108 protein-coding genes, 1 tRNA gene and 1 pseudogene (2 of these 110 only partly in view) are annotated in these 114,931 nt (G+C 62.5%); 36 read left to right on the plus strand and 74 right to left on the minus strand.

From position 1 onward, the window contains the following. From Q0D31_RS08670 to Q0D31_RS08725, 12 genes are all read left to right on the plus strand, one after another. Positions 1–570: the 3' portion of a nucleotidyltransferase family protein gene (locus tag Q0D31_RS08670; protein ID WP_291848481.1), read on the plus strand. The gene continues 480 nt to the left of window position 1, outside the view; 570 of the gene's 1,050 nt are visible here — the last part of the coding sequence; its start codon lies beyond the left edge, outside the window; the stop codon is at positions 568–570. Positions 571–587: 17 nt separating this feature from the next. Further along, positions 588–1,475: a Gfo/Idh/MocA family oxidoreductase gene (locus Q0D31_RS08675; RefSeq protein ID WP_291849173.1), complete on the plus strand. Its 888-nt coding sequence runs from the start codon at positions 588–590 to the stop codon at positions 1,473–1,475. Further along, the gene (locus tag Q0D31_RS08680; protein ID WP_291848484.1) at positions 1,472–2,188 is read left to right on the plus strand and encodes an acylneuraminate cytidylyltransferase family protein; all 717 of its coding nucleotides are present in this window, start codon (positions 1,472–1,474) and stop codon (positions 2,186–2,188) included. The genes Q0D31_RS08675 and Q0D31_RS08680 overlap by 4 nt, the downstream gene beginning before the upstream one ends. Then, positions 2,185–3,003: an SDR family oxidoreductase gene (locus Q0D31_RS08685; protein WP_291848487.1), complete on the plus strand. Its 819-nt coding sequence runs from the start codon at positions 2,185–2,187 to the stop codon at positions 3,001–3,003. Before Q0D31_RS08680 ends, Q0D31_RS08685 begins: the two co-directional genes overlap by 4 nt. 10 nt (positions 3,004–3,013) lie before the next feature. Beyond that, complete coding sequence (locus tag Q0D31_RS08690; protein ID WP_291848490.1) at positions 3,014–4,552, plus strand: hypothetical protein; 1,539 nt, start codon at positions 3,014–3,016, stop codon at positions 4,550–4,552. 13 nt (positions 4,553–4,565) lie between these two features. Then, the gene (locus tag Q0D31_RS08695) at positions 4,566–5,447 is read left to right on the plus strand and encodes a class I SAM-dependent methyltransferase (protein ID WP_291848493.1); all 882 of its coding nucleotides are present in this window, start codon (positions 4,566–4,568) and stop codon (positions 5,445–5,447) included. Further along, positions 5,444–6,376, plus strand: coding sequence for a hypothetical protein (locus Q0D31_RS08700; protein WP_291848496.1), 933 nt, complete (start codon positions 5,444–5,446; stop codon positions 6,374–6,376). The genes Q0D31_RS08695 and Q0D31_RS08700 overlap by 4 nt, the downstream gene beginning before the upstream one ends. A gap of 26 nt (positions 6,377–6,402) precedes the next feature. After that, the gene (locus Q0D31_RS08705; protein WP_291848499.1) at positions 6,403–7,800 is read left to right on the plus strand and encodes a surface carbohydrate biosynthesis protein; all 1,398 of its coding nucleotides are present in this window, start codon (positions 6,403–6,405) and stop codon (positions 7,798–7,800) included. Further along, the gene (locus tag Q0D31_RS08710) at positions 7,797–9,200 is read left to right on the plus strand and encodes a capsule biosynthesis protein (RefSeq protein WP_291848502.1); all 1,404 of its coding nucleotides are present in this window, start codon (positions 7,797–7,799) and stop codon (positions 9,198–9,200) included. Before Q0D31_RS08705 ends, Q0D31_RS08710 begins: the two co-directional genes overlap by 4 nt. 13 nt (positions 9,201–9,213) lie before the next feature. Continuing rightward, a complete protein-coding gene (locus tag Q0D31_RS08715; RefSeq protein WP_291848505.1) occupies positions 9,214–9,963 on the plus strand; it encodes a glycosyltransferase family 2 protein in 750 nt (249 codons plus the stop codon). Between the two features lie 202 nt (positions 9,964–10,165). After that, positions 10,166–11,131: a UDP-glucuronic acid decarboxylase family protein gene (locus Q0D31_RS08720; RefSeq protein WP_291848508.1), complete on the plus strand. Its 966-nt coding sequence runs from the start codon at positions 10,166–10,168 to the stop codon at positions 11,129–11,131. A gap of 220 nt (positions 11,132–11,351) precedes the next feature. Next, positions 11,352–12,545: a CoA transferase gene (locus Q0D31_RS08725; protein ID WP_291848511.1), complete on the plus strand. Its 1,194-nt coding sequence runs from the start codon at positions 11,352–11,354 to the stop codon at positions 12,543–12,545. A gap of 82 nt (positions 12,546–12,627) precedes the next feature. On the opposite strand, the gene mtnA is transcribed toward Q0D31_RS08725, so the two are convergent. Next, the gene (gene mtnA, locus Q0D31_RS08730) at positions 12,628–13,731 is read right to left on the minus strand and encodes an S-methyl-5-thioribose-1-phosphate isomerase (RefSeq protein WP_291848514.1); all 1,104 of its coding nucleotides are present in this window, start codon (positions 13,729–13,731) and stop codon (positions 12,628–12,630) included. Beyond that, positions 13,728–14,603 (minus strand): S-methyl-5'-thioadenosine phosphorylase, encoded by an 876-nt coding sequence (locus Q0D31_RS08735; RefSeq protein ID WP_291848517.1) that lies wholly within the window; start codon positions 14,601–14,603, stop codon positions 13,728–13,730. Before Q0D31_RS08735 ends, mtnA begins: the two co-directional genes overlap by 4 nt. Positions 14,604–14,693: 90 nt before the next feature. Here Q0D31_RS08735 and Q0D31_RS08740 point away from each other — a divergent pair, with 90 nt between their 5' ends. After that, on the plus strand, positions 14,694–15,344 hold the full coding sequence (locus Q0D31_RS08740) for a class II aldolase/adducin family protein (RefSeq protein ID WP_291848520.1): 651 nt from the start codon (positions 14,694–14,696) through the stop codon (positions 15,342–15,344). Positions 15,345–15,357: 13 nt separating this feature from the next. On the opposite strand, the gene Q0D31_RS08745 is transcribed toward Q0D31_RS08740, so the two are convergent. From Q0D31_RS08745 to Q0D31_RS08775, 7 genes are all read right to left on the minus strand, one after another. Then, positions 15,358–16,344 (minus strand): tripartite tricarboxylate transporter substrate-binding protein, encoded by a 987-nt coding sequence (locus Q0D31_RS08745; RefSeq protein WP_291848523.1) that lies wholly within the window; start codon positions 16,342–16,344, stop codon positions 15,358–15,360. A gap of 759 nt (positions 16,345–17,103) precedes the next feature. After that, a complete protein-coding gene (locus tag Q0D31_RS08750) occupies positions 17,104–17,901 on the minus strand; it encodes an enoyl-CoA hydratase/isomerase family protein (RefSeq protein WP_291848526.1) in 798 nt (265 codons plus the stop codon). A gap of 37 nt (positions 17,902–17,938) precedes the next feature. After that, complete coding sequence (locus tag Q0D31_RS08755) at positions 17,939–19,138, minus strand: aminotransferase class V-fold PLP-dependent enzyme (RefSeq protein ID WP_291848529.1); 1,200 nt, start codon at positions 19,136–19,138, stop codon at positions 17,939–17,941. 250 nt (positions 19,139–19,388) lie between these two features. Next, positions 19,389–20,900: a tripartite tricarboxylate transporter permease gene (locus tag Q0D31_RS08760; RefSeq protein ID WP_291848532.1), complete on the minus strand. Its 1,512-nt coding sequence runs from the start codon at positions 20,898–20,900 to the stop codon at positions 19,389–19,391. A 10-nt stretch (positions 20,901–20,910) separates the two neighbouring features. Beyond that, positions 20,911–21,453: a tripartite tricarboxylate transporter TctB family protein gene (locus Q0D31_RS08765; RefSeq protein ID WP_291848535.1), complete on the minus strand. Its 543-nt coding sequence runs from the start codon at positions 21,451–21,453 to the stop codon at positions 20,911–20,913. Between the two features lie 79 nt (positions 21,454–21,532). Next, complete coding sequence (locus Q0D31_RS08770) at positions 21,533–22,519, minus strand: tripartite tricarboxylate transporter substrate-binding protein (RefSeq protein WP_291848538.1); 987 nt, start codon at positions 22,517–22,519, stop codon at positions 21,533–21,535. 123 nt (positions 22,520–22,642) lie between these two features. Next, on the minus strand, positions 22,643–23,851 hold the full coding sequence (locus Q0D31_RS08775) for an alanine--glyoxylate aminotransferase family protein (RefSeq protein ID WP_291848540.1): 1,209 nt from the start codon (positions 23,849–23,851) through the stop codon (positions 22,643–22,645). A 112-nt stretch (positions 23,852–23,963) separates the two neighbouring features. On the opposite strand from Q0D31_RS08775, the gene Q0D31_RS08780 reads away from it, so the two are divergent. From Q0D31_RS08780 to Q0D31_RS08790, 3 genes are all read left to right on the plus strand, one after another. Then, the gene (locus Q0D31_RS08780; protein ID WP_291848543.1) at positions 23,964–24,734 is read left to right on the plus strand and encodes a GntR family transcriptional regulator; all 771 of its coding nucleotides are present in this window, start codon (positions 23,964–23,966) and stop codon (positions 24,732–24,734) included. Between the two features lie 87 nt (positions 24,735–24,821). Further along, positions 24,822–27,767, plus strand: a complete 2,946-nt coding sequence (locus Q0D31_RS08785) for an FAD-binding and (Fe-S)-binding domain-containing protein (RefSeq protein WP_291848546.1) — start codon at positions 24,822–24,824, stop codon at positions 27,765–27,767. Positions 27,768–27,797: 30 nt separating this feature from the next. Then, a complete protein-coding gene (locus Q0D31_RS08790; RefSeq protein ID WP_291848549.1) occupies positions 27,798–28,226 on the plus strand; it encodes a heme-binding protein in 429 nt (142 codons plus the stop codon). Between the two features lie 13 nt (positions 28,227–28,239). On the opposite strand, the gene Q0D31_RS08795 is transcribed toward Q0D31_RS08790, so the two are convergent. Both Q0D31_RS08795 and Q0D31_RS08800 read right to left on the minus strand, forming a co-directional pair. Next, entirely contained in the window at positions 28,240–29,022 is a 783-nt protein-coding gene (locus Q0D31_RS08795; protein WP_291848552.1) for an enoyl-CoA hydratase/isomerase family protein, read from the minus strand. Positions 29,023–29,093: 71 nt separating this feature from the next. Continuing rightward, entirely contained in the window at positions 29,094–31,190 is a 2,097-nt protein-coding gene (locus Q0D31_RS08800; protein WP_291848555.1) for a molybdopterin oxidoreductase family protein, read from the minus strand. A 435-nt stretch (positions 31,191–31,625) separates the two neighbouring features. Between Q0D31_RS08800 and Q0D31_RS08805 the strand changes: the two genes are divergently transcribed. The 4 genes from Q0D31_RS08805 to Q0D31_RS08820 are packed head-to-tail and all read left to right on the plus strand — an operon-like array spanning position 31,626 to position 35,939. Continuing rightward, positions 31,626–32,600, plus strand: a complete 975-nt coding sequence (locus Q0D31_RS08805; protein WP_291848558.1) for a tripartite tricarboxylate transporter substrate binding protein — start codon at positions 31,626–31,628, stop codon at positions 32,598–32,600. Between the two features lie 23 nt (positions 32,601–32,623). Then, positions 32,624–33,097 (plus strand): (2Fe-2S)-binding protein, encoded by a 474-nt coding sequence (locus Q0D31_RS08810; protein ID WP_291848561.1) that lies wholly within the window; start codon positions 32,624–32,626, stop codon positions 33,095–33,097. After that, positions 33,094–35,235, plus strand: coding sequence for a molybdopterin cofactor-binding domain-containing protein (locus Q0D31_RS08815; protein ID WP_291848564.1), 2,142 nt, complete (start codon positions 33,094–33,096; stop codon positions 35,233–35,235). The genes Q0D31_RS08810 and Q0D31_RS08815 overlap by 4 nt, the downstream gene beginning before the upstream one ends. Then, on the plus strand, positions 35,232–35,939 hold the full coding sequence (locus Q0D31_RS08820; protein ID WP_291848568.1) for a substrate-binding domain-containing protein: 708 nt from the start codon (positions 35,232–35,234) through the stop codon (positions 35,937–35,939). The genes Q0D31_RS08815 and Q0D31_RS08820 overlap by 4 nt, the downstream gene beginning before the upstream one ends. Positions 35,940–36,067: 128 nt before the next feature. Here the strand turns inward: Q0D31_RS08820 and Q0D31_RS08825 are convergent, their stop codons facing one another. The 4 genes from Q0D31_RS08825 to Q0D31_RS08840 all read right to left on the minus strand — a co-directional run bounded on the left by Q0D31_RS08825 (position 36,068) and on the right by Q0D31_RS08840 (position 40,842). After that, a complete protein-coding gene (locus Q0D31_RS08825) occupies positions 36,068–36,802 on the minus strand; it encodes a Crp/Fnr family transcriptional regulator (RefSeq protein WP_291848571.1) in 735 nt (244 codons plus the stop codon). Between the two features lie 289 nt (positions 36,803–37,091). Then, positions 37,092–39,458 carry a xanthine dehydrogenase family protein molybdopterin-binding subunit gene (locus Q0D31_RS08830; RefSeq protein ID WP_291848574.1) on the minus strand — a complete coding sequence of 789 codons (2,367 nt, stop codon included), beginning with the start codon at positions 39,456–39,458 and terminating at the stop codon, positions 37,092–37,094. Between the two features lie 20 nt (positions 39,459–39,478). After that, positions 39,479–39,961 carry a (2Fe-2S)-binding protein gene (locus Q0D31_RS08835; RefSeq protein ID WP_291849176.1) on the minus strand — a complete coding sequence of 161 codons (483 nt, stop codon included), beginning with the start codon at positions 39,959–39,961 and terminating at the stop codon, positions 39,479–39,481. After that, positions 39,961–40,842 (minus strand): xanthine dehydrogenase family protein subunit M, encoded by an 882-nt coding sequence (locus tag Q0D31_RS08840; protein ID WP_291848577.1) that lies wholly within the window; start codon positions 40,840–40,842, stop codon positions 39,961–39,963. Before Q0D31_RS08840 ends, Q0D31_RS08835 begins: the two co-directional genes overlap by 1 nt. Positions 40,843–41,004: 162 nt before the next feature. On the opposite strand from Q0D31_RS08840, the gene Q0D31_RS08845 reads away from it, so the two are divergent. Together Q0D31_RS08845 and Q0D31_RS08850 are read left to right on the plus strand one after the other, a co-directional pair. Then, positions 41,005–42,147 (plus strand): LLM class flavin-dependent oxidoreductase, encoded by a 1,143-nt coding sequence (locus Q0D31_RS08845; protein WP_291848580.1) that lies wholly within the window; start codon positions 41,005–41,007, stop codon positions 42,145–42,147. After that, the gene (locus Q0D31_RS08850; protein ID WP_291848583.1) at positions 42,134–43,009 is read left to right on the plus strand and encodes a polysaccharide deacetylase family protein; all 876 of its coding nucleotides are present in this window, start codon (positions 42,134–42,136) and stop codon (positions 43,007–43,009) included. Before Q0D31_RS08845 ends, Q0D31_RS08850 begins: the two co-directional genes overlap by 14 nt. Before the next feature lie 67 nt (positions 43,010–43,076). Here Q0D31_RS08850 and Q0D31_RS08855 read toward each other — a convergent pair whose 3' ends face one another. The 14 genes and pseudogenes from Q0D31_RS08855 to Q0D31_RS08920 form a co-directional block, all read right to left on the minus strand. Next, complete coding sequence (locus Q0D31_RS08855; RefSeq protein WP_291848586.1) at positions 43,077–43,622, minus strand: flavin reductase family protein; 546 nt, start codon at positions 43,620–43,622, stop codon at positions 43,077–43,079. Between the two features lie 9 nt (positions 43,623–43,631). After that, positions 43,632–44,858 (minus strand): acyl-CoA dehydrogenase family protein, encoded by a 1,227-nt coding sequence (locus Q0D31_RS08860; RefSeq protein ID WP_291848589.1) that lies wholly within the window; start codon positions 44,856–44,858, stop codon positions 43,632–43,634. A gap of 198 nt (positions 44,859–45,056) precedes the next feature. Next, entirely contained in the window at positions 45,057–45,485 is a 429-nt protein-coding gene (locus Q0D31_RS08865; protein WP_291848592.1) for a GNAT family N-acetyltransferase, read from the minus strand. A 115-nt stretch (positions 45,486–45,600) separates the two neighbouring features. Continuing rightward, positions 45,601–45,912: pseudogene (locus tag Q0D31_RS08870) on the minus strand (phage terminase large subunit); the annotation flags it as partial. A gap of 151 nt (positions 45,913–46,063) precedes the next feature. Further along, positions 46,064–46,504: a hypothetical protein gene (locus Q0D31_RS08875; RefSeq protein ID WP_291848594.1), complete on the minus strand. Its 441-nt coding sequence runs from the start codon at positions 46,502–46,504 to the stop codon at positions 46,064–46,066. A gap of 24 nt (positions 46,505–46,528) precedes the next feature. Then, positions 46,529–47,179 (minus strand): hypothetical protein, encoded by a 651-nt coding sequence (locus tag Q0D31_RS08880; protein WP_291848596.1) that lies wholly within the window; start codon positions 47,177–47,179, stop codon positions 46,529–46,531. A gap of 140 nt (positions 47,180–47,319) precedes the next feature. Next, entirely contained in the window at positions 47,320–47,742 is a 423-nt protein-coding gene (locus Q0D31_RS08885) for a hypothetical protein (protein WP_291848599.1), read from the minus strand. Positions 47,743–47,837: 95 nt separating this feature from the next. Then, positions 47,838–48,095 (minus strand): hypothetical protein, encoded by a 258-nt coding sequence (locus tag Q0D31_RS08890; RefSeq protein ID WP_291848602.1) that lies wholly within the window; start codon positions 48,093–48,095, stop codon positions 47,838–47,840. Positions 48,096–48,456: 361 nt separating this feature from the next. After that, a complete protein-coding gene (locus tag Q0D31_RS08895; RefSeq protein WP_291848605.1) occupies positions 48,457–48,684 on the minus strand; it encodes a hypothetical protein in 228 nt (75 codons plus the stop codon). 117 nt (positions 48,685–48,801) lie between these two features. Next, a complete protein-coding gene (locus tag Q0D31_RS08900) occupies positions 48,802–49,152 on the minus strand; it encodes a phasin (RefSeq protein WP_291848609.1) in 351 nt (116 codons plus the stop codon). A gap of 126 nt (positions 49,153–49,278) precedes the next feature. After that, the gene (locus Q0D31_RS08905; RefSeq protein WP_291848612.1) at positions 49,279–50,412 is read right to left on the minus strand and encodes an alpha-hydroxy acid oxidase; all 1,134 of its coding nucleotides are present in this window, start codon (positions 50,410–50,412) and stop codon (positions 49,279–49,281) included. A 115-nt stretch (positions 50,413–50,527) separates the two neighbouring features. Then, the gene (locus Q0D31_RS08910; RefSeq protein WP_291848615.1) at positions 50,528–51,790 is read right to left on the minus strand and encodes a CoA transferase; all 1,263 of its coding nucleotides are present in this window, start codon (positions 51,788–51,790) and stop codon (positions 50,528–50,530) included. Between the two features lie 202 nt (positions 51,791–51,992). Continuing rightward, the gene (locus Q0D31_RS08915) at positions 51,993–52,580 is read right to left on the minus strand and encodes a DUF6456 domain-containing protein (RefSeq protein WP_291848618.1); all 588 of its coding nucleotides are present in this window, start codon (positions 52,578–52,580) and stop codon (positions 51,993–51,995) included. A gap of 47 nt (positions 52,581–52,627) precedes the next feature. Further along, positions 52,628–53,161 (minus strand): GcrA family cell cycle regulator, encoded by a 534-nt coding sequence (locus Q0D31_RS08920; RefSeq protein ID WP_291848621.1) that lies wholly within the window; start codon positions 53,159–53,161, stop codon positions 52,628–52,630. A 131-nt stretch (positions 53,162–53,292) separates the two neighbouring features. Here Q0D31_RS08920 and Q0D31_RS08925 point away from each other — a divergent pair, with 131 nt between their 5' ends. Next, entirely contained in the window at positions 53,293–53,934 is a 642-nt protein-coding gene (locus tag Q0D31_RS08925; RefSeq protein WP_291848624.1) for a S24 family peptidase, read from the plus strand. 138 nt (positions 53,935–54,072) lie between these two features. Continuing rightward, complete coding sequence (locus Q0D31_RS08930; protein WP_291848627.1) at positions 54,073–54,348, plus strand: hypothetical protein; 276 nt, start codon at positions 54,073–54,075, stop codon at positions 54,346–54,348. Positions 54,349–54,415: 67 nt separating this feature from the next. Here Q0D31_RS08930 and Q0D31_RS08935 read toward each other — a convergent pair whose 3' ends face one another. Next, entirely contained in the window at positions 54,416–55,717 is a 1,302-nt protein-coding gene (locus Q0D31_RS08935) for a glycoside hydrolase family 3 N-terminal domain-containing protein (protein WP_291848630.1), read from the minus strand. 396 nt (positions 55,718–56,113) lie between these two features. Then, positions 56,114–56,278 (minus strand): hypothetical protein, encoded by a 165-nt coding sequence (locus Q0D31_RS08940; protein WP_291848633.1) that lies wholly within the window; start codon positions 56,276–56,278, stop codon positions 56,114–56,116. A gap of 99 nt (positions 56,279–56,377) precedes the next feature. Between Q0D31_RS08940 and Q0D31_RS08945 the strand changes: the two genes are divergently transcribed. Then, positions 56,378–57,082, plus strand: a complete 705-nt coding sequence (locus Q0D31_RS08945; RefSeq protein WP_291848636.1) for a response regulator transcription factor — start codon at positions 56,378–56,380, stop codon at positions 57,080–57,082. Next, positions 57,079–58,671, plus strand: a complete 1,593-nt coding sequence (locus tag Q0D31_RS08950) for an ATP-binding protein (protein ID WP_291848639.1) — start codon at positions 57,079–57,081, stop codon at positions 58,669–58,671. The genes Q0D31_RS08945 and Q0D31_RS08950 overlap by 4 nt, the downstream gene beginning before the upstream one ends. Positions 58,672–58,782: 111 nt before the next feature. Here the strand turns inward: Q0D31_RS08950 and Q0D31_RS08955 are convergent, their stop codons facing one another. The 10 genes from Q0D31_RS08955 to Q0D31_RS09000 all read right to left on the minus strand — a co-directional run bounded on the left by Q0D31_RS08955 (position 58,783) and on the right by Q0D31_RS09000 (position 68,168). Continuing rightward, the gene (locus Q0D31_RS08955; protein WP_291848642.1) at positions 58,783–60,015 is read right to left on the minus strand and encodes an acetyl-CoA C-acetyltransferase; all 1,233 of its coding nucleotides are present in this window, start codon (positions 60,013–60,015) and stop codon (positions 58,783–58,785) included. Between the two features lie 55 nt (positions 60,016–60,070). After that, a complete protein-coding gene (locus tag Q0D31_RS08960; RefSeq protein ID WP_291848644.1) occupies positions 60,071–60,943 on the minus strand; it encodes a CoA ester lyase in 873 nt (290 codons plus the stop codon). A 4-nt stretch (positions 60,944–60,947) separates the two neighbouring features. After that, the gene (locus tag Q0D31_RS08965; RefSeq protein WP_291848648.1) at positions 60,948–61,403 is read right to left on the minus strand and encodes a MaoC family dehydratase; all 456 of its coding nucleotides are present in this window, start codon (positions 61,401–61,403) and stop codon (positions 60,948–60,950) included. Continuing rightward, a complete protein-coding gene (locus tag Q0D31_RS08970; protein ID WP_291848651.1) occupies positions 61,403–62,179 on the minus strand; it encodes an enoyl-CoA hydratase/isomerase family protein in 777 nt (258 codons plus the stop codon). The genes Q0D31_RS08965 and Q0D31_RS08970 overlap by 1 nt, the downstream gene beginning before the upstream one ends. Continuing rightward, complete coding sequence (locus Q0D31_RS08975) at positions 62,176–63,384, minus strand: CoA transferase (protein ID WP_291848654.1); 1,209 nt, start codon at positions 63,382–63,384, stop codon at positions 62,176–62,178. The genes Q0D31_RS08970 and Q0D31_RS08975 overlap by 4 nt, the downstream gene beginning before the upstream one ends. A gap of 30 nt (positions 63,385–63,414) precedes the next feature. Continuing rightward, positions 63,415–64,131: an ABC transporter ATP-binding protein gene (locus Q0D31_RS08980; RefSeq protein WP_291848657.1), complete on the minus strand. Its 717-nt coding sequence runs from the start codon at positions 64,129–64,131 to the stop codon at positions 63,415–63,417. Further along, complete coding sequence (locus Q0D31_RS08985) at positions 64,128–64,886, minus strand: ABC transporter ATP-binding protein (protein WP_291848660.1); 759 nt, start codon at positions 64,884–64,886, stop codon at positions 64,128–64,130. The genes Q0D31_RS08980 and Q0D31_RS08985 overlap by 4 nt, the downstream gene beginning before the upstream one ends. 2 nt (positions 64,887–64,888) lie before the next feature. Next, positions 64,889–65,911, minus strand: coding sequence for a branched-chain amino acid ABC transporter permease (locus Q0D31_RS08990; RefSeq protein WP_291848663.1), 1,023 nt, complete (start codon positions 65,909–65,911; stop codon positions 64,889–64,891). Next, complete coding sequence (locus Q0D31_RS08995) at positions 65,908–66,810, minus strand: branched-chain amino acid ABC transporter permease (RefSeq protein WP_291848667.1); 903 nt, start codon at positions 66,808–66,810, stop codon at positions 65,908–65,910. The genes Q0D31_RS08990 and Q0D31_RS08995 overlap by 4 nt, the downstream gene beginning before the upstream one ends. Positions 66,811–66,908: 98 nt before the next feature. After that, positions 66,909–68,168, minus strand: a complete 1,260-nt coding sequence (locus Q0D31_RS09000; RefSeq protein WP_291848671.1) for an ABC transporter substrate-binding protein — start codon at positions 68,166–68,168, stop codon at positions 66,909–66,911. Between the two features lie 170 nt (positions 68,169–68,338). Between Q0D31_RS09000 and Q0D31_RS09005 the strand changes: the two genes are divergently transcribed. From Q0D31_RS09005 to Q0D31_RS09025, 5 genes are all read left to right on the plus strand, one after another. Continuing rightward, positions 68,339–69,835 carry an AMP-binding protein gene (locus Q0D31_RS09005; protein ID WP_291848675.1) on the plus strand — a complete coding sequence of 499 codons (1,497 nt, stop codon included), beginning with the start codon at positions 68,339–68,341 and terminating at the stop codon, positions 69,833–69,835. Beyond that, a complete protein-coding gene (locus Q0D31_RS09010; RefSeq protein ID WP_291848678.1) occupies positions 69,832–70,488 on the plus strand; it encodes a TetR/AcrR family transcriptional regulator in 657 nt (218 codons plus the stop codon). Before Q0D31_RS09005 ends, Q0D31_RS09010 begins: the two co-directional genes overlap by 4 nt. Then, the gene (locus Q0D31_RS09015; protein WP_291848681.1) at positions 70,478–71,251 is read left to right on the plus strand and encodes an SDR family NAD(P)-dependent oxidoreductase; all 774 of its coding nucleotides are present in this window, start codon (positions 70,478–70,480) and stop codon (positions 71,249–71,251) included. The genes Q0D31_RS09010 and Q0D31_RS09015 overlap by 11 nt, the downstream gene beginning before the upstream one ends. A 14-nt stretch (positions 71,252–71,265) precedes the next feature. Continuing rightward, on the plus strand, positions 71,266–73,176 hold the full coding sequence (locus Q0D31_RS09020) for an NAD(P)/FAD-dependent oxidoreductase (RefSeq protein WP_291848684.1): 1,911 nt from the start codon (positions 71,266–71,268) through the stop codon (positions 73,174–73,176). 535 nt (positions 73,177–73,711) lie between these two features. After that, on the plus strand, positions 73,712–74,344 hold the full coding sequence (locus Q0D31_RS09025; protein ID WP_291848687.1) for a DsbA family protein: 633 nt from the start codon (positions 73,712–73,714) through the stop codon (positions 74,342–74,344). Positions 74,345–74,396: 52 nt separating this feature from the next. Here Q0D31_RS09025 and Q0D31_RS09030 read toward each other — a convergent pair whose 3' ends face one another. Continuing rightward, positions 74,397–75,407 carry a glutathione S-transferase N-terminal domain-containing protein gene (locus tag Q0D31_RS09030; protein WP_291848691.1) on the minus strand — a complete coding sequence of 337 codons (1,011 nt, stop codon included), beginning with the start codon at positions 75,405–75,407 and terminating at the stop codon, positions 74,397–74,399. 167 nt (positions 75,408–75,574) lie between these two features. On the opposite strand from Q0D31_RS09030, the gene Q0D31_RS09035 reads away from it, so the two are divergent. Beyond that, the gene (locus Q0D31_RS09035; RefSeq protein ID WP_291848695.1) at positions 75,575–76,369 is read left to right on the plus strand and encodes a class II aldolase/adducin family protein; all 795 of its coding nucleotides are present in this window, start codon (positions 75,575–75,577) and stop codon (positions 76,367–76,369) included. A 48-nt stretch (positions 76,370–76,417) separates the two neighbouring features. Here Q0D31_RS09035 and Q0D31_RS09040 read toward each other — a convergent pair whose 3' ends face one another. From Q0D31_RS09040 to Q0D31_RS09085, 10 genes are all read right to left on the minus strand, one after another. Beyond that, positions 76,418–77,575: an epoxide hydrolase family protein gene (locus Q0D31_RS09040; RefSeq protein ID WP_291848698.1), complete on the minus strand. Its 1,158-nt coding sequence runs from the start codon at positions 77,573–77,575 to the stop codon at positions 76,418–76,420. Between the two features lie 70 nt (positions 77,576–77,645). After that, entirely contained in the window at positions 77,646–78,314 is a 669-nt protein-coding gene (locus Q0D31_RS09045; RefSeq protein ID WP_291848701.1) for a glutathione S-transferase family protein, read from the minus strand. 1 nt (position 78,315) lies between these two features. Continuing rightward, the gene (locus Q0D31_RS09050) at positions 78,316–79,059 is read right to left on the minus strand and encodes an SDR family NAD(P)-dependent oxidoreductase (protein ID WP_291848704.1); all 744 of its coding nucleotides are present in this window, start codon (positions 79,057–79,059) and stop codon (positions 78,316–78,318) included. Positions 79,060–79,081: 22 nt separating this feature from the next. Beyond that, positions 79,082–80,278: a CoA transferase gene (locus Q0D31_RS09055; RefSeq protein ID WP_291848707.1), complete on the minus strand. Its 1,197-nt coding sequence runs from the start codon at positions 80,276–80,278 to the stop codon at positions 79,082–79,084. 184 nt (positions 80,279–80,462) lie between these two features. Next, positions 80,463–80,538 (minus strand) — tRNA-Lys (locus Q0D31_RS09060). Between the two features lie 174 nt (positions 80,539–80,712). Beyond that, positions 80,713–81,321 (minus strand): Spy/CpxP family protein refolding chaperone, encoded by a 609-nt coding sequence (locus tag Q0D31_RS09065; protein ID WP_291848710.1) that lies wholly within the window; start codon positions 81,319–81,321, stop codon positions 80,713–80,715. A gap of 239 nt (positions 81,322–81,560) precedes the next feature. Then, positions 81,561–83,372, minus strand: a complete 1,812-nt coding sequence (locus Q0D31_RS09070) for a caspase family protein (RefSeq protein WP_291848715.1) — start codon at positions 83,370–83,372, stop codon at positions 81,561–81,563. 463 nt (positions 83,373–83,835) lie between these two features. After that, positions 83,836–83,967 (minus strand): hypothetical protein, encoded by a 132-nt coding sequence (locus tag Q0D31_RS09075; RefSeq protein WP_291848718.1) that lies wholly within the window; start codon positions 83,965–83,967, stop codon positions 83,836–83,838. Between the two features lie 217 nt (positions 83,968–84,184). After that, complete coding sequence (locus Q0D31_RS09080) at positions 84,185–85,102, minus strand: MBL fold metallo-hydrolase (protein ID WP_291848722.1); 918 nt, start codon at positions 85,100–85,102, stop codon at positions 84,185–84,187. Positions 85,103–85,247: 145 nt separating this feature from the next. Further along, entirely contained in the window at positions 85,248–86,018 is a 771-nt protein-coding gene (locus Q0D31_RS09085; protein WP_291848725.1) for an SDR family NAD(P)-dependent oxidoreductase, read from the minus strand. A 195-nt stretch (positions 86,019–86,213) separates the two neighbouring features. Here Q0D31_RS09085 and Q0D31_RS09090 point away from each other — a divergent pair, with 195 nt between their 5' ends. Beyond that, positions 86,214–86,615, plus strand: coding sequence for a VOC family protein (locus Q0D31_RS09090; RefSeq protein ID WP_291848726.1), 402 nt, complete (start codon positions 86,214–86,216; stop codon positions 86,613–86,615). A gap of 183 nt (positions 86,616–86,798) precedes the next feature. On the opposite strand, the gene Q0D31_RS09095 is transcribed toward Q0D31_RS09090, so the two are convergent. The 12 genes from Q0D31_RS09095 to Q0D31_RS09150 form a co-directional block, all read right to left on the minus strand. After that, on the minus strand, positions 86,799–88,358 hold the full coding sequence (locus Q0D31_RS09095; protein WP_291848727.1) for a 2-isopropylmalate synthase: 1,560 nt from the start codon (positions 88,356–88,358) through the stop codon (positions 86,799–86,801). Between the two features lie 503 nt (positions 88,359–88,861). Beyond that, a complete protein-coding gene (locus tag Q0D31_RS09100) occupies positions 88,862–89,788 on the minus strand; it encodes a polyphosphate kinase 2 family protein (RefSeq protein WP_291848728.1) in 927 nt (308 codons plus the stop codon). Next, positions 89,785–90,762: a branched-chain amino acid ABC transporter permease gene (locus tag Q0D31_RS09105; protein ID WP_291848729.1), complete on the minus strand. Its 978-nt coding sequence runs from the start codon at positions 90,760–90,762 to the stop codon at positions 89,785–89,787. The genes Q0D31_RS09100 and Q0D31_RS09105 overlap by 4 nt, the downstream gene beginning before the upstream one ends. Then, entirely contained in the window at positions 90,759–91,640 is an 882-nt protein-coding gene (locus Q0D31_RS09110) for a branched-chain amino acid ABC transporter permease (protein ID WP_291848730.1), read from the minus strand. Before Q0D31_RS09110 ends, Q0D31_RS09105 begins: the two co-directional genes overlap by 4 nt. Positions 91,641–91,834: 194 nt before the next feature. Beyond that, a complete protein-coding gene (locus Q0D31_RS09115; RefSeq protein ID WP_291848731.1) occupies positions 91,835–92,539 on the minus strand; it encodes an ABC transporter ATP-binding protein in 705 nt (234 codons plus the stop codon). A gap of 1 nt (position 92,540) precedes the next feature. After that, on the minus strand, positions 92,541–93,308 hold the full coding sequence (locus Q0D31_RS09120; protein WP_291848732.1) for an ABC transporter ATP-binding protein: 768 nt from the start codon (positions 93,306–93,308) through the stop codon (positions 92,541–92,543). Between the two features lie 34 nt (positions 93,309–93,342). Next, positions 93,343–94,653, minus strand: a complete 1,311-nt coding sequence (locus Q0D31_RS09125) for an ABC transporter substrate-binding protein (RefSeq protein WP_291848733.1) — start codon at positions 94,651–94,653, stop codon at positions 93,343–93,345. Between the two features lie 135 nt (positions 94,654–94,788). After that, positions 94,789–95,502, minus strand: a complete 714-nt coding sequence (locus Q0D31_RS09130) for an NUDIX hydrolase (protein WP_291848734.1) — start codon at positions 95,500–95,502, stop codon at positions 94,789–94,791. Between the two features lie 9 nt (positions 95,503–95,511). Next, on the minus strand, positions 95,512–96,540 hold the full coding sequence (locus tag Q0D31_RS09135) for an ABC transporter substrate-binding protein (RefSeq protein WP_291848735.1): 1,029 nt from the start codon (positions 96,538–96,540) through the stop codon (positions 95,512–95,514). A gap of 180 nt (positions 96,541–96,720) precedes the next feature. Continuing rightward, positions 96,721–97,392, minus strand: a complete 672-nt coding sequence (locus Q0D31_RS09140) for a response regulator (protein WP_291848738.1) — start codon at positions 97,390–97,392, stop codon at positions 96,721–96,723. Between the two features lie 221 nt (positions 97,393–97,613). Continuing rightward, on the minus strand, positions 97,614–98,402 hold the full coding sequence (locus Q0D31_RS09145) for an ABC transporter permease (RefSeq protein ID WP_291848740.1): 789 nt from the start codon (positions 98,400–98,402) through the stop codon (positions 97,614–97,616). After that, positions 98,402–99,229, minus strand: coding sequence for an ABC transporter ATP-binding protein (locus tag Q0D31_RS09150; protein WP_291848742.1), 828 nt, complete (start codon positions 99,227–99,229; stop codon positions 98,402–98,404). The genes Q0D31_RS09145 and Q0D31_RS09150 overlap by 1 nt, the downstream gene beginning before the upstream one ends. A 120-nt stretch (positions 99,230–99,349) precedes the next feature. On the opposite strand from Q0D31_RS09150, the gene Q0D31_RS09155 reads away from it, so the two are divergent. Next, a complete protein-coding gene (locus Q0D31_RS09155; protein WP_291848745.1) occupies positions 99,350–100,135 on the plus strand; it encodes an ATP-binding cassette domain-containing protein in 786 nt (261 codons plus the stop codon). Further along, positions 100,132–101,691, plus strand: coding sequence for an ABC transporter permease/substrate-binding protein (locus Q0D31_RS09160; protein ID WP_291848747.1), 1,560 nt, complete (start codon positions 100,132–100,134; stop codon positions 101,689–101,691). Before Q0D31_RS09155 ends, Q0D31_RS09160 begins: the two co-directional genes overlap by 4 nt. A gap of 185 nt (positions 101,692–101,876) precedes the next feature. On the opposite strand, the gene Q0D31_RS09165 is transcribed toward Q0D31_RS09160, so the two are convergent. The 3 genes from Q0D31_RS09165 to Q0D31_RS09175 form a co-directional block, all read right to left on the minus strand. Beyond that, a complete protein-coding gene (locus Q0D31_RS09165) occupies positions 101,877–103,610 on the minus strand; it encodes a sulfatase-like hydrolase/transferase (RefSeq protein ID WP_291848749.1) in 1,734 nt (577 codons plus the stop codon). Positions 103,611–103,661: 51 nt separating this feature from the next. Beyond that, positions 103,662–105,371: a sulfatase-like hydrolase/transferase gene (locus Q0D31_RS09170; protein WP_291848751.1), complete on the minus strand. Its 1,710-nt coding sequence runs from the start codon at positions 105,369–105,371 to the stop codon at positions 103,662–103,664. A 391-nt stretch (positions 105,372–105,762) separates the two neighbouring features. Next, positions 105,763–106,617 carry an SDR family oxidoreductase gene (locus Q0D31_RS09175; protein WP_291848753.1) on the minus strand — a complete coding sequence of 285 codons (855 nt, stop codon included), beginning with the start codon at positions 106,615–106,617 and terminating at the stop codon, positions 105,763–105,765. Positions 106,618–107,070: 453 nt separating this feature from the next. Between Q0D31_RS09175 and Q0D31_RS09180 the strand changes: the two genes are divergently transcribed. After that, the gene (locus tag Q0D31_RS09180; protein WP_291848755.1) at positions 107,071–108,174 is read left to right on the plus strand and encodes a DUF2336 domain-containing protein; all 1,104 of its coding nucleotides are present in this window, start codon (positions 107,071–107,073) and stop codon (positions 108,172–108,174) included. Positions 108,175–108,266: 92 nt separating this feature from the next. On the opposite strand, the gene ilvC is transcribed toward Q0D31_RS09180, so the two are convergent. The 7 genes from ilvC to Q0D31_RS09215 form a co-directional block, all read right to left on the minus strand. Continuing rightward, entirely contained in the window at positions 108,267–109,286 is a 1,020-nt protein-coding gene (ilvC, locus tag Q0D31_RS09185) for a ketol-acid reductoisomerase (protein ID WP_291848757.1), read from the minus strand. Between the two features lie 146 nt (positions 109,287–109,432). Then, positions 109,433–110,035, minus strand: coding sequence for a LysE family translocator (locus Q0D31_RS09190; RefSeq protein ID WP_291848760.1), 603 nt, complete (start codon positions 110,033–110,035; stop codon positions 109,433–109,435). A 7-nt stretch (positions 110,036–110,042) separates the two neighbouring features. After that, complete coding sequence (locus tag Q0D31_RS09195) at positions 110,043–110,933, minus strand: EamA family transporter (protein ID WP_291848763.1); 891 nt, start codon at positions 110,931–110,933, stop codon at positions 110,043–110,045. Positions 110,934–110,937: 4 nt separating this feature from the next. After that, positions 110,938–111,633 carry a class I SAM-dependent methyltransferase gene (locus Q0D31_RS09200; RefSeq protein WP_291848766.1) on the minus strand — a complete coding sequence of 232 codons (696 nt, stop codon included), beginning with the start codon at positions 111,631–111,633 and terminating at the stop codon, positions 110,938–110,940. Positions 111,634–111,636: 3 nt separating this feature from the next. After that, complete coding sequence (gene ilvN, locus Q0D31_RS09205; RefSeq protein ID WP_291848770.1) at positions 111,637–112,179, minus strand: acetolactate synthase small subunit; 543 nt, start codon at positions 112,177–112,179, stop codon at positions 111,637–111,639. 154 nt (positions 112,180–112,333) lie between these two features. Then, entirely contained in the window at positions 112,334–113,317 is a 984-nt protein-coding gene (locus Q0D31_RS09210) for a threonine dehydratase (RefSeq protein ID WP_291848772.1), read from the minus strand. A gap of 153 nt (positions 113,318–113,470) precedes the next feature. Next, on the minus strand, positions 113,471–114,931 hold the 3' portion of the coding sequence (locus Q0D31_RS09215; protein ID WP_291848775.1) for an acetolactate synthase 3 large subunit. It continues 315 nt past the right edge of the window; 1,461 of the gene's 1,776 nt are visible here — the last part of the coding sequence; the start codon falls outside the window, past its right edge — the gene reads right to left on this strand; its stop codon occupies positions 113,471–113,473.

Here is a 114,931-nt window from a genome sequence, read left to right on the forward strand (position 1 = left end):
GTGCAGCAGGGCTTCAGGAACATCTTCATTTCGGTGAACTACCGGGCCGAGATGATCGTGGACCATTTCGGCGACGGCGCCGCGCTGAACGCGAAGATCGAATATCTCAGGGAGGAGGAACGTCTCGGAACCGCCGGCGCGCTGGGCCTGTTGCCGCAGTCCACCGGCCTGCCGACGATCGTTACCAACGGCGATATCCTGACCACCATCAATTACGGCGGATTGCTCGACTTCCACAACGGCACCTCGGCCGAGGCGACCATGGCGGTACGCGAGCACAAGGTGCATGTGCCCTATGGCGTCGTCACCGCCAATGACGGCTATCTCCAGGCCATCAGGGAAAAGCCGACCGAGTCATGGTATGTTAGCGCTGGAATTTACGTGGTCGGACCGACCGTGACCGAGCACGTCGAGCGCGGCGTTCGCATTGATATGCCGACGGTGCTGGAGCGCATCGTCGCCAACAAGGGTCGCGTGGCGATCTATCCAATCCGGGAATACTGGCTCGATATCGGCCGCATGGAGGATTTCGAGCAGGCGCATGCCGAGTTTCACGAGGTCTTTCCGTGAGCCGGACCAAAGCCGTCGTGATCGGCCTTGGCTCGATCGGGCAACGACATGCAAGGGTGCTGCGCGAGCTTGGCCATGACGTCGTGACGGTCAGCCGCCGCGGCAACGGTGACCATGATTCGGTCGCTGCAGCGCTCGCCGGTGTCCGTCCGGGGTACGCGGTTGTGGCCACCGAAACCTCGCACCACGCTGAATCGCTTCGCCATCTCGCTGAGGCAGGGTTCCGCGGCTCGGTTCTGGTCGAAAAGCCGGTTTTTGCAACGTCCACCCCTGCGCCCGACTATCCCTTTGCCAAGCTGGTCGTTGGCTACAATCTACGCTTCCACCCGGTCATGACCGCTTTTGCCGATCGTCTCGGCGGCAGGCCGGCGGTGACGGTATCGGCCTATGTCGGCCAGGACCTTCGCGACTGGCGGCCGGGGCGCGACCACCGCGCCACCGCGTCGGCGACGCTGAAGGCCGGGGGCGGCGTGCTCCGCGACCTCAGCCATGAACTGGATTATCTGCTATGGCTGTTCGGCCGCTGGCGGCGCGTCGCGGCGCTCGGCGGCGCGTCCGGCGCGCGACAGGTGGAAGTGGACGACCACTTCAATCTCTTGCTCGAAATGGAGCGGTCGCAGGCCGTTCAGGTGCACATGGACTATCTGGATCAGCCCGGTATCCGCAAGATACGGGTAAACTTGGTAGACGAGACGATCGAAGCCGACATTCCCGGCGGACGCCTCACTGTCAATGGCAAGGCACATGACTTCCCGAATCAGGCGGACGAAAGTTACAGAGCCATGCATCTCGCCGCCATCAGCGGCCGTGGCCCGATCTGCACCTTCGGTGAAGGGTTGGCGGTGATGGACCTGATCGATGCCAGCGAGCGCGCGTTGCGATCGCGGATGTGGATATCGGCGTGAAGCTGTTCTGCACGATATGCGCGCGCGGCGGCTCCAAGGGGATTGTCGGCAAGAACGCGCGCGAGTTACTGGGGAGGCCACTGCTCGCCTGGACCATCGACCAGGCACGGCAAACCGGCCTGTTCGAGACAATCGCCTTTAGCAGCGATTCCGATGAGTTGCTGCAAGCCGCGCTAGCTGCAGGCGCGAACCTCGCCGTCAAGCGTCCCGACGCGATGGCGACCGACAGTGCTCCCAAGATCCCCGCGATACGCCATTGCCTCGAACAGGCGATCGCCCGCACCGGGACAAGCCCGGATATCTTCGTCGACCTCGACGTCACCTCGCCGCTACGGTTGCCCTCCGACATCGCCGGCGCGGTGGCGCTTCTGGAACGATCCGGCGCGTGCAATGTCATCACCGGCGCGTCGGCACGCCGCTCGCCCTATTTCAACCTGGTGGAGGCGCGCGCCGATGGCACCTTCGGCCTGTCGAAGCCGGTCGATCCACCGATCACCCGCCGGCAGGATGTGCCACGCTGCTTCGATATGAACGCCTCGATCTATGCATGGCGGGTTACGCCCTTCCTCGAGAATCCCTCGGTGTTCTATCCCGACACGCAACTGTTCGAGATGCCGCAAGAGCGGTCCGTCGACATCGATTCCGATCTCGACTTCACACTGGTAGAACTGCTGCTTCGCAAGAGGCTGGCATTGCCGGAGGCCAGGCCATGACGGCGTTCAGGGATTTGTTCAACCTCAAGGGGCGCACCGCCGTCGTGACCGGAGGCTGCGGAATCCTGGGACGCCGCTTCGCCGAGGGCCTGGCTGAATTTGGCGCCAACGTGGCGATTCTCGACCTCGACGCGCAAGCCGTGCAACGCGCCGCGTCCGATCTGTCCGCCCGCCATGCCGTAAGCATCAAGGGTTATGTCTGCGACATCACGCAACCCGGAACGATCCGCCACGTGGCCGACAGTGTCGAGTCCGACCTCGGCCCGGTGTCGATCCTGCTCAACAACGCCGCCAGCAAGACCCGCGACGTCGACGCATTCTTCGCCCCGGTCGCCGCCTTCTCGTCAGAAACCTGGCGGGAAATCATGTCGGTCAATCTGGACGGCATGTTCAACGTGGCGCAGGTTTTCGGAACCCTGATGGCCGCGCGCAGCTACGGCAGTATCGTTCAGACCGCCTCGATTTACGGCTTGATGGCGCCGGACCAGCGCATCTATGAGGGCTCTGAGTACCTCGGCCGCGCCATCAACACGCCCGCGGCCTACACGGCATCAAAGGCCGGCGTGATCGGCTTGACCAAGCACCTCGCCGCCTATTGGGGACCGCAGGGCGTTCGCGTCAACACGCTCACGCCGGGCGGCGTGGAGAGCGGGCAGAACGACACGTTCAAGCAGCGCTACGGCGCCCGCGTTCCGCTCGGCCGGATGGCACGCGCCGACGAAATGGTGGGGGCGGTGCTGTTCCTGGTGTCGGATGCGGCGTCCTACGTGACCGGGCAGAATATCGCGGTCGACGGCGGATTGAGCGCGTGGTGACGCGGCGCCGATGATCAAACGCCTGATCCACAACACGATTATCTCGACCATCGCGTTTGGCGCCGCCGCCATCCTCAGTCTGATCGTGCTCCCGGTGATTATCCACACCTGGGGGGTCACGGAGTTCGGCCTCATCGTCATCACGCGGCTGCTACTGCCATCCGGCATGATTGCCGTTCTGGACCTTGGCCTTTCGGAGGTCGCCACCCAGGCGGTGGCGCGCGCCAGGGAACATCGCGACTGGGGCCTGCTCGGGCGTCAGCTTTCGTTTCTGACGGCCTTGTCGATCCTGCTGGCGCTAACCCTGAGCGCGGCGGTCTGGTGGAGTGCTCCGTATCTGGCGGTCTTGATGAAGGTCGATCCCGCGCACGCCGGGAAGTTCATCGACATCCTGCATTTTACGGCGCTTGCAAATCTGGTGCTGGTCCCAGCACTGGTGTGGGAGGGAACCGTCAAGGGGTTCGAGCGATATAACCTGCTCCGTTTTTCGGAGTTTACCTCCACTCTCGCCTACGTTGCCTTGACCATCTGGGCTTCCCGGTCGTCGGCCCCATTCGAAATTGTCGCCTATATCTATCTCGCTACGCTTGTGCTGCGAGCGCTCGCCATGCTGGTGGCCACCATCGCTGCGCTGGCGAAAAAGAGCACGCGCCCCGCCGCGTGGACCCCGGCGATACGCCGCGAGCTGCTGCACCGGTGCCTGCTGCTGCTTCAAGGCCGGTTGATCGGCGGGATCATCGGACCGATACAGCCCTTCATCATCGGCCTGCTGTTTGGCCCGATGGCTGTCGGCACCTACGACGCGCTGGTGCGGCTGTCGCGGGTCGCCAAGATTGTCGTCGGCCTTCTCACATCGGCCCTGCTCCCTGTCGCCAGCCGTCTGGACGAACGCGGCAGCTCGGTTACCTTTCAACGCCTCGGCGAGCTCGGCTTGATCATGCTGCCGATGATGACGTTGCCGCCGCTTGCCGCGGCCGCGATCCTCTCGCCCGAAATCATGCAGATCTGGATCGGTCCGCTGCTGGCGCCCTATGCGCTGTGGATGGGATTGAGCTTCCTGGTCCCCATCTGCGCGCAATATCTGGCGATCGGTAACGTGATCTTCCTGACGCGCACCGAAACTCAGACGCGGCTGAACTGGCTGCTGGGCCTGCAATTGCTGATCTGGGGCGTGATATCATCGGCGACCCTCGGCATGTTCGCTGAACGGGCGCTGATTCTCGGTCAGGTCGTCGGCAGCCTCACGGTGTTGCCCTGGCAAATCAAAATACTGCGTCGCGCCCTGAATCTCGATCGCCGCGGCTTCGCCAAGGCCGTCGGGATCCAGCTCGGCGTCCTCGCAATCGGAAGCATTTTGCTTTGGCTATCAGCGAGTTATATTCGGGTTGACAGCCTGATAGAATTGGCATTGGTAGCGACGACATTCTGCCTTGCCAGTTGGGTCGCGCAATATTTCCTCGTCCTGGACGAAAGGCACCGCGCCGTTTTTCCAGCGCTCGGCCACCTGATGGGGATGACGCCCCGAAAGAAGCAGTTCACCGAAAGCTGACTGGACCTACGGAATGAAGACGACGGGCGCGAACGATATCCTGGGAACGATTTCTCCGGCGTCGCTAACCGACCGCGCAATCACCTACGCCATCGATATCGCCAAGAGCATCTACCGCCTTACGCGCCGGGTGCAACGGACGGCCGATGTCGTGAACTCCGAATACAACCGACAGCATTGGCAGAAAATGCTCGCCAGCAAGGCCTGGCTTGGCGCCGCCAGCCTCGCCGACTTCCTCGCACCGCCCGATCCGACCGAGCGCTTGCGCAAGGTGGACGGCCGAATTCTGCGGATCGACGGCCAACGGTACTATCGCTACCGTATCGAAGCGTTGAGCGAGCTTCTGCTACGTCACGCCGGCAACACCCAGCAGATCGTGGAACTCGGTTGCGGCTCTGGGCATAACCTGTTCTCGCTTCATCTCGCCCGTCCCGAAATGGTCTTGAAGGGTTTCGACATCGCGCCGAACGGCATCGCCGCCGGACGCGAAATCGCGGGCCATTTCGGCTTGTCGGACAAGATCTCGCTCGACCGCATCGATCTGACCGACGTCGGAGATCCCAACCTTTCCGCGATCGCAGGAGAGGTGGTATTCACCTATTTCTGCATCGAGCAGATTCCCTACGACGTGCGCAAAGTCGTCGAGAACATCATCGCGGCGAAGCCGAAGCGCGTCATCAACATTGAGCCTACGACCGAACTTCTCGACCTTACCCATCCCCGGGACCTCGTCAGTCTCGTCTATATCCGATCGGTCGATTACCAGACGCAGCTCTTCTCATTGCTCGACCGGCTTGAGCGGGAGGGACGAATTCGCATCCTCGCGCGCGAGCGTATGCCGTTTGCTCCGTCGATCAACAATGACGGATTTCTGTACTGCTGGGAGCCAACATGACCATGGTCAGCACCGCCTCCGCCACCCCGGTCGCCAAGAAACACAAGATCAGCCAGTTCCGCCGCCTGCTCTGGCACGTGAACCGGACTGATCTTGGCTGGATCACCAAGGCGACGCTGAGCAGCCTGCAGCTGCGCGCCCGCGCCCGGCGGATTGAAATGCTGAACTCGCTTCCTGCGGCGCCGGAATGGAGCGCCGCCAGCCGCCAGCTCGGCGAACAGGGATACGTCGACGTATCCGCGATCGTCGACCGCGGCCTTGCGGAAGCCGTAGCCCACGTCGCGCAAGGCAAGGTCAGCCGCCTCAACGAACTCGCTGGAAAGCAGGAGCTCGGCCACAAATCATTCTGGGTAAGCCTGCTCGACGAGGACCTCGTCAACGGCGCGTTCGCCACCGACCATCCGTTCGTGCGCTACGCGCTGCAGACGAGCGTTCTGCGGATCATGGGCGATTTCATGCACGAGCTGCCCCAGCTGTCGGACGTTCTCCTGACGCTGTCGCGGCCGACGGAAAATCAACCATTGAGCTATTCCCAGCTCTGGCATCTCGACCATGACGACAAGCGGGTTTGCAAGCTCTTCATATACCTTACCGACGTTCGCGATACCGCCGACGGCCCGCTGACATTCATCCCGGCGCCGTCGTCAAAGCCGTTCCGCAATACGCTCAAGAGCCATATGAGCGACGATCAGGTTTTCTCCAGGGTGGATCGTTCCGCGGTCAAGGAAATCGTGGCACCACGGCTGTCGTCGTTCATCGTCAATACCGCGCGGTGCCTGCACATGGGCAGCCGTATCCTTTCCGACCGGCCCCGCCTCCTCTACACGGCCACCTACATTCAACCGCCGCGGATGTATCCGGAGCCGGCCGCCCGCTTCCGGGCCGTCGGCCCGTTGAGCGAGATCGAGCGCGCGGTCATGCGGCTCTGATCCGCATTCCCTGGGAGCGGAAGATCGTGCGCATCGGATGGGTGGTCGACCACCCCAAGCGGGATTTGGCAGGCAGCGTTCTGGCTGCCTATCAGCTCGCCTTGCGCGGGGCGTCCGTTTTCATCATCCCGATGTACGAGCAAGGCGTCGATGTGGCGCGCCTCGGGCTTGACACCCTCGTCGTCAACTATGCTCGCGCCGCAAATCTCGACATAATGCGAAGCTTTTCCAAGGCGGGATTGGCACTCTACGTTCTCGATACCGAGGGCGGCGTGCTCGCGGCAAGCGGTGGAAACTCGCCACCGGCGATGGCCGCCTATATCAGCGGCAGCGGTTACGCCGACGCGCTTTCGGGATATTTTTTCTGGGGTGAGCGGCTGTACACAGCTTTCAACGAGAGCCGGGCGATGAAGCCAGACCGGCTCTATGTTACCGGATGCCCTCGCTTCGACTTCGCGGCGCCGCGATGGAGGGGGCTGCTCGACGGCGATCGACGCGGCTACCTCCTGGTCAACGCCAATTTCCCGCTGGTGAATTCCCGTTTTTCCAGCAAGCCGGGCGCCGAACGTGAAGCCATGATCCGGGCTGGCTGGGACGGAGCCTATGTCGACCGCTTCCTCGCCGACATCAAGCAGGTGTTCGCACAGTACCTCGTCGAGATCGGTCGTCTGGCGACAGCAAGGCCGGATCGCGATATCCTGGTTCGTCCGCATCCGTTCGAGAGCGAGGACGTCTATCGCGCCGCGCTGCAACGGCATCCAAACGTCGTCGTTGATGGGACCGGCAGCGTCCTCGACATGATTCAGAATGCGGCGGCCGTCGTTCATCTGAACTGCGGAACCGCCATCGAGGCGGTGCTGCTCGGAAAGCTTCCGATCCAGCTTGAATACCTCAATACGCCGGCGACCGCCGGACATGCGCTGCTCCCGGCAAGGGTCAGCCGAGCCATCGGGTCGTTCGAGCAGTTGCTGTCGGTGATCGACGATCTTGACGAAGAGACCAGGAAGTTCGACTTCGCGGGCGTTCACGCCGCCCACATCCACCCTTACTTCCATCGCAACGACGGGCTGGCTGCGGAACGTGTGGCCGAAGTCCTTGTCGGCTCTGGCGTCCGCGGCCGGACATTTACTTCACTTGCGAGCGTGCTCCGCGGCACGCGGACCGATCCGAGCCTTGGGCAGATCGCCAAGGGTGCGGCCAGCCTTGCGTTCGGATCGGCGGCGACGGAAGCGTTTCGTACCTGGTTCAATCCCGCCCGGCGCGACAAGCGCATTGAACCTAAAGAGATCGGGCGACTGCTTGAGCGGATCGCCACTCACGACCAACAAGATCCGTCGCGCTTTGGCGTCGAGCGTGCACGATGCATGAAGACCGGGCTACCGCTCGCCAGCATCGCAATTCAGCAACGCCCCGAGCGCGCATGAGAATCTCGTCTGAAACAATCCTGATCACGACGCTCGCGGAGTATCAGACCCGGTTCTGGATTCCGGTGGCGCAGCGGCTGAAGAACGCCGGGCGAGAGGTTCAATTGCTCGCGTTTGACGACCGCAGCGCGGAGATGGCGTCAGCGGCCAATGTCGCCACCATCAACATGTATCGCGCCGGATTGCAGGGAGCCGAGCCGATTGCCGGCGCCGACGCCTTCAACGCCAGGATCGCAGATTACGGCCTGGAGGGAACCAACCTCCCGTTCAGTCACGAGCGCGTCACTTTCGGGATTCGCGACAGTGCCGCGCTGCGCAGGCGATTCATGATCTACAGTAACGCCATGGAGACGGTCCTCGACCGATTGGCCGAGCACGGGCAACAAGCCGTCGTGGTTCAGGAACTGGGGGGCTTTCTTTCGGTGATCGCCTGCTTCCACGCGGCGAGAAAGCGCGGCGCCCGCAACTGGTTTATCGAACCGTCGTTCTTTCGCGGCAGGCTCTATTTTACCCCAGACAGCTTTTCCGCGCCCGACACCATGAAGGAAGCCGCCGACTCGGTTTCGGGCGACGTGAAGGCATATCTCGACGAAACCTTGCGCCAGCGCGCGATCGTCATTCCGCAAAAGGACCGGCACCAGTATTCCTCCGCGTTCAAGAAGATCGCCAATACGCGCAACGCCCGTCGCCTGGTCGAAAAGCTGTGGGACCAGTTCGCGCTCGGTAAGCACCAGGAATTCGGACACAATTTGCGTCACGCCCGGATGCATGCGGCGATGGCCTATAGCGCCACGCGGCTTCGAAAACTCTACCGTCCGATGCCGAAAGGGCCGTTCATCTACTACCCGCTTCACGTTCCGGCCGACATGGCGTTAACGTTGCGCTCGCCCGAATATCTCGATCAGGTCGCGACCATCGATTTCCTGCTGCGCACCATCCCGGATTCGCATGCCCTCGTCGTCAAGGAGCATCCAGCCCAGATCGGCGCCGTTCCGGCCAGCCGCCTGTTCGAACTTGGGCGGCGTTTCGACAATTTCATCCTGCTGCCGCCGCAAACCAACAATTACGCAGTGCTTGGCCGCGCCGAGGCGGTGGTTTCGGTCAACAGCAAGTCGGGCGCCGAAGCCGTACTGCTTGGCAAGCCGGTCGTGGTGATGGGAGACGCGTTTTATCGATCATGCCCCTTGGTTTTCGCAGTCGAACGCCTCAAGGATGTTCCGCAGCGGCTGCGTGAAGCGCTGCGGGCGCCGCCGTTCGATCCCGTCGATGCCGCCCCTTATTTTGAGACGGCCTGGCGGCGATCGTGGCCGGGCGAGCTTTACATCGGCGATCCGCAACAGCTCGACACCTTTTCGGCTTCACTTCTTGCCGCGGTGGCCCAATCGCCGCGAGCGGAGTGAAAAGGAACCCGCGATGCCGCTCGTTTCGATTATCACGCCCTCCTGGAACGTGGCTTCGCTGATCGGCGAGACCATTGGATCGGTCCAGGCACAAACGATGACCGACTGGGAGTTGGTGATCGCCGACGATTGCTCGACGGACCAAACCGCCGCAGTCGTCGAAGGCCGCGCCACAAGCGATCGACGCATCAGGCTGATCCGTCAGCCGCGCAACGGGGGTCCGGCGCTGGCCCGCCAGGCAGCGATCGAGCAGGCGCAAGGACGATTTGTCGCTTTTCTGGATAGCGACGATCTGTGGCTGCCCGCCAAGCTCGAACGGCAGATCGCCTTCGCGCAAGCGAACCGTGCGGCGCTTAGCTATACGGCCTTCCGCCGCATCGACGAAACCGGATCCGTCACCGGCCGACTGATCGAAGTACCTGCCTCGTTGAGCTACGAACAACTGCTCAAGAACACCTCGATCGCCACCTTGACCGCGATGGTCGATCGCGACGTCGCCGGCCCGATCGCCATGAAGAACGAACCTTATGATGATTTCTGTCTCTGGCTCAGCGTTCTCAAGCCTGGCCACGTCGCCCGTGGCCTGAATGAAGACCTCGCGCGCTACCGCGTCCGCGGCAGTTCGGTATCCAGCCGTCCGCTGCGCTCGGCCGGCTGGGTCTGGCACATCTACCGAAACGTCGAGCAGCTCTCGCCGATCAAGTCCGCCTGGTGCTTCTCACATTGGGCCGTACGCGCCTGGCTCAAGCGACGAGAATTCTGACGATGGCCCGGCCGGTGCGTGGTGGCGCGACTGCTCATAAGGACCCATGGACATCGGTATACGGTCGCGCATATGGTGTCCAGGTACCTCTCACCTGGTCGACGGCTATTGGCGAACGAAGCCGTTGCCGATACCACTCGCCGTCCCGTGAAGGGGTCGTTGAGCGGGCCGACCGCTGCGAGTTGAACCGTTGGGAATAGCGATGGCGTTTGACCGAAACTACAAGGACAGTCGAATACTTGTCACCGGCGGCGCGGGCTTCATCGGATCGCATTTGTGTGAACGGTTGCTGGCTGAAGGCGCCGAAGTGGTTTGCGCGGACAACTACTTCACCGGCAGCCGCAAGAACATCGCCCACCTGTTGTCAAATCCGATGTTCGAGGCGATCCGTCACGATGTGACGTTTCCTTTGTACATCGAGGTCGACGCCATTTTCAACCTGGCCTGCCCGGCCTCGCCGATCCACTACCAGCGCGATCCGGTCCAGACCACCAAGACCAGCGTGCACGGTGCGATCAACATGCTTGGTCTTGCCAAGCGTCTCCGGGCCCCGATCTTTCAGGCCTCGACCAGCGAAGTGTATGGCGATCCGCTGATCCACCCTCAAACCGAGGATTATTGGGGCAATGTCAATCCGATCGGAATTCGATCGTGCTACGATGAAGGCAAGCGCTGCGCCGAAACTCTGTTTTTTGACTATTGGCGGCAACACGCGTTGCCGATCAAGGTTGCGCGCATTTTCAATACCTACGGTCCGCGGATGCAGCCCAACGACGGCAGGGTCGTTTCATCCTTCATCGTCCAAGCGCTGAAGGGCGAGCCCATCACCGTGTTCGGCGACGGCGGACAAAGCCGATCGTTCTGCTATGTCGATGACCTCGTCGAGGCCATTTCCCGGCTGATGCTGACTGACGAAGCCTGCACCGGACCGATCAACCTTGGCAACAACGCGGAATTCACGATTCTCGAATTGGCCGAGAAGGTCATCAGCTATACCAACTCCCGCTCACAACTCGTGTTCAAGCCGCTGCCGCAGGACGACCCGCGGCAGCGCCAGCCTGACCTTGCGAAATCGAAAGCGTTGCTGGACTGGGAACCGAAAGTTGCACTCGCCGACGGCCTCAAGGAGACGATTGCCTATTTCAAGCGCTCGCTCGAGCTGGCGTAAACCCGGCCGACATTGCAAGCGAAACGCGCGCACCTCACCGGCTTGCCGAAATCTCCGAGGGTCCGTCGCCGGTTTGATGCCGCTCGCAGCCCAACCGAGGACTGGGGCGATATCGCATCACTCCAGGATGCCTAACAATCCGTTGGAAATTCCAGGCCAGATTGTCTAAGCCACGTTGTGGCCCTCTTTCCTAGGATCCAGAAGTAATAAGGGTGTCTCAATGCCTTTCCCACGCGCCTCACAAGCCCTTTCTCGTTTCACCGTGCTTGACCTTACCCGCGTCCGCGCCGGACCGACCTGTGTGCGCCAGTTGGCGGACTGGGGCGCAAATGTCATCAAGATCGACGCGCTGATGGAAGACGCCGGCGGCGAGCAGCCCGGCGGCCCGCGGCAAGGCTCTGACTTCCAGAATTTGCACCGCAACAAGCGGGCCATGACGCTGAACCTGAAGGATCCGAAGGGCCTGGACGTGTTCAAGCGTCTGGCCGCGCAGACCGACGTCGTGGTGGAGAACTTCCGCCCCGACGTGAAGGCAAAACTCGGCATCGATTATGAGAGCCTGCGCCAGATCAACCCGCGCATCGTCTATGGCAGCATCTCCGGCTTCGGCCAGGACGGCCCCTACCACAAGCGGCCCGGCTTCGATCAGATCGCGCAGGGCATGGGCGGGCTGATGTCGATCACTGGCGCCCCTGGCCAGGGTCCGATGCGGGTCGGCATTCCCGTCGCCGACCTCACCTCCGGGCTGTTTTGCGCGCTTGGCATCCTGACCGCGCTGCTGGAGCGCGACGTTTCCGGCGAGGGCCAGTGGGTGCAGACCTCGCTGCTGCAGGCGCAGATCTTTATGCTGGATTTCCAGGCCGCACGCTGGCTGATGGAAAAGGACGTGGCCAGGCAGGCCGGCAACAATCATCCAACCAGCATCCCGACCGGCGTATTCAAGACTACTGACGGCTACATCAATATCGCCACCACCGGCGGACGGATCTGGGAACGTTTCGCGCAGGCGATCGGCGCCCCCGAACTCCTTACCAACCCCGACTACGCCACCGCTCCGGCGCGATCCAAGAACCGTGACGCGCTCAATGAGGCGATCGGCAAGCTCACCGAAAGGAGATCAACGGACACCTGGGTCAAGCAATTGAACGAGGCCGGCGTGCCCTGCGGCCCGATCTACGCGATCGACCAGATGTTCGACGACGCCCAGGTCAAGCATCTCGGCATTGCCCAACATGTGCCGAACGACGAGAACCGTCATATCCAGCTGGTGGGCCAGCCGGTGACGCTGTCGCGCACGCCCAGCAAGATGGCGGCGCGTCCGCCGGAGTTCGGCGAACAGACCGAGGAGGTACTGGCCGAGTTCGGCTTCGGCAAGGACGAGATCGCCGAGCTGCGTCAGCGCAAGGTGGTGTGAGCCGGCCGCCACGCGCCATCTATTTTCAGAAGAAGCGAGAACTTCCGGCCAACCTCGGGAGCATCCCGCCGATATATCCATATCAGTGACTGGCGCTGCGCTCTAGGAACGCGCTCGCAAGCGCGGCACGCTCGGGACGGAGCAGGCCGCGTTCGGTGATCAATCCCGTGACCAGCCGGGCTGGCGTAACGTCGAAGGCGTAATTGGCCGTCGGCGAGCCATCGGGGACGACCCGCACGGTCTCGACGCGCCCATCGGCGGTGCGTCCGGTCAAGGTCGCCACCTCGTCGCCACTGCGCTGCTCGATCGGAATCTGGGTGATGCCGTCATCGATGGTAAAGTCGATGGTGGGCGATGGCAGCGCAACATAGAACGGTATGCCGTTGTCATGGGCAGCGAGCGCCTTCAGGTAGGTGCCGATCTTGTTGCAGACATCACCATTGGCAGTCACCCGGTCGGTGCCGACGATCACGAGATCAACCATTCGGTGCTGCATCAGATGGCCGCCGGTGTTGTCAGGGATCACCGTGTGCGGGACGCCATGATGGCCGAGTTCCCATGCCGTGAGCGAGGCACCCTGATTGCGGGGTCGGGTCTCGTCGACCCAGACGTGGACGTTCAGGCCCCGGTCATGAGCAAGATAGATCGGTGCCGTCGCTGTCCCCCAATCGACGGTCGCCAGCCAGCCGGCGTTGCAATGGGTCAGGATGTTGATGGGCTCGCCAGGCTTTCTTGTCGCCGCGATCCGTTCGATCAGCGCCAGTCCGTGTCGGCCGATCTCCTGGTTGATCGCGACGTCCTGCTCGCAAATCTCAGCGGCGCGCCGGTAGGCCGCGGCGACTCGTTCGGACGGCGCCAGCGGGCGAAGCACGCGTACCATCTGCTCGAGCGCCCATTTCAGGTTAATCGCCGTCGGCCGCGCCGCCAGCAGCACGGCGTAGGCGCGATCGAGCGCCGCACCGGAAGCATCAGCGCGCATCGCGAGCGCCACGCCATAGGCAGCGGTCGCCCCGATCAGCGGGGCGCCCCGTACCAGCATGGAACGGATGGCTTCCGTTATATCCGCGGCGCTCGCCATACGCGCGACGATGAACTCGTGCGGTAAGCGCCGCTGGTCGATCGCGCCGACGGACCAGCCATCCGGTTCGAGCCAGATGCTGCGAAAATGCCGGCCATCGACCTTCACGACCGAAGCACCCTTCCGGCCACCGCATCGAGCTTTTCGAGCAGGCGGGCGTCACGGGCTTCCGGCGCCGTGATCAAGGCGGTGTCGAGCGCGCGGTCGGAGCCGATCGGGCACGGTTCATGCTCGCGCGGGAAATCCCTGGCAAGCCGCGCCACGAGCCCTTTGGCCTTGTCAGCATTAGCGTTCAGCACGCGAATGATGTCCTGAACGGTGACGGCGTCGTGATGGGGATGCCAGCAATCGAAATCGGTGACCATGGCGACGCTGGCGTAGCAGATTTCGGCCTCGCGCGCGAGCTTCGCCTCGGGCATGTTGGTCATGCCTATCACCGAATAGCCCTGCGCCTTGTGGCTCAGGCTCTCGGCGAGGCTGGAAAATTGGGGGCCTTCCATGCAGACATAAGTGCCGCCCCGCAACGCGGCGATGCCCTCGGCCTTCGCGGCCGCCGCCAAGTGCACCTGCAACCGCGGCGATACTGGATGCGCCATCGAGACATGGGCGACGCAACCCTTGCCGAAAAACGAGCTGTCGCGGCGGTAGGTGAGATCAACGAACTGATCGACCAGCACGAACGTGCCGGGCGGCAGATCCTCCCTGAACGAACCGCAGGCCGAGAGCGAAACCAGATCAGTGACCCCCGCCCGTTTCAAGACGTCGATGTTGGCGCGGTAGTTGATGTCGGAGGGCGAAAGCACATGTCCCTTACCGTGGCGCGGCAGGAACACCATCGGCAGGCCGGCAACGACGCCGCGCGTCAAGGGCGCCGAAGGCTCGCCCCAGGGGCTGTCGATACTCTCCTGCCGGGCGTTTTCCAAGCCCGGCAAATCGTAGATGCCGGACCCACCGATGATGCCAAGCACAGCCCGCGTCATGACGTCTCCCCGTAAGCTCATCACAGGCATGTTCGACTATACTGCGGCGCAATAATCAAGCATTGTCCTTGGGGCAAAAGGGGGCCTGACATGCCTGCTACAGAGGACAGGGAAAAGCGCCAGTCCATCATCGACGCCTGCCAGCGGATGAATGCGCTCGGCATCAACCAGGGAACGTCGGGAAACATTAGCCTGCGCCATGGCGAAGGTATGCTGATTACGCCGACAAGTACGCCCTATGAGGCGATGCGGCCCGAGCAAATCGTCTACATGGATTTCGACGGCTCGCACGATCCGGCGCGGCGCCCGTCGAGCGAGTGGCGGATTCATCGCGACATCCTCAAGGCCCGCCCCGATGTGGCGGCCATCGTTCACGCCCATCCGCCCTACGCCACCATGCTGGCGATCATGGGCATGGAAATTCCGCCGGTGCATTACATGGTCGCCTGCGCCGGCGGCGACACCATCCGCTGCGCGCCGTACGCCACCTTCGGCACCCAGGAGCTTTCGGACCATGCCGTGCGCGCGCTGGAGGACAGGCTGGCCTGCTTGCTCGAGCATCACGGCATGATAGCGGTGGGGCCGTCGCTATCGAAGGCGATGTGGCTGGCCGTAGAGGTCGAAACCCTGGCGCGTCAATATCACGGCTGCCTGCAAATCGGCGCGCCACCGCGACTGTCGAGGGAGGAAATCGACAACGTCCGCATCCGCATGGCCGGATACGGTCACGTGGAGGAGTAGGCACTCCAGCGCGTTATTTCGCGACGAAGCCCGCTTCGTTCATCAGCGAGGTATTGAGCTTGTCATCCTCTTCGAGGAACTTCAGCATATCCTTGCCGGTGAGGAAAATGGGCTTCAGCGCCTGCTTCTCCATGTATTCCTTGTATTCGGGCGTCTGCGTCACCTTCTGGAACAGGTTGACGTAAAACGCCTGCTGCTCTGCCGTCACCTTGCCGGGCAGGAACATCGCGCGCAGCATCAGGTACTGCACGTCGAGCCCCTCCTCCTTGCAGGTCGGGATGTCGTTCCAGGATTGCGTCTCCGTGACCTTGGTCTTGTAGGCGATGCGCTCCTTGTCGAACACGCACAGCGCGCGGACCTGGCCGGCGCGCCAGACCTCGAGATTTTCGGAAGGATTGTTGACGTTGGCTTCGGTGTGGTTGCCGACCAGCTGCGTTGCCGCCTCGCCACCGGACTTGTAAGGTAGGTAAGAGAACTTCGCGCCGGTCTTCTGCTCCATGAACACCGTCAGCACGTGATCCTCGCGCTTGGAGCCGGTGCCGCCCATCTTGAACGGAGCGCTCGCAGCCTTGGCGGCCGCGATGAATTCCTTCACTGTCTTGGGGCCGGCGATATTGTCCCACAACACGAACTGATCAAGGGCCACGACCGACACCGGAGTTAGGTCGCGCCAGTTGAAGGGAATCTTGGCCGACAGCGGCAGCATGTAGATCAGGGAATACGCGATCAAGACCTTGTTAGGATCGCCGTCGCTGGACTTCATATACATCAGCGCCTCGGCGCCGGACGCCCCGCCCTTCAGCGAGACCACCATCGGCTGCTTCATCAGATTGTTCTTCTGGATCGCCGCCTGCATCATCCGTGCCATCTGATCCGAGGCACCGCCGGCCCCGGCGGCAACAACGATTTCGACCGGCTTGGTCGGCTCCCAGGCGGCAAACGCCGGGGCGCCGACGATCAACGCCGTCAACGCAGCCGTGACCTTCAGGATGCGCGCCATGTGTCCCTCCCCTGCGTATTGGGATCCGAAGATCCTTGCCCGCGAACCATCGCCCATCCAGGCTGGCCGCGCAACATCAAGCCTTTGACTTTGCGGCCGCGTGCTGCGGCAGTTGTTCGCAGCCGCTCGCGAGGTTCCGGTTCGATGCGATGGCTTTCCTGTTGCACGGCAGCGGATGCGCCCCTCTAATGACCGGGTTTGGGCAGATTGGAGGAGAGGTAATGAGAAGCATTCTTATGGCTGTCCTGGTAGGCGCGACGGTAGTGCTCGCGGGCTGCGGGAGAGATCCGGGACCGAAGGGTGAGACCGGCCCCCAGGGCCCGGCGGGGCCGCAAGGCGCCCAGGGGATACAGGGCGTGCCCGGTCCGCAAGGGCAACAGGGGCCTCAGGGGCCGCAAGGACCGCAGGGCGCACCCGGCGCGAAGGGCGAGCCGGGACCGGCTGGTACAACGATCAGGTCAGTGCAGGCGGACGGCCAAGTCAGTTGCGACGCGAGCGAGAACCTGGTGTCGGTGTTTTGCCCCGCCGGCGGCGCGCCCGACGGAGCCAAGTGCGGCAGCGCTCCGACCATCGGTCTCTGTCTCAAGAAGCCATAGCGCGGTGCCTAGGACATTCGCGACTGGTGAGGCGCTATGCCTACCCCGTCGCGAATGCGAAAGTTAAGCCCTGATTGGCAGGCCTTGCAGGAGAACACGGTGGATGGCGGCTGCCGCGTTCCCAGCAACGGACGCCTGGGTCATCGCCGCCGCCCGTCCGCCGCTATTTGCCCTTCCAAATCGGCGCACGCTTGTTGAGAAACGCATCCATTCCCTCGCGGAAATCCTCGCTCATATAGGCGCGCAGGATCAAATCCTCGCCCTCGTCGCGCGTCAACGTCCGCCGAATACGCCGCACCGCTTCCTTAGTGACTTCTAGCGTTATCGGGGCATTTCCGGCAACGAGCTTGGCGGTTTCTTCGGCCCTGCGCTGCAAGGTCGTGAGGTCGGGCACGACTTCATTAAGAAGCCCCAGCGCCAGCGCTTCGGGTGCCTCGACGAGCCGCGCCTTGAAGATCAGGTCCTTGGTCCGCGCCGGGCCGATCAGCGAAACCAGCCTGGAAATGTTGGACATCGACAGACAATTGCCGAGCGTGCGCGCAATCGGGAATCCGATCCGCGTTGACTCCGTGCCGATACGGATGTCGCAGCAGGCTGCGATTCCAGCGCCGCCGCCGGTGCAGGCGCCGGCGATGGCCGCAATCGTCGGCACCCGGCAAGCCTCCAGCGCGCCAAGCACCCGATCGATCCGCGATTCGTAGTCGAGCGCGTCCTGCGCGGATTTGAAGGCGCGGAACTGTGAAATATCCGTGCCCGACGCGAACGCCTTGTCGCCCGCGCCGGTCAGGATCATCGCCTTGATCGAGCGGTCGCCGTTGACGGCCTCGCAGATCGCCGCCATCTGCTCGTACATGGCGAAGGTCAGAGCGTTGCGCGCCTGCGGACGGTTGAACGTCAGCCGGGCGATGCCGTCCTCGACGGAATAGATCAGGTCTTCGGTGGCAACTACCGGAGCGTTCATCACAGCTCTTTCTGTTCTTGTTTTGGGTCGAACGAACTCAGGCTACAGCGGACTTGGGCATCGGCACGATATCGCGTCCCTTCAGAACTTCCATCGCCGCCAGCACGCCCCCGCCGCGATGCGGCACCTTGGCGAGATCGAGCCCCATCTCGACACCGGACAGCGTGCCCATCAACATGAGATCGTTAAAGTGTCCGATATGGCCGATCCTGAACACCCTGCCCTTGATCTTGTTCAGGCCCGTTCCTAGCGACATGTCGAAGTTTTCCAGCACGACCTTCCGGAAATTGTCGGCGTCATGGCCTTCCGGCATCACAACGCCGGTCAGCGCGGGCGAATGCGCGCCCTGTTCCTGACATTGTGTTTCCAGCCCCCACACCTTGACGGCCGCGCGCGTTGCGGCGCTATGACGCTTGTGCCGGGCGAAGACGTTCTCCAGCCCTTCTTCCTCGAGCATCTTGACCGCTTCGCGCAAACCGAACAGGAGGTTGGTCGCGGGAGTGTAGGGCCAGGTGCCGGCCTTGTTGATCGCGATGACTTCCTGCCAGTCCCAATAGGAGCGCATGGCGGGGTTCGCCTTGGCCACCGCCAGCGCTTTTTCCGAAACCGCGTTGAAGCCGAGGCCGGGCGGCAGCATCAACCCCTTCTGCGATCCGGCCACCGACACGTCGATGCCCCAGGCATCATGCTCGTATTCGAGCGATCCGAGGCCGGAGATGGTATCGACCATCAGCAGCGCGGGATGGTTGACACGGTCGAGAATCTTGCGGGTTTCGAGCGGATGAGTGACGCAACCGGTCGAGGTCTCGTTATGCACGATCATGACCGCCTTGATCTTGTGCTGGCGATCGGCGGCAAGACGTGCCTCGATCTGCTCAAGGTCGGCGCCGTGGCGCCAGTCGCCGGGTAGGAAATCGACGTCGAGCTTGAATTTTTCGGCGATGCCGTGCCACAGCACGGCGAACTGCCCGGTCTCCGCCATCAGCACCTTGTCACCGGGCTGCAGTGTATTGACGATCGCCGCTTCCCAGGCGCCGGTACCGGATGAGGGATAGATGATCACCGGTTGCCGGGTGCGGAACACCCGTTGCATGGCCGAAAGCACCGCGTGTCCGATCTCGGCGAATTCAGGGCCCCGGTGGTCCATGGTCGGCATGTCCATGGCGCGCAGCACCCGGTCTGGCACGTTGGTCGGGCCCGGAATCTGCAGAAAATGCCTCCCAGTATGCACGGTCATAGGCGTCCTTCCCCGGTATTCCCTGGTTTCGCGATCGGTCGAATATCACTATTTGGCAGGCTTGTCCCCCCGCCCCGCGAATGTCGCCAACGCATGGCAAGCGGGGCTCCGCCTCGCCGGGGAGGCAGGATCGGAGCGCGGTGCGGGCGATTCAATGGGTATCAGGACAGAAGAGTCCTCAGAGCCCGTTTGGGCTCCAAGGACTTGTTGCGCGATTCGTCGAAGCTAGGTGAGTTGGGGGGGCAGCTTGTCAGGCTCGCACCGGGCGCAAGAGCCGCCCGACACTGCCGAACGCCCTGTCGATGACGGGCCAGAACAGTAACGTGATCGCCAGCGTCGTGATCGAGCCGACCAAGCCATTCGACCAGAACACCGTCATTTCGCCGCCAGAACCGATCATCGACAGGCGGAACGCGTCCTCGGCACGATTCCCAAGTACGAGCGCCAGCGTAAAGGGCGCCAACGGAATGCCGATCTTCTTGAAGACGTAGCCGACCACGCCGAAGCCCAGCATCAGCCAGATGTCGAACATTGCATTCTGGATTGCATAGGCACCGATCGCGCAGGACACGACGATCATGGGGGCGACGGCGGCAAACGGCACCCGCAGGATGGAGGCGAAGATCGGCACCGTCGTCAGCACCAGCACGAGGCCTACGACGTTGCCCAGATACATCGAGGCAATCAGCCCCCAGACGAAATCCTTGTGCTCGACGAATAGCAGCGGACCCGGATTGAGGCCCCATACCATCAGCCCACCGAGCAGGATAGCCGCCGTGCCGGAACCGGGAATGCCGAGCGCCAGCATCGGCAGCAGCGCAGCGGTGCCCGAGGCATGCGCCGCGGTTTCCGGCGCGAACACACCCTCGATGCGACCTTTGCCGAAACTCTCCCGGTCCTTGGAAAAGCGCTTGGCGAGGTTGTAGCCCATGAAGGAGGCGGCAATGGCGCCGCCCGGGGTGATCCCGAGCCAGCATCCGACGAACGAGGAGCGCAGCAGCGTCACCCAGTATTTCGGCAAGTCTCGCCAGACCGACCATACCACGCGCAACGAAATGCTGGCGGCGTGACCGCGCAGCGCCAGGCGCTCTTCCATGGTCAACAGGATTTCGCTGATGCCGAACAGGCCGATGACAGCGACCAGGAAGTTAACGCCGCGCAGCAATTCGCCGGAGCCGAAGGTCATGCGCAACTGACCTGAAACGGTGTCCATACCGACGCCGGCCAGCAATAGGCCGAGCGACATCGAAATCACCGTCTTGTGCTTGGCTTCGCGACCGAGTCCGACAAAGGAGCAGAAGGTGAGCAGATAGACTGCAAAGAACTCGGGCGGCCCAAACTTCAATGCAAACGACGATATCATCGGAGCCAGGAACGTAATCATCACGACCGCAACAAGCGAGCCGATAAACGACGAGGTGAAGGCTGCAGTCAGCGCTTCCGCGGCCCTGCCCTGCTGCGCCATCGGATAACCGTCGAAGGTGGTTGCCACCGACCAGGCCTCGCCGGGAATGTTGAACAGGATCGAGGTGATGGCGCCGCCGAACAGCGCCCCCCAATAGATGCAAGACAGCATTACGATCGCCGATGTCGGATCCATGGTGAACGTCAACGGCAGCAGGATCGCCACGCCGTTGGGGCCGCCAAGGCCGGGCAGCACGCCTACGAAAATGCCGAGCACCAGCCCGACCATCATCAGCGTCAGTATTTTCCAGCTCATCAGAACCGAAAAACCCTGCAAGAGGAGACCGAGCGCTTCCATGGCTTTATTCCTACCGGCCGAGCGCCGATTCGAGCGGCCCTTTAGGCATGATGACATCGAACGCGACATCGAAGGTCACAAACATGATCGCGGTGAACACGAATGCGGTGAGCAGCGATTTCCACAACGTGATCTTACCGACCAGCCGCATGAAGGCGACGATCAGCAGAAGACTCGCGACATAAATGCCGAGATACTGCACACCAAGGCAGAACAGCAGCGTCGGCGCAAACACCAGCATGACGCGGCGAAGCTGAGCCCGCGTTACGAAGACTTGCGCAACTCCGTCGCGCGCCTGGTATGCGATGATGAGACCATAGAGGCTGGCGCCACCCAGGATCACCGACAGATAGAATGGGAAATAACCGGCCTGCGGACCGGTCGATTCCCAGCCAGCACCGGTGCGCCAGTTGTCGAAACCAAGCAATACTGCCAAGGCCAGCAGAAGCAACGAGACCGCCACTTCGACGGTCCCACTGCTCACGACCGCCGGTGATTCGGACTCAGGGGCGGTCGGATCATCGACGACAATCTCGATATCGGCTTTGGACATGGGTTCTTGCCTGGCAAAACACTGGGGGCGTGCGCGTTTCCGGATCGCTCGGAATACGATCTACGGCAGACTGTTACTTTTACTTTGCGACAAAGTCCGCCTCGATCATCAGCGCCTTGTTCAACGCATCGTCCTCCTCGAGGAATTTCATCATTTCCCGCCCCTTCAGAAACACAGGCTTGAGCGCCTGCTTCTCCATGTATTCCTTGTATTCGGTGGTCCGCGTCACCTTCTCAAACAGGTCGAGATAGAAAGCGGCCTGTTCTGCAGTGACCTTGCCGGGCAGAAACATGGCGCGCAACATCAAGTACTGGACATCAAGGCCTTCCTCCTTGCAAGTCGGGATGTCGTGCCAGGACTGTGTTTCAGTGACGTTGTTCTTGTAGGCGATCCGCTCCTTGTCGAACACGCAAAGCGCGCGAACCTGGCCGGCGCGCCATACTTCGAGATTCTCGGACGGATTGTTCACGTTGGCTTCGGTGTGATTGCCGACCAGCTGCGTCGCAGCCTCGCCACCTGATTTGTAGGGCAGGTAGGAGAATTTAGCCCCGGTGCGTTTTTCCATGAACACGGTGAGCACGTGATCTTCACGCTTGGATCCGGTTCCGCCCATCTTGAAAGGCGTCGGTGAGGCCTTTGCCGCGGAAATGAAGTCCTTGACCGATTTCGGGCCGGCGGCGTTGGTCCATAGTACGAATTGATCCATCGCCACGACGGCGACCGGCGTCAGGTCGCGCCAGTTGAACGGGATCTTGGCGGACAAGGGCAGCATGTAGATCAGCGAGTATGCAATCAGCACCTTGTTGGGGTCGCCTTCGCTGGACTTCATGTAGATCAGCGCTTCGGCGCCGGAGGCCCCGCCCTTCAGCGAAACCACGAGCGGTTGCTTCATCAGATTGTTTTTCTGAACGGCTGCTTGCATCATGCGCGCCATTTGATCTGAGGCGCCACCTGCGCCCGCAGCAACTACAATCTCGACCGGCTTGGTCGGCTCCCACGCGATCGCTGGCGCGCTCGCCACGACAGCAGCAGTCAAGAATGCGATCCCTCGCGATACCCTAGGCATATGTTCTCTCCCTCTGGCTCTGGCCGGGTATTGCCCCCGGCACTATCTCTGATCGTGATCTTGGTTCTAGAAATCTAGTCTCCGTGAAAACAGCCGGGCTTCGTGAGGTCATTCAGCCCGGAATCAGGCGCCGATGATCTTCAGGTGAGACGGGTGATTGGCCTTCGTTCTTCCTTCGAGATACGTCATGGCGACCGCCACCCCGCCGGCGCGATAAGGAACGCCCGCGATCGACAATCCCATCTCCACGCCGGTCAGCGCACCCAGCAGGGTGAGTTCGTTGCACTCGCCGAGGTGCCCGATCCGAAAAACCTTGCCAGCAAGCTTGGTCAGTCCGGAGCCCAGCGACATATTGTAGTTTTCGAGCACTATCTTTCGAAACTTGTCTGCGTCGTGCCCTGGCGGCATCAAGACGGCGGTAAGCACCGGGGAGTATTCGGCTGGTTCGACGCAAAGGACCTCGAGGCCCCAATGCGTGACCGCCGCGCGGGTCGCGGCAGCCAACCGCTCATGGCGGGCAAATACCGCGTCCAGTCCCTCTTCCAGCAGCATCGCGATCGCTTCGCGAAGTCCATAAAGGAGATTGGTAGCAGGCGTGTAGGGAAAAAAGCCGCTTGCATTTGGCTTCAACATTTCCTCCCAGTCCCAATAGGACCGGGGCATCTTGTTTGACTTCGCGGCCGCGCGGGCCTTGTCCGAGATCGCGTTGAATCCAAGCCCTGGAGGGAGCATGAATCCTTTCTGCGAACAGCTCACCGTGACGTCTACCCTCCACTCGTCATGCCGATAATCGACCGAGCCGAGGGAAGAAATCGTGTCGACCAGAAGTAAGGCGGGGTGGCCGGCCCGGTCCATGGCCTTGCGAATATCGCCGATCCTGCTCGTGACGCCGGTCGAGGTCTCGTTGTGAACGACCATGACGGCCTTGATCGAGTGGGAGGAGTCTCGCGCCAGCCGGTCCTCTATCGCGGACGGGTCCGCGCCGCGGCGCCAGTCGCCGGGCAAAAAGTCCACATCAATTCCCCATCGCGCAGCCATCTGACGCCACAGCGTGGCAAAGTGCCCGGTCTCGACCATCAGGACCCTGTCACCTGGCGACAGCGTGTTGACGATCGCAGCCTCCCAGGCACCGGTTCCAGAAGAGGGAAAGATGATGACCGGCCCCGTCGTCTTGAAGATTTCTTGGCAGCCACCAAGGACGGCCCGCCCGAGCTCGGCAAATTCCTGGCTGCGGTGGTCCATGACAGGCATATCCATGGCCCGGAGGACGCGATCAGGCACCGGGCTTGGGCCTGGAATCTGCAGGAAGTGGCGCCCCTGATACTCGGTCATCGTCTCCTCCGCTGTTGGCTACTATTATTGCATTCACTTTTTGACCAAACAAGGCATTTATTGAGTTCAATTACTTGTCGACGATGCTGCGCTCTTTCACTATGTTGACGGGATGAAACGCGAGATCCCCAACGAAACTGTGTTCCCGGACCACTCAGCGGCGGCGATTTCCGACGCACGCAAGGAGGAATCCTCGCTACATGGCGAGATCCTGGCGCGGCTACGCGACTACATCGTCGAAGGAAACATTGCCGACGGTGGCCGCATTCCGGAGCGCCAGCTTTGCGCCATGTTCGGTATTTCCCGAACCCCGTTGCGCGAGGCACTCAAGGTTCTCGCATCGGAAGGATTGGTCGATTTACTGCCAAATCGGGGAGCGCGCGTTCGGCAATTGAGCGCCCGCGAATTGGCCGAACTCTTTGATGTCATGGGTGGATTGGAAAGCCTGGCTGGACGCCTGGCCTGCGAAAACATCGAGGAACAGGAGGTCGCGGAGATCGAGCGGCTGCACTACGAAATGTACGGGTGCTACCTGCATCGCGACATGCAGGGCTACTTCAGGATCAACCAACTCATTCACCAGAAAATCGTCGAGGCGTCCCGAAACACCACATTGATGGCAGCCTACGCTAATTTCGCCGGTCGCATTCGCCGCATCCGCTATTCCGCGAATTTCGCTCGCAAACGGGAGCGCTGGGGTGAAGCGATGCGGGAGCACGAATTGATCCTGGATGCGTTGCGGCGACGCGCGGGCAGTGAGCTCAGCGACATACTCTTTCAGCACTTACGCAACAAACAGGCAGCCGCCGTCGAGTACATGGACGAAACTTCTGTGCATACGACGAATCGCGATCAATCCTCGACTTTGAATTCAAAAAAGTAACACAATCGAAATAGATTGCATTTTTTTACGTTTGGAACTAGGGAGCACAAGCGCCAGCAAGCAAAAATAGCACAGATGGGGGGCCTGATGCCGGATTCGGACGTCACGCGGCTTGAGCAACAGCTTCGATCGAATGTCGCCGGTGATGTTTACTTCGACCGCTTCAGCCGCGGGCGCTATGCGACCGACGCTTCGTTCTATCAGATCATGCCCGCCGGCGCTGTGGTTCCAAGGACCATGGACGACGCCTTGCGGGCACTGACTATTTCGCGCGACCATGGACGGGTCGTTACCCCGCGCGGCGGCGGCACATCGCAATGCGGCCAGACCGTCAACGGGGGAATCGTCGTCGACTTTTCCAAGCATCTGAACCGCATCCTCTCGGTTGACGTCGAAAACCGTACCTGCCGGGTCGAGCCGGGCATCGTGCTCGACGACCTCAACCGCCAGCTCAGGAAGCACGGACTCTGGTTTCCGGTCGACGTCTCGACCGCTTCTCGGGCCACGATCGGCGGCATGGCCGGCAACAATTCGTGCGGTGGGCGTTCGCTTCGGTACGGAACCATGCGCGACAACACGCTGTCGATGGATGCGGCGCTGGCCGACGGCACGCTGCTGCACTTCGGCGAAGTGCCGCGGGATCTCGGGGGGGTGAACGCGCCGCGAAGCGGACTCGAACTGTTCCGCGACATGCTTGATCTCGGCGAGCGTGAGGCGATCGAGATATCCGAGCGGTTTCCGAAAGTGCAGCGTCGCGTCGGCGGCTACAATCTCGATGCGCTGATGCCCCGCAACGCACCGAACAACATCGCTCACCTCTTGGTGGGCTCAGAGGGCACCTTGGCCTTCACCACGAGCGTCGAACTCAAACTGTGGCCGTTGATCCGCAATAAGGTGCTCGGCGTTTGTCATTTCGGCAGCTTCTATGAAGCCATGGATGCCGCCCAGCACCTTGTCAAGTTGCGGCCGATCGCGGTCGAATTGGTCGATCGCACCATGATCGCGCTCGGGCGCGACATCGCCATGTTCCAGCCGGTCATCGACTCCGCCGTGCGCGGCGACCCCGATGCGGTATTGGTCGTGGAGTTCGCGGAGGAGGACCAGGCCGAGAACCTGCATCGCCTGAAGCAGCTCGGTGAGATGATGGCAGATCTCGGTTTCGGATGGGACAAGCCGCAGCGAAAATGGGGCGGCGTGGTCGAGATTATCGAACCCACCCTCCAGAGCGCCATTGCGGACTTCCGCGCCGCAGGTCTCAACGTGATGATGTCGATGAAGCAGGAGGGCAAGCCGGTCTCTTTTGTCGAGGACTGCGCGGTGCCCCTGCCCCACCTCGCCGACTACACCGATCGGCTCAATCGCATCTTTGCCAAACACGGCACCCGCGGCACCATGTACGCGCACGCCTCCGAAGGCTGCCTGCATGTCCGTCCTGTCCTCAATCTGAAACTGGAAAAGGATGTCAAGGCTATGCGCGCTATCGCCGAAGAGGCGTTCGAGATGGTGCGGGAGTACAAGGGGTCGCATTCCGGCGAGCACGGCGACGGGATGGTTCGTTCCGAATTCCACGAAGCGATGTTCGGCGCCCGCATCGTGGCCGACTTCAGGGAAGTTAAAAAGCGATTCGACCCGGACAACATCTTGAATCCCGGCAAGATCGTCGATCCACCTGACATGGACGACCGTTCGCTGTTCCGCTATCAACCGGATTATCGCGTCGCCGAGTTCAAGACGGTGCTCGACTGGTCGGCCTATCCCGGCGCCGGGGGCGGCTTTCAGGGCGCGGTCGAGATGTGCAACAACAATGGCGCCTGCCGGAAGCTCGAAGGTGGCGTGATGTGCCCATCTTACCGCGCGACCCGCAACGAAAAAGACGTGACCCGAGGTCGCGCCAACACGCTGCGGCTCGCCATCTCGGGCCAGCTCGGACCCGATGCGATGGCTTCCGACCAAATGCTGGAAACCCTTAAACTCTGCGTCTCCTGCAAGGCCTGCCGCCATGAATGCCCCGTTGGCGTCGACATGGCCAAAATGAAGATCGAGGTATTGGCCGCGCGCGTGGCCAGTCACGGGCTGTCGCTGCGCGACCGACTGGTCGGCTATCTCCCGCGCTATGCCGATCTGGCCTCCCGCCTCGCTCCGCTTCCCAACTTGCGCAATCGCAGCCCGCTGTTGCGCAGGCTGTTCGAGAAGATTGCCGGCATCAGCGCCCAACGTGCCTTACCCGCGTTCCGGCGTGACATGTTCAGGACCGGTGCCGAGACGGTTGGAGCTGCCGACGGGCCAGAAGCGGTGCTGTTCGCCGACACCTTCAACCGAGCATACGAACGTGAGAATCTTGACGCAGCCTTGCGAGTCCTGGTCGAAGCCGGCTATCGAGTACACCTCCCTAAGCCCGCGGATGGCACCCGCGCACTGTGTTGCGGACGGACCTTCCTTTCGGCGGGCCTTGTTGACCAGGCGCGCGACGAATTGAACCGACTGGTCACAACCTACGCGCCATTCGCCGCGCGCGGCGTGCCTATCGTTGGACTGGAGCCGAGCTGTTTGCTGACGTTGCGCGACGAACTGCTTTCACTACGCGCGGACAGCGCAGCCAGAACCGTCAGCGCGCACGCATTGCTGTTTGAGGAGTTCTTGGTCCGGGAGGCGGAAGCCGGTCGTTTAAGGCTGCCGCTTGGCGCCATGCCGTTGAAAGCGCTGGTACACGGCCATTGCCACCAGAAGTCATTCGGCGCTTTCAAAACGGTCGAAAAGGCGCTACGTCTCGTCCCCGAACTCGACATCGAAATCATCGAGTCAAGCTGCTGCGGGATGGCCGGCGCGTTCGGCTATGGCGCTGACACCTATCAGGCTTCGATGGAAATGGCCGAGTTGTCGCTGCTGCCTGCGGTGCGACGCGCCGATGCGTCCACGATAATTGTCGCCGACGGCACCTCTTGCCGCCATCAGATCAAGGATGGGAGCGCGCGCCCGGCCCTTCATGTCGCGCGGGTGCTGGCGATGAGTCTCGACCGCGCGAAGCCAATTTGAACGCTTTGCCCGTCACAAAGGAAACCAATCATGACTGAACTGACCCTCGATGTCGCCCGCAAGATTCTCGATGCAGCCCTTGCCAAAGGAGTCGAGAAGAATCTCAAACCTCTGGTGGTCACCGTGCTCGATGCCCGCGGCTGCGTAAAGGTCACGGCGGCACAGGACGGCACCAGCCTGATGCGGGCTGAGGTCGCGCACGGCAAGGCTTATGGCGCCCTCGCCATGGGTATGGGATCTCGGGCGCTGTTCCAGCGCGCCCAGGAGCAGCCCTATTTCGTCAGCGCCGTGAATACGCTGGCCCAAGGCCGTTTGGTGCCGGTGCCCGGCGGCGTACTGATTGAGGGCGATCGCGGTCTGCTCGGCGCCGTGGGCATCAGCGGCGACACCTCCGACAATGATGAGGCATGCGCGGTCGCGGGCATCGAAGCGGCCGGATTGAAAGCGAAGGCGGGGTAGCTGCGCCTGGTTGCTACTTGCCCGACCATGATGGCTTACGCTTCTCGCCAAAGGCCTTGAGGCCTTCCCTGGCGTCCTCCGTCATCGCCAACAGTGCGATCTGGCTTTCGGTATAGGCGATGCTTTCGTCGAACGACATCGAGGCGATCGCCCGCATGGCATATTTGCCGCGCCTGATCGCGGTCGGCGATTTGTCGATGATGCGGTTGACGAGCCAGTCGACCTTGGCGTCCAGTTCGGCCGAGGGCACCACGTAATTCAGGAGCCCGGCCGCCTGCGCCGTGCGCGCATCGAACGGCTCGCCGGTTAGTGACCATTCGCTGACGAGACGCCGCGGCGCAATCGACTGCAACAGGCTCAGGACCTGCATGGGGAAGACGCCGACCTTTACCTCGGGCAACCCGAAGATGACGTGATCGGCGGCGACGGCCATGTCGGTCATGCACAACAGGCCCATACCCCCGGCCATGCAGACGCCGCCCACACGCGCGATCGCCGGCTTGGTGGCGTTCTGTGACAGCCGCAACAGATCCGCATAGTCAACATTCGGCCTGGAAAACTCCATCGCAAACGCGGCGCCACTGTTCTGCAGGTCCGCGCCGGCACAGAACGCCTTGTCGCCTGCACCTGTCAGCACGATGACGCGCACTTTCTTGTCGTCGTGCGCGTCGTGGTAGCCGCGGGAGATGCCGGCGACCACGCCGGCATTGATGGCGTTGCGCTTGTCCGGCCGGTTGATGGTAATCCAGAAAGCCTGCCCGCGCCTTTCGCAAATCACGCTGTCTGTGTCGGTCATTGTCCTGCTCGCCTGTTTGCCATGAACTGCCAAACATTTGCGGCAGGATGCCGGTGGACTGCAAGCGGGAATTAGGCTGCGGGCGCGGTCTTCTTCACCCAGACCTTGTTGTCGTGAAATGCCGCGCCGCCAACGGGGGCGACGGTTTCGGCCCCCGTCAGCATGTTGATACCGCGCCCGCCGATATGAGCCTTGTTGGGGTGAATCGATTCCGCGATCAAGACGCCGCGGCGCAGACCGTCGAACAGCCGGGCCGTCAACGTCGTGTCGCCGCGCGTGTTGCCCAGCGTGACAATATCCCCGTCGACGATTCCAAGCGGCGCGGCGTCCTCGGGATGGATCAAGACCGAGGGATGGCCCTCGCGCGCGACCGACGACGGCGTTTCGTTGAAGCTGGTGTTGAGAAAGCTGCGCGAAGGGCTGGTCGCAAGCCTGAACGGGTGGGCCTCGTCGGCCTCCTCGATGATCGTCCAGTGGTCGGGTAGCGAGGGCATTTCGGTCCAAGGGCCGAGGCCAGGAATTCCGAAGGGTGGGTTGGCCCAATCCGCCCTGAAATGGAACTTCTTGTCCGCATGGGCGAAACCGTCGAGATAATGGGAGGTGCGAAAATCCGGCTGGATATCCCGCCACAGATCGGCTTCCAGAGTTTCGATGTCACCGTGGCCGCTCTTCTTCAGCGTCGCGTCAATCAGTTCGCGCGGCGACATCTCAAAGCCCGGATGCACCGCATTGAGGCGATGACTGAGACCTTGCAACACTTCGTGGTTGGAACGGCATTCCCCCGGCGGGTCAATCAGTTTGGCGCCAACCGAAATATGCTGGTGGCCGCCACCATAATAGAGATCGTCATGCTCCATGAACATGGTAGCGGGAAGCACGATGTCGGCCATGGCCGCCGTCTCGGTCATGAACTGCTCGTGCACCGCGACGAATAAGTCCTCGCGCGCAAATCCTCGGCGCACCAAGGCCTGTTCGGGCGCTACCGTCATCGGATTGGTGTTCTGGATCAGCATTGCCTTGACCGGGCCACCGCCCTTCAGGGATTCTGTATCGCCGGTCAGGATGCGGCCGATCCTCGACTGGTCGAGCCAACGCGTGTTGCGGTCGATCGCGTCGTGGCCCTCGATGATGCTCTCGTCGAATTTCCAGATCGCCGCATTGTTGAAGAACGCGCCGCCGCCCTCATATTGCCAGGCCCCCGTCACCGCAGGGATGCAGAGCGCCGCGTGCATCTGCGCCGCGCCATTGCGGCTGCGGGTGAAGCCATAACCGAGGCGGAAGAACGAACGCTTGGTTTGGCCAACGGCGCGGGCGAACGCCTCGATCTCCTCGACCGGTACGCCTGATATCCTGGAAGCCCATTCCGGTGTCCGGGACGCCAGATGTACCTCGAGTTCATCGGGGCAGTCGGTGTAACGATCGAGATAGGCCCGGTCGGCATAACCCTCCCGAAACAAAACGTGCATGACGCCGCAGGCAAAGGCGCCGTCCGTGCCGGGCCGCAGCAGGATCTTGATATCCGCCTGCTTCATGGTGTCGTTGTTGTAGATGTCGACAGCCGCGATCTTCGCGCCGCGCTCTTTGCGGGCGCGCGATGCGTGCGTCATGACATTGACCTGGGTATTTACCGGATTAGTGCCCCAGATCACGATCAGATCGGAAACGCCCATCTCCCGCGGATCGACGCCAGCGATCTTGCCGGTGCCAATGGAAAACCCGACCCGTGCGATGTTCGCGCAGATGGTCGAGTAAAAGCGCGAGTATTTCTTCACATGCGCCAAGCGATTGATGCCGTCACGCATCACCAGTCCCATGGTCCCCGCATAATAATACGGCCAAACCGATTCAGCGCCGAACTCGCGTTCGGCTTGGTCGAAGCGCACTGCAATCTCGTCGAGCGCTTCGTCCCAGGAAATACGCGCGAATCGGCCGGAGCCCTTCGGTCCGATGCGCCGCATTGGATGGAGCAGCCGGTCAGGATGATGAATGCGCTCGGCATAGCGCGCGACCTTGGCGCAGACGACCCCGGCGGTATAGGTTTGCAACTTGGAGCCACGCACCCGGCCGATCGATTGTCCGTCAATCACCTCGATATCGAGCGCACAGGCCGACGGGCAATCGTGCGGACAGGTGGAGTGACGGATGTCGATCTTGGCGTGCTGGTTCATATTGGAATAGGTAGCATCAAAAATTCGGATCGCCGAGAGCCTTTATCCAGCTTTACCTTGGCGAAAACAACCGGCAAGCCATGCGTCAGGGCCCAGATAGCAGCCGCCATCGGCATGAATCGCCTGCCCATTGACATGGTATGCACCCGGCCCGCGGCTACGCCTTCGGGCCATCCTCTGTCCGCTCAGGGTCCGGTGGAGCCTTCGCCCGCGGCGTACCGATTGCGGCTCCGAAGAGCTTTGTCGAGCTGCTCGATCCCAAATGGAGGGGTAGGACCGTCAAGGCGCACCCGGGTCATTGCAGCGTAATCACGACCGCGGCAATGCAGCACGCGCTCTTATTCCCACGGCATCCAGCCAGTCTTTCATCGACAGCCGGTTGGCATTGCAGCTAAAGTTGCCGCTAGGAACAGAACAAGAGCTCGGGGGAGTGAAATGGTGGGCCAAAGGACGGCGCTAGCACTGATTGTAGTCCTGCTTTCGGTACTGCCACCCACCCCGCAAGCGCGCGCACAGGACTACCCGTCGCGTTCGGTCAAGGTGATCGTTCCCTTCGGCGCCGGGGGGCCGGCCGATGTTACGGCCCGCCAGATCGGCAGCATCCTGCAGGAGAACTTTGGCCAGCCATTTATCATCGAGAACCGCACCGGCGCCGGCGGCGTGATCGGCACTCAGGAAGTCGTGAAGTCGCCCCCCGACGGTTACACCCTGCTGATGATGTCGAACACCCAAACCGCGAATGAATCTCTGGCTCCGCAGCGAAAATACGAACTGATGCGGGATCTCGCGCCGATCGCGCCGGTCAACTATTCCGACTTGGTCATCGTGATTCATCCCTCGGTGCCGGCAAGAACGCTGCAGGAATTCATCGCGCTCGCAAAATCACAGCCGGGCAAGCTGAACTACGCCTCCTCCGGTCAAGGCACGCCGTATCACATGGCCGGTGAACTCTTCAAAGCCATGGCCGGCATCGATGTCGTGCACGTGCCTTACCGCAACAGCGGCGAGGCGCGAAGCGGCGTTATCGGCGGCCAGGTACAGATGATGATCGATGCGGTTCCGGCAATGGCCCCCAACGTCGCCGAAAACCAGGTACGCGCGCTGGCGACAACAGGCAAGGCGCGCTCGAGCGTTCTGCCCAATGTGCCGACCGTGATAGAGGCTGGCATTGCCGGCTATGAAGCCACCATCTGGCTCGGCTTGATGGCGCCTGCCGGTACGCCAAGGCCGATCATCGACAAGATCAACGCGGCAGTGAATGCCGTGGCAAAGCGGCCCGATATCCTCAAACTCTGGACCCAGCAGGGGGTTGTCCCCCTGTCGATGCTTCCGGACGAGTTCGACAAATTTCTACGCGGCGATATTGTGAAATGGGCCGACGTCGTCAAGAAGTTCGAAAAGCCGCAATAACCAACCACCGAAAAGGTCTGCCCTTGACGCCGAGCGTTCGATTTCGACTCAATGGCGCTGTGACGGAGATCGACGCCGATCCCGAGCGGTCGCTGCTGGATGTTCTGCGGAGCCGGCTCGGCATGACCGGATCGCATTTCGGCTGCGGCGCTGGCGAATGCGGGGCCTGCAACGTGATTGTCGGCGACCAAGCGGTGCAGTCCTGCGACACGCCGCTGTGGTCAGTGGCGGAAAAGGACGTCACCACCGTCGAGGGATTGGGAACGAGCGAGCGCCCCCACCCGCTGCAGCGCGCCTTTATCGCTGAACAGGCGCTGCAATGCGGCTATTGCGCTTCCGGCATCCTCATGAGCGCGGCGGCGCTGTTGAAGAGAAACCCGTCGCCGACCAGCCGCGACGTACGAGAAGCGCTCGACCGCAATCTCTGCCGATGCGGTTCGCACAACCGCATCGTAAAGGCAGTGTTGCGCGCAGCAACCGAAATGGCGCCGAAATGAACCGGAAAGCCTCCGACCCGTTCTCCGAAAAATTGCCGATAAGCTTAGAGAGCAATCCTAGGTTGTCTTCTTGGTTAAGCTTCTCCACCGCAGGCGAGGTCTTTGTCTCTTCTGGAAAAGTGGAGATCGGACAAGGCATCGTGACGGCGCTGGCGCAGATCGCCGCCGACGAGCTCGACGTCGATCTGTCGCGTGTGCAGATGGTCCGGGCATCGACCTCTGTCAGCCCCAACGAGGGTGCCACCTCGGGGAGCCTCTCCATCCAACAGTCAGGTCGTGCACTGCGTCACGCTTGCGCCGAGGTACGTCGGATTTTTCTCCGACAAGCGGCGGCACGGCTGGGTGTTGATGTCGACGCGCTTGAAGTTCAGGACGGCACGATCAAGGGACCTGGCAACGTTGCGACCAGCTATTGGGAGCTCGCCGAAGACGTTTCGCTCGAGCGTAACGCCACGCCGGGCGCAAACCCAAAAGATGCGACACTCCGTAGGCTCGCCGGGAATTCCATCCAACGAGTCGATATCCCCGACAAGGTGTTTGCCGAGCCACGGTTCATCCACGATCGGACATTCTCGGGAATGCTGCACGGCCGCGTGCTACGGCCGGAGAAACTCCGGGCGAAACTCTTGGGAGAACTGAACGAGGATGGAGCCCGCGCCGTTTCAGGTCTGGTCGTGATCGTCCGTGATGGAAGCTTTTCGGGCGTTGTCAGTGAAACCGAGCATGGTGCGGAGGACGCTCTCGACGCGCTACGCAAGAGCGCAACCTGGTCTGACGGCGAGCCATTGCCTGACGATGACGATTTGGCAACATTCCTCAAGACCCAACCATCGGAATCGACGGTGATCGATACGAAGATCGCCGCATCACCCGGCACGGCGGCGCGCACGGTCCGGCGACAGTACACCCGACCGTACATCGCCCACGCGTCAATTGCGCCATCCTGCGCTATCGCGCAATGGCATGGCGACCGCGTCCATGTCTGGACCCACAGCCAAGGTGTGTACCTCCTGCGCGCCGATTTGGCGCTGGTACTCAAGTTGCCGGTAGCGAACATCACCGTCGAGCATATGGAAGGCGCCGGTTGTTACGGGCACAACGCCGCCGACGACGTCGCGCTTGATGCCGTGCTGCTGGCCAAAGCCGCTGCTGGCCGGCCGGTGCGGGTACAGTGGTCGCGCGAAGCCGAAATGGCCGATGCACCCTTCGGGGCCGCGATGACAATCGAGATTGAGGCCGGCCTGGATTCGCAGGGTGAGATTGTCAATTGGAAGCACGCAATCTGGAGCAACGGTCACGTAGCGCGACCGGGCCGGGCGCCTCAGCCAGCCTTGCTCGCAGCGTTCGAGTTGGCTGATCCGTTTCCGCGCATGATCTCGACCAATCCGCCGCAGGTCAACGGCGGCGGCGGCGATCGCAACGCGATCCCGCTATACGATCTTCCGTCCTGGAGCATAGAGAGTCATCGCTTGACGACCATGCCGATCCGCACTTCCGCGCTGCGCACACTAGGCGCGCAGGGAAACGTATTTGCGATCGAATCCTTTCTCGATGAGCTTGCCGCGGAGCGCGGCGAAGATCCGGTCGACTTCCGTCTCCGCTACTTGCGCGATGGACGGGCAAGGGACGTCATCCGCGCCGTGGCCAAGCGCGCCAAATGGAAACCGGCAAAGCGCCCTGGCATTGGCCATGGCATCGGCTTTGCCCGCTACAAGAACACCGGTGCCTACTGCGCCGCGATCGCAGAAATCGAGGGGACCGAGAATATCACCGTTCGGAAGCTGACGCTGGCGGTCGATGTCGGCGAAGCGATCAATCCCGACGGCGTTATCAACCAGATCGAAGGTGGTGCCATTCAAGCCACGAGCTGGGTACTCAAAGAGCGCGTTCGGTTCGACCGGCAACGCATCACCAGCACCAGTTGGACCGAATATCCGATCCTGCGCTTCAGCGAGGTCCCCGATGTCGAGGTCGAGGTGATCCGCCGTCCGGAGATGGACCCTCTCGGCGCCGGTGAGGCCGCCCATGGCCCGGTCACGGCCGCCATTGCCAATGCGGTGTTCGACGCCCTCGGCGTGCGGGTGCGACATTTGCCGCTCACGCGCGACCAAATAATGGCCGCCATGGGACCGACATGAGCAGGCTGAACCTCCTCAGCGGCGGTGCCGCACAGGGCCTGGTTGGTAGCCTGGCGCCGGCCTTCACGGCCCAGACCGGTCTGGAGCTTTCCGGCGAGTTTGGCGCGGTCGGCGCCATGGCCGAGAAGCTTCGTCGCGGCGCGCCGGCTGACATGGTCATCCTGACCGCCGCCCTGGTTGCTGAACTGGCCAAGCAGGAACTGGTTGTCCCCACTTCGGTTGCCGATGTCGGCCGGGTCGAAACCGCCCTCGCCGTCCGTACCGGCACACCCCTTATCACCGTCTACAGTGTAGCCGACTTGCGAGAGTCTCTGCTGGCGGCCGATGCGATCTTCGTACCCGATATCAAGGCCTCGACAGCCGGGATTCACGTTGCAAGGGTTCTTGATCGGCTGGGCATAATCGACGCGGTGGTAGCGCGCCTCCGGATCTTCCCGAACGGCGCGACAGCGATGCGCGAACTCGCGAAAACCGATGCGCGCCGTGCGATCGGTTGCACGCAGTCGACCGAGATTATCGCGACCGACGGCGTAGCCTGGTCGTGTCCGCTGCCGAAGGGCTACGGCCTCGCCACCATGTACACAGCGGCTATCACCACCACGGCAGCTCACGCGGCACAGGCTCGGGAACTGATCGACCTATTGGTCGACGACAAGCAATACCAGACGCGCAAACGAGCCGGCTTCCTCACTGACCAGGAATAGTCTACGTCGCGATTGCCCCAGTGACAGGTCGCGCCCACGGCGCCGTGCGCGATGCCAGCCGCGGTCGAATACGAGGGCATTCGGGGCGACAAGTGAACTGGGTGGAGTACGCAGGCTCAATATCCCGGCTATTCGCCCTCGCTTCCAGATCCCGCTTCGGCCAATTCGCGAAGCATATCGGCATTCAACACGACGATAGCGCCGTGCTCGAGGCGTACCCAGTTTTGGGTTGCCCAGGCCCGCAGCTGCTTGTTGATACTCTCGCGAGTCATTCCCACCATTTCGCTGATTTCCTGCTGGGTGATCGCGATTGTTCGGCTCTGCGGTTCGGACTTGTGTTTTTCAGACAGTCGAAGCAACGCGCTGGCCAGTCGTCCCGGGAGGTTTTGCAGAATGATCTGTTCTACCTGATCGCTGGTCCATCGGAGCCGCTCGCAGAGCAATTCAATGAACTTCATTGCCAATGCTGGCTGGCCCTTCACAAACGGGATGAATTCGCGCCGATCAATGACTAGGAGTTCGCAATTGCTATTCGCGATAGCATCTGCGGAGCGCACCCTTCCGTCGAGCAGCGCAATCTCGCCGAAGATCTCGCCGGGCCCGATGATGTTCAAGATGGCATTGCGGCCTTCAGGCGATGAAATGCTCATCTTCACCGTTCCGGAAATCACCGCATACAGGCTGTTGCCGGGATCCCCCTTGGAAAACAGCATGGCGCCGCGCTTCAGCGTGGAATGCTTGGCGTAGCGACAGAGCTGATCCAGCGCCTCTGGCTCGAGATCAGCAAAAATCGGGTGTTTGCGCAGCACGGATAAACTGCCAGTCGACAGTTTTTGGGCTTCACCCGTCCTTTGTTGAGGCACGCCAGTAATACTCCAGGAGATGCCGACGGTGAACTAGCCCTTCCCTAATCAAGACTGGTCGCCTTTTCAACCGTTCAGTACCAAAGCAGGTCGAATTGGCGACAATTGACACTGCAACATCACACCGATTCTACCAAGAGCCGAGGTTTGCGACGTCCTATCTGCCGGACTATCGCAAAGAGCAGCAATGCCTCCTAAGGTAGCATGCTGACTTTAGTTTACCCGAAGGTCGAGCAATGTCGACCATCACTTCAATTTTCTCATCAGCTTCAACCGTAGCGGAGTTCGGTCAGATTTTTCCCAAAGCAGTCAGGATGACCTGAGGCGTTAGCGGAATCTCCGTGATTGTTACCCCCAACGGCATAAGCGCGTCGTTGACAGCATTGCTCACGGCGGCGGCCGCCCCTGCCGTGCCGGCTTCACCCGCGCCCTTGGCGCCCAACTCAGATTCCAGCGTCGGCGAGACCACGTGACCAACGTCGATGTCCGGCATTTCGCCTGGCATTGGAACCAGGTAGTCGACCATGTTGGCGTTGGTGAGCTGGCCGCGCTCATCATATACGCATTTCTCGAACAACGCCGCGCCGAGGCCTTGGACTACGCCGCCTCTGATCTGTTCATCGACCAGTTGCGGATTGATGATGGTCCCGCAATCCTCGACCACCCAATGCTTCAGGAGCTTGACGAAACCGGTGTCGGTGTCGACTTCCAGCCAGGACGCCTGGACGCCATTGGTGAAGGCGAAAGGATATTCTCGCGGGACAAAATGCCGGGTTGCCATCAATTCGGGTTGAATGCCCGGCGGCAAAGTGTCGGGGCGGAAGTACACAATTCGCGCGAGTTCGCTCAATTCAATCCTCGGCGTGCCGTCCGCAACACTTACAACGCGACCATTGACGATCTCGAGTTCACCCGGTGTCGATTGTAGAATAGCGGCCGCCACGTCAAGCACGTTCTTTCGCAACGCCTTGCTGGCCTGCAACGCAGCCTCGCCACCGATACCGGCTCCCCGGGACGCCCAGGTACCTCCCCCATACGGCGTATTGTCAGTGTCGCCCAGCACCACACGGACACGATCCATGGAGACACCGAGCACGCTGCCGACGATCTGCGCCGTCAACGACTCCGATCCCTGGCCCTGCTCGGTAATGCTGGTCTGGCAGATCACCGATCCCTGGGCGTCGAGCCGCACGGCGACGCCATCCTGCGAAGATATCTTCGCCCCGCCAACGCCATAGAATGCCGCGCTAGGGTTGGTAACTTCAATGAAGCTGGCGATGCCAATACCGCGATGGATATTCTTCGCACGTAATATTGCTTGCTCGGCGCGCAGCCTATCGTATTCCATCATCTTGACCAGCTTGGCCAACGCTGCATGGTGCGACAATTGCTCAAAGCGCAGACCTGACGGCGATACACAGGGGTAGGCGTCATCGGCAATCAGATTGCGGCGGCGAATTTCGATCGGATCGATACCGATCTTCATCGCGGCCAGGTCAACCAGGCTCTCCGTCACCGAGCAAGCGATGGGATGGCCAACCGCGCGGTATTGGCACATGACGTTCTTGTTCTGGAATACGACGCGAGCCCGGGCGCGGTAATTCCTGGTTACATAAGGTCCGCCGACCAGATTGACGACCTGGTTGGCCTCGATCGCGCTGGTCCGCGGATACATCGAGTAAGGTCCAATTCCCGTGAGGTCGTCGATCTCGAAAGCCGTAATGGCGCCGTCACGCTTGACGCCGATCCTTCCCTTGCACCGATGATCGCGAGCATGAATGTCGGTATTGAAGCTCTCGACTCGGTCTGCGACAAACTTGATCGGTCTGCGCAGTAATTTCGCGAGTGCGTATGTCGCCATCTCGTCGGCATAGATATGGACCTTGATGCCGAATGAACCACCGACGTCTTTACAGACCACGCGGACTTGGGACTCGTTCAAGCCCAAATGCAGGGCAGCGATGTTCTGCACCATGTGTGGCGCCTGGGTGCCCTGGTAGATCGTGAGCCGCGCCTCGCCGGCGTTCCAGTCCGCTACCACCGACCGCGGCTCGAGCGTCACGCCGGTATGCCGTCCGAAAACAAACTCCGCCTCCACCACCGCGTCGGCATCGGCAAAGGCCTGATCAACATTCCCGGCGTCGTGATTGCGCTCGAAAGCAAGGTTGTCGCCTAGCGAGCCGTGGATGACCGGCGTCGCTGGATCGAGCGCGGTTAGCATGTCCGTTGCGGCGTCAAGTGCCGCATACTCCACCGACACCCGCTCGGCAGCATCCTCGGCCTGCGCGCGACTGGCCGCCACAACGGCGGCCACCGCTTCACCCTGCCAACATACTCGGTCGATCGCGATGGCACTTTGCGGCGCTGATTTGAGGCCCTTCAGGTGCGACAGCACACCGACCCACGGCGTAATCACGCTCGCGAGCTCGCTGCCCGAAACGATGGCGATCACCCCCGGCATCCGCCTCGCCGCCGACATCTCGATACCAAGGATCCTTGCGTGCGCATGCGGCGAACGCAAAAAAACCACATGCGCCATGCGCGGCAGCTCGAGATCGCTGACGTATAGACCCCGTCCTTGCATCAAACGGTCAAGGTTGGGCCGAGGGACCGTCTTGCCAATATAGGAATTCGGCCGGTCCAGAACGGAAAGCATTTCCGGCGGGTATCGCGGAGTCATGGGGAGCGCCCCGCGCGTTGGCGCGCAATGGTTTCGATCGCATCGACAATGGCCTGGTAGCCGGTGCAGCGGCAGTAATTGCCTGAAAGATGCTCGCGAATCTGTTCCCGATCGGGCTGTGGCGACTGCTGAAGCAGATCCTGCGCCGCGATCAGCATTCCCGGGGTGCAGAATCCGCATTGCAACGCGTTGCGGTCACGAAACGCTGCCTGCAAGTCCGCAATCTCGCCGCTGTCGGACATGCCTTCGATGGTCTCGACCGAACTCCTGTGAGCCTGGGCCGCAAGCATCAGGCACGAGCGCACGATCTCGCCATTCATACGGACCGTGCATGCACCGCAGACACCGTGTTCGCAGCCAACATGCGTGCCGGTGAGTTGCAGGTGCTCGCGGAGGAAATCCGCGAGATTCAGGCGCGGTAGCACATTGGCTTCAACGTAATCTCCATTGACATGAAGCGCGACTGCTACGGTATCCATCACTCCTCGCCTCCCAAGCCCAAATCAGCGCGGGACAGCAGCGAGCCCACGCACCGCGCCAGCAAGATTTTCGCCAGATATCGGCGCATGGCGGGCGTCGCCTGTTGATCCCCCATCGGGCTAAGCTCTTCACTTAGAGCGGAGCATGCCTCGGACAGCACTGTCCTGGTCACCGGGACACCAATCAGCTTGCTACCGGATTTGGCCAGCAACGGGCGATCACCGACCGCAAAGAACCCGAGGCGAAGGTCGACAAACTGTCCGTCCCTTACTATTGCCTGGGCTGCAAGTCCGACAATCGCAAAATCACCGCGCCGACGGGAGAACTCGTGGAAGAAATGCGTCGAGCCCTCAGGCGCGACTGGTAGCTCGACGGCGACCAGCAATTCGTGCGGCAGCAGCGCGGTCTCGTAAATACCTCTGAAGAACTCTTCTGCCGCAATCCGCCGTTCACCGAGCGGACCCCGAGCAATGATGACGGCGCCCAGCGTGATCATACAGGCGGGTAATTCGGATGCGGGGTCCGCATGCGCAAGACTCCCGCCGATCGTTCCGCGGTTTCGGACTGCCGGATGTGCGATGTGGGCAACCGCCTGCGTCAACAAAGGAGCATGGGCCGCTATCTCCGTGGACTTCAACAGATCGACATGTCGCGTAAGAGCTCCGATCGTGAGAATACCTCTCTCAACCGCGATACCGCCGAGCTCAGTCAAGCCACCTATGTCGACAATGAATTCAGGAGAGATCAAGCGCAGGTTCATCGCCGGCATCAGGCTTTGTCCGCCCGACAATACCTTGGCGCTTTCGCCATGCACGACAAGTAACTCCAGCGCTTCTGAGACGCTGGTTGCTCGGGCATAGGCAAAAGCCGAGGCCTTCATTTTCGGCGTAAACTCCCGGTAGAGTTCAAATTAGACGGCTCTGGGCTTGAAACGTCAAGTTTGTTATCGCGCCATAGTTCGACTTTGGGGCTTGTCTTAGTCGACCGAACCACGCATTTTCCAGGTCAAGAAAAGAAGCCTGCCTGTGGGGAAGAGCAGACCATGAAGCTCGGGTTCTTTACAATGCCGATCCATCCTGTCGACAAAGATTGGCGGCTTTCCCTTAAGGAGGATCGCGAAGCGTTCCTGCTGGCCGATGAGCTGGGGTTCACCGAGGCCTATGTCGGCGAACACGTCACCGACAGAGCCGAGAATATCACATCTTCCATAGCCTTTATCGCGTGGCTGGCAGCGGCGACCAAACAGATCAAGCTTGGTACCGGCACAGTCAACATGCCAAATACCCATCCGGCAGCCGTTGCATCTGCGATCGCGATGCTGGACCATATGCTCGATGGGCGCTTGATTTTCGGCATTAGCCCGGGCGGTCTGCTGTCCGACGCCGAAGCATTCGGCAATCTCGAAGCAGACCGGAATGCCATGTTCCTGGAGGCCATAAACCAGGTTCTTCAGATATGGGCGAGCGATCCGCCCTACAACATCCGAGGCGAGTACTGGAACATAACGGTTCAGAAAACCCTGATTGAAGACATAGGCCAGGGCTTCATCCCGCGCCCGCTTCAACGACCGCATCCCCCGATCGTGGTGACGGCGGTTGCCCCCTTCTCCAAGGGCGTGACGGAGGCTGCGGCACGCGGCTGGGATCCGATCTCGGCCAACTTCCTGATGCCGGCCTGGGTGAGGAGCCACTGGCCGAAGTACATCGAGGGCTGTCAGCGCGCCAAACGTCCTGTGGACCCAGCGAACTGGCGCGTTGCCAAGAGCGTATTTGTCGCCAAGGACGCCGCGACCGCGAAGGCCTATGCTACCGATCCGAACGGTCCCTATGTCTATTACTATCGCTCGCTGTTCACGAAGTTGAAGCGCAACGGCCGCATCGAACTGTTCAAGACGCGCCGCGATCAACCGGACGACGAGGTAACGCTGGAGTCGATCTGCGAGAAACTCATTATCTGCGGCACGCCGGACAGCGTTGCGGATCAGTTGCTCGCCTTTCAGGAAGAGACTGGCCCCTTCGGCACGCTGCTCTACGCCGGAAAGGATTGGAAGGACCGCGAGCTGGGCCGCCAATCGATGGTCTTGATGGCCGAACAAGTCATGCCGCGGGTCAGTGCCGGCGAACCTACTCGTTCCAATACCGACGACGTGTCAATGCACAAGCGGGGCCGCCTTGGCACTCAGTGATCGCATCCCCTATCAGGCGCAGATCGATCGGCCAAGGTTGGTCCTGCCCGCCGGCAAGAAGCTTGCCGTATGGGTCATTCTTAACGTGGAGGAATGGCGGATCGAGAACGCGATGCCTCGCACGGTGCTCAGTCCCCCGATGGGCCAGCCGCTCTTGCCCGACGTTCCGAACTGGTCGTGGCACGAATACGGGATGCGCGCCGGCTACTGGCGCCAGCTCAAGGCGCTCACGGACCGGCAGATACCGACAACCCTCGCGATCAACGCCAATGTCTGCAACAGCTACCCGCGCGTGGCGCAAGCTGCGCTCGAAGCCGGCTTTGAGTTCATGGGTCATGGGTTCGTGCAGGGTCCGATGCACAAGCTGGACAGCCAAGCGGACGCAATCAAGCGCGCGATTGAAACGATCGCCGAATTCACCGGAAAAGCGCCGAGGTCCTGGGAAAGTCCGGGCCTGACCGAGACTGAGGAGACTCTTGACCTGTTACGGCTCAACGGTGTCGACTATGTCGCAGACTGGGTGATCGATGACCTGCCGCAGGACATTGCTACACCGCACGGCACCATTACCACGATCCCCTATTCCGTCGAGACCAATGATATCGTCATTCATGCGCTGCAGCACCTGCCTTCCGAGCAGTTCCTGAAACGCTGCATCGATCAGTTCGACCGGCTTTACCTCGAGGGCGCGTCAAACGCGCGTGTCATGGCAATCTCGGTTCACCCATATATTACGGGCGTGCCCCATCGCATCAAGTATCTGGAAGCCTTGCTGGACTATGTCATCGGTCACGATGGCGTGGCTCTGATGACGGCGACCGAGATTGGCGATTGGTATCGTGCGGAGATGGGAAAGCAATAGATCACCGGTCAGCGTTGCGCTCGATGCCGCAGGACATCTCTCCTGCGCTCGCTTTCCCAACATCTTATCACGCGGATTTATCCGACATGAAACGGCCAAAGCTGCCGCGCGCAAACAGCAGCGGCTCACGGCGGTTATAGGCGTAAGCTTCGACCGCCCCGAGGAAGATGATGTGATCGCCGCCGTAGTATCGGTTGGCCGCGCGGCATTGGAAATTAGCGACACTGTTGTCAAGGATCGGCGCGTTGCCTAGCCCCGGCGTCCAGGCCACACCGGTGAACTTGTCGCCCGAGGACTTCGCGAATTGCGCCGCCAGCGCCTCCTGCGAGGCGCCGAGAATATTGACCGTGAAATGGCTCGCATTCTGAAAGATCGTCAGACCTTGCGAGAACATGCCGAGGCTCCACAGCACCAGCGGCGGATTGAGCGAAACCGAGGCAAATGAGTTGCAGGTCACGCCATACGGCGTTCCATCGGCAGACATTGCCGTTACGATCGTAACGCCGGTTGCGAAGGTGCCCAACGCATTGCGGAAGTCGCGCGGATCGATCCCCGCGTTGTCGCTGGCAAATTCGTTGGCCGGATCGGCCGGATGCTTGGGTGCGTCAGACATCCGGCTGCCTCAAAGCGTCAGATTTTCAGACGGTAGACCGAGCGCCACCCGTCCATAATTGGTTCCTGCCGCATCGAAATTGAATGCGAGATGCGAATTCACCGCATGTGCGTCGCGGAATTGCCGTTGCAGAGCCCCGGAGGTGAACAGGCTGCGCGCTCCACTTGCGGCGAACAATAGCGAAACCGCCTCGGTGCAAAGGTTTACCGCAAAGGCGCCATCCCTCCGCAGCCGGGTCTTGGATGTCAAATCGGGAATGTTACCACGCCTGACGTCGGCCATCGTATCGATGCAATTGGTGCGCATGATCAGGCGGGCTGCATCAATCTTGGCAGATGCTTCCGCTATCTTGATTTGAGTCGTCTGCAGGTCACTGACCTTGGCACGGTTGTATGTCGAGGCCCGATGCCGCGCGAACTCGACATAATCGTTCAGACAGGCCTGCGCGTTGCCGAGAGCGACACCAGACAAAACGTAGGGAAACAGCGAAAATACCGGGAGCGCATAAAGCGCGTTTGGATTGACCCTACTTCCCGGCGTGGGTCCGCCTGCGAGATCGCTCACCGCGACAGTCATTTCGTCAGTGACAAAGCTGTCATCGACCCTGACATCGTTGGATCCCGTGCCACACAACCCGGTAGCGTTCCAAGTGTCGTTGATCTTGTAGGCGTTGCGGCTGAGCAGAAATATTCGATACTCGATGCCGTCTGCCTCATCGTCCGAAGAGACGACGCTGGCAAGCATGTTCCAGTCGCAGGACTCCACGCCCGATGAGAACGGCCAATGGCCGCTCAGCCGATATCCGCCGTCCACCTTCCTGGCACGACCGGCTGGAAAGATGAAAGAAGACGCGATCAGCGCGTTCGCGTCCTTGCCCCAGACCGCCTCCTGCGCCTGTGGGGCGAACATGCCGAGCATCCAGTGATGGCTGGCGAGATTGGCGAAATTCCACGCTACAGAAGCGTCCGCCTGCGCCAGCGCATCGGCGCAGTCGACCAGCGCCACATAGTCCAGTTCGCCCCCTCCGACGCGTCTGGGCTGCACGATTCGAAACAAGCCAGCGTCGTGCAAGTCTCGCTCGGTCTCCGGCGGTAAGCGCCGGAGTTCCTCGGTCCTTGCGGCGCGATCGCGCAAGCCTGGGACCAGCGCCATGGCGCGCGCGATCAGGGCGACATAACTTTCCGTATCCGGCCCCGCGGGTAAGCCCGCATCCGGCCTGCCGCCTTCCCCTGCCATTGGCATCGTCCTCGCTCGTCCGGTCGCCTTCGCCCATGACGTGATTGGGCTTTAGCAGTCTATCGCCGGAGCACCAATGTTCAAGGCGCGGGGCTGGCATGGGCTGGTGCCGAGCACCCCCGGATACAAAAAAAGGCCCGGCGGCCAACGGGCCACCGGGCAAATCGTGCATTCCGGGCTCCGAAAGCGGTCCCGCCGCTAGCCGATCGCTTTGCGCCAATAAAGCGAATTCGACCAGGCCCAGCGGCGCTCCGGCTCAAACAGCCGGTAGCCGGCGCGGATAAAGTTGTTGGCCGATGACAGGTTCTCGGTGGTGTCGGACACGATAGAGCACCACCCGTTGCGCCGCACCCGTGCTTCCATGGCCCGCATCAGGCGCAGTTGAAGACGGTTACCCCAATGTGCCCTCAACACCCCAACTCTAGAAAAATAGCCGGCGTTGCTGATGAAGGCCGAGGGAACAACGCCGGCAAAGGCCACTGGCTCGCTCTCGCAGGAAGCGAGCCACCAGTGCCCTTCATCGAAGTGCGGTATCGAAGCCGCTTGAAGAAAAGTCATCCGATGAAGTTCGGAAAGCGTTTCGGCGATCTCTTCGTTATCGCCGTCAATCTCGCGAATTCGATACATCGGCTGCACCTCAGTTCGATTCGCCGCATGAGGCCGGCGTACCGCAGACAAAGCATCATTTGCCGAGCGTCGCCTTGACACCAAGCCACACAGCTCCGACAAATCCGGTAACGACCTGCATGCCGCGGAAGATGACGATGCCGTCGCCCGGCGTCTCGATCTTGTCGCTGTAGAGCTTGAAGCCGCTGCCGACGCCAAGCGCGGCGATCTTGCTTTCGATCAGCCGTTTGCTCGATTGCGCCAGCGTCCGCTGCGCCTCGCGAATGCAGACCGCGCACGTGCCGCGCTCGGCCTGGCAGGTCTCGACCAGCATCTCGCCGAAGAAATGCGATTTGCCGGAGCCGCGCCCGCCATAAATCCCCTTGTATCTCGCCGGCTGCAGCAGCGGCTCGAACACCCCTGCCGTCGGAATTTTCAGGATCGACAATGGCGCAACCTGTTCGATGGTGGAGCATGCGCGGATTGCGCCGGTGGACACGCCGGGGAGCGCTGGATATCGCCACGGCGCGATCCGCAGTCACGTAACGGTGGTGTCGAGGTGCGCCAGGAAAGAGAACCGCGGTAAAGATCCTGCTCGTCTAATTCTTGCTACTTGGATGCGTGAGACCATCCGCTGGCTGCTTTCTCGCAAACCCGGCGGCATGATAGCTGGATCTACGAGTCTTTACGTCAAATGCGAAATCGACATTGACATCTGCGGTGGAAAAGCGAATCAAGAACCTCTTCGAACGAGGGAGGTAGGTGATCGGCTGAATGAAGCGCGATTTAACGACTTCTTCCAACAGGGCATCAACATCGCAATCCAGAAATGGAGTGTGTCGGGCTTTCAGCTCATCATACGGAGTAATCCAGTTTTTTTCTCTTGATAGCAGTTGATCCAATTCGGCGACATAGGCGGATACTTTCTCGGTACAGGAACTAGAATCTCCGCGCGCCCCTGACCCATGAGCTAGGTACAGCAAGAACATCAGCGCTGCGACGCTTAGCTTACCCACTCCTTGCTGCAGCAGAGCGTTCATCATAGTTGACACTCCTGCGCCATATCAAGTTCCCACGCACCATACGGTGATCGAATAAAAATCGCTCGATAGTCTGTTCTGCAAGCCGCCGCACTTCATGTGTTCGCTCTTCCAGCCGAATTCCTCTGGCTTGATTTCGCCGCGCGCCAAAGCGCCGGTACGATCCATCACCAGATAGTATTGGATTGATGTATCGAGGAAGCCGCTCTCTCCCCAATTTACAATCGCCGAATCAGGCCAGCCGTCACCCTCCCGGGCCATCGCGAGGTAGGCGGATCGGTTCAACTGAAACCGGACTTGATCGAAGCAATAGTCCAGCGCGTGCGCTCCCCCAAAATGGTACAGAACCAGCAGAACCACGCACGCGAGCAAGCTTGGCGACTTCCAGGTCCCGATCTCGACGAAACGAATGGTCAGTATTAGCGCATAAGCCTGCCCAACAATGAGCATGAAGAAATTCTCGATGACTGCCGAGGCGATGCTTTCCGGGAGCCCGAGACCAAGAACCAGGTCAGACGTCGACCAGGCGAGCGCAAAAGCAAAAGGAAGGTTGAAGCGCAGGCAAACATAGTAAAGGCCCGCATGGGCCAATAGAAGCATCGAAAGAACCGCGAGTAACACCCTGTCGAAAGCGACCGGATTTCCGGGACGCGAAACCGCTTCGATGGCTGACATGGGTGCCTTTGCCGGTTGCTCGGCGACGCACCCATCCTGTCAATCGCATGGGAGGATTTCGCGCATATTTCCCGGAGTTATTGTCGAGATCTCAGGATATTTCGTGCAGAGGGCATCAATCGAAAAAGGTCGATACGAGCTCAGCGAAATTCGAACCTCAGGTAAAGCGCGCCTACGCGCTGGTTCTCGATGAACAAGCCACCCCTGGCTCCCATCCCCTTGAACAGCGGCACTTGGTTCAACGGCTTGTCGGCAACGACGAATATCGAACTGGTGGGGCCCGCGAAATAACAGCAATCCGGATTGTCGCCATCCAGCTTCACGCGAGCATAGAGGGATTTGCCGCGGGCGACCTCGACGCGGACTGTCAACCCCAGCGATTCCAGTTTGCCGTCACATGCTTGGTCGAGTTGACATTCGATCGTGCCGGCGTCCCTTCCCCGGTCTGTCTCGGCGCCAAAGTCGAGACGATAGCCGTCAGCGACAGCGGGGCTCTTCGATAAGAAAGTACCGACAAGGAGTGCGAGGACTGCGGTGACTGAACTTCGGGCGAATCGTCTCACTACAGCTTCTCTCTTCACCTGGGTGGGCCAAGGTCGATAGATCGCAAAGTTCCTTTCGTCAATCCATCGCGTCACGCGAGGCTCGACGCCGCGGTTCAAACATTGCCGCCGTCCGGCCTGTCCGGATGTACGATCACCCGCTCGATCCGGTGGATGATTTCGATCACACCGTCGCCGCTGCTTTCCTTCGGCTGCGTGGCCTTGCCCCAGCCGCGGTCGAGAATGGCGTTGGCGGCCGATACGCGCGCGGCGGGGGTCGCGTCCTTGCTTCGCATGATGCCGACGAGAACGCGGATCGCGGTCCGCGTGTGCCCCCGCGCCAAAGACCTGATTTCGACGAGGGTCCTGGCCACCTAAGACTCTCTGCCGTGCGGGGTGCGCGGGATGAACTGAATGAGCGCGGCGCTCACGAGAGTTCCTCCGTGACCACGACGACCACAAGGCCGACAAGCGCGAGCGATATCAGATAGGCGGTCATCGGCGCTTCTCCGTATAAAACAAATCTGCGGCATGATCGCCATGCGACCATTTGGGGCGCGAACCTTATCCCGTCGGGGCCGCTTGCGGCGGTGACGAACCGCGCCGCAAGCCGGCGCGTTCGCGCGCGCCGGCCAATGCTGTGTGGAATTGAAGGCTCGGACGACGGCGCGCCCGCGACGCCCAGGCGATGGGCGTAGGGAGGTGCGACGTCGCGATGGGCGGCCGCCGTCCGATTCAGGAATCCAAAAGAAAAACCCGCAGCGGATTTCTCCGTGCGGGTTTCGCGATGATGGAATTATGCCAGTGATTTGCCCGACGAGTCAAATCGTTTTCGAGCGGTCCGCAAGCCGTTGAAATCCGATTGAGCGGTTCAGGCAGATTGAAACCGCCTCGACCGGTTGTTCCGTTAAAGGAAAAGCCCGCCGCCGTTTCCGGCGCGGGCTCTACGACATCGGCGACCATGCCAATATGCATCTGATTTGCCCGACGCGTCAAGCGCCGGAATGATCGGGTTGACGACATCAAAAGCTGAACTGGGCTCCGCTATGCCCAGCGCGCGTGAGGCGGCGCTGATCCGCTTCAGAACTTGCCTTTGCTCGCGTCCTTTGCCGCAGACATGACCTCGCCGGTGATCTGCCGCATATGTTCGCCCGCATTGGTGAACTGGCTGCGCAGGAACTCCGACTGGATCCGCATCGCCTCCTGCAGGTCGGTCGCATGAACCAGCTTGCGCGCGTGCTCGAACGCGGCCTTCATGTTCTGTTCGGTGAAGGTCAGCGCCTGCCTGGATATATCCGTGCCCGCGCCAGGCATTGACGTCATGGATTTGCCCGCGGCGTCGAAGAACATGCCGAACGCCTTCTCCGCCTGGTCGATTGTCTTCTCGGCCAGTTCGCGCAGTTCGGCCGGGACTTCGAGTTTCGGTTCCATATGATCGCCCTCTCCAATGTCGTCGTCGGCAGGTTAGCACAATTTCCGGCTGGGTCCTGCGCTATATTGACGTTTGAAATGGCGGCGTCTGTGTGGCAAGGCGGTTCGGTTTTCCGCCTTGTATTCTCAATAACGGTAGGGCTCGATATCAAGGAGCGGAAAGGCGCTGAACACGCTCGGCGGATTGGTCGGCGTCGTCGGGTGCAGGCAGGTCTTGTTCAGTTCGCTCAGGCTGGTGACGCCCAGCAACCCCAGGCAACGGATCACCTCGTCTTCGAGCAGCTCCAGCATCCGCACGATGCCGGCCTGTCCCGCGGCGGCGAGCGCCCAGCATTGCAGGCGCCCGATCCCGACCAGATCGGCGCCGGAGGCGATCGCCTTGACGATATCGGTGCCACGGCAGAACGAGCCGTCAACCATGATCTTGGCGCGGCCGCCGACAGCCTCGACGATTTCCGGCAGCACGTGCATCGCTCCGCGGCCGTGATCGAGTTGCCGTCCGCCATGGTTGGAGACATAGATCCAGTCAACGCCGTGGTCGAGCGCGATGGCGGCGTCTTCCGCGGTGGCGATGCCTTTGATAACCAGTGGGACCTTGTACTTGTCCTTGATCAGCTTCACCGTGCGCCATTCGAGCCCCTTCTGGAAATCGCCGCCGGTGGCGCGGATGCGGCTTTCCCGGACATACCGTTTGGCGATGTCGCGTTCGCGCCGGCTGTAATGCGCGGTGTCGACGGTCAGGCAGAACGCGGCATAGCCGTTGTCAATCGTGCGGCTGACGGCGTCTTCGACAAAGGCGTCGTCGCCGCGGACATAGAGCTGATAGAAGCGCAGTGCGTCCGGCGCGGCCTTGGCGGTCGCCTCCAGCCCTGGCTCGGACACCGAACTGAGCATATGGGCCGCGCCGAACTGCCCGGCCCCGCTAGCGACTGCCGCCCCCGAATCGGGATCGAAAATCTCCAGAGCCCCCACCGGTGCGATAAACACCGGCAGGCGCAAGCGGCGCCCGAACACCTCGGCGGAGGCGTCGACCTTGGCGACATTGCGCAGCACCCGCGGCCGGAACGCGATCTCGTCGAGCGCCATCCGGTTGCGGCGCATCGTGGTTTCGGTTTCCGCGGCGCCGACTATGTAGTCCCAGGCGTTCTGGTTCAGCCGCGCGCGGGCCTTGCGCACCAGTTCGTGGAGGTTCTGGAATTCCTCGCCGCTGGCGCCAAGCTCGACATTCCTCGCCGGCCGGATCGGGGTCCCGTCATTCATAGTTTTTCTCTCCCATTTTGACCGACATTAAAGCGTTTTGGAGCCAGGTGGAAACCGGTTCCACGCGCCAAGAAATACAAATCTGTTTCTGGAGGATAGGCTATCTGATCGCCGCTCAGCCGGAATTCCCCGTCGTCCCGAAAGCTCCTGCCCCGGCCAAGGCTCCAATACGCCGGTCGTCATATCCGAGGGTCTTTCGCAACACCTGCTCGGTGTGCTCCCCCAGCAGCGGCGCCGCGACCGGGTAGATCGCCGGCGTCAGGCTCATTTGAAGCGGCGTTTCGATGTTGGGCACGGTGCCCGCCGTCGGATGCGATATCCGGCTAAGGCGGTCGCGGCCGCGCACCTCAGGGGCGTTGAAGCCCTGCTCAACGGTGCGCAGATAGCCGACCGGGATGTTGGCTTTCTTCATCTTTGCCATCCAGTATTCGAGAGTGTTGCCGGCAAAGACGCTAGCGATGATGGCGCGCAGCTTTTCCCTGTTGGCCGTGCGCGCTTTCCGGTGCGCAAATTCGGGATCAGTGACAAGGTCCGGCCGCTCGAGCACCTCCGTCACCAGTCGACGGTAGAGCCGGTCGTTGGCACAGGCCATGTAAAGCGGCCCGTCGGACGCCCGATAAACCCCGACGGTCGGCGATCCGTTCGGCGAGTTTCCAAAGCGGCCGGGGTTTTCGCCGCTGATCAGATATGCCATGCCATAGAAACCCGTCATCGCCACGGCGGTGTCGATCAGCGCCACCTCGACCTGCTGGCCGCGGCCGAGGCGATCGCGCGCGATCAGCGCCAGCAGGATCGCGTTGCAGGCCGACATGCCCGTCGCCAAGTCGACAATAGGCGGACCCGTGCGCACCGGCTCACCGTCCGCAAAGCCATTGAGCGACATGAAGCCGCTTTCGGCTTGCGTGATCGGGTCGAACCCCGGACGAAGCGCGAACTCTCCCTTGCGGCCGTAGGCCGAGATCGAGCAATAGATCAGGCGCGGATTGGTTGGCGCGACAGAGGCATAATCCAGACCGAACTTCTTCATCACGCCGCCGGAGAAATTCTCCACGACGACGTCGGCCTTTGCGATCAGTTCGCGCGCAACCTCCAGCGCCGCGGCATTGTTGAAATCGAGCACGATGCCGCGCTTGTTGCGATTGAGACTGAGGAAGGCGGCGCTCTCGCCGCCGATTTCGGCATGCTCGTAGTGGCGGGTGTCGTCGCCACCATCGGGATTCTCGATCTTGATGACCTCAGCGCCGAAATCGGCTAGCGTCTGCGTGCATGCCGGGCCGGCGACGACGCGGGTGAAGTCGATGACCAGCAGACCATCAAGAGCAGTCGGCTCGCCCTGTGCGCGCGGCGTTCGTTCCGGCAATAGCGGCCTGGCAGTCATATCCGGCATTTCCCCCCGCTATTTCGCCTGACGAAATCCATGACTTGGCCGCTCCAGGCGAACGTGACGCCTTTTACCGGATGCAGGCGGATAACGCCAAACCCCGATTTTGCAGGGCAGGACTTGCCAGTGACATGCCTCGACCTGGATGCGGCGGCAAGCTTGCGATCGCCTGTGCCGTGCTCCAGACGTTGCGAACCGGTTACGTCTGAGACTGGCCGGGCGGGGTTTTGACCGAAATCGGATGTTCCGTCGCAAACCCATAGAGCAGCGCCAGGCGGTCCAGACATTCCCGCAATCGCCTCGAGAAATAGTCGTTCCATCGCTGGGTACGCAGCCCCCGGCGCAATCCGACCTGCTCCATGGTCAGGCCATGGACCAGGACATCATGCACCAGCGCCGAGCCATCGGCGCCCAGTTCGCGTTCGGCACGGTTCAGTCGAAGCACGGCCTTGCGCTGGCCCTCGGTGATCGGCTCGCGCGGTTGCCCGCCATCGACATATTCTCGCGTCGGATCGACGGCGCGCGGGCCACGCTCGGCCTTTTCCCAATCGCTCTGAAACGCCCGTCCGGCCTGATACTGCGCTTCGTCGATCTGGCGATGCGAGTGCAGGCGGCCGAGCGGATCGTTCCGGATCGAACGCAGCGCGACGATCTTCTCGCCCGGCTCGAGCGCCAGCGGATTGTCAACCTCGACGGCGGCGACCTCGGCATTGCGCAGCAAGTCGCGGGATCGGCGGTCGTGCGCCCTCGCGGGGTCATGTGGCTTCTTGCGTCTGGCTCTGGGCATGTGCAATGACTCCCTGGAAAATCGGATATGAATGCGGTGACGGGATTTCAAGCCGTCACGAGGAACTGCAACCAGGCATCGACCGCAGCGCCGTTCTCCGGGATGACCGGGTTGCGGCTCAGATTAAAATGCGGGGAGCAGTAACTTGATCCGGCGCGGCGCGGACGGCCGCAGAAGGTGATGGCCTCACCCTCTCCATCGCCGCCGTAGGGATAGCGGCAATCCCCTTGCTCCAGCTCGGTCAACGCCAGGTGACGCGGCTCGACTGCGGCACAGCGCAACTTCCTGGGCTTGGTCCGCTCGAACACTGGCGTCGGCCAGTGAAACGCAGGCCACCGGGGCTCGGCCTGACGAGCCTCGCCAGGCACCTGCGGCTTCGAGGATAGGACGGCCAGCGGCAGCGCCACACGGTCTTGTCCCAGCAGCCCCATGCGCTTCGCGCGACCAAGCGCGGCGTTGCGCGTATAGGCGGTCTTGAATTGTGAATTGATCGCTTCGGCGGCCTTTGCAAACGACAGGCCTTTGGCGAGGTGCTCCCGCAGGGCGTCCGAATGCTCGGGCGCCCAGTTCGTCGGTTCCATGATCTGTCCTTGCTGTCCTGAACGCGCTGCCCGACGCCGGTTCATAATTTCTGATATTCCGAATTAAAAGTCAAGCTTGATTTCGGATATTCGGAATTGCTATGGTGGTGCGATTCGAAAGGGTTTGAACCATGCTGGACATCGGGTTGATCGAACGCGGCCTGGAGAAGCCAGGCAAGACCAAGGGCGGGTTGGCCGCGGCGATGGGCGTGCGCCCCGGTGCGGTTTCCGAAATCCTGTCCGGGATACGCCTCATCAAGGCATCGGAGATAGCGCCGATTATCGAGTATCTCGAACTGAACTCGGTGCCGATCATGGGTCGCGTCGGCGCAGGCGCCTCGATCGAGCCGGAACACGAGCAGGTTCCGCCGGAGGGCCTTGGCGAGGTCGAGTTGCCGTTCCCGATTGCCGAGGAGACCATTGCTTTCGAAGTCGCCGGCGATTCGATGCTGCCAAAATACGAGAATGGCGACGTGATCGTGGTCTATCGCGAACAGCGGCATCCGCTCTCGAGCTTCTATGGCGAGGAAGCCGCCGTTCGCCTCAAGACCGGCGAGCGCTATCTGAAGACGATCGAGCGTGGAAAATCCCCAACCTCGGTGAACCTTACCAGCTTCAACGCCAAGCCGATCAGCGGCGTCAAGCTGGAGTGGATTGGCGAGATTTGCGTCACCCTGCCAAGAGGACAGATTGAGCGGCTCCGCAACAAGGCTTCTGCCCGGTCCCGCAAGGCGGCAAAGCCGCCGGGCGGACGCCCTCCTGACCGGCAATGAACCGCCATCGCCGCGACGTCTGATTCGAGTCGCGGCGCGGCGTTTCTCTTCTTCCAAATTGAAGACTTGACAATTTTCTGATTTTCAGAAATACTCAGCCATGGTTTGCGGTATCAGGACAAGGGTGCCATTGCCAGCATGCAGTATTTTGTCGTGATGATCGATTACGGCCGCCGCGGTCGCGAGGCCATCGTCGATCCGGAAATCACCAGGCGCGAGGTCGTCTCCCGGATCGCGTCGGGCGAGTACAGCAATATCAGCTTCATCCATGAAGTCGCCGATTGCTCGGTTCAAGATATCACTGAAGAGATTCTTAACGAGGCCGCGCTGCCCGAACTCGGGACGTCAGGCGCGGGCCTGCAGGACAGCCACCTTGATCACGTCCGCGACCTCCGCAAGCATGAGAGGGCCTGATCGCGGCCGATCACCAGCAGCTCGAATCGCGAACTCCATCGACGCGGAGAGCCCGAGCATTGAACGATCAGTCCACCGGAAGCGCGCCCTTCAGGCGCATCGCGCTGTCGCGCAGCATTGCCGGATTGAGCCTTCCCTCGGTGGCTGCTGCCGCCGCGCAAGCGAAGATTCGATAGAACTGCGCTCCATCAAAGGCGACCAGCAACAGATCGACCCCGGCATTAAGTGCCTCGACGACTGCCGTACAGACATCGCGCTGATAGATCGCGCCCATCACCAGATCGTCGGTCATGACGACGCCCTGATAGTTCCATCTCTTGCGGATGATGCCGTCAACGACGCGGCGGGAATGCGATGCCGGACGGTCCGGGTCGATGGCCGCCAGCGTCACATGTCCGACCATCAGGTGCGCCTTCGATCCGGCCAGCACACTTCTGAACGGTATCCAGTCGAAAGCTTCAAGTTGCTCTACCGGGGTAACGAGATCAGCGCTGAAATGGTGGGTATCGGAACGAACGCGGCCGAGCCCGGGAAAGTGCTTTACGGCAGCGCCGAGGCCCGCGCCTTCCAGGCCCTTTATATAGCTGAGCGCAATCCCGGCCACGGTGTCGGGATCGCCGGATATCGCGCGGTGGCCGATCAGCGTATTGAAATCGAACCGGTTGCGGGTCGGTTCGGGGCGCAGATCCAGCACCGGCGCCAGATTGAGGTTGACGCCGAGCGCCGCCAGCTCATGCCCGTGGAGACGTCCAAACGCCTCCGCTTTTTCCGAACGATCTTCCGGTGCAAGACCCGCCAGCGCCGATAGCGCCGGCAACGTGGTCAGGGGCGGCGCCAGATGCGAGACAATGCCGCCTTCCTGGTCAGCAGCAACGATAAGGGGCGATAGGCCGGCGGCGCGCCGTCTGGCTTGAAGCGCCGAGATTTCGTCTCTCAGCCGCTCCGCTGACGTTCCCGCGATATTGCGCCTCGTAACATAGACGCCCGAAATCAACCCCTTCTCGGCGAGAACAGCCACTTCAGAAAACGACGAGTATCCGACGACGAAGTGCCGCCCAAGGCTGTGGGCCTGCGCAACCTCGGTCTGCAGAACGTTTTTCTTGCGCCACTCAAACGACGCATGTGCTGCGAGCATCGATAGTGACGGCAGGCACCACAGCACAATGAGCAACCGCGCCGCGCCCCCTCGCTTCCAGTACCCGCGGCGAATCAAGACAGCCGCACCCATGACACTCGCCGCGGCGAGCGCCAGGTTGCCAGGACCCCGCAGCAAGATCAGGTAAGGATCGTTCTTGTTGGCCGCCGCGAACAGCAACGCCGACCCGGCGAGCCAGACCAGGATAAGGCCGATACGTCTGAAGACATTCATGGGTTGAACGGGGCTCTGGCAGGAACGATTGAGATTGTCCCCGTATCAAACTCGCCACGCGCCGGCGAGCGCAGAAGCGCGACTGCACGGAAACTGCAGAAAAATCCTGAACTAATGCAGGCGGCATTTCCGGCAACTGCACGAGGTTGCCGGATAGTCCGCCGTGTAAACCGATGGCAGACATCGGATACCCATTCCCACTCGGCGCGCCAATGACAGTTGGCGGCTAAGCCGGCACTCCTCGGCGCTGGTTGACAACTTCCCACTCCAGGCAGGTAGCGTGACAATAACCGATTTAACTACCCCAACGCCGGGTGCAGGCGCCGCCGAGAGAACCACTTTTCCGATCAAGCCAGCGACTGCTCTCGCGCTGGCGGCGCTCGCAGACTGGCTGTTCTACGGACAACCGATTGGAATAACGGCCGCGATATTTGCCGTGGCCATCGCCTGCGGATCGTTGCTCGCCAATCGGCCATGGTTGCGCAGCCCCCAGACACGATCCAGACCTTGTGCGGCGTCGGGATTGGCTTGTAAAACAGCATCGGGAGGAAATGGCTTCATGACGCGCGTGGGGATTGCGGAACTGGCGCCTCCTCCGCGCCCTGGACGCCGATCCGAAGCACTCGACGAATAAATAGTATGACCTTCCCGGAGGCACGCTTGACGCACCGCGTTCTTATTGTTGACGACGACCTGCATATTCGGGAGGTCATCCGTGTCGCCTTGAAGAAGGCCGGCATGACCATTTTCGAGGCGCGTGACGGCAAGGAAGCGCTTACCCGCTTTGCCGGCGACAGGCCGGACCTGATTATTCTGGACATCGGGATGCCGGAATTCGATGGCCTGGAAGTTTGCCGCGAGATCCGAAAGTCATCGGACGTTCCGATTCTGTTTCTTTCGGCCCGCGACGATGAAATCGATCGCGTGCTGGGCCTCGAGATCGGTGGCGACGACTACGTCACGAAACCTTTCAGCCCGCGTGAACTGGTTGCGAGGGTGAATGTCATCCTGCGGCGCATCAACTCGCGCGGGCTGGATACGCGGCCTTCGGCGGCGGCCCTTTCCCAAGGCGGGTTGTCGGTCGATGCTGAGCAGCACATCGCCGAGTTTGCGGGAACGCCGCTCCGCCTGACTGCCATCGAGTTCGGAATTCTCAGGGCGTTTCTCACGCGTCCCACGCTGGTCTTCACCCGCGAGCAGATCATGAACGCCGCCTATCAACTCAACATTCAGGTGTCGGACCGCACCATCGACAGCCACATTCGCAACATCCGCGCCAAGCTCTCCGCTGCCAATTGCGACAATGTCATCGAAACCATTCACGGCGTCGGCTTCAAGCTCGGACGATGCGAGCCGCAGGCATGAAGTCCCGCGCACGCGAGAAGTGGCGGCCATCGCTGGGCCTGGTTATTTCTGTTGCGTTCGCCTCTGTGGCGATGCTGCCTCTGGTCGGGCTGTTCTTCTTCCGCCTCTATGACAACCAGCTCATCCACCAGACCGAAGCCGAACTGGTCGCGCAAGGCCGCGTGCTGGCTGCGGTCTACGCGCGAGACGTCGAGGCCCGCCTCGGCAACGGAATTGCGCTTGGCGCCGAAATTCGACCGGAGTCGCGACCCGATCACGAAGACCAAATGACACCGATCCGGCCCGCGCTCGATCTCGCCGCCGACGGCGACCTGCTGCGGCGCCGGCCAAACGCGCTTCCGGCGACGACACCGGCGTCGCCAACCTATGTCGAGATCGGCACGAAGCTGATGCCGATCGTTCTGGAAACGCAGAAAGTCACGCTGGCCGGCTTCCGGATCCTCGATCCCCGCGGTGTCGTGATCGCCGGTCGCGACGAGGTCGGCCAATCGCTTGCCCACATCGAGGAAGTCGCCACGGCGCTGCAAGGCGAATACCGGGCGGTTTTGCGAACCCGCAAGCCCGACAAGCCACCGCCTCCGATCTACTCGGTGAGCCGCGGCGTTGGCGTCCACGTTTTTTCGGCGATGCCCGTCATCGTCGGCAACCGGGTGGCAGGCGTCGTCTACACGTCGAGGACGCCGAGCAACATCTTCGCACATCTCTATCAGGAGCGAGGCAAATTCATCCTGGCGGGGCTGGCCGTCGTTCTCGCGACCGTCATCATCGGCCTGATTTTCTCCCGAACCATCACCCGCCCGATGCACGAACTGGTCGATCGCGCAGCCCGCATCGGCCGCGGCGACCGCAACGCGTTTCAGCCGCTTGCCCATTATGGCACCCGCGAATTCGCCCAGCTTTCGCACAGCTTCCTCGATATGGCGGAGCAACTGTCGCGGCGATCCGACTACATCGCAACGTTCTCTGCCCACCTCACTCATGAGCTGAAGTCGCCGCTGACATCGATCAAGGGCGCCGCCGAATTGCTTCTGGATTCGCTACAGGGCCCGTCCGACAATCTCTCCCGCATGGAGCAGAAGAACTTCGTCTCGAACATACTGAGCGACACCGGACGGCTCGAGGTCATGACCCAGCGCCTGCGCGAACTGGCGCGTGCCGAAGCCGCGCCGCTGAACGAGCATACCGAATTGTCAGACGTGATCGGTGGATTGAAGAGCCGGTTCCCGACACGCGCAATCGAAGAGGCAGGCGCCCTCGATCGCTCGATCGGCATGTCCGGGGAGAAAGCCTTGATCGTGCTGTCGCATCTTACCGACAATGCCATCCGACACAATGCAAAGCGGGTGCGGTTGGAAGCGGTCGAAGAGAACTCTACCATCAAGGTGACGGTCAGCAACGACGGCGATCCGATATCCGAATCGAACCGTGAGAAGATTTTCGATGCCTTCTTCACCACCCGCCGCGACACCGGCGGTACCGGGATGGGTCTCGCGATCGCCCAGGCCGTGATGACCAGTCACGGCGGATCGATCCGGCTGTTGTCGTCCAAGCAGGGCGTCGCGTTCGAACTCCGGTTTCCGGTCGTTTGACGAGTTCTCCTAGTGCGTTTTCAACCCAAGTGGAACCGGTTCGCGTCAAGAAGACGCGTCAAATCAAGAATCTAGAGCCCCGTTTCGATTCCATCGAAACGGAAAAGGCTCCTAGACTCTTTCGATGATGATTGCCGGCGCCATGCCGCCAGCGGCGCACATCGTCACCAGGCCACGCCTGAGATCGCGCCGCTCCAGCTCGTCGAGCAGAGTGCCAATCAGGATCGATCCGGTCGCGCCGATCGGATGGCCGAGCGCGATCGATCCACCATTGACGTTGACCTTGTCGCGGTCGAGCCTGAGATCCCGGATGAATTTTTCGGCGACGACCGCAAAGGCCTCATTGATCTCGAACAGGTCGATATCGTCGAGCGTGAGCCCCGCCTTGGTCAGCACCTTGCGGGCCGCGGGCACCGGCGCGTTCAGCATCAGGGTCGGAGAATCCCCCATGTTCGCCATTGCGACGACGCGAGCGCGCGGCTTCAAGCCGTGCGCCTTTGCGTAGCTCGGCGACGCCAGCAGAACGGCGGCCGCGCCATCGACGACGCCGGAGGAATTCCCGGCATGATGCACAAAGTTGATGTCGAGGTCGGGATACTGGTCCAGGATGAGTTTCCGATAGGTCGTACCCTTGTCGTCGAGCGCATAGTCCGCGATCGCCGGGAAGGCCGGCTTCAAGGCCGCGAGCCCTTCCAGCGTGGTCTGCGGCCGTGGATATTCCTCACGGTCGAGCGCCAGGCTACCGTCTTCGCGATAGACCGGCACCAGGCTCTTGTCGAAATGGCCGCCCTTGATGGCCGCCGCCGCCCGCTTCTGGCTTTCGAGGCCGAGTTCGTCGACGTCCCGCCGCATGATGCCTTCGAGGGTTGCCACCGCGTCGGCGCAGACGCCCTGATGCGATTGCGGATGCCGGGCCCGCAGGCGAAGATTGCCGTTATCCATCAAGAACGGTCCCTCGCCGCGGCGGCCTTCCATCGACATCATCTCGGTACCGCCGGCGATCACCAGATCCTCGGAGCCCGACATGATCGCATTGGCTGCCATGTTGACGCTGGTGATCCCGGAGCCGCAGAACCGGTCCAGCGTCACGGCGCTGGCGCGCACGTCATAGCCGGCGTCGAGCGCCGACATCCGGCCCAGATCGCCGCTTTGCTGGCCGCGCTGTGAACTGGTACCCCAGATGATGTCATCGACGTCAGCGGTATTTATGCCCGAGCGATCGGCCAGCGCGCGCAATACCGTTGCGCCGAGTTGCTGCGGGTGAATGCCCGACAGGGCGCCCTTGCCTGCCTTGCCGATGCCCCGAGGTGTCCTGCAAGCGTCGATGATCAGCGCGTCAACCATGGTGTTTCCCCAAGTTTGTTGATTGGCTGCATTTGCTGCCGATCAAGCTGCAAAGTCAAATACCTGCTTCGTATCGTCCCCGCAGGGCCAAAATCTTCTCGGCCGCGCGCAAATGCGGCTTGTCGATCATCTTGCCGTCGATCTTGACGACGCCAGAAGTCGGATTGTCGCTGAATGCCTTGACCACCTTCTCCGACCAGGCGATTTCCCCGTCCGTCGGCGCAAAGGCGGCATTGACGACGTCGACATGCTTGGGATGGATCACCGCCTTGGCGAGAAAGCCATCTTGACGCGCGGCGATCGCCTCTTCCCGGAGCGCGTCGAGATCGTTGATATCGGTCGCGATGGTGTCGATGGCGACGACGCCGGCCGCGGCCGCGCTGATCAGGCAGAGATCGCGCGCCAGCAGGAATGGCCCGCGGTAACTTCCACCGCTCCGGTTCCTCGACGCCCCCAGCGAGGCCGCGAGATCCTCCGCGCCCCACATCATGCCCCACAGCCGCGGGCTCATATTCTCGAAGTCCAGCAGCTTGAGAACCGCTCTTGCCGTCTCCGTCGCCACGGTGACGATGCGCGTCGCGCCCGGTTCGATTCCGGCGGCGGCCTCGAAGGCGTCAAGATACAGCGACAAGCGGTTGACGTCAGTGGCGCCGGCGCACTTTGGCAGCACGATGCCGTCGGGCCGGCCCGGCATCACGGCTGCAAGGTCTCCCAGTGTCATACCGGTGTCGAGCGCGTTGACGCGAACATAGATCTTCTGGCCTGGATTCCGCGCGGCGAGCATCTCGCGTACGGTGGGTCGCGCACCGGCTTTCTCATCCGGCGCAATCGAATCCTCGAGATCGAGGATCAGCGCGTCGGCCGCGGTCTTCTTCGCGTTCTCGAACTTGCGCGGGCTGTCGCCGGGAACGAACAGGAACGATCGCATGGGCTCACGCCTTCGGTTTGCAGTGCATCAACCCGGTGCGGCGGCAACTCGCCACCACCTCGCCGCGCTGATTGGTCATGGTGTGCTCGAACTCGACAATGCCCTGGTTCGGACGTGAATTGCTGACGCGCTTGGCGATAATCCTGGTGTGCGCCTTCAGCGTGTCGCCATGGAACACGGGCTTCGGAAATTTCACGTCGGTCATGCCGAGATTGCCGATGGTCGTGCCGAGGGTCGTGTCGTAGACGCTCATACCGATCATGATGCCAAGCGTATAGATGCTGTTGAACAGCCGCTGGCCGAACTCGGTGTTCTCGGAGAAGTGCGCGTCGATATGCAGCGGCTGCGGGTTCATCGTCAGCAGGCTGAACAGCGTGTTGTCCATCTCGGTGACGGTGCGGCTGAACTCATGGTGGAACTCGCGACCGACCTCGAACTCCTCGAAATACAGACCTGCCATCAGCGTCCCCGGTAGTTGGGCGTCCGCTTCTCGACGAACGCATTCAGCCCTTCCTGACAATCCTCCGTCGTCGCGACAAGCGCGAAGCTCTCGGCCGCGTTTTCGACCGAGCGGCGATAGTCGGCATCGACCGCGCGCATGAAAGCATCCCGGCCGATCTTCATGACGATCGGCGATTTGGCGGCTAGCCTGGCCGCGATCTGGCGCGCCCGGATAAGCGCGGTTCCCTTCGGAACGACCTCGCTGAGCAGACCCATGCGAAAGGCGGTCGCGGCATCGAAAGGCTCGCCCAGGAACAGCGGCCCGAACGCCCGGTGTTTTCCGACCAGCCGCGGCAGTTGCACGAAATGGATCGCCGGAATCAACCCCACGTCGATCTCGGGATAGCCGAAGGTCGAGGCGTCGCCGGCGACGATCATGTCGCAGGAGATCGCGATCGTCATGCCGCCGGCCCGAACCGCGCCGTCCACGGCGGCGATCGTCGGCTTGCCCATGCGGTACTGGATATCGTTGAGCGCAAAATACAGTCGCTCGAGGAACTTCTTGGTCTCGATCCCGGGTTTGCCGCGGACGATATCCAGGTCGAGCCCAGCGCAGAACACCTTATTGGCGCTGCCGATGACCACCGCGCGTACCGCCTCGTCGTCGCGCGCCTTCGCCAGCGCCACCAGCAGTGCATCGATCAACGGCATGCTCAGCGCGTTGACCGGCGGGCGGTCCAGCATGATCTCGGCGAGATTGCCTCGGATGGAGTAGCCAACGAGGTCTCCGCTCATGTCCCGCCTCCCCTCGCCTGCCGTACGGCGCCGGACCCGATCAGTTCATCGATGGTGGCGCGGTCCAGCCCGGCTTCAACGAGAATCGCTGTGCTGTCCTGACCAATGTCTGGCGCTGGGAAAAGTTCGTCCTCCGAAAGACTTGCAATACCCGGCGTCCGCGGCGAGTAAACCGGACCCACGCCCGGCGTGTCCTGGCAAACCACCGCCCGCGTTGCTTCGACATGGACGTTGCGCAGCCATTCACCGGGATTGAGGATTCGTTCCGCGATGAGATCGGCGGCATGCAGGCGCGAAAGCCAGGCGTCCGTCGGCTGGGTCAGGAACGCCTCACGCAGTTGGGGGATCAGCGCATCCGCGGCATCCGCGCGCCGGGCAAAATCGGCAAACCGCGGGTCACCGGCGAGGTCGTCGCGGCCGATCGCCACGCACAGGCGCTTGTATTGCGGCTCGTTCACCAGCGTTACCATCATCCAGCCGTCGGCGGTCTGATACGAGCCTGCCGGAACATTGAGGGCGCGCGGCGCCCCGCCCTCCAGAAGATGCTCGGCCACCTTGTGGCCCAGCAGCGCCGAGGTCGATTGACAGAGGTTGACGTCGATCCAGCGCCCGGTGCCTGTGGTTGCGCGCGAGAACAACGTCGTCGCGATGGCCTGGAAGGCGTAGACGCCGGTGACGACGTCGGAGATCGTGGTGCCGACCCGGTGCGGGGTCCCGTCATTGCCGACATTGATCGACACCAGGCCGGAAAATGCCTGCGCCACCGAATCCGAGCCCGGCCGCTTCGCGTAGGGGCCGCTTTGTCCAAACGCGCTGACCGAAAGGTAGATCAGGCCAGGATTGTCACGGGAAAGATCTTCGTAACCGATCCCGAGTCGCGCGGCGACACCAGGTCTGAAGCCTTCGATCAGGACGTCGCATGCCTTCGCCAACCGCCGGGCGACGGCAATGCCGTCCTTGTGCTTCATATCCAGGCAAAGGCTGCGCTTGCCGCGGTTGTAGACCGCCGACAGCGCGGTATGGCTCCCATAGGTGGTGCCGAGATAGCGGGACCAGTCTCCCTCCGGCGGTTCGACCTTGATGACCTCGGCCCCATACACGCCGAGCAGCATCGCACAATAGGGCGAGGCGATGCCCTGCCCGAAGTCCAGCACGCGCACGCCGCGATACGGCGCCTCGTGCGTCGGCGTCAGCTTGCCTTCCATCGCCATTTCTTCACCGGACTAGGTCGGAAGCTACAGCGCGAGGTAGCGCTGCCTGATATTGTCGTTGGCCTTCAACTCGTCGATACCGGATGTGTACACGATCTGGCCCTTGTCGATAACCGTCGCGTGGCTCGCCAGCCCCAGGCAGAAATGCATGTTCTGCTCGGCGATCAGAACCGTGGCGCCGGTGCCGCGGAGCTGGCGAAGCAATTCGCCGATCCGCTGCACGATGATCGGCGCCAGCCCCTCGCTCGGCTCGTCCAGCAGCAGTAGCGCGGGATTGCCCATCAGCGTGCGCGCGATCGCCAGCATCTGCTGTTCGCCGCCCGATAGGCGTCCCGCGATCCGGTAGCGCAGCGGCTCCAGCAGCGGGAACACGTCAAAGATCCGCCGGATCGACCATTCGTCCTCGCCATTCGGCCCTTTCTTGGCGCCGATCACCAGATTGTCTTCTACCGTGTGCTCCGGGAAGACCTGGCGGTCCTCCGGCACGTATCCAAGTCCGGCACGGGCGATGTGGTGCGGCCTGAGCCCGGAAACCACGCGACCCGCCAAAGTGACCTTGCCGCGGCGCGCGGGAGCTAGGCCCATGATCGCCTTCATGGTGGTCGACTTGCCGGCGCCGTTGCGGCCGAGCAACGCCATCGTCTCGCCCTGGCGCACCGACAGGCCCACGCCGAACAGGATCTGGCTGGTGCCGTAATAGACGTCGAGGTCCTCGACCTGCACGACCGGCTGCCCGCTCATATCGCAGCCCCGGCGTGATGTTCGGTGCCGAGATAGGCCTCGATCACGGCCTCGTTTCGTCGGATCGCATCCGGTTTTCCGGTTGCGAGAATGCGGCCGTAGCACAGCACGACGATCTCAGGCGCGATCTTGAACACGATATCCATGTCGTGCTCGATGAACACCACCGTGATCTTCTGCGTCTCCCACAGCTCCTTCACCTTGTCGATCATCCGCCAGCGCTCCTCGGTGCCCATGCCGGCGGTCGGCTCGTCGAGCAGCAGCACCTTGGGATCGAGCACCAGCGCCAGCGCAATATCGAGCAGCTTCTGGTCGCCATGCGACAGCGTCGCCGCAGTCCGGTCGCGCTTTCCTGACAGGCCCAGCAATTCCATCGTGTGCTCGGCGCGGTCGCGGGTCTCGGCCAACGGGAAGCGGCGATGCAATACGCTGGCGCGGCGCTGGTCGGCGCAGACCGCGGCGAGCAAGGTCTCATGCACCGTCAGCGATGGAAAGATGCTCGCGACCTGGAACGCCCGCCCGATGCCGTGGCGCACGATCTCGGGCGGTGACTTTCCGGCCAAGTCCACGCCGTTGAGCAAGATCTGCCCGGAATCAGGCGCCAGCGCGCCGGTGATCAGGTTGAAGAATGTGCTCTTGCCGGCGCCGTTGGGGCCGATCACAGCGGTGAGCGAGCCCTCGGCGAAGTCAAGCGTGACGTTATCCGTCGCCTTGACACCGCCAAATGCCTTGGAAAGTCCGCGGATCTCCAGCATGGCTAACCACGCTCCGCAGGGCCGCTGCGGCGCTGCGCATACCATTCGACCGCGAAATCCATCAGGCCCTTGCGCAGGCCGATGGCGAAGAACAGGATCACGATCCCCAGCACGATGCCGTAATACTCGGTCATCCGGGTCACGGTGTCGTTGAGGATCAACAGCAGCACGGTACCGACCATGGGTCCGAGGAATGTCGTCACGCCCCCGAGCATGTTGATGAAGATGCCCTCGCCTGAGATCGTCCAGTAGGCGAATTCGGGATAGGCGCCCGACACGAACAGCGCCATGATGACGCCACCGGTCGAGGCGAACAACGCCGCCAGAACGAAGATGGTAAGCTTCGCCCGCCAGACGTCGATGCCGACAAAGCTGGCCCGGTTGGCGTTGTCGCGGATCATGCGCAAGGTGTAGCCGAACGGCGATTGCGCGATCTGGCGCATCAGCAGCAGCCCGGTCACCAGCAGCGCACAACTCGTGATGTACAAATGCACGTGGTTGGTCAGATCGATGCCGAAAAAGGCCGGGCGCGGAATACCGCCGCGCAGCCCTTGGTCACCGCCGGTCAGCGACACCCAGGACAGGATCGTGCTGTGGATCAGCATCTGGAACGCTAGCGTCACGAAGGCGAAGTAGATTTCCTTCAGTCTTACGCAGATCGCGCCGATCACGGCGGCGACAATGGTGGTGATGACGAGCGTGGCGACAAATGCGACCGGCACCGGCACGCCGGTGCGTTGCATGATGAGGCCGAAGCTGTAGGCGCCGAGACCGAAGAACATGCCGTGGCCAAACGAAACCATTCCGGTGAAGCCCACCAGCAGGTTCAGCGAGGTTGCGAACAATCCAAACGCCGAACACCGGATCACGAAGTCGAGCAGCGCCTTGCTGCCGATGAACATCGGCAGCATCGCCAGCACGAGGAAGGCAGCCAACGCGATCGATACGTCGAGATAGCGCCAGCGTTGCGGTCTGGCCTGGCTGCGCGGAACCATGGCGGCCCGTTCGGCCTGCAGTTCGGTCATGCGACCTCCTTGCCGAACAGGCCGGTCGGCCGGGACACCAGCACGATCACCATGAACAGGTACATCAGCCCTTCCGTGAACAGGGGAAAGCCGAGTGATCCGAACGAGCGGATCATGCCGATCAGGATCGCGCCGATCAGAGCCCCCAGGATAGAGCCCATGCCGCCGATAACGGTGACGATGAAAGACTCGATCAGGACCGAGAACCCCATGCCCGGTGTCAGCGAACGTACCGGCGCGGCGAGTGCCCCGGCAAGACCGGCCAGCATGCCGCCAAGGGCAAACACGCCGCCGTAGATGAGCCCGGTGTTGATGCCGAGTGCAGACACCATGCCTGGATTGTGCGCCGCCGCCCGGATCACCTTGCCGACCTTGGTGCGGGCAAGGCCGAGTCCGAGGATCACGGCAGCGGACAATGCAACGCCGATCAGGAGCAGATAATAGGGTGGCACCACGCCCCCGGCGATGAATAGCGGCGCCACCTGGAACGCCGACGGCATGCCCATCGACTTGAATTCCGGACCCCAGATCATCCGCACGACGTCATCGAAGATCAGCACGAAGGCGTAGCAGACCAGGAGCTGCATCAGCACGTCGGCGCCGTAGACCCGGCTCATGAAGACCCGTTCGAAGACCAAGCCGAGCAAGGCGGTGCCGGCTGCGCCGCACAGCATCGCCAGCGCAAAGCTGCCCGAGAGCTGATAGGCCGTCATCGCGAAGTAAGCGCCGAACATGTAGAAGGCGCCGTGGCTGAAATTCACGACCTTGAGCACGCCGAAAATCAGTGTCAGCCCAACGGCGACGAGAAACAGCAGCATGCCGATGATGAAGCCGCTGGTGGTCTGCGTCACCAGGCAGGCGGAGCTGGCGAGGCAGCCGGTAAGCGTGTCGAGATCCAAGGGAAGATGTCCATATGCGGCGCGCCACGATCATCGGCGCTGAAAACGTTCGGCAACAGGCGGAGACGGCCTGGGCCGTCTCCGCTATCACCAAGCGATCAGGTGTAGCCCTTGCTCTTCTTCCACTCGGCTTCTAGTTCGAAAATCGTCTTCCAGTCTCCGGCCTGAACCTGCGGCACGTAGGGCTCCTGCGGGATCGTGGTTCCCCAGCCGATCGCGTAGCCGACCAGGGTCTGATCCTCGGCGCGCATCGTGACGGTGCCGTCAGCGCCGAATGGCGACTTGATCTTCAGGCCGCGCAACGCCTCCGCAAGTTTCTTGCCATCGGCGGAGTTGGTTTTCTTCGACGCTTCCGCCAGCAGCATGATCGCGGTGGCGTTCTCCCACGACCAGTTGGTGGGATACTCGTTGTATTTCGCCTTATAGGCGTCGCCCCAGGCCGCGTTCTCCGCGGTCGCTGGATAGGTCTTGATGTAGCGGTTGCCGGAGTGAATGCCCTTTGGCAGGTTCTTCACCACGGTCAACGCGGTGTAGTCGGCCATGTTGACCGCAAACACCTCCATCTGGCTGAACAGCGCGTAGATATTTGCCTGGTCAATGTAGGATGTAAGGTCGCCGCCCCACAGACAAGAATACAGCGCCTGCGGTTTCGCCTGCAATATCTTCGTCACGACTTCCGTGTAGTCGGCCTGGAACAGCTTCGGCCAGGATTCGCTGATGATCTCGGTATCGGGTGCGAAACGCTTAAGGTAGGTCGTGAACTCGCCCGTGGTGTCGCGGCCGTATGCGTAGTCGGGCGCGCAGGTCGCCCATTTCTTCAGGCCTTTGGCTTTGGATATCGACGCCGCGTAGCTGCCGCCGACGATCGAGTCGTGCACGCCCTGGCGCGCAGTGCGGAACGCATTTGGGATATGCTGCTTGGGATCGGCGGTCAGCGCCGAGGTTTCCGAATTGGTGTGGATGCAGAGCACGCCAAGGTCGCGCGCCACTTCATGCACCGCGAATGCGCCCGAGGAAGCCTCAGCGTCGATCAGCAATTCGCACCCGTCGGTGTTGACGAGTTCGCGCGCGACGCGGGCGGCTTCCTGCGGCTGCCCCTTGGAGTCGCGGATCACCATCTCGATCTGACGTCCAGCCAGGCCGCCGGCGGCGTTGACCTTGTCGACCTCGATCATCACACCGTTGCGCGACGAGGTTCCGAGCTGGGCGACGCGTCCGGAAAGAATGGTTGGCATGCCGACCTTGATGGTCTTGGCTTGCGCGCGCGCCACCCATGGCATCGCCAACGTCGCGGCGCCAGCGCCCATCATGGCCAATGTCGCGCGACGGTTCACGCCCGGTTTGCGGGTTCTCGTCATCATTTCCTCCCTGTCGGACTTGCGTTCCAAATCCCTGCTGGAGATCGTATCGCCTCCGCGACCCCAAGGATTTCAGAACAAAGGGGGTGACGTCAAGCCAAACATGAATTACGAGTCATAATTCATCAACGCACACAGCGTGCCGGAAAAGCCGGCCTTCTGAGCGGATAATGGTCAATCTTTCCAGCTTCATCGCATTTCACGCCCGACGGACGCCGGATCGCTGTGCGCTGAAATACCGCGGCGAGAACGTCTCCTACGCTGAGTTCGACTGCCGTATCCGCCGGGTCGGCGGCTGGCTCGCCGCGCGCGGCATTGGCCCGGACGACGTCGTCGCCTTGCTCATGAAGAACAGCACGGCCTTTCTCGAACTGGTGTTTGCGACCAGCCATATCGGCGCAGTGCTGCTGCCGATCAACTACCGCCTGTCGGCCGATGAAGTCGGGTACATCGTGGGCAATTCCGGCGCCCGCATCCTGATTGCGGATGAAGATCTCGCTGACATCGCCGCCGGCGTCGCGCCGGTGGCGCTGCTGGACGAAGCCGCACAAATCACCGCGATGCACCTTGCGCCCGGCATCGCGCCGGCCCCGATGCATGTCAGGCGGCCGCGTGACCTGATGCGCCTTATGTACACGTCCGGCACCACAGATCGGCCCAAGGGCGTGATGCTGACCTATGAGAACATGTACTGGAAGTCGGCCGACCAAACGCTGGCGTTGGGATTGAACCCCGAGACCCGGTTGCTGGTGGTTGGCCCGCTCTACCATGTCGGCGCGCTCGACCTGCCGGGCATCGCCGTGCTCTGGCATGGCGGCATGCTTTGCATCCACCGCAACTTCGAGCCCGAGCAGGCGCTCGCCGCGATCGACGCCGACAAGCTTAACGCCGCATGGCTCGCGCCCGTGATGACGTCCGCGATCCTCACCTGCCCCGGCCGCGACCGCTACGACGTATCAAGCCTGCGATGGGCGATCGGCGGCGGCGAGAAGACCCCGGAGCTACGCATCCGCGCTTTTTCAGACTATTTCACCAACGCGCGCTACATCGACGCCTACGGCCTCACCGAGACCTGCGGCGGTGACACCTTCATGGAAGCCGGCCGCGAGATCGAAAAGATCGGCTCGACCGGACGCGCCATCGCCCATGTCGAGATCGAAATCCGCGACGACGCCGGCAATCGTCTGCCACCCGGCGAGAACGGCGAAATATGCCTGCGCGGACCGAAGGTCACGCAGGGTTACTGGAAGGATTCGGAAAAGACCGCAGCTGCGTTTTTCGGCGACTGGTTTCGCAGCGGCGACGTCGGCTATCTCGATCGAGACGGCTTCCTGTATCTGACCGATCGCAAGAAGGACATGATCATTTCCGGCGGCGAGAATATCGCATCCTCCGAAGTGGAGCGCGTCATCTACGAACTGCCGCAGGTGCGCGAAGTCGCCGTCATCGGCCTGCCCGATCCGCGCTGGGGCGAGAAGCCCGTCGCCGTCGTGGTGCTGGACGAAGGCAGCGCACTGGAACTGGCCGAACTCGCCACCCATTGCCGCGCGCGGCTGGCAGGCTTCAAGGTTCCGAAGCAATTGATCGTCCGCGACAGCCTGCCGCGCAACCCTTCCGGAAAAGTGCTCAAGCGCGTGCTGCGCGCCGAACTGGAATCTCACGCATGACGCGATCTTCGCAGATTGCGGCCGGCAAGGTCGCCAAGCTCAACCGTGTCGAGCGCAACGCCTGGACCAAGCGCAGAATATTCGACGCCGCCACCAAAATCGTGGGCAAGTACGGCTACGCCGAAGCTTCCGTCGCCCGCATCACCGAGGAAGCCGGCGTCGCCCAGGGGACGTTCTACAATCATTTCGACAACCGACAGCAACTGCTCGATCAACTGCTCCCGAAGATCGGCATCGACATGGTTCATTTCATCCGTGAGCGCACCGGGACCGCGCATGCGGCACGGCAGGAAATCGAGCGCTTCAGCGCCTTCTTCGAGTTCATCCGCGAGGTACCGGAGTTCCTGCGCATTCTCAACGAAGCCGAGTATTTCGCCCCGATCGGCTACCAGAAGCATCTCGACAATGTCGCAACCGCCTATGTTCGGATCCTGCGGCGCGCCCGCCAGGCCGGCGCGATCGAGGATTTCAGCGACGAGGAATTCGAAGCCATCGTCCACATGTTCATGGGCGCGCGCGGCTATCTCAGCCGGCGCTACTCCTATGCCGACGGCGCAGTGACGGCGGTATCCGACCACGTCATCTCCGCCTACCGGAAGCTGGTCACGCGCGGGCTCTTTACACCGGACACGGACAACGGCCATGGGCGCTGACGGTATCGTCCTCGTCACCGGCGGCAGCCGCGGCATTGGGGCTGCGACCGCCACGCTTCTGGCCGAACAAGGCCGTCGCGTGGTGATAGCCGACATTGCACCGGAACCGCTGGCGGGAACGCCGGCGATCCTGTGGCCCGCGCCGTTCGACGTCGCCGACGAGACCGCCGTCGCCAGCGGCATCGCCGGCATCGAGGCCGCGCACGGCCCGATCACGGGACTGGTCAATTCGGCGGGCGTCTTCGGCAAGATGCACCCGGTCGAACGCGTGCGGATGGATCAATGGGATCGCGAGGTCAACATCGATCTGCGCGGCACCTTCCTGGTCGCTCGCGGCGTCGGCGTTCGGATGGCCGCGCGCCGGCATGGCGCGATCGTCAACGTCGCTTCCGTGGCCGGTATGACGTCCGGCCCGATCCACGCCTATACTGCCGCGAAAGCCGGCGTCATCCAGATCACGCAGACGCTTGCCGCCGAATGGGGCCGCACCGGCGTCCGCGTCAACGCAGTCTCGCCCGGCTTCACCCGTACCGCGGCGCTGGAGGCCGGCATCGCCTCCGGCGCGCTGAACAAGCGGTTGCTCGAAAGCCCGACCGCGCTAAACCGGATGGTCGAGCCGATCGAAGTCGCACAGGCGATCGCCTGGCTGCTATCGCCCATGAGCAGCGGCGTGACCGGAATCAACCTGCCCGTGGACGCCGGATTTATCGCCGGCTCCACCTGGGCCGCCTATGGCGGCTTGCCGGAAGCATCCGGCGCGTAGCGAGGATCGAAAATATGAACGTCGAGCTGCCGCGCACCAAACCCGATCTGTCTTCGGCCATCGCCGAGGGCGATATCCGCGTGCTGCTGATGGTGCTGGTTCACATGACCGGCGACGAGCGCTGGCTTGAGTCCCCCTTCAAGCCGAAGCGCGACGTGCGCTTGATCCCGGATCCGCAAGCCGGTCTGCCCGCGGAAGTCCAGACCAAAATCCGCGCCGCCGTGCTGAAGCTGTTCGAGAACGGTGCGCCCGAACCTGTCGTCACCGATCCCGGCGATGAACTGATGCTGAAGATGATGCGCGCCACGCTCGGCGAAAACGTCGCCTCGGAATATGCACCGCTGATGCGTGAGGAAATGGGCTTCGTCCCGCGCGAGGCGCGCTGGACCGTGCCGCCCTCCGGAGAAAAACTGGCACGCCAGCATGTGCTGATCGTCGGTGCCGGCGTCTGCGCCATCGCGCTCGGCGTTGCCCTCGGACGGCTCGGCATTCCCTACACCATCGTCGAGAAGAACGACGAGCTTGGCGGCACGTGGTACGTGAACCGCTACCCCGGCTGCGGCGTCGATACGCCGAACCACTCCTATTCCTTCTCGTTCGGCGCACGCAATCCGTGGACGCGCTATTTCGCCCAGCGCCAGGAGTTGCTCGACTATTTGAAGAAGGTCGCGCTCGAATACGACATCAGGGAGCATCTCCGCCTCAATACCGAACTGACGTCGTCGCGCTGGGACGAAGGCAAACGGCGCTGGGTCTCGACATTGAAGACCGCCAACGGCGAGGAGACGTTTGAATCGACCACGCTGGTCAGCGCGATCGGCCAGCTCAACGACCCCTCGCCCGCGCATTTCAGGGGCGAGAAGGATTTCAAGGGCCTGATGCTGCACTCCGCACTGTGGTCCGACAACATCAAACTCGACGGCAAGCATGTCGCCATCATCGGCACCGGTGCAACCGCGATGCAACTGGCGCCGTCGATCGCCGACCGCGTCGCGTCGCTGACCGTCTATCAGCGGACCGCGCAATGGGCCCGGCCGGTTGCGGGATATTCCGACCCCATTACCGAGGGCGCGCAGTGGCTGCTCGCCCACCTGCCGTTCTACGTGCAATGGTATCGCTTCAACATGTTCTGGCGATATGGCGACGGCCTGTTGCCGTTCCTGCGCAAGGACCCGAACTGGCCATATCCCGATCGCGCCGTGAACAAGGGCAACGACCGGCATCGCGAGGAGCTGACGGACTTCATCCGGTCCGAACTAAAGGACCGCCCAGACCTGATCGAGAAATGCGTGCCGACCTATCCGCCCTACGGCAAGCGCATCCTGCTCGATAACAACTGGTTCAAGACTCTGACGAAGCCGAATGTCGAGCTGGTCACCGACACGATCGATCATTTCGAAAAGGACGGCATCGTCGCTTCCGACGGCAAGTTGCGTCCCGCCGATGTCATCGTGATTTCGACCGGCTTCAAGGTGACGGAGATGGCGGCGCGTCTCAACATCAGCGGGTGTGGTGGCAAAAACCTCAGGGAGGCCTGGGCCAACGACAACCCGACCGCCTATCTCGGTCTTACCGTGCCTGACTTTCCCAACTTCTTCGTGATGCTCGGTCCCAATTCAGGACCCGCGCATGGCGGCAGCGTGATCTTCCAGTCGGAATGCCAGAGCCGCTACATCTCGGCTTGCCTTGTCCAGATGATCGAGCAGGATATCGCCGCGATCGACGTGCGCCCGGAAGCCCACGACCAGTACATCGCAAAAGTCGATGCCGAGCACGAGCAACTGATCTGGACTCACCCAGGCATGACCACCTATTACCGCAACGGTCAGGGCCGGGTGTTCTCGGCAATGCCATGGCGGTTCGTTGATTACTGGGCGATGACCCACGACCCCGATTTGCGCGACTACCGCCAGACCAAGGCCTGACAATTGTTCCTCGGGAACCGGCACACAGCGGCGCTTAGGATAGCTTGACACCCGCCAGTATCTGCCGCAGCATTTCCTTTGCTGCACCTGCCGGGCAACGGAGCGTTCGGCCCCCCTCTTGGCAGGCATTGTCACCCGATCGTATGACCGCGGCGGCACGCAGCGGATGCGGACGTAGGTCCGCCGGTCAACTTCTTGAGGAGGAGCATGACGCCACCGGATCAGACTGGTGACCTTGCTCGACGCAAGGTCAGGGCGCGGTTGGGTTAAGAACAGCTGCTTGCTCGACGGCGCCTGCTACAATTCAAACCCATCCGCAGGACTGGAGCGCAAAGGCCACGCGGTTGCCGGATCCTGAGATCGCACTGGTGTGTACCAGAAATCCTTCGCTAAAACGAAGATGTCGGGCCCCGCGATGCTCTCATGCACCGGGGCCCATTCGTTTTTTGGAATGACATTTTCCGAACGACGATGCCGTTCCGCGCGATTCCATGCTTAGTTCGGATTCAATGATCCGACTGAAGCAGGACCCGCGATGGAAAAGCCGCGCATACGCGTTTACACCGACTACAAGAGCCCCTATGCGTTCGTCGCCAACAAGCGGCTGTTCGAACTGGAGGACAACCTCGGCGTCGAACTCGAATGGCTGCCATACACCCTGCGCATCGCAGAATTCATGGGAACGGTGGAGGAGCGCACGCCGCATTTCTGGCGCAAGGTGCGCTACGCCTACATGGACGCGCGGCGCTACGCCAATGCGCAAGGCCTCACCATCAAGGGGCCGCGGCGCATCTATGATGCCTTCTACGCCAGCGCTGGCATGCTGTTCGCGCAGCGCCATGGCCTGTTCCGGCCCTATCACGACACGGTGTTCCGGCGCTTCTGGAATCAAGACCTCGAGATCGACGACATAGCGGGCGTTTCCGGGGTGATCGCGTCGGTCGGTGGTTCGGCGCGCGAATTCGAAGTCTATGCCCAAGGGCCCGCACGCGCGGAACACGATCGCATCATCGATGAGGCGGAAGCGCTGGGCGTTTTCGGCGTGCCGACCATGGTTTTCAACGGCGAGCTGTTCTGGGGCAACGATCGCATCGATCTGTTGACCGAACGTATCCAGAATCCGGAATCGGTCGCCACGGCGCTGGGCAGCCGGCATCGCAGGGATTAGCGGCAACCGGTCCAGCTGCGGATCGAGCCGAGGGCAGGCTTCGATAATGCCCCTACCCCGCGGCCAGATGCTCCCAGCAACCCGTGCGCTTCAGCACCGGCCGCAACGCTGCCGTGCTCTCGCTATCGAGCGCCGCGAACTTGTCGCGAAGCTGCTGCAGGCACTTCACCTGATATTTAAAGGGAGCCAGCGCATACGGCAGGCCCCAGACGTTGATCTCGAGTCGCTCCACGCCCCTGGCGAACGCTTCGGCGTTGGCGACCAGGAACGGCAGATAGAGTTCGCCGGCGATCTTCAGCAGCGCCTCGGCCATGCCGCCGAGCACCCGTTCCCGCGGGTACCATTCACCCTCGACGCCGGAAGCGTCGTCCAGCCGCCGTACCCAGTGATCGGTAAAAGGCGCCCTCGCGCGCATGATCCGCATCGGCGTCGGATCGGTCGCCATCTCGCTGAGCTGTCCGAACCAGGCGAAATCGGCAAGCGAGGGCCGGCTGCCGAACAGATAGCTGGTCATGCCGACATGTGGCTCGAACGCCGCCAGCATGCGCAAATAGCTCTCTTCCAGCAGCGGCTTGTTTTCGGCGGTCGCGCCCAGAATGACCATCCGCGAGATCTGCCGCTGGCGAAACTGCTCAATCTCTTCGGCGCTGCCGGCTGCCGCCTCCGACACCGACCATTCCTCGCCGGCCCAGCGCGACACATAGGCCTGGTCTTCCGGATCCCACCAGCGATAGAGAAACAGCGGCTTGACCGCCCACTCGTCCGCAAGGTCCTCCAGCAGGTCGCAAACGAACGCGACCGCCCGGTCCTCGGGAATAACCGAGCGCGACTTGTGGCGGCTTTCCATATCATAGGCCAGCGCCGTGGTCTCGGCGCGATAGCTGCCGTCGGGGTATTGCAGCACCGGGATCAAACTGGGTCGCAAATGCGCGGTCGCTGCTCGCAGCGCCTTGGTCATGATGACCCAGTCGAACGGAATTCGTCGGTAGCGCAGCAAGGCGCGCAACTTGATGGCGTAAGGCGACGCGGTTGAGCCGATCAGCCGGTAGCGTCCTTCGGTCATGGCATTCACCTCGTGAATGCCATAGCGCATTCGAATTTCACCCGCCAGACCTGCAATAACGCCTGCGGTGCCCGGCTTGCCGCGCAGCGCGTTTTGCAGCTATCTTGCGGGTCCACCACCGGGTGTCGTCACCCGTTCCAGCAATCCAAAACCGTAGAGATACGCCCATGAATCCTCCGATCAGTTCGCCCGCTATCAAGGTCGTGAAATCGGTTCGCGAACAGGTGAGCGCGGAGGAATGGCAGGCGAGGGTCGATCTCGCCGCCTGTTACCGCCTCACGGCGATCTATGGGATGACCGAGATGGTCGCCAACCACATTTCCTGCAGGGTGCCGGGGACAACCGATCAGTTCCTGATCAACCCTTACGGAATGCTCTATGAGGAGATCGACGCCTCCTGCCTTATCAAGGTCGATCTCGAGGGCAACACGCTGTTCAACACCTCTGACTACGACGTCAACGTCGCCGGCTTCGTCATTCACAGCGCCATCCACATGGCCAGGCACGACATGGATTGCGTGGCGCATACGCACACACCGGCCGGCATGGCCGTCTCCGCCATGGAATGCGGATTGCTGCCGCTGGCGCAAACCTCGATGCGGTTTCTCAACATCGCCTATCATGACTTCGAAGGCATCGCCGACAATGTCGACGAGCGCGAACGACTGGTCAGGGATCTCGGCGATCACGAAGCCATGATCCTGCGCAACCATGGCCTGCTGGTGGTCGGCCGCACCGTCCCGGCCGCCTTCAACGTGCTGTTCCGGCTGGAGCGCGCCTGCCAGGTTCAGGTCATGGCGTTGTCGTGCAACACCAAGCTCGTCTATCCGCCGCAGAGCGTGCTCGAGGACACCTGCGAGCGGATGCTGCCGAAACCGGGCCGCAGCGCCCGCAACGGCGACCTCGCCTGGCCGGCGCTGCTGCGCAAGCTCGATCGAACCGATCCGTCGTACCGAAACTGAGCTGGCCGGTGGTCGCGGCACGCCGACCAATGACCGATAGCTGACCGCTCAGGAAACAGGCGACTTCCGCAACGTTCGGAAAAAGTCCCGCACCTCCTTGACGAACAGCTCCGGCTGTTCGAACGCGGCGAAGTGACCGCCCTTCGGCATCTCCCGCCAGTACCGGATATCCGTGTAGCTCGCTTCCATCCACTTTCGCACCGGCGTAACGATCTCCTTTGGGAAGACGGCGACACCTGTCGGCACCGTGACCTTGTGTGCCGTGCGGCGCTTCGGTCCAAAGCTTTCCCAGTACAACCGGGCCGACGAGGCGGCGGTCGCGGTCACCCAATACAGCATTACGTTGTCGAGCAGTTCGTCGCGGCCCAGGATATTCTCGGGATGCCCGTCGCAATCGGTCCAGGCCCAGAATTTTTCGAGAATCCAGGCGGCCTGGCCGCTCGGCGAGTCGGTCAATCCGTAGCCGAGAGTTTGCGGCCGGGTCGACTGCTGCTTCGAATAGCCGGAATCCCATTCGGCGTAATGCTGGATCCCCGCGAGCGCCCGCGCCTCCGCGGGGGTGGGATGCCCCTCGACGTTGGGTCGCGCGGACATCGCCAGCGTGATGTGAATGCCGGCGCAATGCTCCGGGTCTTTTGCGCCGAGCGCCGTCGTGACCGCCGAGCCCCAGTCGCCGCCCTGCGCGCCGTAGCGCTGGTATCCAAGGCGCGCCATCAGCATCGCCCAGCCAGACGCGATACGATCGACGCCCCAGCCGGTGCTGGCCGGCTTGGCCGAAAAGCCGAAGCCCGGCAATGACGGGCAAACGACATGGAAGGCGTCGCCGGCCTTGCCGCCATGCGCGGTCGGATCGGTCAGCGGCCCGATCACCTTGTGAAACTCGACGACGGAGCCGGGCCAGCCGTGGGTGATGATCAGCGGCAGCGCGTCCGGGTGCGGCGAACGGACGTGCAGGAAATGCATGTCGAGGCCGTCAATCCCGGTCGTGAACTGGGCGAAGCGATTGAGACGCGCTTCGCGCTCGCGCCAATCGTAGTCCTCGGCCCAGTAGCGGCAGACCTCCTTGATCCACTGCAGCGGGACGCCCTGACTCCAGTCGTTCACCAGTTCCGCCTCCGGCCAGCGCGTCCGGCGCAACCGCGACTTCAGGTCGTCGAGCACGTCCTCGCCAACCGAAATGCGAAACGGCTTGATTTCAGCGCTCATGGTAACTCTCTCGATGCATCGGCCTAAATATGTCAGCCTGTTGTTAGTGACACCCAGCAACGCGCCGTCTTCATCTCGCGCGCTCCGGCGCCGCGCGCGCCACATTCGCCGCACGGCCGAGCTGATACGCCGGGCGCTGCTGGATACGCGCCAGATAAGGCTGCGCGTTGTCGCAGATGCCGACGCCGTAGGCGATCGCCCAGTCGAGGCAGGTGGTAAGCAGGATATCGGCGCTGGTAAAGCGGTCACCCATCAGGTAGGTGCGGTTGTCGGCGAGTGCGGTCTCGACATGGCGGAGCTGCTGGCGGAAATATTCGCCGGCCTTGGCCACGACTTCGGGGGCGACGCCGTAGATATGGCCAAGCGCATCGGCGCCGTGGCGGCGCATCACATACAGGCTGGTGGAATCCAGCTCCGCGACGATGAAGAACGTCCATTCGAGCCATGCCGCAAAGTCGCGCGGCGGCTCCGGGATCAGAGAATTCTCTTCTGTTGAGTATGTGCGCGAAAGATAGGCGACGATCGCCGCACTTTCGCCAATGCGAAAATCTCCGTCCTGCAACAGCGGAATCTTCTGCCGGGGATTGAGCGCGGTGTACTCGGCGGTCTTGGTCTCGCCGGTGCGCGGGCCGATCGCACGTGTCGTATACGTGAGCCCCAGTTCGTGCATCGCCCAATGCGCGCGCACAGTGCGGCTGGTGCCGACGCCCCATAAAGTGAGGTTGGGTGCGGCGGTCACGCTACCATTTCTCCACGGCGGGGCGCAGATCGAGTTCATGGGTCCAGCCGTCCCTGGCCTGCCGATGCACGAACCAATAGGCGTCGGCGATGGAACTGGTCTTGGTCAGGCTGTCCGGCGGGATTTCACCGGCATCGATGCCGCTTGCGGCCTTCATCCGAGCATGGATCGCCGGGCTGTCGACGCCGGCATCGATCACGAGATGCGCGACATGGATGTTCCTTGGACCAAGTTCGCGCGCCATCGCCTGGGCGACGGCGCGCAGGCCAAACTTCGCCGATGAAAACGCCGCAAAGCCGCTGCCGCCGCGCATGCTCGCGGTGGCGCCGGTAAACAATATGGTGCCGTGGCCGCGCTTTGTCATGTACCGGGCGGCCTCGCGGCCGACGAGGAAGCCGGCCAGGCAAGCCAGCTCCCAGGACTTCAGGAACAGTTTGGCGTCGGTCTCCAGCAAAGGCTTTTTGACATTGGATCCGGCGTTGAACAGGCAGACCTCGATCGGACCGATCTTCTCCTCAACGCGGGCAAACAGGGTCTGCACCTCGCTCTCCTGACGGGCATCGACGGCAAAGGCGTGAACCTCGCAGCCCTCCGCCTTCAACTCGGCGATCAGACCTTCGGATTTGGCGGCGTCGCGCCGGGCGATGCAAACCTTGTAACCGTCCCTGGCAAAACGCCGCGTCACCGCCGCGCCGATCGCATCGCCTGCGCCGACCAGCAATGCCACCTCATTGCGAAGCTCCACCTGTACCCTCCTGTTGCCCGCTCTACGAGGCTGCTCTCAGCACTTTATCGGCAATCATCCGTTCAATGGCGCTGTCATCGTAGCCGAGCCCCCGCAACACATCGCGGGAATGTTCGCCGAGCCGAGGCGCCGGGCCGCCGATCGCGGAGGGGTTGCGTTCGAACCGTGCGGCCGGCTTCGGCTGCCGCACCCGACCGACCGTCGGCTGGTCGAATTCGGCGATCAGGCCGCGCGCCACCACCTGCTCGTTATCGATGATCTCGCCGCGGCGCAGGATCGGCGCGCACGGTACGTCGGCGGCGTCGAGCCGGACCAGCCATTCGGCGGTGGTGTCTTGCGAAATATACTCGGCCATCTTGTGAATGCGCGCGGTGGCGTTGACCGCGCGCCCCACCGGCGTGGTGAACCTCGTATCCTTGATCAGTTCGGGATCGCTCGAGGCCTTGCAGAAGCCCTGCCATTCGGAATCCGACAGCGTGCCGGCGGTGATGTAGCCGTCGCTGGTCTTGAACACCAGATCGGGCCGGTCATTGGGATCGGCGGCGGCTGGGGTGCCAACCACCGTGTACTGCATCATGCCCTCAGGCCACAGATAGGAGATCATGACGTCCAGCATCGCCACCCTGATGTGATCGCCCTGCCCGCTTTTTTCGCGGGCGTAGAGCGCCGACGACACCGCCTGCGCCGTGAACACGGAGGTGGTTTTGTCGGCCACGATGGTCCGGATCATCTGCGGGCGGTTGGTGACCGCCTGGGACTGGATATCGGCAAAGCCGGAAAGGCCCTGAATGATCGGATCGTAGACCCGCTTCCTGGCATAGGGCCCGGTCTCGCCGACGCCGCTGATCGACACATAGATCAGGCGTGGAAAGCGGGCACGAAGCTCCTCGGCGCCAAGCCCGAGCCGTTCCATCGCGCCGGGTCGGAAGTTCTGCACCAGCACATCCGCCTGCGCCACCAGCCTTGCCAGCACCTCGCGGCCGGAATCGCTCTTCATGTCGATCGACAGCGATCGCTTGCCGCGATTGGAGGAGATGAACAAAGCGGAGAATTCTCCGGCCTTGTCGATGGGCGCGCGGCTGCGGCGCGTGCTGTCACCACCGATCGGCTCGATCTTGAGTACCTCGGCGCCCTGGTCGGCGAGAAACATGGTCGCGAACGGGCCCGACACCACCGCGGTGAAATCGAGCACTTTGACGCCCGCGAGCGGACCCGGCATGGCAATCTCCCCATTAGACTTTGCGCGCTGAACTTCGGTCGTCCGGGTGACCGACGCAAGCTACGCCGCAGCATGGGAGGTGTGGGGGATTGTGTCGCCTGCCCCGCCAAGCGGGCCCATCTAACTGGGCTATCGCCAGATCGCGTCCGTTCCCGTCACGACCTGGCCAAGTGCTTGAAAACCTTGGTGGGCGCACCAGGGCTCGAACCTGGGACCCGATGATTAAGAGTCATCTGCTCTACCAACTGAGCTATGCGCCCGGAAACGGGTCCGGAAGGCCTTCGCAAGAGGGCGTCGTTTAGCAAAGCGACCCCGTGATGTCCAGCAAACCGGGGCAGGTTTTCCCGCGCCTTGGCGGATCTCTGAAACGACGAAAAGCCGCTGGAATTCAGCGGCTTCCGCCCAAGTCCAGCTTGAGCGCCGAGATCGGGCGCTCAGAGCCGCTCGGGGCCGCCCCGGTCCTGCCCGCCATCCCGATCATGGCGATGGCGATCGCCACCATGATGGCGGTCGTCATCGCGATCCATGCCCATCCGGTCCATGCCCATGCCATGCCCGGATCCGTGGTGACGCCAGCCTCCCCGGCCGCCAAACCGGCCGTCCATCCGGGTCAATACGGCGAGCCGCCGCTTCTGGCCCTCATCCAATGTCTTGTAAAGCGGGTCGGCCGCATCGGCGATCTTCTTCATGGCGGCGGCCATGGTCGCCATCGTGTCGGCACGCTCGCGCAGGCGCGTCACCGGATCGTCCGGCTTCTGCTGGCTGGCGTCATCCCGCGCCGAATTCATCCGCGCGTTGGCGCGGTCGATCCGCAATCTGGCGAATTCCCGCGCCGCGACTTCCACCGGCAGCCACAGCTTTTCCTGGTCGGCCGTCAGCTTGAGGCCGGCCCGGATGGCGGCGATCCGCGCGTCGGCATAAGCCGACCTGTCCTCCGAACTCATCCGCGGATGCCCGTAGCCCCAGTGATGGTGCTGGGCATAGACGGCGGTCGAGCCGGCGATGGCAAGTACCGCAACCGCGGCGATGGCGAACTTCCTCATGCGAGCCTCCTTCAAGGGATCGACCGAAAATGGGCCCGTGTCGGCGGCGGTTCAACTTAACGATTGGAAAGAGAAAGCCTCCTTACCGAGATGTAATGTCGATGAATTTGATCCATCGCAATGCGGCCGGCTGAATCTGCCAAGCGAGCGCGGCGGCCACCGCACCATCCCGGTCTGATGTCCAAAATCCGTGATATCGCTTTGCCGATCCGGGTTGCCGCTATGATCGCCGGTGGCCATTATTGCAGCCGGAAAAAGAAATCCTGTCCGGGCAGCGATCCGTAGGTGAACGGCTCCTGCTGCTTGCCGGTCGCGGCGAGCACGTCGTCGCGCACCAGCCGGAACATCTTGCTGATCTCCAGGCCCGGTGATTGCAGATGTTTCACGAACGCGGTGACGAAGGGCGAATTGCTTCCAGACTGGCCGTCGAGCGCAGTCTGTCCGTGTTTCGCGGCGAAGGCTACCAGCGTGCCGCCCTCGGGCTCGATGCTCGCAAGCCCCCTACCGATCGAGCGCCCGGCCACCGTCCGCGCCATCTTGGCGACAAAGGGATTGTCCCGGCAGGCGTCGAGCACCACCAGCCGCAGCTTCTTCGCGCCGGTGACGCTGGTCAGCACCTGCTCGAGCGCGACGGCTTCGAGTGGCACATCGCGATCGACCTTCAGCTTGGCGTCGACCGGGATCAGATAATTGACGCCACCGATCTCGATCCCGTGCCCGGCGAAATAAACCATCGCCCAATCCGCGTTGTCCGCTTCAGCCGCGAACGATTGCAGCGCTTGCGCGAGCTTGTCGCGCGGCAGATCGGTGGCGACCTGGACGAACTGGAAACTAGCGCTTCGCAGCGCGCGCGCCAGGGTATCGGCGTCACGCTTGGGATTGGGCAGGGCGGGTACGCCTTGATAGGCGGAATTGCCGATCACGAGCGCCACGCGGCGCTCAGGCGGGCCGGCGACCACCGGGGCGGGACTGGCGTTCGCAGGGGCAATGGTCGCGACAGGCTGGGTAGACCGCGACAGCGCCAGCCGCGCCGCGTCGCGGCCTGCGACCGCCCGCGAATGATACGAGACGATCCCTAAAGCGCTTTGATAATCCTCCAGCGCCTTGAGCCACTCGCCTTTTTCTCCGTAGGTTTCGCCCCGGCTGACGAAAATGTCAGCCCGCAAGGCCGCATCCGTCAGCCCGAACCCATGTTCGACCGCCTTGTCGAACTCCCCGATGGCTCGATCGAGATCGCCCTTTTTCCGATAGGCGCTTCCGCGATCGTGGCGGTAACGAGGATTGCTCGCGTTGAAGTCATGCATGGCGATCGCTTGATCCAGATCCCGCAGCGCGCGATCGGCATCGCCCTTGGCAAGGAAGGTTACGCCTCGTCCGGCAAGCGCCTCATAATCCTTGGGGGCAAGCTCCAGTACCTTGTCGAAGTCGCGGATGGCACCGTCGTGATCGCCTGTGATGCGGTATAATTCTCCACGCTTTCGGAAATGCCAGTCGATTGGATTGAACTTGTTGCTGGCCACGATTTCAATCGCCTGGCTCAGATCCGCGATGGCGCGATCGAACTGTCCCAATGCCCTGTAGCTTTCCGCGCGGGCGGCAATGGTGTCGCTGCTGCGCGGGAAAATCTGCAAGGATTTCGTGTAATCCTCGATCGCCCGCGAATGTTCTTTCCTGTTAACGAACAGCCAGGCTCGGCTGTTATAGACTCCTGCTGCCTTGATGTTGTCAATTGAGCCGGGCGGCGGTGACGGTCCGCCGAATCCCCTGTAGGGAACGATCTTTTGCGTACCGACAAGTGCGATCGCCTGATTGAAATTCTGCAGCGACGAGGAATAGTCTCCCTTCCGCAGATAGAGATCGCCGCGATTTTGATACGCCTGGATCTTCTCGCCCGCGGGCTGCCTCTGATCGGCGATGATGGCATCACACACCTTCATCGATTTCTCGATCTGCTCCGGCAGGTAAGCTTCCGGCGTGCAATACTGCTTCTGCTGCGCCTGCGCAGGAAGCGCAGCAAGTGAGACCAGCATCGCTATCAGGAACCAGCGCATTGCGTGCCCCCAGCCGTGCCATTCAGGCCCGTTCCATCGCCCAATCGAGGGCGCCATGTTACAGACGAACCGGACCCATTGCCATTGCCCGTCAGCAGGGCGACTTTACCAACCGCGAAGTGCTGCACTGCAAAACAGCCGGCTTATATTTCGTTGCACGCGCCATGACGCCTGGATACGGCTTTGCGATCTCGCGGCATGCTTCGCCCGAGGTTTGCGGTTGCTCCTTGCCCCCTTTGAGAAAGAGGGCGCAGGGAAGACCGGGTGCGCGCTGCACCCGCGGTCTCGTGTGCAATGTGCACAAGGAAGTGCGCACACGAGCATACAGGTCCAGCGGAGAGCATCCGGCCTTCCCTGCGCAATGGGTTGACGGCTTATAACGCGATCTCCCCGGAGAACGGCTGTTTTGCCTCCGTCGTCGCGCAGAACTGAATCTGCGCGACTTGACGCCAGCACCGCGGCGTCAGGACCACGCGATTTCGCCGTACGCCTCGGTCAACATCGTCTCTTTGACCTCAGCGTCCACCGCATCCCACCGCGCGTTCGTGACGATCGCGATCCGCCCCGTCTCATCGGGTGAGACGGGCAGATTCATAAAGCTGATTTGCCCGACGACGGAAGGGGGAATATTTTTCGCGCGAGGGCTGGACAGGTCTTACTGATTTGCCCGACAAATGACTGTCAGTCCCTCATGGTGAGGAGCGCGTCTTCGCGCGTCTCGAACAATGAGGGTGGAGCGCACGCGTTGAAAACGCGAAACCCGGCGCTCGTCGCGCCGGGCTTCGGATTATTTCAACGCCATCGATTGGAGATCAGATGCCGCGCCCCCAATAGCCGCACCAGCGGTGCGTGTGCCATTCGATGTTCTGCTCGTAGTTCTGCAGCGTCGCGTGCTGCGGCACCCGCACTTCCTTGGTGGCGGGATCGAAACATTTACCGGCGTCGGCTGCCTTTTTCACTTCCGCGGAAAGGTCGGTCATAAAGGCAAGCTGCTGCTCCATGTCCTTCCTGGTGCCGAGCCGGCCGCCGGGACCGGGATGACCGGGGATCTGACGCTCCCATCCCAGGGCCAGCGTCCGCTTCAGCGAGGCTTCCCACTCGCCGGGATAGGAATCGTTCACCGCCAGCCGCGACGGCACCGCGCCGAGCGAATTGAAGTCGACCGCGAACAGGATCTTCTCCTTGGGCAGGAACATCACCAGCGAGGAATCGGAATGATTGCGCCCGGTATAGATGAGTTCAAGCGTGGTGCCCCCAAGCTTGATGACGCGCCTCTGATCCACGACCTGGTCGGGCATGACGACGATGGAGGGATTCAGCGTCGCCAGCCGCTCCTTGGCGCGGCGGTGCGCCACCACGACGGCGCCGGCGTCCTTGAACGGCTTGCCACCGGCGATATGATCGTAGTGATGGTGGCTGTAGACCAGGTACTTTATCGGCGCCTTCGTGATCTTCCTGACCTCGTCGAGATAGGCCTTGGCCGCCTCGGGGCGGCCATAGCTGATCGGGTCGGTCACGATGACACCCGCGGGCGTGACCACGAACATCGACTGATGATTCTGGTAGCGGAAGATATAGACGTTTTCGGTCCCCTCGACCTTGGTGGCCGCAAACAGCGGTGGCGTCGCTGCCGGGGCTGGTGCCGGCGACGGCGTTTGGGCCTGCGCGAGGCCAGCTAGGCCAGCGATGAAGGCCGCCACGAGAAGTGCCAGGCGCGTATGGTTATACATATTGATTTCCTTCCCCTTCGATTGATCCCCCGGAGCCTGCCAAATTTCGTGGTCATGCGCGGTCTTTGCGCGGCTCCGCCGGAAGCGGCGCTGGCTGATGGCAGGCCCTCAGGCCAGCCGCGGCGCTGCAGCATGGCGCGCGCCTTCAATGGATATGGCTGCCCCCGTTCACGTCGATCGTTGCGCCGGTGACATAGGCCGAAAGATCGGAGGCCAGGAACAAGCACGCGCCCGCCACGTCCAACGGCCGCCCGGCCCGCTGCAACGGGATCGCCGACACGATCTCGTCGAACTTCTCGCGGGTGAGGCCATCGAGCATCCCGGTCTCCACCATCGACGGGCAGACGACATTGGCCCTGACGCCCACAGGGCCGAACTCGCGGGCGATGGTTCGGGTCAGACTGACGACGCCACCCTTGGAGGCGGCATAGTGAGCGCCCCCGACAAGGCCGCCGCCGCGCTGCGCGGCAACCGACGCCAGGTTGATGATGACTCCTGCTTTCTTCCCGGCGAAGACCGCGAGCGCGCTCTTGCAGATATTGAAGGCGCCCTTGAGGTTGACGCCGAGCACCCGATCATAATCGGTCTCCGCAATCGAAAGCATGGCGCGCGCCTGAACGATCCCGGCGCAATTCACCAGACAATCGATCGTCCCGAACCGCGCCACCACCTCAGCGACCGCGCGCTCGCAATCGGCCGGATTCTCGATGTCGCACCGCAACCCGGCAATGAGCGGCCGATGCCCGATGCTGCTGGCGATCGAAGACGCGATGTCGCCGACGATACCCTCGTCCATGCTGAGATCGACGAGAGCAAGCCGCGCGCCGTTCTGCGCAAACAGCTCGGCGGTTGCATACCCGATGCCTCGCAGCGACGAGGCTCCGACGATGACGCACACCTTGTCTTGAAGCAGCATCTACGTCCCCGCACGAGAGCTCAGGCCCTCGCAGTCTATCCGCGCATAACCTGTGAAATCTGTTTGTAAAATTTATTGACCATGAATGTCCATCCATGAAACCGTGGAGTTAGCAGGCGCCTTGCAGGAATTCCTTCTGAACCGCCTTCAGCCGCTGGCGACACGCTTAACCCGCACCAAAGAGGAAGCACCACCATGAAACTGCAGTTTCACCACATGAATCTGTGCTCGGAGAATGTGCCGCGGCTATCTGAATTCTATCGCTCGATCCTCGACCTCGGGTCGGTGGCGCACACCCGCGTCAATACCGCCGATGGCTATGGCGGAAACGTCGACTTCGTGACCGATGGCGCGATTGAATTCCACCTCGCGCGCAGGGACGTCGACCTCGGATTTCGCATGAAGCATTTCATCAACCCGCTCGACCGCGGCCATTTCTGCTTTCGCACCGACGATATCGAAGGGTTCAAGCGCCGCCTCGAGGAAAAGAAGATCCCCTACTCCGACTACGGAACCTGGGCGATGAAGGGCTGGTACCAGATCTTCTTTCATGACCCTGACGGCAATATCGTCGAGGTCCATCAAACCGGCAAATAGAACCTGCCGCAAGGCAACCTGGAACGCGCGGCAGCAAGGACGCAGCGAACAATAAAGCGGCGTTTGAGGCGCCGCGTTCACTGTCTGTTATGGACGTCATTCCGGGATGGTGCGTTAGCATCAGACCTCAGGTGCGCAATTGCGCACCATAGTTCGCTTCGCGCCCCGGAATGACGTCGCGCCTCAGCTCGCCGCCTGCGCCGGCCGGTCGCGCTGGTGCTTCATGACGATCTTGTTGAGCGCGCCGAGATAGGCCTTGGCCGACGCCACCAGCGTATCCGGGTCGGACGCCTTCGAGGTCATCGAGCGGCCCTCATGAGCGAGCCGCACCGACACTTCGGCCTGGGCGTCGGTGCCTTCGGTGACGGCATGGACCTGGTAGAGTTCCAGCCTGGCCTCGTGCGGCACCAGCGCCTTGATACAGTTGAAGACGGCATCGACCGGACCGTTGCCTTCGGCTTCCTCGATCTTGGTCTGGCCTTCGATGTCGAGCTTCATGGTCGCGCGCTGCGGTCCATGGGTGCCGGCGATCACCGTCAGCGAAACCAGCTTGATGCGGTCGTGGGCGGCCGCGATCTCCTGGTCGACCAGCGCCTCGATATCCTCGTCGTAGATGTCCTTCTTGCGGTCGGCCAGCGCCTTCATCCGCACAAAGGCGTCTTCCAGCTGGTTGGCGCCGAGCTTGTAGCCCATCTCCTCCAGTTTGTGCACGAAGGCGTGGCGGCCGGAGTGCTTGCCGAGCACCAGCGACGACTTCTTCAGGCCGATCATCTCCGGCCGCATGATCTCGTAGGTCGAGGCATCCTTCAGCACGCCGTCCTGGTGGATGCCGCTTTCATGCGCGAACGCGTTGCGGCCGACGATCGCCTTGTTGTATTGCACCGGAAACGAGGTCGCCGCCGACACCAGCTTCGAGGCACGGGTCAGCATGGTGGTATCGATCTTGTTCCACCACGGAAACACGTCGTTGCGAACGTTGATCGCCATCACGACTTCTTCCAGCGCGGCGTTGCCTGCGCGCTCGCCGATGCCGTTGACGGTGCATTCGATCTGCCGCGCGCCGCCGGCGATGCCGGCCAGCGAGTTCGCCACCGCCATGCCGAGGTCGTTATGGCAGTGCACCGAGAACACCGCCTTGTCGGAATTCGGCACCCGCTCGATCAGCGTGCGCATGAAGTTGGTGTACTCCTCCGGCACGGTGTAGCCGACCGTGTCGGGGATATTGACCGTGGTGGCGCCGGCCTTGATGACGGCCTCGACGATGCGGCAGAGGAAATCCATCTCGCTGCGGGTGCCGTCCTCGGCCGACCATTCGACGTCGTCGATGTGGTTGCGGGCGCGGGTGACGTTGGCGATCGACAGCTCCATCACCTGTTCCGGCGTCAAATTCAGCTTGACGCGCATGTGCAGCGGCGAGGTCGCGATCACGGTGTGGACGCGGCCGCGCCTGGCGAACTTCACTGCTTCGGCGCAGCGGTCGATGTCCTTCGGATTGGCGCGCGACAGGCCGGCGATGACGGCGTTCTTGGAGCGGCGGGCGATCTCGCTGACCGCTTGGAAGTCGCCTTCGGAGGTGATCGGGAAGCCGGCCTCGATGACGTCGACGCCCATGTCGTCGAGCATTTCGGCGATCTCGATCTTTTCCTCGAACGTCATGGTCGCGCCCGGGCACTGCTCGCCGTCGCGCAGGGTGGTGTCGAATACGATGACGCGGTCCTTTTCGGACTTGGCTGCGGTGGTCATGTCATGGATTCCTTTTGGGTCGGTGCGCCGTCTTGCAAGCGCTGAAGGGGCTGGTGATCTCGCGCGAACCCCTGAGTGCCCAGGCGCAAACCGCCCAGACGGCCCTCAGGGGCCGATAAGAAGCAGAAGCCCGCCAAGAAGCAGGGTGGACGCGGACGCAGCCGAAATCGAGGGCGCAGCGGTCGCCGCTCCCCCCCGAACTCCAGACATTTCGCCGCGAATCAGCATTGCCAGACCCTTTGGAAGCCAAATCTCGGCCAAAACCGTTGACGGTTGGTTGCCGGGACGGCGCTTCCAAGCTGTTTCTAGACGAGAATTATGGCCGGCGGCAATGCCAAAAGATGGTCAGGAGGGATGACCTATGCGGTTCAGCATACTCGTCGTCGCCCGCACAAGCGGGTGACCCAGTATTCCAGAGACCTAGGCGAGACCCTAGGAGGCCGCCGCGTACTGGATTCCCCGCCTTCGCGGGGAATGACGGCGCGGGTAGGCGGCGTCGGGTTTCACTTCCCCTTCCCCCCGCCCTTGCCTTCCGCCAGCAGCGCCTCGCGGACCTGCTTGAACTCGCCGCGGTCCTCCTTGTCGACCTCGGGGAAATGCAGCTCGAGCCGATCGAGCGCGGAGACGATGGCCGAGCCGATCACCACGCGGGCGAACCATTTGTAGTCGGCCGGAACGACGAGCCAGGGGGCGGCGGGCGTCGAGGTGTGGCGGATCATGTCCTGGTAGGCGGCCTGGTATTTCGCCCATAGCTTGCGCTCGCCGATATCGGCCAGCGAGAATTTCCAGTTCTTGGCGGGATCCTCCAGCCGCTCCAGGAACCGCCCGCGTTGCTCCTCCTTGGAGACGTTGAGGAAGAACTTCAGGATCACGGTGCCGTTGCGCGCGAGGTAGTTCTCCATCGCCGAGATATCCTCGAAGCGCTCCTTCCAGATATCCTTGGTCACCAATTGCTGTGGGATCTTCTGCCTGGCGAGAATTTCCGGATGCACCCGCACCACCAGGCACTCTTCGTAATGGGAGCGGTTGAAGATGCCGATCCGGCCGCGTTCCGGCAACGCGATCATGCTGCGCCATAGAAAATCGTGATCGAGCTCCATCGTGGAAGGCTGCTTGAACGAGGTGACGTCGCAGCCCTGCGGATTAATGCCCTCGAACACGCTTTTGATCGCACTGTCCTTGCCGGCCGCGTCCATGCCCTGGAAGATCAGCAGCAGCGACCAGCGGTCCTGGGCGTAGAGCTTCTCCTGGAAGTCGTTCAGCCGCTTGCGGTTGGCCTCGATGATCCGCGTCGCCTGTTCCTTGTCAAGACCGCCCTTCTCGTTGGTCTTGTGCGACTTCAGGTGAAACTCGCCTTTTCCGTCGAAGCGAAACGGGGCCACAAAGGGCTTCAGTTCGTCCGCCACCGATTGCGAGGAATTCTTGTTCATGGCGTCCCCGACGGCTTGGGTTGCGTCTTGAACCGATCGAGGATGCTGCCCAGAATACCCTTGGGCAGGAAGATGATGAAGACCACCAGCAGCACGCCGTAGACGAGGTTGTCCCAGCCGACCGCCTTGGTTCCGAACCCGATCCGCAGGATTTCCGCGAGCAGGATGGTGATGATCGCGCCGACCGTCGGCCCGAGCGAGACATAGAGCCCCCCGACAATGACCGCGAAGACCATCTGCAGCGACACCGCAATGCCGCTGACGGTGTCGGGCGAGATGAACATCTGGTACTGGCAATAGAGCGCGCCGGCGAGCGCCGTCATCAACGCCGAGATCAGCGTGATCTTGAGCTTTTCGGCGGTGACGTTGACGCCGGCGGCAGCCGCGGCGTCCTCGTCCTCCGAGATCGCCTCCATGGCGTAGCGGCTCATGCTGCGGTCGACCCAGCGCCAGATCAAGAGGCCCATCACCCAGACGAACAGCGCGATCAGATACCAGGTCACCTTGTCGTCGAACTGCAGCGCCAAGAGCTGGCTGCCCTTGGTGCGGTTGGGGGTGTAGCCGAGCGAGCCGCCGGTATAGTCCCGCGTGGCCGTGATGACCTGCAGCACAATGCCTGACAGCGCCAGTGTCACCAGCACGAAATAGTGCCCGGTAATGCGAAAGCGAAAGCAGGGATAGGCGACCACCAGCGCCAGCGCGCCGGCCGCTACCATGCTCAGGGGAATGCCGATCCATGGCGACACGCCGAGATGGTTCCAGAGCAGCGCCGTGACATAGGCGCCGACGCCCATGAAGCCGCCATGGCCGAGCGACACCAGGCCGAAGCGGCCCATGATCGACCACGAGGTGTAGGCGAACGACCAGATCAGGATCAGCACCAGCAGGTGCAGGTGGTAGGGCTCGCGGTAGACAAAGGGCAGCGCGATCAGCGCGGCGAGGCCTGTAGCCCAGGCGGCGTTACGGGAATTCACGAGCGCCTCGCGAAAAGGCCCGCGGGCCGGATGAACATCATGACGATGAAGAAGGCGAAGGCCAGCACGTAACCCCATTCAAGGTCCGAGAACAGCCCGCCCAGCGAGATGATCTCGGCAAACACGAACGCCGCGATGAAGCCGCCGACGAAATTGCCGAGCCCGCCAAGTACGCAGATCAGGAAGGTGATCGGCCCGAACGACAACCCGACAAACGGATGCACGTCATATTGCAGCACCAGAAGGCAGGCGGCGAGGCCCGCCAGCGCGCCGCCCAGCGCCGAGGTAATGAGATAGATCCGCTTGGTATCGACGCCCATCAGCGACATGATCTGGCGGTCCTGCGAGATGGCGCGGATCGCGGTGCCGGTGTAGGTGCGGGTCATGAACAAATAGACCGTCACCATGCCGATCAGCGCCGCGGCAAACGACAACAGCCGCGAGTAGCTGAGATGCATCTCGCCGATCGCCAGCACCGGCAGGCGGATGCCGAGATTGCGGAAGTCGATGCCGAAGGCGACGGTGGCGAAGCTCTGCAGAATGAACAGCACACCGCCGGTGGCGAGCAGCTGGTTGATCGGCGGCGCGGTCAATAGCGGCGCGATGACGATGTAGTGCAGCGCCGCGCCAAGCGCCGCCACCAGCAGGATCGCGATCGGGGCGGCAGCCCAGTACGGCAGTCCGAACACCTGCACCATGTAGTACATGCCGTACATGCCGATCATGACCAGCTCGGCGTAGCAGATCCAGGTCACGTCGATGACGCCGAAGATCAGGTTGAGCCCGAGCGCCAGCAGCGCCAGCACGCCGCCGAGCAGGATGCCGTTGACCACGGCCTCCAGCAGGTAGATGTCGAAGATGTCCAGAAACGCCTGCATTGTTGTGGCCCTATTCCAGCTTCACTTCACCTCTCCCGCTTGCGGGGGAGGTCGGATCGCATCGCAGATGCGATCCGGGTGGGGGAAAACTTACTCCATTATGAGCGCTCGCGGAGACACCCTCACCCCAACCCTCCCCCGCAAGCGGGAGAGGGAGCGCGGTCCCTTCGCCGTTCGACTTGACGTCATCATGCCTATACCCCGAGATACGCTTGTTTGATCGTATCGGTCGCCAGCATTTCCGCCGACGTGCCCGAGGCCCTGATGGTGCCGGCCTCGAGCAGATAGGCGCGGTCGACCACCTTCAGCACCTGCTGCACGTTCTGCTCGACGATCAGCACCGTAAGCCCGCCGGCACGGATCCGCTTCACCAGTTCGAACACCTGCTGCACCACGACCGGGGCGAGGCCCGCGGACGGCTCGTCGAGCAGCAGCAGTTTCGGATTCGACATCAGCGCGCGGCCGATCGCGCACATCTGCTGCTCGCCGCCCGACAGCGTGCCGGCCATCTGGTTGCGGCGTTCCTTCATGCGCGGGAAAAGGTCGAAAACGAACTCCAGCCGCTCGGCATACTTGGCGCGGGCGCCCGGCATGTAGGCGCCCATCTTCAGATTGTCGTCGACAGTGAGGCGGGGAAACAGCCGGCGGTTTTCCGGCACATGGGCGATGCCAAGATCGACGATGCGATGCGCCGGCGTCGCCAGCACGTCGATCCCTTCCATCGAGATCGCGCCCCGGGTCGGCCGGATCAAGCCAGAGATCACCCGCATCAGCGTGGTCTTGCCGGCGCCATTGGGGCCGATGACGCCCACCGCCTCGCCCGCCCGGACGTCGAGGTTGACGCCGAACAAGGCCTGAAAGCTGCCGTAACCCGCGTCGACCGATCTGAGTTCGAGCATGCTAGACCCCTGCCGGCCGGCGGGCTTCCGCCGCCGCGGCCTGGCTCGAATCCGCGTCGGTACCGAGGTAAACTTCGATCACCCTGGGATCGCCGGCCACCGCGCTCGGCAAGCCTTCCGAAATCTTCTCGCCGTGATCGAGCACCATCACGCGATCCACCACCCGCATCAACACGCCCATGATGTGCTCGACCCAGATGATGGTGATGCCGAGTTCGTCGCGGATCTTCCGCAGCATCTCGGCGGCCTGATCCATCTCGGTCTCGTCAAGCCCGCCGAGGCTCTCGTCGGCGAGCAAGAGCTTGGGCCCGGTGGCGAGCGCCTTTGCCAGCTCCAGCTTCTTCAGCCCGGCGGCCCCGAGGCCATCGACGCTGGCGTGGCGGTCGGTCGAAAGGCCGACCATGGCGAGCGCCCGTTCGGCGGCCTCATCGGCCCTCGCCCGGCTATGGCTACCCTGGCCGTAGTAACCCGCCAGCGCCACGTTCTCGAAGATGCTGAGCCGGTGAAACGGCCGCGGGATCTGGAAGGTGCGGCCGATGCCGCTGTTGATGATGCGATGCGGAGGGTGGCCGCCGATCTCCGAGCCGTTGAACAGGATCGACCCCGCCGACGGGGTCAGCGTGCCCGACAGCATGTTGAAGATCGTGCTCTTACCGGAGCCGTTGGGGCCGATCAGGCCGAGAATCTCGCCCTGCTCGACCCGAAACGACACGTTGTTAACCGCGGTGAAGCCGCCGAAGCGCTTCACCAACCCGTCTACCGTCAGCACCCCCGGAACCTCCGCTCACCCGCTTGCTTGGGCCTTATTGGTTGCTGAACGTCGATCCCTTGGGCAGGGGCAGCACGGCTTCGCGTTGGGCCTGGCTCTTGGGCCACACCACATACGACTTGTCGTCGATGTACTGGATCACGACGGGGAACGAGCGCTGGTTCTGGCCGGCCATCTGCTCGCCCTCGCCGAAGAACTTGACGCCGAAGCCAAGCATGGTGCCGCCTTCGGGAAGGTCGACTTCCAGCGCGGCCTTGCGCAGCGCCTCCGGATCGACGCCGCCATACTTCTTGATCGCGCGCGGCAGCACTTCGGTCAGGAAGACGTAGGTGTTTGACGCGGCCATGCCGACATGGGCCGAGCGAATCGCGACGCCCGGTTTGACCTTGTCGAACTCCTCACCGACCATCTTGATGACCGGCGGCAGCTTGGCATTCAGGCCCTTTTCGTTCGCAGCCCAGATCGAGATCGGGTCGGCGTTGAAGACGTGGTTGACGTCGCCGCCGAGGCCTTCCTTCAGTTTCTCGTAGACGCCATAGCCCGCGCCGTGGCCGACCAGGGCGGCGAATTTCAGGCCCTGCTCGCGCGCCTGGCGCCCGAAAAGGGTGATGTCGGGGTTGTAGCCGGTGTGGAAGATCACGTCGGGCCGCGCGCGCTTCAGCTTGGTGACCAGGGCCGAAAGATCGGGCGCGGTGGCGGCATAGCCTTCCTTCATCACGATGTTGAAGCCGGCCTTCTTGGCGCCGGCCTCGTTGCCCTTCGAGACGTCGACGCCGTAGGCGCCGTCCTCGTGGATGATGGCGACGCGCAGGTCCTTCGGGTCCTTGCCGAGTTTTGCCTTGGCGTTCTGCGCGATGAAATCCGTCGTCATCAGGCCGAACTGGTCGCCCGAGGCCTGCGGACGGAATACGTATTTGAAGTTCTTGTCCGAGAGCACTGCCGAGGAGATGCAGGTGGTGATCCACATGAAGTTCTTCAGCTGCTCGACCCGCGCGGCCACCGGCACGCACTGCGCCGACGAGAAGAAGCCGAGCAGCATGTTGACCTTTTCCTGCTCGATCAGCCGGACCGCCTCGTTGATGGCGACATCGGGCTTACTCTGGGCGTCGGCGTAGACGGCCTCGATCTTGTAACCCTCGACACCGGTCTTGGTGAACTGGTCGAGCATGATCTTGGCGCCGATATATTGCAGTTCCGACCCGCCGCCCGCCAGCGGGCCGGTCAGGTCGTAGATCACGCCGATCTTGATTTTCTTTTCCTGGGCGTTGGCGGGAACCGCCAACCCCAGTACCGCGACTGCGGCAGTCAACCCAACGAGAAGGCGTGCAGCTTTGCGCCCCGGCATGGAAAACCTCCCTGGAAGAATATTTTTGTGCAGTGCGTTTGCTTTTTCTGGTTCGCGCCTATCACATTGATAGCGCGGGCCGATGTCAAGCGTATTACTGCGGCCTCGCCGCGCAGACCCGCCCAAGCCCACACCTCAGGGTTGGGAGGCGAACTGCGCCGCAATGAACGCGGTGACAAAATCCGGCATGGCAGGACTGAGGTCGGCGGTTCCACGCACGAGATGAATCGCCGACAATTCGGGCCGGCGCTGCGAAGCGAGATTGGCTTCGATCCTGGCGCGCAGGGCTTCCCCCGGCATGTCCACCCGCAGGATGCGGATCAACGCCGCCGCGGCCCCGGTGTAGACGCAATGCCAATCGGGATCGATGTCGTAGTCGCCGGGGACAAGGCCGGTTTCCTCTTCGAGCTCGCGGACGACGCTGCCGGCGATATCGACCGCGCCGTCACTGATGTCGCCGAGATCGGGCGTGCCGGACGGAAAATAGATGCGCCCGGCGTTGGCGGTGTGCGGGCCCATCTCGCCGAGCACGAACGCGCCGTCGGCGCAGCGCAGCGCGCCCATGCCGAAGCCGTTGAAAACGCCCGTGTCCGGGAAGCCCCAGTCGCGCCACGCCAGAAAGCTGGCGAAATCGGTCTCGAAGTAGCTGGCGCTGAAGCGCCCGACTGCAAACACCGGGTTGCGCCCGAGCAGCACGCGGCCGTTCCACAGTGCAGGTTTCTCGCGCAGCTTCAGCGCGAAATGCGCCAGAATATCGGCGCGTCGCGCCACGGCGAACGGCCAGGTAAACGGCGCGACCGCCAGCTCAAGCGAACTAACGCGATGAATGACCGGCGGCTCGCTCGTCATCGCGATCGGCTATTTCGGGTTCACGCCCGTCGTCTTCTTCACCCGCTCGACATACTTGTTGGTCCAGGTCTTGCTCACGTCGATATTGGCCTTGGCGATCTCGGGCGAGCTTACGCTGAACACCGCCAGCACCGCGTCGGCGCCCTTCGGATCCATCAAGCCGGTTTCGGAGTACATCGGGATCGTGTTCTTCAACGCAGCCAGATAGAGCTCCTTGTTCTTGCCGACCATCTCTTCCGGCATTTTTGCCATGATCTCTTCCGGGCTGTGCGTATGGATCCAGGCGAGCGTGTTGACGATCGCCGTGGTCAGCGCCTGCACTTCCTTCTCGTGTGAATTGATCCAGGCCACGGTCGTGTACAGCGCGCCGCCCGGATACTCGCCGCCGAACACCGCGAGCGTGTCCTTTTGCGTACGGGTGTCGGCCAGGATTCTCAGATCCGGATAGCCGCTTTGCAGAACCGTGACGGAAGGATCGAGCATCACGGCGGCTTCGATCTGCCCCTGCTGCATCGCCGCCACCGCGGTAGCACCAAGTCCGACGCCGATCACCGCGGCGCTGGTCGGATCGAGACCGTTTTTCTTCAGGAGATACTTCAGGAAGAAATCGGTCGAGGAACCCGGCGCACTGACGCCGACCTTCTTGCCGGCGAGATCCTTGATCGACTTGATCTCACCGGTATGTTTGGGCGACACCACCAGCACCAGGCCTGGATAGCGGTCATAGATCACGAACGACTGCAGTTCCTGCTTCTTGGCGGCCAGGTTGACGCAATGGTCGAAATAGCCCGACACCACGTCGGCGCTGCCGCCAAGCACGGCTTTCAGCGCGTCCGAGCCGCCCTTGAGATCGACCAGTTCGACCGCGAGGCCCGCCTTTTCATACTCGCCGAGTTGCCGCGCCAGCACGGTCGGCAGATAGCACAGGCAGGCGCCGCCGCCGATCGCGATCGTGACCTTGCTTTGCGCCGCGGCAAGTCCCGAGGTCAGCACCAGCGCCAGCAGCGTCGCGGCCAGCCGGCCGAACAGTTTCTTCATGGCATCCTCCATTGGTCGGGCGGCAGGATAGGCCAGCCCGCGACCGTTGAGAAGCCGCCGCCGCGATCCAGGCTCCGCAAACGGACATCGAATCCTGCGCTGCGAACTCAGTAGCCCTGGACGGAACGCGATGCTGCCGAACAAACCACGCGGCGTTCGACGCAAGATCGCTTCGACCACTCATCCCCTTTGGGATGCCCGCACCGACGCGTCGTTGCGCCCGGATCGACTCGCACCGTTGGATTTGGCCCACCTTGTCAGATCGGCCGGACGGTAGCGAACGGAGCGGCCGACCCGGACGTAGGGCGGCCCTTCGTTGCTCTTGCGCGCCTTGGCGAGCCAGGAAGGGGCGACCTTGAGAACCTCAGCCGCGTCCTTTGCCGTCAGCAGGCTGTCGCTGGCTTCATCGGCAGAGGGTGCCGGCCTGATCAACCTCATGAACACCGGAAAAAGCCGCTGCTGCACCAGCATGGGAGAAATCGGCCTTATCAAGATGTGATTTATACCCAACTGCTTGGCCTCGACCACCCTCGACCGCTTCATCGGATCCGAAATCGCGATGATCGGCATTTGCGGATCCGGAACCACTCCCGATGTTCGGATGACGCGCACCACCTCCCGGGCATCCATGCCTCGAATGTTCAAATCCAGAATCATGACGCATGGGTCAAACGCGCAGATGGCCTCGATGGCCTGAAATCCGTCGCTGGCCTCCTGGGTCGCCTTGACGCCGAGCTGCAACAGAATCGTCCGGGTTATTGAGCGAAAATAGGGATGACTGTCGGCAACAAGGACAACGCGGTTCTTGATTGACTTGTCAACGGAACTCCAAAGTGCCTCCAGGTTTGACATTCGCTTTGTTCCTTCACGCTTCACTCAAGAACACATGCCAGCCGTGAAAGGTTGCGCGACACAACTTACGATCGCGTTAAAATCAAACTCCCGTAAAAATACGGTTCGCGTGTAACGCACGCATCAAACAACCGGAAGAAATTGGCGTTCCGCTATGGTGACACCACCTCGGCAACTTCCGAGATCGGTCATTCGTGCGCCGGCAAAGCCCGCGGCGAGCGTTATCCCCTGCCCTCTGCCGCGGACGGCCGCCAGACCAGGAGCCGCCGCTCCACCAGCGTCACCACCATGTCGATCAGGATGACAAAGGCGGACAGCACGAACATGCCGGCGAACACGGCGGCGACGTCGAACACGCCTTCAGCCTGCTGGATCAGATAGCCGAGGCCCGCGGCCGATCCCAGATATTCGCCTACCACCGCGCCGACCACGGCAAAGCCGACCGCCGTGTGCAGCGAGGAGAACATCCACGACAGCGCCGACGGCCAGTAGACATGCCGCGTCAATTGCCGCTCGCTCATGCCGAGCATGCGGCCGTTGTCCAGCACGGTCGGCGAGACTTCCTTGACGCCCTGGTAGACGTTGAAGAACACGATGAAGAACACCAGCGTCACGCCGAGCGCGACCTTGGACCAGATACCGAGGCCCAGCCACAGCGTGAAGATCGGCGCCAGCACCACGCGCGGCAGAGCGTTGACCATCTTCACGTAAGGATCGAACACTGCGGCGACACGGGGCTGGCGCGCGAACCAGAACCCGACCAGCACGCCGCCGATCGAGCCGATCGTGAACGCCAGGATCGACTCCCACAGCGTGATGATCAAATGCTTCCAGATCACGCCGGTCCAGAACCACTTCGCGATCTGGCTGGCGACATCGACCGGATTGGAAAAAAAGAACGGTGGCAGCAGCACCCGGCCGAACACCGGCACGGTGGTGAGGAACTGCCACAGCGCCAGCCCGACCACCGCGACCAGCAGTTGCAGCATCAACAGCGTCGAGCGCGACATCAACCCGCCTCCGCCGCTTGCGAGGATTGCGCATAGCCCTTCATCACTTCGTCCTTCAGCACGCGCCAGATTTCCCGGTGCAGCGCGTGAAAATCCTTTTCCATTCGAATCTCGGCAATATCGCGCGGACGCGGCAGCGGCACCCGCCAGTCGCCGATGATGCGCGCGCTGGGGCCTGCCGACATGATCACGACGCGATCGGCCAGCGCGATCGCCTCCTCGAGATCGTGGGTGACGAAAAGCACCGCTTTACGATCGGCACTCCACAACTCCAGCAAGAGATTGCCCATGATCTGCCGGGTCTGGGCGTCGAGTGGGCCGAACGGCTCGTCCATCAGAAGTATCCGGGGATCGCGGATCAGGACCTGCGCCAGGCCGACACGCTTGCGCTGCCCGCCGGACAGCATATGCGGATAGCGGTTGCCGAACGCGCCGAGCCCGACGGACGTGAGCCAACCCTGCGCCCGCTGCAGCGCCTGCGCGCGCGGCGCGCCCATGACCTCGAGCCCGATGGCGACGTTTTCGATCGCCGTCTTCCAGGGGAACAGCGCGTCGGCCTGGAACAGATAGCCGGCGTCGCGGTTCAACCCGTCAAGCGGCCGGTCGAAGATCCGCACCGATCCCGCGGCCGGCTTCAAAAGCCCGGCGGCGACGTTGAGCAGCGTCGACTTTCCGCAACCGGTCGGCCCTACGATGGCGACGAACTCGCCATGGGCCACCGACAGGCTGGCCTGCGCCACGGCGGTATAGACGCGATCCCCGGCCACGCGAAACGACACTGTCGCATCTTCAAGCGCGACCGCTATGGGTTGTGCCGTGTCCGCCATGGTTCTCCCCAGGATTTGGGGGATGCCTTAGCGGTTACCAAGGATAAGTTCAACGCGGAGGGGCGACGTGATAGTTGTCCTGACCCTGCCCTCGGCGGGCGGGTTACGAGTCGAGACCGCATGCCCGCTCCCCTGATCGCCTATGCCCATGTCGGCAAGACCTTTGACGGCGGCCGCGTGGTGGCCGTCGACGACGTCTCGCTCGAGGTCGCCGAGGGCGAATTCCTCGCCATTGTCGGCGGCTCCGGGTCGGGCAAGACAACGCTGCTGCGGCTCGCCAACCGGCTGATCGAAGCCGATAGCGGCGTCATCACGGTTGAGGGCGACGACGTGCGCGCCGTCGATCCGGTTCGGCTGCGCCGGCGGATCGGCTATGTGTTCCAGAGCGCCGGTCTGTTTCCGCATTTGAGCGTCGCGGGTAATGTCGGCATCACGCCAAAACTTCTGGGCACGCCGCCGGCCGAGATTGCCGCGCGGGTCGACGAACTCCTCGAGCTCGTCAGGCTCGACCGCGCCGAATACCGCGACCGCCTGCCGCACGAACTTTCCGGTGGTCAGCGCCAGCGTGTCGGCGTGGCGCGCGCGCTGGCTGCAAAGCCGCGCATCGTGCTGATGGACGAGCCGTTCGGCGCGCTTGACCCCCTCACCCGCGACGCGCTCGGCGACGACTTTCGCGAGTTGCATCGCAAGCTCGGCCTGACCACGGTCATGATCACCCATGACATGACGGAGGCCATCCTGCTCGCCGACCGCATCGCGGTCATGCGCGGCGGCCGGCTGCTGGCGCAGGGCACGCCGAAAGAGTTATCCCGCTCCGGCGACGCCTATGTCGGCGAACTCCTGCGCACGCCGCGGCGGCAGGCCGAGCGGCTGGGTTCCTTGCTGGCGCGGGACGGTGCGGAATGAGCGTCTTCACCGATCCGCGCTGGGGCGAAGCGCTGGGCCATTTGCCTGATTATCTCGGCAACCATGTCCGCGTCAGCGTCACGGCGCTGGCTCTCGGGCTCTTGGTCAGCCTGCCACTCGCCATTGTCTCACGCCATCGGCCGGTGCTGCGCGGCGCGTTGCTCGGGCTAGCCAGCATCGTGCAGACGGTGCCGGGGCTGGCGCTGCTGGCGCTGTTTTACCCGCTACTGCTGGCGCTCGCGGCGCTGGCGCTGTCGTGGTTCGGATTTACCTTCTCGGCGTTCGGATTTCTGCCCGCGGTGCTGGCGCTGGCGCTCTATTCGATGCTGCCGGTGCTGCGCAACACCATCACCGGCCTGCAGGGCATCGAGCCGGCGCTGCTTGAAGCGGCCCAGGGCGTCGGCATGACGCCGCGGCAATCGCTGTTCATGGTGGAGCTGCCGCTGGCGCTGCCGGTGATGATGGCGGGGATTCGCACCGCGGCGGTCTGGGTGATTGGCACCGCGACGCTGTCGACGCCGATCGGCCAGACCAGCCTCGGAAACTACATCTTCGCCGGCCTGCAGACCCAGAACTGGGTGTTCGTGCTGTTCGGCTGCATTGCCGCCGCCGGGCTGGCGCTGGCGGTCGATCAGCTGCTGGCGCAGATCGAAATCGGCTTGCGCCATCGCAGCCGCCTGCGCGCAATCCTTGGCGGCGCCGGCATCGTCGCACTGGTCGCGGCCACGATAGCGCCTGCGCTGTCGCGCCCGCCGTCAGGCTACGTCGTCGGCGCCAAGACCTTCGCCGAGCAATACGTGCTGTCGGCGTTGATCACCCAGCGGCTGAAGGCGGCCGGCCTCACGGCGTCCTCGCGCGAAGGCCTCGGCTCCAACGTGATCTTCCAAGCGCTGGCGACCGGCGACATCGACGTCTATGTCGATTACTCCGGCACGCTGTGGGCAAACCAGTTCCAGCGCACCGATACCCGGCCGCGCCAGGAGCTGCTTGCCGAACTGAAGACGCTGCTGGCCAGGCAGCACATCACGCTGCTCGGCGAACTCGGCTTCGAAAACGCTTACGCGATGGTGATGCCGCGCAAGCGCGCCGAACAGCTTGGCATCCGCAGCATCGCCGATCTCACCGCGCGCGCCGCCTCGCTCTCGATCGCCGGCGATTACGAATTCTTCTCGCGGCCGGAATGGGCGGCGCTGCGGCGAACCTACGGGCTCTCGTTCCGCGCGCAACGGCAGATGCAGCCGGATTTCATGTACGCGGCGGTGGCCTCCGGCGAAGTCGACGTGATCGCCGGCTACACCAGCGACGGGCTGATTGCGAAATACGATCTGGTGGCGCTTACCGACGTCAGGCGCGCGATCCCGCCCTACGACGCCATTGTGCTGGTCGCGCCGAAGCGCGCCAGCGACGCGGCGCTGCGCAAGGCGATGACGCCGCTGCTCGGTCGCATCGACATTGCCACCATGCGCGAAGCCAATTTGCGCGCGGCCGGCAACGACGGCGCCAGTTCGCCGGACTCGGTGGCGCAGTGGCTGTGGGACAAGGTGGGGAAGAAGTAGCAGGCCAGGACGGCTTTGCAGGTCACCCAACCCTCATGGTGAGGAGGCGCTTTAGCGCCGTCTCGAACCATGTGGCCCCACTGCTCCCATTCATCCTTCGAGACGCCGCTACGCGGCTAATGAGGTCTGACAGCTGCGGTTGGGCACGCTTCGCTCTGGCTACCCTACGGGTCCTCGCAAGGCGATCAAAGCCCCTTGATCAACCCGGCGTCGATCAAGAGCCGGTTGAACCGGCGCGCTTCGGCACCCTTCCTGCAATCGTAGAACGTCCCGTTGCAGCGGAGCATGATGCGCTTCTGCTCCGCGAAGGTGGGATCGAGCGGGATCCCCGCGGCTTCCTGCAGCACCAGCGGGAGATACGCCGCATCGACCGTTTCAAGCGCGGAAGACAGATCGCCGGGCCGGTAGTTGATGCCGTCGATCGCATAATAGGTGGAGAAATAGCGCGGATCGGCGGCCATCAGGCGTTTCGCCAGCGTCGGCTGGTCTATCCCCGGCTCCATCAGCTTCTGCGAGATCGCCGGCTGATGATCGCCGAAGCGCAGCACCAGGAAGGACTGGTCCGGATAGTCACGCTGCAGCCGCGCGGCAAATTCGCGGTAGTCGTGCGCCGTCATCGCCTGGCGGCGGATGTATTCATCGACCTCCGCCGTATTGCCGGGCGGCGTCCAGCCCGGCGGCGTCAGATCGGGCCGGTAGACATCGGTCCAGGGAAAGTGGTTGGCGGTCAAATAGACGAACATGAAAACCGGCGCCTGCTGCGGCTGCGCCTGCGCAAACGTCTTCAATGCCTGATTGAAGTAGAATTTGTCGGGCTGCATGTCCTCGTTCACGCCCATCTCCGCCATGTCGACGAAATGGCCGACGCCGGCGGCTTTCTGGAAGGTGCGCGCACCGAGGAAATTGCCGTAAGTCGGATAGAGCGAGAAGGTCTTGTAGCCGCAGTTCTGCAGCGCTTGCGGCAAACCGCGCGTCACCCGACCCGCGGTAATTCGGGTGACGTAGAACTTCAAGTCGCCGAACGAGCGCGCCGACAGGCCGGTCACCACGTTGAACTCGGTGTACCAGGTCGGACCGCCGGTCGCCTCCGCGATCATGGTGCGCTGCTTGCCGTCGATGGACTTGAAGTAATCCTTGTATCCCGGCGGCACCTTGATGCCGGGCGCGGCGGTGACGTCGAAGCTCGACTCGTCGAGCAGCAGGATGATGTGCGGGCGCTTGGCCTTCGGATCGCAAGCCTCGGCCGGAGGCAGCGTGGGCATGCCGGCGGCGTGCGCGCCCCGTGCAATCCGAAGCGGGCTGGCCGGCGGCGGATCGGCCTCGATCCAGCCTGTCGAGGCCAGCCGCGACACCGACACAACGCCCGAACGCGCCAGATTGGAGATGTGGTTGACGCCCTGGAACGGCTCCCATGGCTGCTCGGGCGACAGGACCGACATCGCCGATATCAAGGCAACCGAGGCGGCCACGGCGGCCAGCGCGAGCCGGCGGCGCACGCGGAACGGATCGAAGCGCCAGATCAGCCACAGCAGCGGAGCCGCGACCAGCGCCGCCGCGATCAGGTGCAGCTTCAGCCGCGGAAACACCGAGAGCAGAAACGAGACCGTATCGCGGTCGATAATCAGGAAGTCGAGGAAGGTCAGCGAAAGCTGCAGGATGTCGAATTTGAAGCGCGACAGCGCGATCAGCAGCACCATGAACGCCAGTGCCAGCGCCGCGGAAATGCCCGGCCGACGCAGCAACACCAGCAGCAGGCCATTGACGAAGACCCACGCCAGCAGCGACAGCGTGATTGCAAACGGCCCGTATTCGGTCGTCAGCAGCACCGCCAACGCCGCCAGGTGGATCGCAACGAGCAGGCCAGCACCTATCAACGGCGAGCGCGCGCCGCGCGCTTCCGCGCGGCTGCTTTCGCTCACTTCAGGTTCCAGCACGGCTGGCATTTGGCGTCCCCCCTGCTCCCTGTTTCCTCAAAGGCCCTTGATGAAACCGGCCTCGATCAACAGCCGGTTGAACCTGCGCGCCTCCGCGCCGCCCTTGCAGGCATAGAAGATTCCCTTGCAGCGAAGCATGATGTTCTTCTGCTCCTCGAAGGACGGGTCAAGCGGAATGCCGGCGGCTTCCTGGATCACCAGCGGCAGATAGGGCGCGTCGATCGTATCCATCACCGCGGGGCTCTTTACCGGCTCGAAATTGACGGCGTCGATCGCGTAATAGGTGGTGAAGTAGCGCGGATCGTAGGTGTTGAACTTGCGGGCGACCCTGGCTTCATCGAGGCCCGGATCCAGCAGGCCTGAGGAGAATTCCGGCTGGTGATCACCGTAGCGAACGATCAGGAACGGCTGCGCCGGGAACTTCTTCTTCAGGCCGGCGACGAACGCCGCGTAGTCGTTGGCGCTCATGGTCTGGCGACGCAGATATTCGTCGACCACCGGCGCATTGCCCGGGCTGCGCCAGGACGGCAACAATTCGGTGCGAAACCTGGTCTCCCAAGGGAAGTGATTGGCGGCGAGATAGACAAAGGTGAACAGTGGCGCGTTGGCCGGCTGCTCGCCGATCAACCGCATCGCGTGATCGTAGAAGAAGCTGTCAGGCTCGATACCCTTCGCGCCGAGATCGCGGGCGTCGTAGAAGCGCTGGATGCCCGTGGTGGTCTGGAAGCCGCGCGCCCCCATGAAGGCGCCATAGGCCGGATAGAGCGAGATCGTGTTATAGCCGCAGCGGCGCAGCGCCAGCGGCAGCCCGCGTTCGACCCGCCCCGACGCGATGCGGGTGACGAAATAGGCAAAGCGGCCGAACGAGCGCGACGACAGGCCCGCCAGCACGTTGTATTCGGCAAACCAGCTGGCGCCGCCGCTGCTTTCGGCCACGAACTTGCGCGCCCGGCCGTCAAAGGACTGGAAATGGCCGCCATAGCCGGGCGGCACCTTGACGCCGTCGGCCTGACGAATGTCGAAGCTGGACTCGTCATGGATCATGATGATGTGCGGACGACGACCGGGGACCTGGCAGGAATCCACCAGCGGCATCCTCAGCCGCTCCGCCAGCACAGCCTCCGATTCCATGAAGCCATAGTTGATGAAATCGGATACCGCGGTCACGCCGGAGCGGGCGAACTTCGACAGATAGCCGTCGGCGTAGTAGCCGCGCCAGGCTTCGTCCGGCCAAGCAAAGGCATAGCCGACCAGCGCCGCCAGACAGGCCAACTTGCCGGCCAGCGCCGGCAAACGGCGGATGCGAAACGGATCGAGCCACCAAAGCGCGTACATCAGCGGAATGATGACGAACGCGGTGAGGACCACCGACCAGCGCAAATTCGGGAAAATCGTGAACAGAAACGCCGCGCTGTCGCGGTCGATCACCATCAGGTCGACGAAGTTCGCGGTCATCTGCACCACGTCGTGCTTGAGGCGCGACAGCAGCACCAGGACCACGACCAGCGTGAGCGACAGCGCCCCGGACAACGCCGGCCGCCGCAACAATGCGATAAAGAGAAAGTTCAGGATGCCCCATGCCAGCGCGAAGCCTGTGCGCGAGCCTAAATCGGTCTCGGTCTGCAGCATGATCACCAGCGCCGCCAGATGTGGTGCGGCGACGGCCGAAAGCCGCCAGAAGCCGATGGCGGCCATCCCTGCGGCAAGCGTAACAGCGGGTGGGCCTGGATTTGGCGCGGGCGCCATCTGGCAAACGCTACATCACCCGGCGCAATGCAAGTGCCTTAACTGGCGACGACCAGGAGGCGCACGATCCGGCCGGAACCCGCATCGCGTCACAAAAACGTAGTGGAAACGTCATGAACACGCAATGAATTTGCCCGTTCTGGGGCAACCGGACGCCGTCTTTCGGGGACGCGGGGCACGGACCCGGAATGACGGCGTCAGGACCGCCTCGGCCGCGCGCACAGCCGCCCGCGCTGTCCAGCCCACGCGCGAAAGGTCGCCGTCGATCTCATCCGGGCAAAGCCATAAACGAGCGTCCGGCCGGCGATCTGACCTGCTTGAGGACTGCCGAATGGAGCCGGCCGGCCGCAAGAGTCGCGCTCAGAGTCGTTTGCCGGCGCGCCCATCATGCTCATCCCTGCGGCGGTGTCAGGCCGAGACGCTTGGCGACAATCTTGTCGATGGCGCGCTTGGGCAATAGCGCCGTCACCATCTGCCTGACCGGATCAGGCGCAATCGTGTAGCGCACCTTCGGATTCGGCAGCGTCAGCGCCTCGAAAACCTTCTCGGCGATCTTCTCCGCCGGCAATCCGATCGAACCCAGATGCATCATGAAGGCGCGGATCTTCTGCAGCGCCGGGAAGTACGGCGAGTTGCTGTAGCTGGAGATATCGACTTCCTCGGCCTTGCTCCAGATCGGGGTCTTCACCGCGCCCGGTGCCACGACGATGACGTCGATGCCGAACAGCATCAATTCGCGGCGCAGGCTCTCCGACAGCCCTTCAAGGGCGTGCTTGGAGGCGGAATAGGCCGACGTCAGCGGATTGCCGTTCTTGCCGGCGACCGAGGAGATCATCACGATCCGCCCTTTCGGCCCCTTGAGCTCTGGATCGGCGCCAAGCAGCGGGCCGAAGGCCTGGGTCGCGATCACGGGCCCGATGACGTTGACATCCATCTGGCGGCGGAATTCGGCGGCGGCCAATCCGAGCACGGGGCCCGCGACCGCAATTCCGGCATTGTTGACAAGACCGGCCAGCGTTTCGCCACCCAGCGCGTCGCGCACCTGGCGCGCCGCCGCCAGCACCGCGGCCTCGTCGGTGACGTCAAACAGCAGCGGCGTGAAATTGACGCCGAACTCGCGCTTCAGGCGGTCGGCGTCGGCCTGTTTGCGCACGCTGCCGAACACGCGAAAGCCGCGATCCAGCAGGAGCTTTGCGCTGGCCCAGCCGATGCCGGTGGACGCGCCGGTGATGACCATGGATCTCATGCTGCTACAGGCTCTTCCCCGGGGGGTTAAGTTAACTTCGTCGTGAAGGATCTCTTAAGCGGTCGCCGACCAGTTCTGCGCCGCGGGCGCGGGGCCAGGCTTGCCGGCTTCCTGCCAGATCATTTCCCATTGGACCGTCCGAGGGAACGGTCTGATGAGGATAGCAGGCGGACCGCGATACCGAAAGCAGCGGATATTGACCCGTCCCGCTGGATTTTCCGGTGAATCCAGCGCCGGCTGGCGTGCTTGAATTGGTAAAGCAATTCGAAATGTGATGTTGACAATCCGCACTGTGCTTCGGCGCATGGCTGCAGTGCGATGGCCGCCGCCGATGAGCTGCCTGCTAAACGCGGTCGGTCGCCACCTCCGCCCGGCTCCACCCTTAACGCGGGTGTAAGGCTCGGTTTGGCATGGTGGAGCCAGACCCATTCCACAACCAACAGGCTGCCCACGATGGTGCAACAGCCGGCGCATTCAATCATCGCCGAACTCGAAGACGCCGTCAGAGGTGGATCATCTGTCAGGCGGGTGGAAACCCTGCGACAGGTCACCGACCTCTTTCTGAACGACGGCGATCGTCTCAGCGACGACCAGGTCAAGGTCTTCGACGACGTGCTCTGCCTCCTGATCGCCCGTGTCGAAACGCGGGCGAAGGCCGAACTTTCGAAGCGGCTGGCGCCGCTCGACTACGCGCCGTTCGAGGTCATCCAGCACCTGGCCTGGGACGATGAAATCGAGGTCGCCGGCAACGTGCTGACCCATTCCAGCCGGCTCGGCACCGACGTGCTGGTCAAGATCGCCAGCAGCAAGGGACAGGACCATCTGCTCGCGATCTCCGGGCGGGCCAACCTGCCCGAAGCCGTTACCGACGTCATCGTCGATCGCGGCGAAGGACGGGTGATCCGAAAACTCGCCAACAACGCCGGCGCGAGATTCTCCGACGAAAGCTTTTTCAACATTCTCGCCCGCGCCGGCACCGATGACGAACTGGTCGAAATCCTCGGCCTGCGTGCCGATTTTCCCGTCAAGTTTCTCGGCGACCTGTTGCGCCGTGCCAAGGAGACGGTTCGGGCCCGGCTGCTGGCCATTGCGCCACCCGCGATTCAGGAAGAGATCAGGCAGGTCCTGAACGAAATTGCCCGCGAGGCGACGCCGTCGGGGCGGAGTTTTGGCGTTGCCGAAGAGCTCGTGAAACTGATGAAGGGGCTGAACGAGCTCGACGACGCGGCGGTGTACAAGTTCGCCGAATCGAGGAAGTTCGACGAGGTCACCGTCGCGCTTGCGGTTCTCAACGACATGCCGGTGGAAATGACGGCGCGGCTGATGGAAGGGCACCGTTCCGACCTGATCCTGATTCCGTGCCGGTCGGGCCGGCTGAACTGGCCGACGGTCGAATCGATCTTGCGCAACCGGCCGAGGGTCCCCGCCATCGACGAGAAAACGATGGAGATCGCCGAGCGGGATTACCGCAGGCTGTCGATGGAAACAGCGCAGCGCACCGTCCGTTTCTGGCAATTGCACAACCGGATCGAGAAGAAGCCGGTTGGGTCGGCCTGACGGTCCACGGCCGAATTGTAGGGAAGCGGCGAAACCGCGTTTGCGGTTTCGCCCGAGAACCCGGTCCCTGATTGCGCTTGGGCGTCGGCAGTTCAGTTCCTGGTCTTGTCGACCAGCGCGCCCTTCTTGATCCACGGCATCATGTCGCGGAGCTTGGCGCCGACTTCCTCGATCGGATGCTCGGCGAGCTTGGCGCGGGTCGCCTTGAACGAGGTCTGGTTGACCTTGTTCTCCAGCATCCAGTCGCGGGCGAACTTGCCGCCCTGGATGTCGGCGAGGACGCGCTTCATCTCGGCCCTGGTCTCTGACGTGATGATGCGCGGGCCGGTGACGTATTCGCCGTACTCGGCGGTGTTGGAGATCGAGTAATTCATGTTGGCGATGCCGCCTTCATAGATCAGGTCAACGATCAGCTTCACCTCGTGCAGGCACTCGAAATAGGCCATCTCGGGGGCGTAGCCGGCTTCCACCAGCGTCTCGTAGCCACCCTTGATCAGCTCGACCAGGCCGCCGCAGAGCACGACCTGCTCGCCGAACAGATCGGTCTCGCATTCTTCCTTGAAGGTGGTCTCGATGATGCCGGCGCGGCCGCCGCCGATCGCCGACGCATAGCTCAGGCCGAGGTCATGGGCGTTGCCGGAGGCGTCCTTGGAGATCGCGATCAGGCAGGGCACGCCGCCGCCGCGCTGGTATTCGGAGCGGACGGTATGGCCGGGGCCCTTGGGCGCGATCATCAGCACGTCGAGGTCGGCGCGGGGGTCGAGCAGGTTGAAATGGACGTTCAGCCCGTGCGCGAACACCAGTGCCGCGCCCTTCTTCATGTTATCGTGCAGGTGCTCGCGGTAGATGTCGCCCTGCAGCTCGTCGGGGGTGAGCATCATGACGAGGTCGGCCCATTTGGCGGCCTCGGCGACTTCCATGACCTTGAAGCCAGCGGTCTCCGCCTTCTTGGCCGAGGCCGAACCCTTGCGGAGCGCGATCGCCACGTCCTTGACGCCGGAATCCTTCAGGTTCAACGCATGGGCGTGGCCCTGGCTGCCGTAGCCGACAATGACGACCTTCTTGCCCTTGATCAGGTTCAGGTCGGCGTCGCGATCGTAATAAACACGCATGGTCGTTTCCTTAATCGATGGCCAATTCGGCCGGTTAAATCAGGCGTTTGGGAAGAAAAGGACCGCCGGTCGCCCTGAATTTCCGGCGTTGTCTAGAGCATTTTCCCGCTGAGGGGAAACCCGTTTATGCATGGCGCACTGCGGCATCATGCGTCCATGAAGACCGGATAGAGCGAGGCCAGCAAGAGCAGCGCCATGACCATGTTGAAAGTCCGCACCGCCCGCCGCGAGCTCAGGATCGGGCGCAGCGAACTGCCGAACAGCGCCCAGGCGGTGCAGGACAGCGCCCCCAGAATCAGGCTCAAGGCGACCTGGATCGCGATATTCCAGGGATAGGCGGCGATCGCGGCATAGGCGGTGATGGTGCCGATCACCATGACCCAGCCCTTGGCGTTGACCCATTGGAACATGGCCGCGCCCCAGAACGTCATCGGCCCCCGGCGGTTGTCCTCGTCAGGTTCGACCGGCTCCGACATCGCGATCGCCCAGGCCAGATAGATCAGGTAGATCGCGCCGGCGTATTTCAGGATCGTCTGCAGCACCGGATAGGCAATGAAGATGGTGCCGAGCCCCAGCCCGACCGCGCCCACCATGAAGGCAAAGCCGACGGTGATGCCCATCATGTGCGGGATGGTCGGGCGGAAACCGTAGGTCAGCCCGGACGACAGCAGCATGATGTTGTTCGGCCCCGGGGTGAAGAACATCACGGTGGCGAACATGATGAAGGCGATCAGCAACGATTGCGACATGGCGGCCCTACGCGATCTTCGGCAGAACTGGCTGCTCCGGGACCTGCGGCCGCCTCGACAGCAACATGATGGCTATTCCGCCGACCACGGTGATCATTCCGGCCAACCGCAGCGGCCCAAAGGTTTCGCCGAACACCACGCTGGAGGCGGCCGATCCGACGAATGGCACCAACAGCGCGAAAGGCACCACCTGCGCGGCAGGGTAATCCCGCAGCAGCCGGCCCCACAACCAGTAGGCGATGCTGGTGGAGATGCCGCCAAGGCCGATCATGCACCACAGGCCGGTCAGCGACATGCCCGTCAGCGCCTGCCAGGTCGGTTGCGGACCATTGCTGACCAGCGTCAGCAGAAACAGCGGAACGGCGGAAACCAGACATAGCCAGGCGAACAGGTCGAACATCGGCACATCGTTCGCGCGCCGGAGCAACAGGTTGCCCACCGCGAAACTGAGCGGCGAAATCATCAGGATGGCGAAGGCGCCAACGCTGAAATCGTAACCGACGGTGCCGCCAATCATCGCCAACCCCGCGACGGCGACGCCGATGCCGACGGTCTGCCCCGAACTCGGGCGCTCGCGGAACAGCAGCGCTGCGAGGCCGATCGTAAACAGCGCCTGGCTCTGCACGATGACGCTGGAGAGGCCAACGGGAACGCCATGCGCGATGGCGAAGGCCTGGGCAAGAAACTGGCCGAGGAACAGCGTAAAGCTGATCGAGACCAGAACCGTCCAGGAAACCTTCGGCCGCGGTACCAGGAGACACGGCAACGCCGCGATAGCGAAGCGCAGCGTGGTCATCAGTTCCGGCGAGAATTCGTCAAGCGCAATCCGGCTCGCGACAAACGCAAGCCCCCAGATCACCGCCACCAGGACGGCGATACAGACATCGGCCGGTTTCATTTCGCTAGCTCTGTCGGTCCGGCTTTGGTTTGCGCAGAATGTACGTGCCGTGCAGCGGCGCGTGGTAGTCGACCGATTCCAGCGTGAAGCCGACATCGGTTAGCATGCGCTCGATGACCCAGCCGAAGGTCGAGTATTCGTCGCGCATATGTGTGATCACGCTGTCGCGCTCGAAATCGTGGTTCTTGATCGAGAAGTCAGCCCATTGCTCGATATCGCGTTCGACGCCGTCGGGCATGCTGACGAAGACGATGTCGCGCAGATAGAATCTGGCGCCGGGCTTCAACGCCGCGTGGATACGGGCCAGCGCCACCGCCTTCCAGAAATCCGGCAGATGGTGCAGCGTGAACTCGCTGACGATCAGGTCATAGGAATTCGGCTGGTAGGCGAAGCTCAGCAGGCCGGCAGGCTGGGTACGGACCGCTACCCTGCGATCGCGGGCCTGGATCTTGGCGAGCGCCAGCATCGCCGGCGAAATATCGATCGCATCGACGTCGGCGCCCATCAGCGCCGCCTCGCAGGCCAGCACGCCGTTGCCGCAGCCGATATCGGCCACCCGCCAGCCGGGCCGCACACCGAGCAAGCTCAGCGCCGCGCGGGCGCGGCTGTCGCTGTCATCATGCCGGTCATAGATCGACGCGACCGCGGAATCGAGCCCGAGCTGCCACCTTTGATTGTAGTACCAGTCACGCGCCAGCATGCTTCACATCCCTTCGGGCCCACGCCCGATCGCGGCGACTCCGGTGCGGGACACCTCGACAAGGCCGAGGGGACGCATCAGGTCGATGAATTGGCTGATTTTGACGGAGTTGCCTGTGATCTCGAACACAAAGCTCTCGGTGGTGGCATCGATCACACGGGCGCGAAACGCGTCCGCCAGCCGCAGCGCCTCGACCCGGCTGTCACCGCGGCCTCGCACCTTCACCATCGCCAGCTCGCGCTCGATGGAACGGCCGGTGGTCGTCATGTCGACGACGCGATAGATCGGCACCATGCGGTCGAGCTGGTGCTTGATCTGCTCGATCACCATCGGTGTGCCCGTTGTGACGATGGTAATGCGGGAAAGGTGTTTCTGGCTCTCGGTCTCCGAGACGGTCAGGCTCTCGATGTTGTAGCCGCGACCGGAGAACAGCCCGATCACGCGCGCAAGCACGCCAGGCTCGTTCTGCACCAGCACCGACAATGTGTGCGACTCGGTCGGATCGTGGCGCTCTTCCAGGAAGTAGGCGGATGCGGGCTGGTTCATTGTCGCTCCTTGTCACTCTCGGTCGTCATGCCCGCGCAGGCGGGCATCGAGTAATCGCCAGCCGTCTCAGATCGGTCGAGAGGTCGCGGCGTACTGGATCGTCCGGTCAAGTCGGACAATGACGTCAATGGTTGTGGCGCACCGATAGCCGACCTCATACCGTCACCTTGTCGGCGACGGCACCTTTCGGCGTCACCCATTTGCGGAACAGGTCAAAATCGATATTGCCGCCGCTCAGGACCAGGCCGACCTGCCTGCCGGCGAGCCTGGTCTTTTCCTGCAGCGCCGCGGCGAGCGGCGCTGCGCCGGCGCCCTCCGCGAGATTGTGCGTGTCGGTCCAGTAGGCGCGGATCGCCGCGGCGACCTCGTCGTCCGTGACCTGGACGATGCGCGAGGCGCCCTTGCGAATGATGTCGAGCGCTTCGGGAACGGGAACGCGCGTGGCCATGCCGTCGGCCAGCGTGTCGCTGGTTTCGGTGGTCACGATCTTTCCCGCTGCAAACGACAGCGCGTAGGACGGCGCTTCGGTCGACTGCACGCCGACGATCTCGGTTTTGCGTCCGAGCAGGTCCCGCGCCATGATGCAGCCGCAGATGCCGGAGCCCTGTCCGATCGGCACATAGAGCACATCGAGATCAGGCGCTGTTCGAAACAGCTCCAGCGCGTAGGTCGCGACGCCGAGAACGAGGTCGGGATGAAACGACGGCACCATGTGGAGGCCAGTGAACTGGGCGCGGCGCTCAGCCTCCTCGCGGGCATCCTGGAAATCCTCGCCATGCTCGACCAGTTCCGCGCCGAACGCCCGCATGGCGCGATTCTTCTCCACCGAATTGCCTTTTGGCACGTAGATGACAGCCGCAACGCCGTGTCGGCGGGCGGCGAAAGCGAGGCTTTGGCCGTGATTGCCGCGGGTGGCGGAAATGATTCCGGGCAGGTTCGGCCGTTCCCGCTTCAGGCGATCCAGATAGACCAGCCCGCCGCGGACCTTGAAAGCGCCGATCGGCGTGTGGTTCTCATGCTTGACCACGACGTCGGCGCCGAGCCGCTGGCCAAGCAGCGGCCAGGCATGCGCCGGTGTCGGCGGCACCGCCTGCCCGACAATCCCGTGAGCGCGTTCGAGTTCGCTGAGGTCAAACATTCTGGCTTCCAGTCAATCTTCCTTCGATCTTGTCATCCCCGCGAAGGCGGGGATCCAGTATTCCAGAGACGCTCAAGCAAAATCGAGAAGCCGCGGCGTACTGGCTCGCCCGGTCAAGCCGGGCGATGATAGCGGAACTTGTGTCTGGCGACCTCACACCAGCGCCTTGCCGCCGGCGAAGGCCGCGGCGGTGGCCTCGTCGGTGGCTTCCACCGGCAGCAGCATTTCGTTGTGCGCCTTGCCGGACGGAATCATCGGGAAGCAGTTTTCCAGCGCCGCGACGCGGCAGTCGAACAGCACCGGGCGCTTGACGCTGATCATTTCCTTGATCGCGCCGTCGAGATCGCCGGGCTTGATCGCCTGCAGGCCGACGCAGCCGAAAGCGTCCGCGAGCTTGACGAAATCAGGCAGCGCTTCCGAATAGGAATGCGACAGCCGGTTGCCGTGCAGGAGCTGCTGCCACTGACGCACCATGCCCATGTACTGGTTGTTCAGGATGAAGATCTTGATCGGCAGTTCGTACTGAACCGCGGTCGACATTTCCTGCATCGTCATCTGCACCGAGGCGTCGCCGGCGATGTCGATCACCAGGCTGTCGCGATGCGCGACCTGCACGCCGAGCGCCGCCGGCAGGCCGTAGCCCATGGTGCCGAGACCGCCCGAGGTCATCCAGCGGTGCGGTTCCTCGAAGCCGAAGAACTGCGCCGCCCACATCTGATGCTGCCCGACTTCGGTCGTGATGTAGGTGTCGCGGCCGTGCGTCGCCGCGAACAAGCGCTCGATGGCATATTGCGGCAGGATGACATCGTTGCTCTTCTTGTAGGAGAGCGATTTGCGCGCGCGCCACTTTGAAATTTCCTGCCACCAGGCCCTGATGTCGGGTTTCCTGGCTTCAGCCTTGAACACCTGCAGCATATCCCCGAGCACGTTGGCGGCGTCGCCGATGATCGGGACGTCGACGCGGATGTTCTTGTTGATCGAGGACGGATCGATGTCGATATGGATCTTCTTCGAGCCTGGCGAGAACGCGTCGATCCGGCCGGTGATGCGATCGTCGAATCGCGCGCCGACGCACAGCATGACGTCGCAACCATGCATCGCCATGTTGGCCTCGTAGGTGCCGTGCATGCCCAGCATGCCGAGCCAGTTCTTGCCGGTCGCCGGATAGGCGCCGAGGCCCATCAGGGTCGAGGTGATCGGGAAGCCCGTAGCCTCGACCAGCTCGCGCAGCAGCTTCGAGGCCTCGCGGCCGGAATTGATCACGCCGCCGCCGGAATAGATCACCGGGCGCTTGGCGGACGCCAGCAGCGCCACCGCCTTGCGGATCTGCGCCGCATCGCCCTTCAGCCGGGGCGTGTAGGAGACATGTACGTCGGACTTGCGCGGCGGATGGTAGGCGCCGACCGCAAACTGCACGTCCTTGGGCACGTCGACCACGACCGGACCCGGACGGCCTGATGTTGCGACATAGAACGCCTCGTGCAGCACCTTGGCGAGATCGTTGACGTCGCGCACCAGCCAGTTGTGCTTGGTGCAGGGACGGGTGATGCCGACGGTGTCGCATTCCTGGAACGCGTCATTGCCGATCAGATGCGTAGGCACCTGTCCGGTGAT

Source organism: Bradyrhizobium sp., from assembly GCF_022844465.1.
Taxonomy (GTDB): domain Bacteria; phylum Pseudomonadota; class Alphaproteobacteria; order Rhizobiales; family Xanthobacteraceae; genus Bradyrhizobium.

Bases quoted from the DNA above. Each gene is read 5' to 3' on its own strand.
- Q0D31_RS09095 (WP_291848727.1), bottom strand. From the start codon at position 88,358: ATGACCACCGCAGCCAAGTCCGAAAAGGACCGCGTCATCGTATTCGAC.
- Q0D31_RS09155 (WP_291848745.1), top strand. From the start codon at position 99,350: ATGCCCGCTCCCCTGATCGCCTATGCCCATGTCGGCAAGACCTTTGAC.
- Q0D31_RS08785 (WP_291848546.1), top strand. From the start codon at position 24,822: ATGCCGGATTCGGACGTCACGCGGCTTGAGCAACAGCTTCGATCGAAT.
- Q0D31_RS08690 (WP_291848490.1), top strand. From the start codon at position 3,014: ATGATCAAACGCCTGATCCACAACACGATTATCTCGACCATCGCGTTT.
- Q0D31_RS09150 (WP_291848742.1), bottom strand. From the start codon at position 99,229: ATGGCGGACACGGCACAACCCATAGCGGTCGCGCTTGAAGATGCGACA.
- Q0D31_RS09130 (WP_291848734.1), bottom strand. From the start codon at position 95,502: ATGACGAGCGAGCCGCCGGTCATTCATCGCGTTAGTTCGCTTGAGCTG.
- Q0D31_RS08935 (WP_291848630.1), bottom strand. From the start codon at position 55,717: ATGAATGTCTTCAGACGTATCGGCCTTATCCTGGTCTGGCTCGCCGGG.
- Q0D31_RS08700 (WP_291848496.1), top strand. From the start codon at position 5,444: ATGACCATGGTCAGCACCGCCTCCGCCACCCCGGTCGCCAAGAAACAC.
- Q0D31_RS08770 (WP_291848538.1), bottom strand. From the start codon at position 22,519: ATGCCTAGGGTATCGCGAGGGATCGCATTCTTGACTGCTGCTGTCGTG.
- Q0D31_RS08900 (WP_291848609.1), bottom strand. From the start codon at position 49,152: ATGGAACCGAAACTCGAAGTCCCGGCCGAACTGCGCGAACTGGCCGAG.
- Q0D31_RS09175 (WP_291848753.1), bottom strand. From the start codon at position 106,617: ATGAGATCCATGGTCATCACCGGCGCGTCCACCGGCATCGGCTGGGCC.
- Q0D31_RS09030 (WP_291848691.1), bottom strand. From the start codon at position 75,407: ATGACCGAAGGACGCTACCGGCTGATCGGCTCAACCGCGTCGCCTTAC.
- Q0D31_RS09065 (WP_291848710.1), bottom strand. From the start codon at position 81,321: ATGAGGAAGTTCGCCATCGCCGCGGTTGCGGTACTTGCCATCGCCGGC.
- Q0D31_RS08805 (WP_291848558.1), top strand. From the start codon at position 31,626: ATGGTGGGCCAAAGGACGGCGCTAGCACTGATTGTAGTCCTGCTTTCG.
- Q0D31_RS09080 (WP_291848722.1), bottom strand. From the start codon at position 85,102: ATGTATAACCATACGCGCCTGGCACTTCTCGTGGCGGCCTTCATCGCT.
- Q0D31_RS08865 (WP_291848592.1), bottom strand. From the start codon at position 45,485: ATGTATCGAATTCGCGAGATTGACGGCGATAACGAAGAGATCGCCGAA.
- Q0D31_RS08795 (WP_291848552.1), bottom strand. From the start codon at position 29,022: ATGACCGACACAGACAGCGTGATTTGCGAAAGGCGCGGGCAGGCTTTC.
- Q0D31_RS08760 (WP_291848532.1), bottom strand. From the start codon at position 20,900: ATGGAAGCGCTCGGTCTCCTCTTGCAGGGTTTTTCGGTTCTGATGAGC.
- Q0D31_RS08695 (WP_291848493.1), top strand. From the start codon at position 4,566: ATGAAGACGACGGGCGCGAACGATATCCTGGGAACGATTTCTCCGGCG.
- Q0D31_RS09025 (WP_291848687.1), top strand. From the start codon at position 73,712: ATGGAAAAGCCGCGCATACGCGTTTACACCGACTACAAGAGCCCCTAT.
- Q0D31_RS09090 (WP_291848726.1), top strand. From the start codon at position 86,214: ATGAAACTGCAGTTTCACCACATGAATCTGTGCTCGGAGAATGTGCCG.
- Q0D31_RS09040 (WP_291848698.1), bottom strand. From the start codon at position 77,575: ATGAGCGCTGAAATCAAGCCGTTTCGCATTTCGGTTGGCGAGGACGTG.
- Q0D31_RS09195 (WP_291848763.1), bottom strand. From the start codon at position 110,933: ATGAAACCGGCCGATGTCTGTATCGCCGTCCTGGTGGCGGTGATCTGG.
- Q0D31_RS08895 (WP_291848605.1), bottom strand. From the start codon at position 48,684: ATGGTCGCCGATGTCGTAGAGCCCGCGCCGGAAACGGCGGCGGGCTTT.
- Q0D31_RS09160 (WP_291848747.1), top strand. From the start codon at position 100,132: ATGAGCGTCTTCACCGATCCGCGCTGGGGCGAAGCGCTGGGCCATTTG.
- Q0D31_RS09140 (WP_291848738.1), bottom strand. From the start codon at position 97,392: ATGTCAAACCTGGAGGCACTTTGGAGTTCCGTTGACAAGTCAATCAAG.
- ilvC (WP_291848757.1), bottom strand. From the start codon at position 109,286: ATGCGTGTTTATTACGATCGCGACGCCGACCTGAACCTGATCAAGGGC.
- Q0D31_RS08685 (WP_291848487.1), top strand. From the start codon at position 2,185: ATGACGGCGTTCAGGGATTTGTTCAACCTCAAGGGGCGCACCGCCGTC.
- Q0D31_RS09035 (WP_291848695.1), top strand. From the start codon at position 75,575: ATGAATCCTCCGATCAGTTCGCCCGCTATCAAGGTCGTGAAATCGGTT.
- Q0D31_RS08780 (WP_291848543.1), top strand. From the start codon at position 23,964: ATGAAACGCGAGATCCCCAACGAAACTGTGTTCCCGGACCACTCAGCG.
- Q0D31_RS08960 (WP_291848644.1), bottom strand. From the start codon at position 60,943: ATGCGATCGTTCCTGTTCGTTCCCGGCGACAGCCCGCGCAAGTTCGAG.
- Q0D31_RS08815 (WP_291848564.1), top strand. From the start codon at position 33,094: ATGAACCGGAAAGCCTCCGACCCGTTCTCCGAAAAATTGCCGATAAGC.
- Q0D31_RS08740 (WP_291848520.1), top strand. From the start codon at position 14,694: ATGCCTGCTACAGAGGACAGGGAAAAGCGCCAGTCCATCATCGACGCC.
- ilvN (WP_291848770.1), bottom strand. From the start codon at position 112,179: ATGAACCAGCCCGCATCCGCCTACTTCCTGGAAGAGCGCCACGATCCG.
- Q0D31_RS09100 (WP_291848728.1), bottom strand. From the start codon at position 89,788: ATGAACAAGAATTCCTCGCAATCGGTGGCGGACGAACTGAAGCCCTTT.
- Q0D31_RS08800 (WP_291848555.1), bottom strand. From the start codon at position 31,190: ATGAACCAGCACGCCAAGATCGACATCCGTCACTCCACCTGTCCGCAC.
- Q0D31_RS08975 (WP_291848654.1), bottom strand. From the start codon at position 63,384: ATGGAAGGCAAGCTGACGCCGACGCACGAGGCGCCGTATCGCGGCGTG.
- Q0D31_RS08980 (WP_291848657.1), bottom strand. From the start codon at position 64,131: ATGAGCGGGCAGCCGGTCGTGCAGGTCGAGGACCTCGACGTCTATTAC.
- Q0D31_RS08955 (WP_291848642.1), bottom strand. From the start codon at position 60,015: ATGGTTGACGCGCTGATCATCGACGCTTGCAGGACACCTCGGGGCATC.
- Q0D31_RS08970 (WP_291848651.1), bottom strand. From the start codon at position 62,179: ATGAGCGGAGACCTCGTTGGCTACTCCATCCGAGGCAATCTCGCCGAG.
- Q0D31_RS09180 (WP_291848755.1), top strand. From the start codon at position 107,071: ATGGTGCAACAGCCGGCGCATTCAATCATCGCCGAACTCGAAGACGCC.
- Q0D31_RS08905 (WP_291848612.1), bottom strand. From the start codon at position 50,412: ATGAATGACGGGACCCCGATCCGGCCGGCGAGGAATGTCGAGCTTGGC.
- Q0D31_RS09190 (WP_291848760.1), bottom strand. From the start codon at position 110,035: ATGTCGCAATCGTTGCTGATCGCCTTCATCATGTTCGCCACCGTGATG.
- Q0D31_RS08940 (WP_291848633.1), bottom strand. From the start codon at position 56,278: ATGAAGCCATTTCCTCCCGATGCTGTTTTACAAGCCAATCCCGACGCC.
- Q0D31_RS08775 (WP_291848540.1), bottom strand. From the start codon at position 23,851: ATGACCGAGTATCAGGGGCGCCACTTCCTGCAGATTCCAGGCCCAAGC.
- Q0D31_RS09000 (WP_291848671.1), bottom strand. From the start codon at position 68,168: ATGACGAGAACCCGCAAACCGGGCGTGAACCGTCGCGCGACATTGGCC.
- Q0D31_RS08990 (WP_291848663.1), bottom strand. From the start codon at position 65,911: ATGACCGAACTGCAGGCCGAACGGGCCGCCATGGTTCCGCGCAGCCAG.
- Q0D31_RS08925 (WP_291848624.1), top strand. From the start codon at position 53,293: ATGCTGGACATCGGGTTGATCGAACGCGGCCTGGAGAAGCCAGGCAAG.
- Q0D31_RS08725 (WP_291848511.1), top strand. From the start codon at position 11,352: ATGCCTTTCCCACGCGCCTCACAAGCCCTTTCTCGTTTCACCGTGCTT.
- Q0D31_RS09070 (WP_291848715.1), bottom strand. From the start codon at position 83,372: ATGCGCTGGTTCCTGATAGCGATGCTGGTCTCACTTGCTGCGCTTCCT.
- Q0D31_RS08855 (WP_291848586.1), bottom strand. From the start codon at position 43,622: ATGTCTGACGCACCCAAGCATCCGGCCGATCCGGCCAACGAATTTGCC.
- Q0D31_RS08710 (WP_291848502.1), top strand. From the start codon at position 7,797: ATGAGAATCTCGTCTGAAACAATCCTGATCACGACGCTCGCGGAGTAT.
- Q0D31_RS08875 (WP_291848594.1), bottom strand. From the start codon at position 46,504: ATGAACGCTCTGCTGCAGCAAGGAGTGGGTAAGCTAAGCGTCGCAGCG.
- Q0D31_RS08965 (WP_291848648.1), bottom strand. From the start codon at position 61,403: ATGGCAGGTCTGTATTTCGAGGAGTTCGAGGTCGGTCGCGAGTTCCAC.
- Q0D31_RS08835 (WP_291849176.1), bottom strand. From the start codon at position 39,961: ATGGATACCGTAGCAGTCGCGCTTCATGTCAATGGAGATTACGTTGAA.
- Q0D31_RS08735 (WP_291848517.1), bottom strand. From the start codon at position 14,603: ATGACGCGGGCTGTGCTTGGCATCATCGGTGGGTCCGGCATCTACGAT.
- Q0D31_RS08715 (WP_291848505.1), top strand. From the start codon at position 9,214: ATGCCGCTCGTTTCGATTATCACGCCCTCCTGGAACGTGGCTTCGCTG.
- Q0D31_RS08950 (WP_291848639.1), top strand. From the start codon at position 57,079: ATGAAGTCCCGCGCACGCGAGAAGTGGCGGCCATCGCTGGGCCTGGTT.
- Q0D31_RS08765 (WP_291848535.1), bottom strand. From the start codon at position 21,453: ATGTCCAAAGCCGATATCGAGATTGTCGTCGATGATCCGACCGCCCCT.
- Q0D31_RS08860 (WP_291848589.1), bottom strand. From the start codon at position 44,858: ATGGCAGGGGAAGGCGGCAGGCCGGATGCGGGCTTACCCGCGGGGCCG.
- Q0D31_RS09005 (WP_291848675.1), top strand. From the start codon at position 68,339: ATGGTCAATCTTTCCAGCTTCATCGCATTTCACGCCCGACGGACGCCG.
- Q0D31_RS08840 (WP_291848577.1), bottom strand. From the start codon at position 40,842: ATGAAGGCCTCGGCTTTTGCCTATGCCCGAGCAACCAGCGTCTCAGAA.
- Q0D31_RS08720 (WP_291848508.1), top strand. From the start codon at position 10,166: ATGGCGTTTGACCGAAACTACAAGGACAGTCGAATACTTGTCACCGGC.
- Q0D31_RS08880 (WP_291848596.1), bottom strand. From the start codon at position 47,179: ATGTCAGCCATCGAAGCGGTTTCGCGTCCCGGAAATCCGGTCGCTTTC.
- Q0D31_RS09210 (WP_291848772.1), bottom strand. From the start codon at position 113,317: ATGTTTGACCTCAGCGAACTCGAACGCGCTCACGGGATTGTCGGGCAG.
- Q0D31_RS08830 (WP_291848574.1), bottom strand. From the start codon at position 39,458: ATGCTTTCCGTTCTGGACCGGCCGAATTCCTATATTGGCAAGACGGTC.
- Q0D31_RS08920 (WP_291848621.1), bottom strand. From the start codon at position 53,161: ATGGAACCGACGAACTGGGCGCCCGAGCATTCGGACGCCCTGCGGGAG.
- Q0D31_RS08910 (WP_291848615.1), bottom strand. From the start codon at position 51,790: ATGACTGCCAGGCCGCTATTGCCGGAACGAACGCCGCGCGCACAGGGC.
- Q0D31_RS09145 (WP_291848740.1), bottom strand. From the start codon at position 98,402: ATGTCGCGCTCGACGCTGTTGATGCTGCAACTGCTGGTCGCGGTGGTC.
- Q0D31_RS08755 (WP_291848529.1), bottom strand. From the start codon at position 19,138: ATGACCGTGCATACTGGGAGGCATTTTCTGCAGATTCCGGGCCCGACC.
- Q0D31_RS09020 (WP_291848684.1), top strand. From the start codon at position 71,266: ATGAACGTCGAGCTGCCGCGCACCAAACCCGATCTGTCTTCGGCCATC.
- Q0D31_RS09115 (WP_291848731.1), bottom strand. From the start codon at position 92,539: ATGCTCGAACTCAGATCGGTCGACGCGGGTTACGGCAGCTTTCAGGCC.
- Q0D31_RS09075 (WP_291848718.1), bottom strand. From the start codon at position 83,967: ATGAATCTGCCCGTCTCACCCGATGAGACGGGGCGGATCGCGATCGTC.
- Q0D31_RS09015 (WP_291848681.1), top strand. From the start codon at position 70,478: ATGGGCGCTGACGGTATCGTCCTCGTCACCGGCGGCAGCCGCGGCATT.
- Q0D31_RS09135 (WP_291848735.1), bottom strand. From the start codon at position 96,540: ATGAAGAAACTGTTCGGCCGGCTGGCCGCGACGCTGCTGGCGCTGGTG.
- Q0D31_RS09085 (WP_291848725.1), bottom strand. From the start codon at position 86,018: ATGCTGCTTCAAGACAAGGTGTGCGTCATCGTCGGAGCCTCGTCGCTG.
- Q0D31_RS08930 (WP_291848627.1), top strand. From the start codon at position 54,073: ATGCAGTATTTTGTCGTGATGATCGATTACGGCCGCCGCGGTCGCGAG.
- Q0D31_RS08790 (WP_291848549.1), top strand. From the start codon at position 27,798: ATGACTGAACTGACCCTCGATGTCGCCCGCAAGATTCTCGATGCAGCC.
- Q0D31_RS08745 (WP_291848523.1), bottom strand. From the start codon at position 16,344: ATGGCGCGCATCCTGAAGGTCACGGCTGCGTTGACGGCGTTGATCGTC.
- Q0D31_RS09055 (WP_291848707.1), bottom strand. From the start codon at position 80,278: ATGCCGGGTCCGCTCGCGGGCGTCAAAGTGCTCGATTTCACCGCGGTG.
- Q0D31_RS09110 (WP_291848730.1), bottom strand. From the start codon at position 91,640: ATGCAGGCGTTTCTGGACATCTTCGACATCTACCTGCTGGAGGCCGTG.
- Q0D31_RS09170 (WP_291848751.1), bottom strand. From the start codon at position 105,371: ATGGCGCCCGCGCCAAATCCAGGCCCACCCGCTGTTACGCTTGCCGCA.
- Q0D31_RS08915 (WP_291848618.1), bottom strand. From the start codon at position 52,580: ATGCCCAGAGCCAGACGCAAGAAGCCACATGACCCCGCGAGGGCGCAC.
- Q0D31_RS08845 (WP_291848580.1), top strand. From the start codon at position 41,005: ATGAAGCTCGGGTTCTTTACAATGCCGATCCATCCTGTCGACAAAGAT.
- Q0D31_RS09010 (WP_291848678.1), top strand. From the start codon at position 69,832: ATGACGCGATCTTCGCAGATTGCGGCCGGCAAGGTCGCCAAGCTCAAC.
- Q0D31_RS08750 (WP_291848526.1), bottom strand. From the start codon at position 17,901: ATGAACGCTCCGGTAGTTGCCACCGAAGACCTGATCTATTCCGTCGAG.
- Q0D31_RS08985 (WP_291848660.1), bottom strand. From the start codon at position 64,886: ATGCTGGAGATCCGCGGACTTTCCAAGGCATTTGGCGGTGTCAAGGCG.
- Q0D31_RS08820 (WP_291848568.1), top strand. From the start codon at position 35,232: ATGAGCAGGCTGAACCTCCTCAGCGGCGGTGCCGCACAGGGCCTGGTT.
- Q0D31_RS09125 (WP_291848733.1), bottom strand. From the start codon at position 94,653: ATGCCGGGGCGCAAAGCTGCACGCCTTCTCGTTGGGTTGACTGCCGCA.
- Q0D31_RS09200 (WP_291848766.1), bottom strand. From the start codon at position 111,633: ATGCTGGCGCGTGACTGGTACTACAATCAAAGGTGGCAGCTCGGGCTC.